78 protein-coding genes and 6 rRNA genes (2 of these 84 running past the window's edge) are annotated in these 115,343 nt (G+C 71.4%); 64 read left to right on the forward strand and 20 right to left on the reverse strand.

All coding sequences use genetic code 11. The features are described 5' to 3' along the window. The 3 genes from OHV05_RS23290 to OHV05_RS23300 form a co-directional block, all read left to right on the forward strand. A protein-coding gene (locus tag OHV05_RS23290) for an NAD(P)/FAD-dependent oxidoreductase (protein ID WP_405019368.1) crosses the window boundary here: on the forward strand, window positions 1–1,045 show its 3' portion. The gene continues 350 nt to the left of window position 1, outside the view; only the last 1,045 of its 1,395 coding nucleotides appear in the window; the start codon falls outside the window, past its left edge; the stop codon is at window positions 1,043–1,045. A 156-nt stretch (window positions 1,046–1,201) separates the two neighbouring features. Next, window positions 1,202–1,642 (forward strand): hypothetical protein, encoded by a 441-nt coding sequence (locus OHV05_RS23295; protein ID WP_405019369.1) that lies wholly within the window; start codon window positions 1,202–1,204, stop codon window positions 1,640–1,642. Between the two features lie 251 nt (window positions 1,643–1,893). Beyond that, complete coding sequence (locus OHV05_RS23300; protein ID WP_405019370.1) at window positions 1,894–3,417, forward strand: CoA-acylating methylmalonate-semialdehyde dehydrogenase; 1,524 nt, start codon at window positions 1,894–1,896, stop codon at window positions 3,415–3,417. 54 nt (window positions 3,418–3,471) lie between these two features. Here OHV05_RS23300 and OHV05_RS23305 read toward each other — a convergent pair whose 3' ends face one another. From OHV05_RS23305 to OHV05_RS23315, 3 genes are all read right to left on the reverse strand, one after another. Beyond that, entirely contained in the window at window positions 3,472–4,128 is a 657-nt protein-coding gene (locus OHV05_RS23305) for a TetR/AcrR family transcriptional regulator (RefSeq protein WP_405019371.1), read from the reverse strand. Window positions 4,129–4,252: 124 nt separating this feature from the next. Then, on the reverse strand, window positions 4,253–4,987 hold the full coding sequence (locus OHV05_RS23310; protein ID WP_405019372.1) for a DUF4166 domain-containing protein: 735 nt from the start codon (window positions 4,985–4,987) through the stop codon (window positions 4,253–4,255). Between the two features lie 123 nt (window positions 4,988–5,110). Continuing rightward, window positions 5,111–5,842, reverse strand: a complete 732-nt coding sequence (locus tag OHV05_RS23315; protein WP_405019373.1) for a hypothetical protein — start codon at window positions 5,840–5,842, stop codon at window positions 5,111–5,113. 765 nt (window positions 5,843–6,607) lie between these two features. Between OHV05_RS23315 and OHV05_RS23320 the strand changes: the two genes are divergently transcribed. From OHV05_RS23320 to OHV05_RS23365, 10 genes are all read left to right on the forward strand, one after another. Then, window positions 6,608–8,131 (forward strand): 16S ribosomal RNA (locus OHV05_RS23320). Between the two features lie 277 nt (window positions 8,132–8,408). Next, window positions 8,409–11,530 (forward strand): 23S ribosomal RNA (locus OHV05_RS23325). A gap of 88 nt (window positions 11,531–11,618) precedes the next feature. Continuing rightward, window positions 11,619–11,735: ribosomal RNA gene (rrf, locus tag OHV05_RS23330) — 5S ribosomal RNA — on the forward strand. The 16S, 23S and 5S rRNA genes sit together here, the layout of an rRNA operon. A 232-nt stretch (window positions 11,736–11,967) precedes the next feature. After that, window positions 11,968–13,386 carry a sensor histidine kinase gene (locus OHV05_RS23335; RefSeq protein ID WP_405019374.1) on the forward strand — a complete coding sequence of 473 codons (1,419 nt, stop codon included), beginning with the start codon at window positions 11,968–11,970 and terminating at the stop codon, window positions 13,384–13,386. Then, window positions 13,338–14,000, forward strand: coding sequence for a LuxR C-terminal-related transcriptional regulator (locus OHV05_RS23340; RefSeq protein WP_405019375.1), 663 nt, complete (start codon window positions 13,338–13,340; stop codon window positions 13,998–14,000). The genes OHV05_RS23335 and OHV05_RS23340 overlap by 49 nt, the downstream gene beginning before the upstream one ends. 158 nt (window positions 14,001–14,158) lie before the next feature. After that, entirely contained in the window at window positions 14,159–15,703 is a 1,545-nt protein-coding gene (locus OHV05_RS23345; RefSeq protein ID WP_405019376.1) for a DUF2637 domain-containing protein, read from the forward strand. Between the two features lie 88 nt (window positions 15,704–15,791). Continuing rightward, entirely contained in the window at window positions 15,792–17,081 is a 1,290-nt protein-coding gene (locus OHV05_RS23350; RefSeq protein WP_405019377.1) for a DUF6986 family protein, read from the forward strand. Between the two features lie 189 nt (window positions 17,082–17,270). Next, a complete protein-coding gene (locus OHV05_RS23355) occupies window positions 17,271–17,927 on the forward strand; it encodes a YigZ family protein (RefSeq protein ID WP_405019378.1) in 657 nt (218 codons plus the stop codon). Window positions 17,928–18,276: 349 nt separating this feature from the next. Then, complete coding sequence (locus OHV05_RS23360; RefSeq protein ID WP_405019379.1) at window positions 18,277–19,890, forward strand: hypothetical protein; 1,614 nt, start codon at window positions 18,277–18,279, stop codon at window positions 19,888–19,890. Window positions 19,891–19,992: 102 nt separating this feature from the next. Further along, a complete protein-coding gene (locus OHV05_RS23365; protein WP_405019380.1) occupies window positions 19,993–21,645 on the forward strand; it encodes a restriction endonuclease in 1,653 nt (550 codons plus the stop codon). A 43-nt stretch (window positions 21,646–21,688) separates the two neighbouring features. Here the strand turns inward: OHV05_RS23365 and OHV05_RS23370 are convergent, their stop codons facing one another. Further along, window positions 21,689–22,099: a DUF6278 family protein gene (locus tag OHV05_RS23370; RefSeq protein WP_405019381.1), complete on the reverse strand. Its 411-nt coding sequence runs from the start codon at window positions 22,097–22,099 to the stop codon at window positions 21,689–21,691. Window positions 22,100–22,370: 271 nt separating this feature from the next. Between OHV05_RS23370 and OHV05_RS23375 the strand changes: the two genes are divergently transcribed. Further along, window positions 22,371–23,132 (forward strand): ZIP family metal transporter, encoded by a 762-nt coding sequence (locus OHV05_RS23375; RefSeq protein WP_405019382.1) that lies wholly within the window; start codon window positions 22,371–22,373, stop codon window positions 23,130–23,132. Between the two features lie 38 nt (window positions 23,133–23,170). On the opposite strand, the gene OHV05_RS23380 is transcribed toward OHV05_RS23375, so the two are convergent. Then, complete coding sequence (locus OHV05_RS23380) at window positions 23,171–24,064, reverse strand: LysR substrate-binding domain-containing protein (protein ID WP_405019383.1); 894 nt, start codon at window positions 24,062–24,064, stop codon at window positions 23,171–23,173. A 79-nt stretch (window positions 24,065–24,143) separates the two neighbouring features. On the opposite strand from OHV05_RS23380, the gene OHV05_RS23385 reads away from it, so the two are divergent. Further along, on the forward strand, window positions 24,144–25,073 hold the full coding sequence (locus tag OHV05_RS23385; protein WP_405021524.1) for an EamA family transporter: 930 nt from the start codon (window positions 24,144–24,146) through the stop codon (window positions 25,071–25,073). Here the strand turns inward: OHV05_RS23385 and OHV05_RS23390 are convergent. Next, complete coding sequence (locus tag OHV05_RS23390) at window positions 24,976–25,488, reverse strand: MarR family winged helix-turn-helix transcriptional regulator (RefSeq protein ID WP_405019384.1); 513 nt, start codon at window positions 25,486–25,488, stop codon at window positions 24,976–24,978. The two genes, OHV05_RS23385 and OHV05_RS23390, sit on opposite strands and share 98 nt — an antisense overlap. Window positions 25,489–25,624: 136 nt before the next feature. Between OHV05_RS23390 and OHV05_RS23395 the strand changes: the two genes are divergently transcribed. Further along, a complete protein-coding gene (locus OHV05_RS23395) occupies window positions 25,625–25,966 on the forward strand; it encodes a DUF2218 domain-containing protein (RefSeq protein WP_405019385.1) in 342 nt (113 codons plus the stop codon). Here the strand turns inward: OHV05_RS23395 and OHV05_RS23400 are convergent. Further along, the gene (locus OHV05_RS23400) at window positions 25,953–26,585 is read right to left on the reverse strand and encodes a phosphatase PAP2 family protein (protein ID WP_405019386.1); all 633 of its coding nucleotides are present in this window, start codon (window positions 26,583–26,585) and stop codon (window positions 25,953–25,955) included. The two genes, OHV05_RS23395 and OHV05_RS23400, sit on opposite strands and share 14 nt — an antisense overlap. A gap of 340 nt (window positions 26,586–26,925) precedes the next feature. After that, on the reverse strand, window positions 26,926–28,266 hold the full coding sequence (gene gabT, locus OHV05_RS23405) for a 4-aminobutyrate--2-oxoglutarate transaminase (protein ID WP_405019387.1): 1,341 nt from the start codon (window positions 28,264–28,266) through the stop codon (window positions 26,926–26,928). 230 nt (window positions 28,267–28,496) lie between these two features. On the opposite strand from gabT, the gene OHV05_RS23410 reads away from it, so the two are divergent. From OHV05_RS23410 to OHV05_RS23445, 8 genes are all read left to right on the forward strand, one after another. Then, complete coding sequence (locus OHV05_RS23410; protein WP_405019388.1) at window positions 28,497–30,542, forward strand: ATP-binding protein; 2,046 nt, start codon at window positions 28,497–28,499, stop codon at window positions 30,540–30,542. Window positions 30,543–30,681: 139 nt separating this feature from the next. Beyond that, window positions 30,682–32,244: a PucR family transcriptional regulator gene (locus tag OHV05_RS23415; RefSeq protein ID WP_403044792.1), complete on the forward strand. Its 1,563-nt coding sequence runs from the start codon at window positions 30,682–30,684 to the stop codon at window positions 32,242–32,244. 479 nt (window positions 32,245–32,723) lie between these two features. Then, window positions 32,724–34,166, forward strand: coding sequence for an aldehyde dehydrogenase family protein (locus tag OHV05_RS23420; protein ID WP_405019389.1), 1,443 nt, complete (start codon window positions 32,724–32,726; stop codon window positions 34,164–34,166). A gap of 124 nt (window positions 34,167–34,290) precedes the next feature. Continuing rightward, window positions 34,291–35,511, forward strand: coding sequence for a 1-deoxy-D-xylulose-5-phosphate reductoisomerase (gene dxr, locus OHV05_RS23425; protein WP_405019390.1), 1,221 nt, complete (start codon window positions 34,291–34,293; stop codon window positions 35,509–35,511). Between the two features lie 48 nt (window positions 35,512–35,559). Continuing rightward, window positions 35,560–36,852: a M50 family metallopeptidase gene (locus OHV05_RS23430; RefSeq protein WP_405021525.1), complete on the forward strand. Its 1,293-nt coding sequence runs from the start codon at window positions 35,560–35,562 to the stop codon at window positions 36,850–36,852. 123 nt (window positions 36,853–36,975) lie between these two features. Next, window positions 36,976–38,136: a flavodoxin-dependent (E)-4-hydroxy-3-methylbut-2-enyl-diphosphate synthase gene (gene ispG, locus OHV05_RS23435; RefSeq protein WP_405019391.1), complete on the forward strand. Its 1,161-nt coding sequence runs from the start codon at window positions 36,976–36,978 to the stop codon at window positions 38,134–38,136. Between the two features lie 121 nt (window positions 38,137–38,257). Then, entirely contained in the window at window positions 38,258–39,133 is an 876-nt protein-coding gene (locus OHV05_RS23440) for a GNAT family N-acetyltransferase (protein ID WP_405019392.1), read from the forward strand. A gap of 36 nt (window positions 39,134–39,169) precedes the next feature. Beyond that, window positions 39,170–39,730: a GNAT family N-acetyltransferase gene (locus tag OHV05_RS23445; protein ID WP_405019393.1), complete on the forward strand. Its 561-nt coding sequence runs from the start codon at window positions 39,170–39,172 to the stop codon at window positions 39,728–39,730. Here OHV05_RS23445 and OHV05_RS23450 read toward each other — a convergent pair. Then, on the reverse strand, window positions 39,703–40,620 hold the full coding sequence (locus OHV05_RS23450; RefSeq protein ID WP_405019394.1) for an aminoglycoside phosphotransferase family protein: 918 nt from the start codon (window positions 40,618–40,620) through the stop codon (window positions 39,703–39,705). The two genes, OHV05_RS23445 and OHV05_RS23450, sit on opposite strands and share 28 nt — an antisense overlap. 85 nt (window positions 40,621–40,705) lie before the next feature. Next, on the reverse strand, window positions 40,706–41,761 hold the full coding sequence (locus OHV05_RS23455) for a ferritin-like domain-containing protein (RefSeq protein WP_405019395.1): 1,056 nt from the start codon (window positions 41,759–41,761) through the stop codon (window positions 40,706–40,708). 220 nt (window positions 41,762–41,981) lie between these two features. Between OHV05_RS23455 and rimP the strand changes: the two genes are divergently transcribed. From rimP to OHV05_RS23505, 10 genes are all read left to right on the forward strand, one after another. Further along, window positions 41,982–42,533: a ribosome maturation factor RimP gene (rimP, locus tag OHV05_RS23460; protein ID WP_405019396.1), complete on the forward strand. Its 552-nt coding sequence runs from the start codon at window positions 41,982–41,984 to the stop codon at window positions 42,531–42,533. A 52-nt stretch (window positions 42,534–42,585) separates the two neighbouring features. After that, entirely contained in the window at window positions 42,586–43,599 is a 1,014-nt protein-coding gene (nusA, locus tag OHV05_RS23465) for a transcription termination factor NusA (protein WP_405019397.1), read from the forward strand. 70 nt (window positions 43,600–43,669) lie between these two features. Beyond that, a complete protein-coding gene (locus tag OHV05_RS23470; protein WP_405021526.1) occupies window positions 43,670–43,963 on the forward strand; it encodes a YlxR family protein in 294 nt (97 codons plus the stop codon). Window positions 43,964–44,149: 186 nt separating this feature from the next. After that, entirely contained in the window at window positions 44,150–47,323 is a 3,174-nt protein-coding gene (infB, locus tag OHV05_RS23475; RefSeq protein WP_405019398.1) for a translation initiation factor IF-2, read from the forward strand. 126 nt (window positions 47,324–47,449) lie between these two features. Continuing rightward, the gene (locus OHV05_RS23480) at window positions 47,450–47,746 is read left to right on the forward strand and encodes a DUF503 domain-containing protein (protein WP_403044822.1); all 297 of its coding nucleotides are present in this window, start codon (window positions 47,450–47,452) and stop codon (window positions 47,744–47,746) included. A gap of 150 nt (window positions 47,747–47,896) precedes the next feature. Beyond that, window positions 47,897–48,340, forward strand: coding sequence for a 30S ribosome-binding factor RbfA (gene rbfA, locus OHV05_RS23485; RefSeq protein ID WP_184913758.1), 444 nt, complete (start codon window positions 47,897–47,899; stop codon window positions 48,338–48,340). Between the two features lie 2 nt (window positions 48,341–48,342). Continuing rightward, a complete protein-coding gene (locus OHV05_RS23490) occupies window positions 48,343–49,443 on the forward strand; it encodes a bifunctional oligoribonuclease/PAP phosphatase NrnA (RefSeq protein WP_405019399.1) in 1,101 nt (366 codons plus the stop codon). Between the two features lie 34 nt (window positions 49,444–49,477). Beyond that, the gene (gene truB, locus OHV05_RS23495) at window positions 49,478–50,383 is read left to right on the forward strand and encodes a tRNA pseudouridine(55) synthase TruB (RefSeq protein ID WP_405019400.1); all 906 of its coding nucleotides are present in this window, start codon (window positions 49,478–49,480) and stop codon (window positions 50,381–50,383) included. Between the two features lie 327 nt (window positions 50,384–50,710). Then, window positions 50,711–53,905, forward strand: coding sequence for a hypothetical protein (locus tag OHV05_RS23500; protein WP_405019401.1), 3,195 nt, complete (start codon window positions 50,711–50,713; stop codon window positions 53,903–53,905). 105 nt (window positions 53,906–54,010) lie between these two features. After that, entirely contained in the window at window positions 54,011–54,958 is a 948-nt protein-coding gene (locus OHV05_RS23505; protein ID WP_403044834.1) for a bifunctional riboflavin kinase/FAD synthetase, read from the forward strand. A gap of 58 nt (window positions 54,959–55,016) precedes the next feature. Here the strand turns inward: OHV05_RS23505 and OHV05_RS23510 are convergent, their stop codons facing one another. The 3 genes from OHV05_RS23510 to eccE all read right to left on the reverse strand — a co-directional run bounded on the left by OHV05_RS23510 (window position 55,017) and on the right by eccE (window position 59,167). Further along, window positions 55,017–56,984, reverse strand: coding sequence for a MinD/ParA family protein (locus OHV05_RS23510; protein WP_405019402.1), 1,968 nt, complete (start codon window positions 56,982–56,984; stop codon window positions 55,017–55,019). 168 nt (window positions 56,985–57,152) lie between these two features. Next, the gene (locus tag OHV05_RS23515) at window positions 57,153–57,911 is read right to left on the reverse strand and encodes a hypothetical protein (RefSeq protein WP_405019403.1); all 759 of its coding nucleotides are present in this window, start codon (window positions 57,909–57,911) and stop codon (window positions 57,153–57,155) included. Further along, window positions 57,911–59,167: a type VII secretion protein EccE gene (gene eccE / locus OHV05_RS23520; RefSeq protein ID WP_405019404.1), complete on the reverse strand. Its 1,257-nt coding sequence runs from the start codon at window positions 59,165–59,167 to the stop codon at window positions 57,911–57,913. Before eccE ends, OHV05_RS23515 begins: the two co-directional genes overlap by 1 nt. A gap of 328 nt (window positions 59,168–59,495) precedes the next feature. Between eccE and OHV05_RS23525 the strand changes: the two genes are divergently transcribed. The 4 genes from OHV05_RS23525 to mycP all read left to right on the forward strand — a co-directional run bounded on the left by OHV05_RS23525 (window position 59,496) and on the right by mycP (window position 63,392). Further along, a complete protein-coding gene (locus OHV05_RS23525; protein ID WP_405019405.1) occupies window positions 59,496–61,079 on the forward strand; it encodes a type VII secretion protein EccB in 1,584 nt (527 codons plus the stop codon). 179 nt (window positions 61,080–61,258) lie between these two features. Beyond that, the gene (locus tag OHV05_RS23530) at window positions 61,259–61,546 is read left to right on the forward strand and encodes a WXG100 family type VII secretion target (protein ID WP_403044892.1); all 288 of its coding nucleotides are present in this window, start codon (window positions 61,259–61,261) and stop codon (window positions 61,544–61,546) included. Between the two features lie 75 nt (window positions 61,547–61,621). Then, a complete protein-coding gene (locus tag OHV05_RS23535; RefSeq protein ID WP_405019406.1) occupies window positions 61,622–61,912 on the forward strand; it encodes a WXG100 family type VII secretion target in 291 nt (96 codons plus the stop codon). A gap of 145 nt (window positions 61,913–62,057) precedes the next feature. Further along, entirely contained in the window at window positions 62,058–63,392 is a 1,335-nt protein-coding gene (gene mycP, locus OHV05_RS23540) for a type VII secretion-associated serine protease mycosin (RefSeq protein WP_405019407.1), read from the forward strand. Window positions 63,393–63,515: 123 nt separating this feature from the next. On the opposite strand, the gene eccCa is transcribed toward mycP, so the two are convergent. Further along, a complete protein-coding gene (gene eccCa, locus OHV05_RS23545; RefSeq protein ID WP_405019408.1) occupies window positions 63,516–67,469 on the reverse strand; it encodes a type VII secretion protein EccCa in 3,954 nt (1,317 codons plus the stop codon). A 486-nt stretch (window positions 67,470–67,955) separates the two neighbouring features. On the opposite strand from eccCa, the gene eccD reads away from it, so the two are divergent. The 13 genes from eccD to OHV05_RS23610 all read left to right on the forward strand — a co-directional run bounded on the left by eccD (window position 67,956) and on the right by OHV05_RS23610 (window position 85,316). Beyond that, window positions 67,956–69,413: a type VII secretion integral membrane protein EccD gene (gene eccD, locus OHV05_RS23550; RefSeq protein ID WP_405019409.1), complete on the forward strand. Its 1,458-nt coding sequence runs from the start codon at window positions 67,956–67,958 to the stop codon at window positions 69,411–69,413. Between the two features lie 132 nt (window positions 69,414–69,545). Beyond that, entirely contained in the window at window positions 69,546–69,836 is a 291-nt protein-coding gene (rpsO, locus tag OHV05_RS23555) for a 30S ribosomal protein S15 (protein ID WP_403044861.1), read from the forward strand. Between the two features lie 421 nt (window positions 69,837–70,257). Continuing rightward, complete coding sequence (locus OHV05_RS23560) at window positions 70,258–72,474, forward strand: polyribonucleotide nucleotidyltransferase (protein WP_405019410.1); 2,217 nt, start codon at window positions 70,258–70,260, stop codon at window positions 72,472–72,474. A gap of 96 nt (window positions 72,475–72,570) precedes the next feature. Beyond that, complete coding sequence (locus OHV05_RS23565; protein ID WP_405019411.1) at window positions 72,571–73,923, forward strand: M16 family metallopeptidase; 1,353 nt, start codon at window positions 72,571–72,573, stop codon at window positions 73,921–73,923. 13 nt (window positions 73,924–73,936) lie between these two features. Continuing rightward, the gene (gene dapB, locus OHV05_RS23570) at window positions 73,937–74,677 is read left to right on the forward strand and encodes a 4-hydroxy-tetrahydrodipicolinate reductase (RefSeq protein ID WP_405019412.1); all 741 of its coding nucleotides are present in this window, start codon (window positions 73,937–73,939) and stop codon (window positions 74,675–74,677) included. A 1-nt stretch (window position 74,678) separates the two neighbouring features. Next, the gene (locus OHV05_RS23575) at window positions 74,679–75,137 is read left to right on the forward strand and encodes a hypothetical protein (protein WP_405019413.1); all 459 of its coding nucleotides are present in this window, start codon (window positions 74,679–74,681) and stop codon (window positions 75,135–75,137) included. After that, entirely contained in the window at window positions 75,134–75,862 is a 729-nt protein-coding gene (gene thyX / locus OHV05_RS23580) for an FAD-dependent thymidylate synthase (protein ID WP_405019414.1), read from the forward strand. The genes OHV05_RS23575 and thyX overlap by 4 nt, the downstream gene beginning before the upstream one ends. A gap of 228 nt (window positions 75,863–76,090) precedes the next feature. After that, entirely contained in the window at window positions 76,091–76,990 is a 900-nt protein-coding gene (gene dapA, locus OHV05_RS23585) for a 4-hydroxy-tetrahydrodipicolinate synthase (protein WP_405019415.1), read from the forward strand. Window positions 76,991–77,165: 175 nt separating this feature from the next. Continuing rightward, window positions 77,166–78,851, forward strand: coding sequence for a ribonuclease J (locus OHV05_RS23590; protein ID WP_405019416.1), 1,686 nt, complete (start codon window positions 77,166–77,168; stop codon window positions 78,849–78,851). A gap of 442 nt (window positions 78,852–79,293) precedes the next feature. Next, a 16S ribosomal RNA gene (locus tag OHV05_RS23595) occupies window positions 79,294–80,817 on the forward strand. 277 nt (window positions 80,818–81,094) lie between these two features. Beyond that, window positions 81,095–84,216, forward strand: a 23S ribosomal RNA gene (locus tag OHV05_RS23600). A gap of 88 nt (window positions 84,217–84,304) precedes the next feature. Further along, window positions 84,305–84,421, forward strand: a 5S ribosomal RNA gene (gene rrf, locus OHV05_RS23605). A 61-nt stretch (window positions 84,422–84,482) separates the two neighbouring features. Then, the gene (locus OHV05_RS23610) at window positions 84,483–85,316 is read left to right on the forward strand and encodes a phosphatase PAP2 family protein (protein ID WP_405019417.1); all 834 of its coding nucleotides are present in this window, start codon (window positions 84,483–84,485) and stop codon (window positions 85,314–85,316) included. A gap of 7 nt (window positions 85,317–85,323) precedes the next feature. Here the strand turns inward: OHV05_RS23610 and OHV05_RS23615 are convergent, their stop codons facing one another. Next, window positions 85,324–85,971, reverse strand: a complete 648-nt coding sequence (locus OHV05_RS23615) for a TetR/AcrR family transcriptional regulator (RefSeq protein ID WP_405019418.1) — start codon at window positions 85,969–85,971, stop codon at window positions 85,324–85,326. A 127-nt stretch (window positions 85,972–86,098) separates the two neighbouring features. Here OHV05_RS23615 and OHV05_RS23620 point away from each other — a divergent pair, with 127 nt between their 5' ends. Next, entirely contained in the window at window positions 86,099–87,130 is a 1,032-nt protein-coding gene (locus OHV05_RS23620) for a medium chain dehydrogenase/reductase family protein (RefSeq protein ID WP_405019419.1), read from the forward strand. A gap of 12 nt (window positions 87,131–87,142) precedes the next feature. Here OHV05_RS23620 and OHV05_RS23625 read toward each other — a convergent pair whose 3' ends face one another. Then, window positions 87,143–87,844, reverse strand: a complete 702-nt coding sequence (locus OHV05_RS23625) for a response regulator (protein WP_405019420.1) — start codon at window positions 87,842–87,844, stop codon at window positions 87,143–87,145. A 24-nt stretch (window positions 87,845–87,868) separates the two neighbouring features. Further along, on the reverse strand, window positions 87,869–89,512 hold the full coding sequence (locus OHV05_RS23630) for a sensor histidine kinase (protein ID WP_405019421.1): 1,644 nt from the start codon (window positions 89,510–89,512) through the stop codon (window positions 87,869–87,871). Window positions 89,513–89,653: 141 nt separating this feature from the next. Here OHV05_RS23630 and OHV05_RS23635 point away from each other — a divergent pair, with 141 nt between their 5' ends. Then, entirely contained in the window at window positions 89,654–90,754 is a 1,101-nt protein-coding gene (locus OHV05_RS23635) for a hypothetical protein (RefSeq protein ID WP_405019422.1), read from the forward strand. A 108-nt stretch (window positions 90,755–90,862) separates the two neighbouring features. Here OHV05_RS23635 and OHV05_RS23640 read toward each other — a convergent pair whose 3' ends face one another. Together OHV05_RS23640 and OHV05_RS23645 are read right to left on the reverse strand one after the other, a co-directional pair. Then, a complete protein-coding gene (locus OHV05_RS23640; RefSeq protein WP_405019423.1) occupies window positions 90,863–91,417 on the reverse strand; it encodes a GPR1/FUN34/YaaH family transporter in 555 nt (184 codons plus the stop codon). Window positions 91,418–91,709: 292 nt separating this feature from the next. Further along, window positions 91,710–94,244 (reverse strand): SpoIIE family protein phosphatase, encoded by a 2,535-nt coding sequence (locus OHV05_RS23645; protein WP_405019424.1) that lies wholly within the window; start codon window positions 94,242–94,244, stop codon window positions 91,710–91,712. 541 nt (window positions 94,245–94,785) lie between these two features. On the opposite strand from OHV05_RS23645, the gene OHV05_RS23650 reads away from it, so the two are divergent. From OHV05_RS23650 to OHV05_RS23685, 8 genes are all read left to right on the forward strand, one after another. After that, the gene (locus OHV05_RS23650; protein WP_405021527.1) at window positions 94,786–99,282 is read left to right on the forward strand and encodes a HAMP domain-containing protein; all 4,497 of its coding nucleotides are present in this window, start codon (window positions 94,786–94,788) and stop codon (window positions 99,280–99,282) included. A 248-nt stretch (window positions 99,283–99,530) separates the two neighbouring features. After that, entirely contained in the window at window positions 99,531–100,151 is a 621-nt protein-coding gene (locus OHV05_RS23655) for a two-component system response regulator (protein ID WP_403046259.1), read from the forward strand. A 269-nt stretch (window positions 100,152–100,420) separates the two neighbouring features. Then, window positions 100,421–103,066 (forward strand): DNA translocase FtsK, encoded by a 2,646-nt coding sequence (locus tag OHV05_RS23660; protein ID WP_405019425.1) that lies wholly within the window; start codon window positions 100,421–100,423, stop codon window positions 103,064–103,066. Window positions 103,067–103,272: 206 nt separating this feature from the next. Further along, window positions 103,273–104,133: a helix-turn-helix domain-containing protein gene (locus OHV05_RS23665; RefSeq protein ID WP_405019426.1), complete on the forward strand. Its 861-nt coding sequence runs from the start codon at window positions 103,273–103,275 to the stop codon at window positions 104,131–104,133. A 107-nt stretch (window positions 104,134–104,240) separates the two neighbouring features. Further along, the gene (gene rimO, locus OHV05_RS23670) at window positions 104,241–105,695 is read left to right on the forward strand and encodes a 30S ribosomal protein S12 methylthiotransferase RimO (protein ID WP_405019427.1); all 1,455 of its coding nucleotides are present in this window, start codon (window positions 104,241–104,243) and stop codon (window positions 105,693–105,695) included. Then, window positions 105,692–106,321, forward strand: coding sequence for a CDP-diacylglycerol--glycerol-3-phosphate 3-phosphatidyltransferase (gene pgsA, locus OHV05_RS23675; RefSeq protein WP_405019428.1), 630 nt, complete (start codon window positions 105,692–105,694; stop codon window positions 106,319–106,321). The genes rimO and pgsA overlap by 4 nt, the downstream gene beginning before the upstream one ends. Then, window positions 106,318–106,794 (forward strand): CinA family protein, encoded by a 477-nt coding sequence (locus OHV05_RS23680; protein WP_405019429.1) that lies wholly within the window; start codon window positions 106,318–106,320, stop codon window positions 106,792–106,794. Before pgsA ends, OHV05_RS23680 begins: the two co-directional genes overlap by 4 nt. Before the next feature lie 241 nt (window positions 106,795–107,035). Beyond that, a complete protein-coding gene (locus OHV05_RS23685; protein ID WP_057229461.1) occupies window positions 107,036–107,407 on the forward strand; it encodes a helix-turn-helix domain-containing protein in 372 nt (123 codons plus the stop codon). A gap of 220 nt (window positions 107,408–107,627) precedes the next feature. Here OHV05_RS23685 and OHV05_RS23690 read toward each other — a convergent pair whose 3' ends face one another. Further along, window positions 107,628–112,238: an ATP-dependent helicase gene (locus OHV05_RS23690; protein ID WP_405019430.1), complete on the reverse strand. Its 4,611-nt coding sequence runs from the start codon at window positions 112,236–112,238 to the stop codon at window positions 107,628–107,630. A gap of 154 nt (window positions 112,239–112,392) precedes the next feature. Between OHV05_RS23690 and OHV05_RS23695 the strand changes: the two genes are divergently transcribed. From OHV05_RS23695 to OHV05_RS23705, 3 genes are all read left to right on the forward strand, one after another. After that, the gene (locus tag OHV05_RS23695; RefSeq protein WP_405019431.1) at window positions 112,393–113,940 is read left to right on the forward strand and encodes a S8 family peptidase; all 1,548 of its coding nucleotides are present in this window, start codon (window positions 112,393–112,395) and stop codon (window positions 113,938–113,940) included. Between the two features lie 282 nt (window positions 113,941–114,222). Next, window positions 114,223–114,417 (forward strand): DUF3046 domain-containing protein, encoded by a 195-nt coding sequence (locus OHV05_RS23700; RefSeq protein WP_403046241.1) that lies wholly within the window; start codon window positions 114,223–114,225, stop codon window positions 114,415–114,417. 90 nt (window positions 114,418–114,507) lie between these two features. Further along, window positions 114,508–115,343, forward strand: partial view of an AI-2E family transporter gene (locus OHV05_RS23705; protein ID WP_403046238.1) — the 5' portion only. It continues 352 nt past the right edge of the window; 836 of the gene's 1,188 nt are visible here — the first part of the coding sequence; the start codon lies at window positions 114,508–114,510; its stop codon lies beyond the right edge, outside the window.

Raw genomic sequence — 115,343 nt, forward strand, 5'->3', positions numbered from 1 at the left:
CGCGATCAAGCACTACGGCATCGACTGCGAGTGGGAGCGCACCGGCGAGATCGACATCGCCACCCAGCCGCACCAGCTGGCCGAACTGCGCGAGGTGGCCGAGGCGGTCGCCGAGTACGGCGGCGAGCTCACCTTCCTGGACGCCGACCAGCTGCGCGAGCAGGTCGACTCGCCCACCTTCCTGGGCGGCATCTGGGACAAGGAGGGGGTGGCCATGGTGCACCCCGCCAAGCTCGCCTGGGGGCTGCGCGACGCCTGCCTCGCCCAGGGCGTCCGGATCTTCGAGCGCACCAAGGGCCTGGCGCTCGCCGAGCAGGGCAGCGGGATGGCCGTCCGCACGCCGTACGGCCGGGTCTTCGCCCGCCGGGTCGCGCTCGGCACCAACGTCTTCCCCTCGCTGGTCAAGCGGGTCCGGCCGTACATCGTCCCGGTGTACGACTACGCCCTGATGACCGAGCCGCTCACCGACGAGCAGCTCGCCTCGATCGGCTGGAGCGGACGGCAGGGGCTGAGCGACAGCGCCAACAAGTTCCACTACTTCCGGCTCTCCGCCGACAACCGCATCCTCTGGGGCGGCTACGACACCATCTACCACTTCGGCAGCAAGGTGCAGGCGGAGCACGACCAGCGTCCGGAGACCTTCCGGACCCTGGCCCGGCAGTTCTTCCAGACCTTCCCGCAGCTGGAGGGCGTCCGGTTCACCAACGCCTGGGGCGGCGCGATCGACACCTGCACCCGGTTCTCGGCGTTCTTCGACACCGCCTACAAGGGCCGGGTCGCCTACGCGGCCGGCTACACCGGTCTGGGCGTCGGTGCCACCCGGTACGGCGCCGAGGTGATGCTCGACCTGCTGGCGGGCGAGCGGACCGAGCGGACCACGCTGGAGATGGTGCGCAGCAAGCCGCTGCCGTTCCCGCCCGAGCCGGTGCGCTGGGCCGGGATCGAGATGACCAAGTGGTCGCTGGACCGCTCGGACCGGCGCGGCGGGCAGCGCAACCTGTGGCTGCGCACGCTGGACCGGATGGGGCTCGGCTTCGACAGCTGACCCCGGCCGGCCCTCGGATCGGCCGTGCGGCACCAGGGTGGGGCGTCCCGTTTCGACGGGGCGCCCCACCCTTTCCGCGTTTGCCTCGGTGTTTACGTGTAAGAGAGCGGTGCCGCGCTCCTCTCCCTCCTGACAGGTACCCGAGGAGGAGGACCGATGGAGAGCACCCCTGGCGGCCGAGGAGTCGACTGGCTGGCGGACGCCGCGCCCGATCCGCAGGGCTGCCGTGCGGAGTGGGAGGCCAGCGGACGGGGCGTCATGCTGCTCCCGGCGGGCCGGCGCTGGGACGTGTTACTCGTCCCCGGACCGCTCGGGCACCCGACCTTCGACCTGCTCGCCCGCCGGGCCCCGACCGGGCCGGTGTACGCGGACTTCGCGGACGGGCAGCTCGGCTTCCTGGTCCCGGTCGGCACCGCCGCGCGCTGGGTGGGCACCGGAGTGCGCAGCGCGGGCCCCGGCACCTGGGTGGCACTGCCGCACCCGGCCGGGGCCGGGCGGGGGCTGCGTTGGCTGGCCGCCCCGGACGGCTCGGGGCGGCTGACCGATCCGGCGGTGCTGGAACTGGCGCTGCACGAGGTGGCGGGACGGCTGATGTGACGGGATGGCCGATGTGACGGCGTGGTCCTGCCGGGGGCAGCGCAGAAACGTCCCTGCTTGGGGCGGTGCGGCGACGACCTGTAAGGCTGAATCTCCATTCCCCGTCAGCCTGTTCGTTGAGCCGGGGCGCCGGGGTGAGCAGACTGGAGAACGAGCGCGGTAGCCCGTGATCCCGCCGCCCGGCCGATGCCGGCGGCGCCGTACAGGGACCGTCGGCCGAGGCGCCGAACGGACTTCGGAGGCAGACGACCTTGAGCAAGCACATCACCCACTGGATCGACGGCGCCGCCGTCGCCACCGCCGGCTCCGCCCCGCGGCGCGGCGACATCTTCGACCCCGCCACCGGCCAGGTCACCGGGCAGGTGGACTTCGCCTCGATCGCCGAGGTCGACCAGGCCGTCGCCGCGGCCGCCGCGGCCTTCGGCGAGTGGCGGCACGCCTCGATCGCCAAGCGGACCCAGGTGCTCTTCGCCTTCCGCGAGCTGTTCAACGCCCGCAAGGACGAGCTGGCCTCGATCATCGTCTCCGAGCACGGCAAGGTGCACTCGGACGCGCTGGGCGAGCTGGCCCGTGGCCAGGAGGTCATCGAGTACGCCTGCGGCATCCCGCAGCTGGTGAAGGGCGGCTTCACCGAGCAGGCCTCGACCGGCATCGACGTCTACTCGATCCGTCAGGCGCTCGGCCCGGTCGCGATCATCTCGCCGTTCAACTTCCCGGCCATGGTGCCGCTCTGGTTCTTCCCGATCGCCATCGCGGCCGGCAACACCGTCATCCTCAAGCCCTCCGAGAAGGACCCCTCGGCCGCCAACTTCCTGGCCGAGCTGTGGAAGGAGGCCAGCCTGCCGGACGGCGTCTTCAACGTCGTGCACGGTGACAAGGTCGCGGTCGACCGCCTGCTGGAGCACCCGGACGTCAAGGCCGTCAGCTTCGTCGGCTCCACCCCGATCGCCCGCTACGTCTACGAGACCGGTACCCGCTACGGCAAGCGCGTGCAGGCCCTCGGCGGCGCCAAGAACCACATGCTGGTGCTGCCCGACGCCGACCTCGACCTGAGTGCCGACGCCGCCATCAACGCCGGGTTCGGCGCGGCCGGCGAGCGCTGCATGGCGGTCTCCGTCCTGGTCGCCGTCGACCCGATCGGCGACGAGCTGGTCGACAAGATCAAGCAGCGGATGGCCACCCTCAAGGTCGGCCCCGGCTGCAACGGCGAGAGCGAGATGGGCCCGCTGGTCACCGGCCAGCACCGGGACAAGGTCACCTCGTACGTCGAGTCCGGCCTCGCCGACGGCGCCGAGCTGGCCGTCGACGGCCGGAAGCACGCGATCGCGGGCGAGGACGCCGCCGGTACCCCCACGGCCGACGGCTTCTGGCTCGGCCCGACCCTGTTCGACCACGTCAAGCCCGGCATGTCGGTCTACAACGACGAGATCTTCGGCCCCGTGCTCTCGGTCGTCCGGGTCGCTTCCTACCAGGAGGGCCTGGAGCTGATCAACAACAACCCGTACGGCAACGGCACCGCCATCTTCACCAACGACGGCGGCGCGGCCCGGCGCTTCCAGCACGAGGTCGAGGTCGGCATGGTCGGCATCAACGTGCCGATCCCGGTGCCGGTCGCCTACTACTCGTTCGGTGGCTGGAAGGCCTCGCTGTTCGGCGACACGCACGCCTACGGCCCGGACGGCGTCCAGTTCTTCACCCGCGGCAAGGCGGTCACCTCGCGCTGGCTGGACCCGTCGCACGGTGGGATCAACCTCGGGTTCCCGACCAACTCCTGAGACCGGTCGGTCCCGACCGACTGACGGCGGTCCGCCCTTCGGGGCGGGCCGCCGTCAGTCGTTCAGGTCCTTGGCGGTGCCGGTCGACCGGGTGCTCCGCCTGAGCTTGACCCGGAGGGCCTTCGCGGCGACCGGGCCGAGGCCGTCCACCACCTCGACCAGCGCGCCCATCCGGTCCAGCGCGTCGAAGGCGGCCGACGCACCGTCGGGGTCGACCCCTTCGTACAGCTCAAGTCCGACGAACGAGGCCGAGACCGCCCGGGCCAGCCCGGGGACGTCCAGCAGGTCGGCGAGCGGATGCCCGGCGAAGATCCGGTCCAGTACCCGCTCGATCTCCGCGCTCCAGAGCCGGAGCGCGTCGGCCGTCGCGGCGCCCAGCGCCGGATAGCTGGACGCACCCGCCAGGAACTGGCCGAGCAGCGCCACGTTCCCGAGCCCGCGCTCCTCCTCGTGCAGCTCCCGGCCGACCCGGAGCAGGTCACGCAGCGACTCGGCCTGCGCCAGCCGGGGGCGGTAGCGGTCCAGCCGGAGCCCGGTCTCGCGGAGAGCGGCGGCGGCGAGCAGACCCTCGACCGTCTTGAAGTGGTAGAAGACCAGGGCCTGGTTGGCACTCGTCTCCGCCGCGATGCTGCGGGCCGATACGCCCGAGATGCCGTGCCGCCTGAGCGCGGCGACGGCCGCTTCCATCAGCCGCTCGCGTGTGTCGCTCATGCGGAGCAGCGTAGTGCGCGGTTCCCGGCTGCTGTGCCGGTGGCCAGGCCGGTGCTCTGCCGGTGCGGTGGCACGGTCGAGGCCGTCCCTGGTGTCTTCGTCCTCATGGGCGGCAGCGGCACGGTCAGGTACGGGCGCTCTCGCGGACCGGGCGGACGTGGCGCGGCACCCCGCCCTCGCCGGCGGTCGACACGTACTCGGCGGTGAACGACCCCTCGTACCCGATCACCGGGCCGACCACCGGATTGGTCACCCGGACCGAGATCCGGAAGCGGTCGGCCTCGTCGTCGAACCACTCGTGCACCGTGGCCCGGCCGGTGAGCGCGGCCGGGCAGCGCGGCGAGCCCGGCAGGGCGGACACCCGCTGGTCCCCGGAGGTGATCACCAGACCACCGACCGGGCTGACCCTGAAGTCCAGATCCACCGCCAGCTGCTGACGGGTGCCCAGGTAGTCGATCACTGTGCCCGGCCGGTCCGAGGCGATCATCGTCGCGTCGAACCGGCGCGGCCGGGTGAACTGGAAGGTCCGGACGAAGGTGACGGTCTCCCGGCCGAACCCGTCCAGGTAGGCGTAGTTGGCGATGCTGAACGCCACGTCGCGGCCCCGCTCCGGGAACAGGATGTTGCAGCTGCTCCCCAGCCGGAGGAGCGGTGTGACCAGTGGGGACCCGTGCCAGACCCGGTCCATCCGGCCGGTGCCGATACAGGCGATCCGGTCCTGACTGGAGAAGCCGAAGCGGCGTTGCAGCTGGGGGTGCAGGCGGTCGAACTCGGAGCCGAGGGCGTTCCGGAAGATCGAGGCCGGGGCGGCGGGGGTGGTGGAGCAGCTGGCGAGGGGGCGGGGGCTGGTCTGCAGCATGGGGTCCTTCTTTTCTTTCCCTGGGGGATTTCTTGCTTTGCAGGGCTGCCGCGCGGGTGCGGGATCGCGCGCGTGGTGATGCGGTGATGGGGTGATGCGGTGCGGTGAAGCGGTGATCGGGGATCAGGGACGGGCGAGGAGGGCGAGCGCCGCAGGGGCCCGGCCGGACCGGGGGTCGGGCGGCCGCCTGACACACCGTCGGGCCGCGGGCGTGGTCGGCAGCGGAGGAACCAGCACGACCAGGAGCGCCGCCGGCAGCGCGGCGAGCGCTCCCGCCAAGGCGGCGACAGCGAGAACCACGGCCGTACGGGCCAGCAGCTCCAGGCCGGCGTTGCGCCGGGAGCGCTCGGGGGTGACCCCGAGTTCGGCCCAGAGCCGGAGCCGGTCGAAGGACCAGGCCGTCAGCCATCCCACGCACGGTCGGATCAGGTACCGGTCGAGCCGCCGGGCCGCCGGCCCCGGCCAGGTCCGGTAGTCGTACCCGGTGAGGAACCGGATCTGCCCGGCCTCCGGGGCGTAGCGCCAGTAACCGGTGCCCTCCTGGAGCGGGGACCACCGCGAGTCGGAGGCGAACCGCAGGGCGCTGATCCTGCTGCCGTCCGCCCGGTGGCGCTCCGCCGTGGTGATGCCGTTCCCGGTCAGCGCCGGGCCCGGCCCACCGACCCGGCCGAGGCCCAGCCGGTAGTGGAAGCGGACCGGCCCACTGCCACCGTCCTCGACATACGCGATCCGGGTGAACCGCGCGTCCCACCGTTCGTGGAGATGGGGGAGCTGGGTCAGTTCCCAGACGCGGTCGAACGGCGCGTCGATGGTGGTCTCGATGTACAGCGGTGGCGTCCTACCGGGTCCGGGCACGGCCCGACCTCCCCTCTCCCGCCAGGGCTCCGCCCGCCATGGACGGGAGGCTTTGAGCGATCGCTCAACTGTGGCGCCGCCATGATGGCAGAGGTTTGAGCGATTGCTCAAGAGGCTGGTCCGCATGGTGCCTCGACCTGGAGTTTGCGTGCGGGCGAAGGGAGGGGTAGTGTTCCCTAGTCGCTCGGCAGGGAGCACCGGACACGCATCGGCGCGGACGGTCCCGGGGTGGCCAATCCTCTGAACACATCTTCTGATCGTGCTGATTCGCGCTTTCTCGCGGGTCGGTTCTATTTGCTGTGTGCGTTTATATGGATTGCGGCTGGATTCGCTTTGTGGAGCGGGGATCGGCTAAGGTTTGAAACGTCGGACAGGCCGTCAGGTCGGTTACGGCACAAGCTTCTTGAGGATCCGGAAGCGCGGAACGGCCGGTCAGGGAAACCTGATAGAGTCGGAAGCGCCGAAAGGCCGAAGGAAAGAGCGGGTCGGAAACGCCGAACGGCGGACATGATAAGCTCGAAACACGAACGAAGCGCCCGGAGGGTCCGCCTGATAAGCGGCTCGAAGGAAGTGTCCGTTCCTTGAGAACTCAACAGCGTGCTAAAAGTCAACGCCAGATATGTTGACATCCCCGGCCTCACCTTTGGTGGGGTTGGAGATTCCTTTATGAAGTAAAACACTAGCGAGGACGCAGTGCGCGGGACCGCCTATTCCGGTGGTTGCCGTGCCGCTCAACGCGAGTGGTTGCAGGATTACCTGCAGACATTCACGGAGAGTTTGATCCTGGCTCAGGACGAACGCTGGCGGCGTGCTTAACACATGCAAGTCGAACGATGAAGCTCTTCGGAGTGGATTAGTGGCGAACGGGTGAGTAACACGTGGGAAATCTGCCCTGCACTCTGGGACAAGCCTTGGAAACGAGGTCTAATACCGGATATGACCTTCCTCTGCATGGGGGTTGGTGGAAAGCTCCGGCGGTGCAGGATGATCCCGCGGCCTATCAGCTTGTTGGTGGGGTAATGGCCTACCAAGGCGACGACGGGTAGCCGGCCTGAGAGGGCGACCGGCCACACTGGGACTGAGACACGGCCCAGACTCCTACGGGAGGCAGCAGTGGGGAATATTGCACAATGGGCGAAAGCCTGATGCAGCGACGCCGCGTGAGGGATGACGGCCTTCGGGTTGTAAACCTCTTTCAGCAGGGAAGAAGCGCAAGTGACGGTACCTGCAGAAGAAGCACCGGCTAACTACGTGCCAGCAGCCGCGGTAATACGTAGGGTGCGAGCGTTGTCCGGAATTATTGGGCGTAAAGAGCTCGTAGGCGGCTTGTCGCGTCGGTTGTGAAAGCCCGGGGCTTAACCCCGGGTCTGCATTCGATACGGGCAGGCTTGAGTGTGGTAGGGGAGATCGGAATTCCTGGTGTAGCGGTGAAATGCGCAGATATCAGGAGGAACACCGGTGGCGAAGGCGGATCTCTGGGCCATTACTGACGCTGAGGAGCGAAAGCGTGGGGAGCGAACAGGATTAGATACCCTGGTAGTCCACGCCGTAAACGTTGGGAACTAGGTGTTGGCGACATTCCACGTCGTCGGTGCCGCAGCTAACGCATTAAGTTCCCCGCCTGGGGAGTACGGCCGCAAGGCTAAAACTCAAAGGAATTGACGGGGGCCCGCACAAGCAGCGGAGCATGTGGCTTAATTCGACGCAACGCGAAGAACCTTACCAAGGCTTGACATATACCGGAAACGGCTAGAGATAGTCGCCCCCTTGTGGTCGGTATACAGGTGGTGCATGGTTGTCGTCAGCTCGTGTCGTGAGATGTTGGGTTAAGTCCCGCAACGAGCGCAACCCTTGTTCTGTGTTGCCAGCATGCCTTTCGGGGTGATGGGGACTCACAGGAGACTGCCGGGGTCAACTCGGAGGAAGGTGGGGACGACGTCAAATCATCATGCCCCTTATGTCTTGGGCTGCACACGTGCTACAATGGTCGGTACAAAGGGCTGCGATGCCGCGAGGCGGAGCGAATCCCAAAAAGCCGGCCTCAGTTCGGATTGGGGTCTGCAACTCGACCCCATGAAGTTGGAGTTGCTAGTAATCGCAGATCAGCATGCTGCGGTGAATACGTTCCCGGGCCTTGTACACACCGCCCGTCACGTCACGAAAGTCGGTAACACCCGAAGCCGGTGGCCTAACCCGTAAGGGGAGGAGCCGTCGAAGGTGGGACCAGCGATTGGGACGAAGTCGTAACAAGGTAGCCGTACCGGAAGGTGCGGCTGGATCACCTCCTTTCTAAGGAGCACATGGCCGGATGTGAGCGAATGTCTCACACGGTTGCTCATGGGTGGAACGTTGACTATTCGGCACACACGGTTGAAGTCGTCAGTACTGTCCTTCGGGGCGTGGAACGCGGTGGATGTCGGGTGTGTCGGGCACGTTGTTGGGTCCTGAGGGAACGGCCGTCATGGTCGTTGCTTCAGTGCCGGTCCTACTCGAGTGGTGCGTGAGCACTGTGAGGGTGGGTGTCTGGTCGTTGTTTGAGAACTGCACAGTGGACGCGAGCATCTGTGGCCAAGTTTTTAAGGGCGCACGGTGGATGCCTTGGCACTAGGAACCGATGAAGGACGTGGGAGGCCACGATAGTCCCCGGGGAGCCGTCAACCAGGCTTTGATCCGGGGGTTTCCGAATGGGGAAACCCGGCAGTCGTCATGGGCTGTCACCCGCACCTGAACACATAGGGTGTGTGGAGGGAACGAGGGGAAGTGAAACATCTCAGTACCCTCAGGAAGAGAAAACAACCGTGATTCCGGGAGTAGTGGCGAGCGAAACCGGATGAGGCTAAACCGTTTTGGTGTGAGACCCGGCAGGGGTTGCCAGAGCGGGGTCGTGGGAAAGTTCTTGATCGGTCTGCCGGCCGGTCGGTGAGTCAGAAACCGTATGGATAGTCGAAGGACATGCGAAAGGTCCGGCGTAGAGGGTAAGACCCCCGTAGACGAAATCTGTGCGGCTCACTTGAGCTTCTCCCAAGTAGCACGGAGCCCGAGAAATTCCGTGTGAATCTGGCGGGACCACCCGCTAAGCCTAAATATTCCCTAGTGACCGATAGCGGATAGTACCGTGAGGGAATGGTGAAAAGTACCGCGGGAGCGGAGTGAAATAGTACCTGAAACCGTGTGCCTACAAGCCGTGGGAGCGTCGGACAGTGGGCTTGCCCATTGTCTCGTGACTGCGTGCCTTTTGAAGAATGAGCCTGCGAGTTTGCGGTGTGTAGCGAGGTTAACCCGTGTGGGGTAGCCGTAGCGAAAGCGAGTCCGAATAGGGCGATTGAGTTGCATGCCCAAGACCCGAAGCGGAGTGATCTAGCCATGGGCAGGTTGAAGCGGAGGTAAGACTTCGTGGAGGACCGAACCCACCAGGGTTGAAAACCTGGGGGATGACCTGTGGTTAGGGGTGAAAGGCCAATCAAACTCCGTGATAGCTGGTTCTCCCCGAAATGCATTTAGGTGCAGCGTCACGTGTTTCTTGCCGGAGGTAGAGCACTGGATAGGCGATGGGCCTCACCGGGTTACTGACCTTAGCCAAACTCCGAATGCCGGTAAGTGAGAGCGTGGCAGTGAGACTGTGGGGGATAAGCTCCATGGTCGAGAGGGAAACAGCCCAGAACACCGACTAAGGTCCCTAAGCGTGTGCTAAGTGGGAAAGGATGTGGAGTCGCAGAGACAACCAGGAGGTTGGCTTAGAAGCAGCCACCCTTGAAAGAGTGCGTAATAGCTCACTGGTCAAGTGATTCCGCGCCGACAATGTAGCGGGGCTCAAGTACACCACCGAAGTCGTGTCATTGCAGCTATAGGGCCAACGCCCGCTGTGATGGGTAGGGGAGCGTCGTGTGCCGGGTGAAGCAGCGGAGGAATCCAGTTGTGGACGGTTCACGAGTGAGAATGCAGGCATGAGTAGCGATACAAGAGTGGGAAACTCTTGCGCCGATTGACCAAGGGTTCCTGGGTCAAGCTGATCTGCCCAGGGTAAGTCGGGACCTAAGGCGAGGCCGACAGGCGTAGTCGATGGACAACGGGTTGATATTCCCGTACCCGCTTTGAAGCGCCAACGTCGAACCTCTGAATGCTAAAGCCGCGAAGCCGGCCTGGAGTCTTCGGACAAAGGGACGTGGTGGAGCCGCTGACCCAACAGGGTAGTAGGTGAGCGATGGGGTGACGCAGGAAGGTAGTCCAGCCCGGGCGGTGGTTGTCCCGGGGTAAGGGTGTAGGCCGAGTGATAGGCAAATCCGTCACTCATTGAGGCTGAGACCTGATGCCGAGCCGATTGTGGTGAAGTGGATGATCCTATGCTGTCGAGAAAAGCCTCTAGCGAGTTTCATGGCGGCCCGTACCCCAAACCGACTCAGGTGGTCAGGTAGAGAATACCGAGGCGTTCGGGTGAACTATGGTTAAGGAACTCGGCAAAATGCCCCCGTAACTTCGGGAGAAGGGGGCCGGAACTGGTGATGGAGTCTTGCACTCTGAGCTGGGGCCGGCCGCAGAGACCAGCGAGAAGCGACTGTTTACTAAAAACACAGGTCCGTGCGAAGCCGTAAGGCGATGTATACGGACTGACGCCTGCCCGGTGCTGGAACGTTAAGGGGACCGGTTAGTCAATCTTCGGGTTGGCGAAGCTGAGAACTTAAGCGCCAGTAAACGGCGGTGGTAACTATAACCATCCTAAGGTAGCGAAATTCCTTGTCGGGTAAGTTCCGACCTGCACGAATGGCGTAACGACTTCTCGACTGTCTCAACCATAGGCCCGGTGAAATTGCATTACGAGTAAAGATGCTCGTTTCGCGCAGCAGGACGGAAAGACCCCGGGACCTTTACTATAGCTTGATATTGGTGTTCGGTTCGGCTTGTGTAGGATAGGTGGGAGACTTTGAAGCGGCAACGCCAGTTGTTGTGGAGTCGTCGTTGAAATACCACTCTGGTCGTGCTGGATGTCTAACCTGGGTCCGTGATCCGGATCAGGGACAGTGTCTGGTGGGTAGTTTAACTGGGGCGGTTGCCTCCTAAAGAGTAACGGAGGCGCCCAAAGGTTCCCTCAGCCTGGTTGGCAATCAGGTGTTGAGTGTAAGTGCACAAGGGAGCTTGACTGTGAGACCGACGGGTCGAGCAGGGACGAAAGTCGGGACTAGTGATCCGGCGGTGGCTTGTGGAAGCGCCGTCGCTCAACGGATAAAAGGTACCCCGGGGATAACAGGCTGATCTTCCCCAAGAGTCCATATCGACGGGATGGTTTGGCACCTCGATGTCGGCTCGTCGCATCCTGGGGCTGGAGTAGGTCCCAAGGGTTGGGCTGTTCGCCCATTAAAGCGGTACGCGAGCTGGGTTTAGAACGTCGTGAGACAGTTCGGTCCCTATCCGCTGTGCGCGTAGGAATATTGAGAAGGGCTGTCCCTAGTACGAGAGGACCGGGACGGACGAACCTCTGGTGTGCCAGTTGTTCTGCCAAGGGCATGGCTGGTTGGCTACGTTCGGGAGGGATAACCGCTGAAAGCATCTAAGCGGGAAGCCTGCTTCGAGATGAATATTCCCACCTCCTTGAGAGGGTAAGGCTCCCAGTAGACGACTGGGTTGATAGGCCGGATGTGGAAGCCCTGTAAGGGGTGGAGCTGACCGGTACTAATAGGCCGAGGGCTTGTCCTCAGTTGCTCGCGTCCACTGTGTTGTTCTGAAACAACGACCCCACACCGTTTGGTCACGGGTGTGGTGCGGTCATGCAGTTTCATAGTGTTTCGGTGGTCATAGCGTGAGGGAAACGCCCGGTTACATTCCGAACCCGGAAGCTAAGCCTCATAGCGCCGATGGTACTGCAGGGGGGACCCTGTGGGAGAGTAGGACGCCGCCGAACAATCTTTGGTCAGAAAGCCCCGCCGGGTAACCGGTGGGGCTTTCTGCATTTCCGGAACAGCACCGACCAGCAGGCTGACCGGACCCGACCGGCGAGAGAACACCCGCCAGGGGTGGTGGTAGGACCACCTCGAAGTAGGGAGGGATGGCCAGTGCCGGAGCAGGGTGCCTCGGGCAACACTGAGGAGCGTCAGTCGAACCGACCAGCAGCCTCAGCCCTACAGGAGTCCACGGTGACAACCGCCAGCCCCCCGAAGAACCTCGCCCCACGGACGGAGCCGGTCAGGGCGCTGTTCCGATCCGGGTTCCGGTCCCTCGGCTGGGCCGGCGCGGTGATGGTGAGTGCTGTTCCGGGTGTGCTGATGCCGTTCCTGGCGGCTCTGCTGATCGGTGGGGCCGCGATGGCCTTCCTGGGGTCCAGCGACGTGGCGGCGCTGATCTCCGTCGGGCTGGCCGGGCTGGCGGGGCTCGGATTGGCGGCGCCGGCGGTGCGGCTCAACGCGGGGTGGACGCGTTCCCAGGTCGAGCGCTGGGGCCGGGTGCGGATGACCGTGTCGTACAGCAACCGACCGGCGCTGGAGATGGATTCGCGCGGGTACTGGTGGACGGGCTACTCGTACCACCGGAGCCGGGGCGTCGCGCAGCTCGCCCAGGTGGTGCACTGGTCGCTGCGGGATCGGACCACCCGGGCGGAGATGGTCTGGCTGGTGGTGAATCCGGCGGCGGTGCTGGCACTGATCCTTCCGGTGATCGGGCTGCTGATCGGCGGCGTGCTCTTCGGGCTCAGCGCCCCGGCCGACCAGCGGACGTACGGGAGCATCGATCCGGGGGCGGGCGGGGCTTCGCTGCTGATCTCGTTCCTGCTCAGCGTGGCGATCGTGCTGGCGGCGCTGGTGCTCCTGCCCCACGCACTGAACGTGCACGCCGATCTGGCGCGTCGGGTGCTCGACCCCCAGGGCCGGGCGTCGAACATCCAACTCACCCGTCGGGTGGCCGAGCTGACGGTGACCCGGGCGGAGGCGGTCGGCGACCAGGCGGCCGAGCTGCGGCGGATCGAGCGGGATCTGCACGACGGAGCGCAGGCCCGGTTGGTGGCGATCGGGATGACCCTCGGCACGATCGAGCACCTGCTCGACAGCGACCCGGGGGCGGCACGTCAACTGCTCGCCGAGGCCCGGCAGTCCTCGGCGAAGGCGCTGCAGGAGCTGCGTGACCTGGTGCGGGGCATCCACCCGCCGGTGCTGGCGGAGCGCGGTCTGGGCGACGCCGTCCGGGCGCTGGCGATGGACAGCGCGCAGGAGACCGAGGTGACGGTGAGCCTGCCCGCGCGCCTGGAGGCGCCGGTGGAGGCGGCGGTCTACTTCTCCATCTGTGAGTTGATGGCCAATGCGGCGAAGCACTCGGGGGCCCGGCACGTCTGGGTGGACATCCTGTACCGCGCCGACCGGCTCCGGGTCACCGTGACGGACGACGGAAGGGGAGGTGTCGCGCCCGAGCGGGGGAGCGGACTGCGCGGGATCGAGCGGAGGTTGGGTACCTTCGACGGTGTCCTCTCGCTCAGCGGTCCGCAGGGCGGTCCGACCACCATCACCATGGAGTTGCCGTGCGCGTTGTCCTCGCCGAGGACCTCTACCTCCTTCGAGAAGGGCTGATCCGCCTTCTCGAGGCACACGGGTTCACCATCGCCGCAGCGGTGGAGACCGGGCCCGAGCTGCTGGCCGCGTTGCTGGAGCACCGGCCGGACGTCGCGGTGGTCGACGTCCGGCTGCCGCCGACGCTGACGGACGAGGGGCTCCAGGCGGCGTTGGCCGCCCGCCGGGAGATTCCGGGCCTGCCGGTGCTGGTCCTCTCGCAGCACGTGCAGCAGCTGTACGCCCGGGAGTTGCTCGCGGACGGCACCGGCGGGGTGGGCTACCTGCTCAAGGACCGGGTGTTCAACGCGGACCAGTTCATCGACGCGGTCCGCCGGGTGGCGGCCGGCGGTACGGCGATGGATCCGGACGTGATCGCCAAGCTGCTCGCCAGCCGGTCGCTCTCGCAGCCGTTGCAGTGCCTGTCCCCCCGGGAGCGGGCGGTGCTGGAGCTGATGGCGGAGGGGTGCTCGAATTCGGCGATCGCGAGCCGACTGGTCGTCAGCGACGGTGCGGTGGCCAAACACATTGCCAATATCTTCACGAAGTTGGAGCTTGCTCCGGCCGAGGACGCCAATCGCCGGGTGCAGGCGGTGCTGGCACACCTCAACGGCACCCCGACGGACGTTTCGTAGCCCGGGGGGCTTTCGGTGGTTGAACGCCCGTGCGAGTAGTATCCGGTGGGCCGTGACGGTCGTTGGTGCGGTGGTTCCGCTCCTCGGCAAGGGTCGATCCGGCAGCAACGGTCGCGTACGGCAGCCGCCGACTCCCAGCCCCAGGGGTTGATCAACTGATGGCACGTCCCACTCTCACCCGCGCCCACCGGATCCTGCTCGGTGTGGTGGCCGCCGGCGCCTGCCTGATCTCGGGCATCGGCTTCGCCGGGTCCTACAACGCGGTGCGTGAGCTGGCGCTGGAGAAGGGCTTCGGGTCCTTCTCGTACGCCTTCCCGATCGGCGTGGACGCGGGGATCGTGGTGCTGCTCGCACTCGACCTGGTGCTGACCTGGCTGCGGATACCGTTCCCGCTGCTGCGGCAGACCGCCTGGTTGCTGACGGCCGCCACCATCGCGTTCAACGCGGCGGCGTCCTGGGGCGACGCGCTCGGCATGGCGATGCACGCCGTCATCCCGGTGCTGTTCGTGGTGGTGGTGGAGGCGTCCCGGCACGCGGTCGGCCGGATCGCGGCGATCACCGCCGACCGGCACATGGAGTCGGTCCGGTTGATGCGCTGGCTGCTGTCGCCGGTGCCGACCTTCCGGCTCTGGCGGCGGATGAAGCTCTGGGAGCTGCGGTCCTACGACGAGACCGTCCGGCTGGAGCAGAACCGGCTCGTCTACCGGGCGCAGCTGAGGTTCCGGTACGGGCGCGGCTGGCGGCGGTCCGCGCCGTTCCAGGCCCTGCTGCCGTTGAAGCTCGCCAAGTACGGTGTGCCGCTCGACCCGTCCATCCTGGACCGGATCGACGGACCGCTGGAGGGCGCCCTGGTGGCGCGGCTGGAGCCCGCACCGCTCGCCGCCGAACCCGCCGCAGTGCCGTCGCCGTCGCCGACGCCGGTGGAGGGCCGAGCCCCGCTGTCGGCCCAGTCGCGTGCGGTGGCGACCGAGCCGACGGAGCAGGCCCCGGTCCAGGAACAGGTGCCGGTGCAGGCGACGGCCGCGTTGGCCGGTCCGACGCTGGCCAAGCTGGCGGCCGTCCGGCTGCGGGACGCGCAGGAGCACGGGGCGCCGGAGCAGCCCCCGGCGCCGACCCAGTCCGATCTGAACGTCTGGACGGCTCGCGCGGTGCGCTCGCACGCGCAGCCGACCGAGCCGGTGCACACGGCACGCGTCCCCGGCCAGCCGTCGCCGTGGTTCAAGGCGCCCCGGCCGACCCGTCCGCTGGACGAGCCGGTCGAGCAGCCGGCGCCCCGTCAGTTCCGGGCGCCGGAGCAGCAGTCGGCCCAGCAGCCGGAGCCCGGGCACGCCTCGGCGGGCCGGCCGTTGGCGCGACCGGTCCGGCTGGAGCAGTTGGCCCCGCAGGCCGAGCAGCTGCCGGTCGCCGAGCCGCTGACCTTCGACGACATGGCGGAGCGCGAGTCGGGTGGTCCGGTGGAGCAGGACCGCCGCCCGGCGCCGGTGCCGCTGCCCGAGCCGCTCGACCCCGAGCTCTGCTACGAGGCGCTGACCGCGTACATCGACCGGTTCGAGGCGCAGCCGGATCCGCAGCGGCTCGCGGAGTTCCTGAGCCGGGAGTACGGGGTGGGGGGCAGCCGTCCGGACGGTTCGGTGAGCCCGAAGGACGTCGAGCGGCTCTGGTCCCAGCTGGAGGAACGTTACATCGCGGCGGGCCGGGACTGAGGTTCGCCGGAGGATCGGCCATTGACGGCCCGAGTGCGACGCCGTTACCTTCGCATCAACAATCTGTTGAAGGCGTGGAGGATTCGGCATGTCGCAGGCCAAGCTGGACGGTAGCAAGTCCGAGGGCGGCGCCTCGTTCTCCGAGGCCGCCCGGGCCGCCGTGGAGGCGCTGCTCGCCCCGGTCGACGCCGAGCTGACCCGGCGTTACCCGGGTGACGACGGCAGCCGCCAGCCGGTGCACACCGTCTACGTACCGGCCGACGCCTTCGCGGCCGACACCGTGCGCAGCTGGGGCGCCCAGGCACTGGCCGCCTTCGACGCGCACGCGGCCACCCCGGCCCAGCTGGCGCTGGCGCTCGGCGTGGCCGACGACGAACTGCTGGCCGACGTGCACGCCCGGGTCCGCGCCAAGCTGGAGCGCGAGCCGGTCGAGGACCTGCGGATCGACTTCGAGGACGGCTACGGCCCCCGCCCCGACGCGGAGGAGGACGCGGCCGCGGTCCGTTCGGCGCAGCTGGTCGCCGCCGCCGTGGCGGACGGCACCGCCCCGCCGTACATCGGCATCCGGATCAAGTGCATGGAGGCGGCGGTCCGCGACCGCGGCATCCGCACTCTCGAGCTGTTCCTCTCCACCCTGCTGGCCGAGGGCGGGCTGCCGGCCGGTCTGGTACTGACGCTGCCCAAGGTGACGTACGCCGAGCAGGTCACCGCGCTGGTCCGGCTGCTGGCGGACTTCGAGCAGCGGGCCGGGTTGCCGGCCGGGCGGATCGGTTTCGAGATCCAGATCGAGACCACCCAGGCGATCCTCGGCGCGGACGGCCGGGCCACGGTGGCCCGGATGATCGAGGCCGCCGAGGGCCGGGCCACCGGTCTGCACTACGGCACCTTCGACTACAGCGCCTCCTGCGGCGTCAGCGCCGCGTACCAGAGCATGGACCACCCGGTCGCCGACCACGCGAAGGCGGTCATGCAGGTGGCGGCGGCCGGTACCGGGGTGCGGCTGTCGGACGGTTCGACCAACGTCGTCCCGACCGGTCCGACCGCGCAGGTGCACGCGGCCTGGAAGCTGCACCACGACCTGGTCCGCCGTTCGCTGGCCCGCGCCTACTACCAGGGCTGGGACATGCACCCGGCGCACCTGCCGACCCGTTACGTCGCGGTCTACTCCTTCTACCGCGAGGGCCTGGCCGCCGCCTCGGCCCGGCTGGCCGCGTACGTGGCCAAGGCCGGCGGCGACGTGATGGACGAGCCCGCCACCGCCCGCGCGCTCAGCGGCTACCTGCTGCGCGGTCTGGACTGCGGCGCCGTCGACCCCGCCGAGGTCACCGAGCTGACCGGCCTGGACCGCAAGCAGCTGGACGCGCTGGCCGGTCGCTGACCACCGGCACCGCACCGCGCCGCGCCGCACCGCGCCGCGCCGGACCGCGCCGCGCCGGACCGCGCCGCGCCGGACCGCGCCGCGCCGGACCGCGCCGCACCGGGCCGGACGGCTCCGGAGCGCTCGTTAAGCTGGCAGGGACCCACCCGTCCCCGCCAGCTTTTCGCGTGTCTGGAGAACCCCCGCCCCATGCCGGAGCCGACCCCCAAGCCCTACCTGACCGTTCGGGGTTCCGGCCTGCACGAGCTGGAGATCAAGAAGTCCCGCTTCCTCTGCCACCTGGCCCGGGTCGCCGACGAGGCGGAGGCGCAGGCGTTCATCGCGGGCATCCGCAAGCAGTACTGGGACGCCCGGCACAACTGCACCGCCTTCGTGGTCGGCGGCGAACAGCCGCGCGAGCGCTCCAGCGACGACGGCGAGCCGGGCGGCACGGCCGGGGTGCCGATGCTGGAGGTGCTGCGGCGACGCGGACTGACCGACACCGTCGCGGTGGTGACCCGGTACTTCGGCGGGATCAAGCTCGGTGCGGGCGGCCTGGTGCGGGCGTACGGCAGCGCGGTCTCCGAGGCCGTCGACGTGGTCGGCCTGCTGGAGCGGCGCCCGGTCGCGCTGCTCACCGTCGCGGTCGACCACACCAGGGCGGGGCGGCTGGACAACGACCTGCGGGCCGCCGGGTACGTGGTGCGGGAGCTGTCCTACCAGGCCACCGGGGTACTGATCGAAGTCGGCGTCCCAGAGCCGGAAGTGACGGCGTTTCACGCCTGGCTGGCCGAGGCCACCGGCGGTTCGGCCGTCGCGGAGGCCACCGGCCGGGACTACGTCGAGGTGCCGGTGGGGGAGGTCTGACGGCCGCTCCGGTCCCGGTCCGGACGGCCGCGCAGCAGGCCCACGCGAAAACCTAGTGACACTCGAACGAATTAACCATGCCCGGTGTTGGAACTTCCGCTCCGGGCATCCGCGTTTCCTGGAGCAAGGACCCGCACCGATAACGGGCGGCGCGGAGCCGACCGACCACCCCGTAGATGGAGGACGTCAGACCCCAACCGCCGCACCACGGGAGGTACCTCGCATGACTCCGCAGCACAGCATGTCGCAGCGCGCCGTACCGGATCGAACCCCACCCGGGCACCCCGTGCCCGCCGCCGGCCGACCAGCCGGGTCGGCGGACGGAGCCGGCCGGCCGACGCCCTACCGGATGACGGTCGGTACGCCACGGCCCCGGGCCGAGGTGGCCGCCCTGGCGGATCAACTGCTGGCCGCCTGGCTCAAGCGGGAGGGCCACGACGAGCCCCCGCCGGACACCCTGACCCTCCCGGTCGAGCGCCTGCGCCTGGGCGAACGGGTCCTGCTGGACCGCGACTTCGGTGATCTCCCCGGCGGCCCGGCCGCCCCCGCGAGCGGCGCGGGCTGGTTCCGCCGCCGGCTGCGCACCCCCGCACCGCACGGCACCGACCAACTCACGCTGACGTTCGCCTCCGCCACTTCGGACGGCCCCACCGAGGTCCGGCTGGAGGCCGAGTACCTGGCCGCCGGTTCGGCGCTCAGGACGGGCGGCCGGGTCCCGGTGCCGGAGCTGGTCCGGGCGCTGCTGCCGCTGCTGGACGCGACCGACGGCCCGGCGCAGATCGGGGTGGCCCCCAGGCTGGTCCGTCCGGCCCAGGTGGAGGCGCTGATCGACGAACTCTGCGATCCGGAGCGCCGGTTGCCGGTGCTGGTGGCCAGCCTCCCGCCGTCCACCGCGCCCGACGCCTGGCTGACCCAGACCCTGCTGCCGCTCACCCGGCAGTTGACCGGTCTGGCCGCGCTGCACCTGCTGGACCACGAGGCGCTGCCCCTGTTCAACGTCGCGCTGGAGTACCACAAGGTCTACGGCGGCGCGGTGCGCACCTACCTGCCCGAGGTCGATCCGGCCTGCCGGGCCGACGGTGCGCGGCACCCGGTGCTGCCCCGGCACCGGATCGAGGAGGACGTCCGGCGGGCCGCCGCGCTGCTGGCCAGGGAGCCGCGCAGGCTGGCCACCGACCTGCCGTTGCCCGCCCTGCTGGCCGCCGTGCCGGTCTTCCGCGCACCGGTCGAGCCGGTCGAGCCGGTCGAGCCGCGCGGTGCGGGCAGCCCGCCGGCCGAGCTCCGGACGGACCAGGAGGTCGACGCCGCCGAGCGGCAGGCCAGGGCCGACGAGCTGCAGCGGGTCCGGCACTCGCTGCACCGTTCCCGGCGTCGGGAGCGCTTCCTGAGCGCGGCCAACGACGACCGGTCCGGTCTGCGACATCCGGCCGGGCTGAGCCTGCCCGGCCGGCTCTGCACCGTCCGTCCGTGCGACGGGAGCCCGGGCAGCTTCGGCGAACTGGTGGGCCGGTTCGCCGAGTTCCCGCTGCTGGAGTTCACCGGCGACCAGAAGGAGGCGTTGGCCCTGGACGGCCAGTACGCCGGCACCGGCTGGGCCCGGCTGACCTGGGAGGGCCTGACGGCGCTTCAGGAGTACGCCTCGGCCGCCGTGCGCGGGGAGGCGGGCGGCGACTTCAAGCAGTGGTGCGAGCACACCCCGCCCGGCTGCCACCGGTTCCCGCCACGCAAGGCGGTGCGCGGCGAGTCCAGGACGGTGGAGAGCCACACCAAGTGGAAGCGCGAGCGGATGCTCCCGGTGCCGGAGTGCGTGGACGCCTCCCGGCGCGCGTTCATGGGTGCGCACCTGCGGATCGGCGGCGGGCGGACGGCACCCCGGCTGCACTACCTGGACGACTGCTCCGGGAGCGGCCGGATCTACGTCGGGTACATCGGTCTGCACCTCACCAACACCAGGACCAACTGACGGCGGGGTCACGGGTCTTGGCCACCGGCGGCGGCCGGACGGTGGAGAATGCTCAGCAGCAGCCGAGCGCCACACCGGACGAGCATGGGGGAACGACCGCCGATGCAGAACGCACCAGAGGGGCAGTCGGACGGCACCGCGACCACGCTCCAACCCGGCTTCCTGGCCTCGCTCTTCCGTGACCTCGGCGGCGAGGAGGTGCCCGCGCCCCGGGGTGGCGGCACGGCCACCGCCACGGCCACCGACGACGAGGTCGCCGCACACGGCAGGGCCGCCGCCCTGACCCACCAGCGGACGCTGGCCGTGCTGGCCGAGCACGAGCGGCTCGCCGACCTGCTGCGCCGCGCCGCGCTGCCGGTCTCCGCGATGGACTTCGAGAGCCAGCTGCTGAGTTACGAGCCCCGCCCCTACCCGGTGGCGGCCGCGCCGGCCGGTGCCGGCGCGGGTAACGGGGCGGCCGAGGACGGCCCCGAGCCGCGCTGGGCGGACTACGCCCCGCCCGAGCCCGAGGTCGCAGGCCGGGTGCTGCTCGACTCCGGGTACCAGCGCGGGCTGGCCGAAGCCCGGCTGGCCCACCAGCGCGCCCTGCGCGAGTGGCGCACCCGGCGGGCGGCCGCTGCGGCGGACAGCGGGGTGACGGCGGCCCGGCGGGCGCACGAGGAGGCGGAGCAGGCCAGGGCCCGGGCGGTCCGGGAGTACAACGACAGCCTGGAGGAGTGCCGCCGCGCGTACCGGCTGGCCGAGCCGGCGGCGGTCGAGTCGCTGCTGGAGCGCGCGCTCGCGGCGGCGGAGGGCGCGACCCAGGATCTGCCCGCCCCCTGCCGTGCGGTGTTCCGCCCGCTGACCCGTACCGCCGTGCTCGACCTCGACCTGCCGGCCCTGGAGCTGGTGCCCTCGCTGGCCGGCTACCGGCTGGGTGCCGACGGCACGGTGGAGCCGGTGCCACGCCCGACGGCCGACCGGGCCGCCGACTACCTGCGGCTGGCGGCCCGGCTCGCCCTGCGCGCGCTCCAGGCGGCGGACGCGGTGGACACCGACGAGATACTGACCGGCGTGGTGCTCAACGGCTGGCTGCGCGGCTCCGACGCCGCTGCCGCCCCGGTCTGCCTGCTCAGCGTGGACGCGGACCGCGACGCGCTGGCCCGCACCCGGCTGCTGCCACCGGAGACCGAGGACGTCCCCGGTGCGGAGGGCCCCGAGCGGGGCAAGGGCGTGTACGCCGACGCGGAGCAGGACGAAGCGCTGCTGCGGCTGCGCGAGCTGGCCGCCGTGGTGACGCCCGACCCGTACGGCGTGGTCCCGGTCGAGCCGAGCGCGGAGGCGAGCCGCACGGTGCCGTCCGCCGCCGACCTGTCGGCGAACGAGTTCGCCCACCTGGTCCGCGAGTTGCTGACCAGGGGCGGGCTGACCGAGTGGAGCGTCCGGCTGCGCGGCCCGTCCGGGCTGGTCGCCACCGGGGCGGGGGAGCCGGGCAGCGCACTGCCCGGGCGCTGGGTGGTCTGGGCCTCGCGCCCCGAGGAGTCGGGCGGGGCCGGCGTGCCGGGCGGTCAGGTGGAGGAGGTCGAGCTGCGGACGCTCGCCGAGGCGGTCCGGGAGGAGGGCGCCGACCGAGGGCTACGGCTGACCACGGGCCGGTTCTCCGAGCGGGCGCTCGACCTGGCCGGGGAGCTGGAGCAGATCCACCTGGTGGACGGCGACGGCGTCCGCGAGCTGACGGCCACCCACCTCGGGCTGCGGCTCGGCGCGGGCGGCTGACCGGCGGGATCCGGCCGGGCCGAGCCGGGCCGGGCCAGGCGCGTCAGCCGTCGGTCGCGGTGAGGTACGCGGTGGCGAGCTGGGGCGAGCCCTGGTCGGCCCAGGAGTGGCCGAGCGCGGTGACGTCGAGTTCGCGGCCGCCGGGCAGCACGATCCGCGGGTGGCCGTGCCGGTCCAGCCACCACTTGGTGCCGGGGACGGTCCCGCGCAGCACGGTGCCCAGGTAGAGCCCGGCGTCGTTGCCGAGCCAGTCCGAGACCTGCGGGTCGTCCCGCCAGCGGGGGAGCAGCTGGTCCAGCGCGGTCAGCGAGCGTTCGGTGTCGTCCAGCCGTACCCCGGTGGACTCGGCCAGCTCGCGCAGCAGTCCGCATTCGGCCAGCAGTTCCGCCAGGGCGGGTTCCGGCGTCCGCTCGGGGCGGGTGCCTCGCCAACTGCTCAGGAATCCGTGGCCCATCGCCCCAGCCTGCCAGCTGACCGCCCGGACGGCGCGCCCACCGGGCCGACCGCCGGCCCCGTGGTGGCCCTGACCCGCCGTCACCCTGACGGCCCCGCCCGGCAGGCAGCGCGGCCGGTCGCCCAGCAGGCTGGCCGCTAGGGCCGTGGCGCGATCCACGGCCCGGGCCGGGCGTCTGCGCCCGTGGGCAGCGGACCGCGCAGCCGTCCGGCCCCAGGCGGTCGACACCGGCACCTGACGCCGGCCCCGAGCGAGTGCGGGAGGCCCTTCGATGACCGCGGTGCTCGTCTCCGCCGGTGCCTTTCTGATGACGTTGCTCGGCGGCTTCGTCGCCCAGCGCACCGGTGACCGCCGGCACCTGGTGCTCGGGTTCGCGGCCGGTCTGATGCTCGGGGTTGTCGCCTTCGACCTGCTGCCCGAGGCGATCAACGCCGCACCGGACGAACTGCACGGGGTGCCGCAGGCGCTGCTGATGTTCGCGGCCGGCTTCCTGGCGATCCACATCGTCGAACGGTCGGTGGCCATCCACCGCAGCCACGAGGGCGAGTACGCCGCCCACTCGCACGCCCATGCGCACAGCCACGCGGCGGGCGGCAAGCAGGGCGTCGGACTGACCGCCGCCGGTGCGCTGGTGGGGCACAGCCTGATGGACGGCTTCGCGATCGGCGCGGCCTTCCAGGCGGGCAGCACGGTCGGCGCGGTGGTGGCCATCGCGGTGGTCGCCCACGACTTCGCGGACGGCTTCAACACCTACACCATCACCCGGATGTACGGGAACAACCGCCGTCGGGCGCTCACCCTGCTCGGCGCGGACGCGCTGGCGCCGGTGACCGGGGCGGCGATCACGCTGCTGTTCACCATCCCGGAGCACCTGCTCGGGCTGTACCTCGGCTTCTTCGCGGGGTTCCTGCTCTACCTGGCCACCTCCGACATCCTCCCGGAGGCGCACAGCCCGCATCCCTCCCGCTCGACGCTGCTCTGCACGCTGCTCGGAGTGGGCTTCATGTGGGTCGTGATCGGCTTCGCGGACTGAGCAACGGACTGAGCACTCCGGCCGCCTACGCCCCCGGGTCACCCCCACTGCCGCCGGAGCGCCGCCAGCGTCGCCGTGATGGCGGGCCGCCGGCTGCTCCTGGTCCGCCAGAGCACGAACACCCGACGCGTCGGCTCGGGCACCACCGGCCGGGCGACCACGCCGGGCGGCAGCGCCGCCCGTCCCAGCCGGGGCACCAGGCCGATGCCCAGCCCCGCGCCGATCAGCGCGATCTGGGTCTCGAACTCGCCCACCTGGTAGCGCACGTCCGGCTCCTCGCCGGCCTCCCGCAGGGTGCGCACCAGCCAGTCGTGGCAGATGTTGCCGGGCGGGACACTGATCCAGCGCTGCCCGAGCAGCCGCCCGACCGGCACCACGGCGAGGTCGGCCAGCGGGTGTCCGGCCGGCAGCAGCAGGTCCACCGGGTCGACCCCGAGGTCGAGCCGGGACAGGCCGTCCTGGACCGGCAGCGGTACGGTCGGCCAGTCCTGCACCAGGGCCAGGTCGACCTCGCCCCGGGCCACCAGGTCGGCGGCCAGGTACGGGTCGACCTCCAGCAGCCGGACGTCCAGCTCCGGGCAGCGCTCGCGCAGCTCGGCGAGCGCCCCGGGCAGGATGCCGCGCGCGCCGGTGGCGAAGGCGGCGACCACGAGCCGGCCGACCGCTTCGCCGCGCTGCTCCTCCAGGGTCACCTCGGCCTGTTCGACCAGCGCCAGGACCTGTTGCGCGGTCTCGGCCAGCGCCCGGGCGGCGTCGGTCAGTGCCACGCCCCGGCCCTGACGCTCCAACAGGACGGTGCGCGTCTCGCGCTCCAGTTTGGCGATCTGCTGGGAGACCGCCGAGGGGGTGAAGCCGAGCGCGGCCGCCGCCCCGCCCACCGAACCGTGTACCGCGACCGCGTGCAGCGCGCGGAGCCTGCCCAGATCCATCATGCAGTGATGCTAAAGCATGGGGTGAAGAACTATTTGCTGGTGCTACACAGTCCCTCCGGGTGATGCTCGACCCATGCAGATGAGCCCCCGTCACATCGCCCTCGCCGTACTGGTCGCCGCCGTCTGGGGTGTCAACTTCGTCGTCATCCACATCGGCCTGGAGCACTTCCCGCCGTTCCTGTTCGGTGCCCTGCGGTTCGCCGTGGTGGCGCTGCCCGCGATCTTCTTCATCGGCCCGCCGAAGGTGGCCTGGCGCTGGGTGGTCGCGGTCGGACTGACCCTCGGGGTGGCGAAGTTCGGGCTGCTGTTCTTCGGGATGCACGCCGGGATGCCGGCCGGGCTGTCCTCGCTGGTGCTGCAGAGCCAGGCGGTGTTCACGGCGGTGTTCGCGGCCGCGCTGCTGCGTGAGCGCCCGCCCGCCCAGCGGATCGCCGGGTTGGCGATCGCGTTCGGCGGGATCGCGCTGGCCGCCGTGGACCGGGGGCTGAACGGCCCGGTCGGCGCCTTCGTGATCGTGATCGCGGCGGCGGCGTTCTGGGGGCTGTCCAACGTGCTGACCCGCAAGGCCGCACCGCCGGACGCGCTGCGCTGGATGGTCTGGATGAGCGCCGTCCCGGTGCTGCCGCTGCTCGCCCTGTCGCTGCTGTTCGAGGGGCCGGCCGAGATCGGCCGGGCGCTGACCGGGCTCACCCCGAGCGGGATCGCCGCGGTGCTCTACGTCGGCCTGGGGTCCACCCTGTTCGGCTTCATGGCCTGGACCCACCTGCTCGGCCGGTACGACGCCTCGGCGGTGGCGCCCTACTCGCTGCTGGTGCCGGTGTTCGGGATGTCCTCGTCCTGGCTGCTGCTCGGCGAGCGGTTCGGTCCGTCGGCGGTCGCTGCGACGGTGCTGGTGGTGCTCGGCATCGGGATCACCGCGCTGGGCCCGGAGCGGCTTCCCGGCTCCGCTCGAAGGCGAGCTCGGCGGTCCGCAGCGCTTGCAGCAGTGCGGCCTGGTCCGGCTGGCTGACCGGTCCGAAGTACTCCTGCGCGACCTCCTGGCGGACCTGGCCGAGCCGCTCCAGCGCGCCGTGGCCGGCCACCGTCAGCACCACCCTGACGGCCCGTCGGTCCGCCGGGTCGGGCACCCGCGCGACCAGTCCGGCCTCCTCCAGCGCGTCCACCACGGTGGTCGCGGAGCGGGGGGCGATGTGCAGGCGCTCGGCGAGTTCGCTCAGCCGCATGGTTTCCCGGCCCTCGCAGCCCGGGGCGTGCGCCAGGGTGCGCAGGGCGCGGGCCTGGCCGGGAGTGATGCCGTACGGCTCCAGCCGCGCCATGGTCTGCCGGCGGATCCGCTTCATCGCCCGGGTCAGTGCGTCGGCGAGTTCCGCAGCGGTGTCGGCGGACGCCGTCGAGGGTGCGGCGGGCTCGGACGGCGTGGACATCGGCGGGCTCCCGGGCAGTAGGTGACCCAAGGGTATCGGGGTGGATCGAGATGTCGCTCCGATAACACCTTGAGCCAGGCTCACTATGCGATTAGGCTCACCTAAATTAACGAAGTCGAGCAGACAGAGGCAAGAGATGTCCCGTTCCCAGGCGCGCGTCGCCACCGACCGTCCGGCCCGCTACGGCAAGCAGCTGGCCGCCCACATGAGCCGCAAGGTGCAGACCGACTGGTCCGAGGAGACCGGCCGAGGTGAGCTGGTCTTCGGCGCCGGCACCGCCACCCTGACCGCCGAGCCCGGCGCGCTGCTGCTGGTGGTCGAGGGCGAGGAGGCGAACCTGCCCCAGCTGGAGGACGTGGTCGGCCGTCACCTGGTCCGCTTCGGCGCCCGCGACGAGCTGGTGGTCGAGTGGCACCGCGACAGCGGCGAAGCCGGCCTGGTGCACCGCAACGAGGAGGACCCCGCTACCGCGGAGTGAGCCCGCCGCGCAGCCGGGGCCGCAGGCGCAGCAGGCCCCACAGCACCACCCCGGCCAGGCACCAGCTGGCCAGCACGTCCAGCAGCCAGTGGTAGTCGCTCCACACCAGCCCGGCCCCGACGCCGAGGCAGAGCAGCGCGGTCAGCCCGTACAGCCGGTCGCGCAGCGGCTGACGGAGCGTCGGGCCGAGCAGCAGGACGGCCGTCCCGTACGCGATCGCCGAGGTGGCGGTGTGCCCGGACGGGTACCAGCCGAGCTGCTCGGACGAGAGGGGGACGCCGAACGGGCCGGGCCGGGCGAACCAGGTCTTGCTCGGCACGATCAGCAGCGGCACCAGCACCCCGGCCAGCACCGCGACCGGGACCGGGTACCACCAGCGGGCCCGCCCGGCCCGGAGTTCGCGCCAGGCCGCGACCGCCGCCGTCAGCAGCAGCACCGGCATCGCGGGGACGGGGCCGCCGAGGTCGGAGAGCCCGGCGCCGACGTGGTTGAGCAGGGTGCTGTGCAGTGCCCGGCGGACGGTGTGGACGGTGTTCCGGGCGAGTTCGTCGAGCTCCAGCAGGGGGCCGTCGACGGCGACCTGCCAGGAGATCAGGGCCAGCACGACCAGCAGCGCCAACGGGATCCAGGCGCGCGAGAGCCGCCCCGGAGCAGGGGGGAGAGCTCCAGGGCGGCTGGGGAGATCGCCGTTCCGTGCGCCCCGGGGGGTGTGGGCCGGACGGTCGGTCGATCGGTTCTCGGCTGCCGCCGCTCCGGCAGGAGCCGCGGAGGCTGTCGGTAAGAAGTGTGGCTCGCTGTCCATCTGTCATGACAGTACGTCAGACCCGGGTCGGGCAGGCCGGCCCGGCCGGTTTCGCACAGCATCTTCACCAGTGCGCGTGCAGCCAGCGTCGGCATCCGGCGGACGCAAACGGAAGGGCTCGGTCCAGCTGGACCGGGCCCTTCCGTACGAGGCTGGATCAGACGGCGGCGAAGGCGCCCTCGATGATGTCCAGACCCTCGGTGAGCAGGTGCTCCGGCATCACCAGCGGGGGCAGGAAGCGCAGCACGTTGCCGTAGGTGCCGGCGGTCAGCACCACCAGGCCCTCGGCGTGGCACGCCTTGGCGACGGCCGCGGTGAACTCCGGGTTGGGCTCCTTGGAACCCGGCTTGACCAGCTCGACCGCGATCATGGCGCCGCGCCCGCGGATCTCGCCGATCACGTCGAACTTCTCGGCCATGGCGGTCAGGCGGGCCTTCATGACCTCCTCGATCCGCTTGGCCTTGCCGTTCAGGTCCTCGGACTTCATGGTCTCGATGGCGCCCAGCGCGGCGGCGCAGGCCACCGGGTTGCCACCGTAGGTGCCGCCCAGGCCACCGCCGTGCGCGGCGTCCATGATCTCGGCGCGGCCGGTGACGGCGGCCAGCGGCAGACCGCCGGCGATGCCCTTGGCGGTGGTGATCAGGTCCGGGACGATGCCCTCGTCGTCACAGGCGAACCACTGGCCGGTGCGGCAGAAGCCGGTCTGGATCTCGTCCGCGACGAAGACGATGCCGTTCGCCTTGGCGTACTCGACGATCGCCGGGAGGAAGCCCTTGGCCGGCTCGATGAAGCCGCCCTCGCCCTGGATCGGCTCGATGATGATCGCCGCGACGTTGTCGGCGCCGATCTGCTTGTCGATGATGTCGATCGCCTGCGCGGCGGCCTCGGCGGCGCAGTTCTCGGCACCGGTCAGCCAGCGGTAGGGGTAGGCGACCGGGACGCGGTAGATCTCCGGCGCGAACGGGCCGAAGCCCTGCTTGTACGGCATGTTCTTCGCCGTCAGGCCCATGGTGAGGTTGGTGCGGCCGTGGTAGCCGTGGTCGAAGACCACGACGGCGGTGCGCTTGGTGTGGACGCGGGCGATCTTCACCGCGTTCTCCACCGCCTCGGCGCCCGAGTTGAAGAGCGCGGTGCGCTTCTCGTGGTCGCCCGGGGTCAGCTCGTTGAGCTGCTCGGCCACCGCCACGTACCCCTCGTACGGGGTCACCATGAAGCAGGTGTGGGTGAACGCCTCCAGCTGCGCGGTGGCCTTGGCGACCACGGCGGCGGCGCTGTTGCCGACGTTGGTCACGGCGATGCCGGAACCGAAGTCGATCAGCGAGTTGCCGTCCACGTCCTCCAGCACGCCGCCACCGGCCCGCGCGACGTACACCGGCAGGGTGGTGCCGACACCGGCGGCCACCGCGCCGAGCTTGCGGGCCTGCAGCTCCTGCGACTTCGGGCCGGGGATCGCGGTGACCAGGCGGCGCTCCTGCGGGAGCGGAGTTGCAGCGCTCATGGTGTGTTCTCCAAATCTCAAGGCGCGGTCCTCGCAGGCTACGGCCGGGAAACTCGCCCGGGCATGCGCCACTCGGTAGCAGTCCACCGTCCGACTTGTCCTGCGCGGCCAGAGTCCTGGATCGGCTACCGGCCGCCTTCGCTCCACTACATTGAGCGCGGACGGGTCGCCCGGCGGCGTCCCGGGTAGTCATTGGCCGGGTGGGCACAGGGAGCGGGGAGCGGGCCGCGATGGGACTGGACGGTACGTACGGGCAGCGTGCGGTCGAACTCGGGAAGGCACCGGGCGTACCGCCGCAGCGGCCGGTCCCGTTCGACCTCACCGCCTGGGCCGGGGAGCCGCGCCCCGAACTCGAACCGGGCGTCTACCGGCTGAACCACCGTCAGGACGCCGTGCTGGACCGCGAGGCCGCCGCCGTCCCGGCCGCGCCACTGCTGCTGCGGGCCGGGCTCAACCTGGCGGTGGCCTGGCTCGCCTACCTGTACGGCGTGCAGTCGATCTTCTGGGTGGCCGGTCTGGTCGGCCTGCTGGACGGGCTCAACTCGACCACCGCGGTGCTGGTGCTGCTCGCGGTGAACATCGCGGTGGCGGGCGGCGTGATCAAGCTGTTCGGCCGGATGGGCCGCTGGCCCGAGGTCTGGCGCCGCTGGATCGGCCCGCTGCTGGCCCGCACCGTCACCCAGGAGGAGCCGCCCGAGGGCGCCGCGGCGCCGACCGGTCCGGCCGACCCCTGGGAGCGGCTGCGCCAGGGCGGCGCGCCGCTGGCCGCCCAGGTGCTGGACCGGCAGCCGGTCACCGACGTCGACTACGTCCGGATCCAGCGGGCCTGGGAGACCGTGCTCGGCGAGCCCGACCTGCTGGCCGCCTTCACCGAGCAGGTCACCGCCCGGGGCGCCGCCGCCTGCGCGCACCCCTCGGAGGCCCGCGACCTGGCCGGACGCAGCCACCGGCACGACCTGCTGACCCGTCAGGTCAGACTCGGCACCGCCCAGGACGTGCTGAAGAACCCGCCCGCCCACCGGGGCACCGGCTTCGCCCTCGACCCGGCGCTGCTCGGCACCTCGCTGCTCGCGGTCGGCCCGGCCGGCACCGGCAAGACCGCCGGGCTGGCCCGGCCGCTGGCCGAGGCGCTCTGCCTGCAGGCCCTGGCGGGCACCGCCTGCGCGGTGGTGATCGGCGCCGCCGGGTCCGACCTCGGGCCCGACGACTGGTACGACGTGGTGATCGCCCCGGGCGACCCCGACTCGCCCTACGGCCTCGACCTGTACGGCGCCGCCGCCGAGGTGGACGAGGCGGCCGCCCGGCTGGCCGACGCGCTGCTGCCGGACGAGCTCTCGCTGCGGGTCGAGAGCGCCCGGGCCGCGCTCCAGCAGACGGTCGGCCCGTTCCACGCCGCGCACGGCCGCTACCCCGGGGTCCGCGAGCTGCGCGAGCTGCTCGGCGGCGAGCCCAAGAGCTGGGCGGCGCTGCGTCAGGCGCTGGCCGACGCCGACCGGCTGACGGCGCACCAGGCCGACCTCCAGCACCGCGAGCGGCAGCACGGCCGGGCCGACGACCCGGGGGCGCTGCTCGCCGACCGGCTGGCGCTGCTGGACCGCCCGGCCTTCGCCGGCTGCTTCCCCGGCGACGGCCCCGGCAAGCCCGCCTTCGCGATGCGGGCGCTGGACCACCCGCTCCGGGTCAGGGTCAAGCTGCCCGAGCTCAGCCACCCGGAGGCGGCCCGGATGCTGTCCCGGCTGGTCACCGGCCAGTTCGTGCAGGCCGCGGCCGCCCGCCAGGAGCGCGCGCTGTTCGCCGGCCTGGTGGTGGACGACGCCTCCGCCGCGCTGGACGCGCACGCGGTGCGCGGGCTGCAGCGGATGCGCGGGGCGAACGCCGGGGCGGTGCTGCTGCTGCGCACCCTGGTGGACCTGCCGGAGAACCTGCGCACCGCGCTGTTCGGCGCGGTCGGCTGCCGGATGGCCTTCCCCGGCATCGCGCCCTGGGACGGCCGGCTGTTCTCCGAGGCGTGGGGCACCCACCTGATCCGGGAGACCGCCGTCACCCGGGCGCCGGACACCTCGGGCGGCGCGTTCCGCCGGGCCGGGCGGCTGGCCCGCAAGGCGCTCTCCGGCACCACCGCGCAGACCGAGAGCGTGACCGTCCGGGACGTCGAGCGGCACCGCTGGTCGCCGTCCGACCTGGCGCACGCGCTGCCCACCGGGCACGCGGTGATCTCGCTGACCACGGTGACCGGGGAGCAGGTCCCGCCGGTGCTGGTGGACCTGCGCGGCTGAGCCCGACGGCGGTCGGCCACCGGCTGACTACGGAGCGGATGATTCGGTCCGCCGGGTTGGCCGAGGCGTACATAATGGGGTCAGAAGCCCTCCTCGCCCGGTTGCAACGGCGCAGCCTGGTCGAACACCCGAAGGTGCCATGCCCCCCACACTTGCCTCCGTCGTCCGCAGCAGCTCGCTCCACCTGACCGTGCTGGCCGGTGCGGACCAGCTGGAACGGCCCGTCCGCTGGGTGCACACCAGTGAGCTGGACGACCCCACGCCCTTCCTGGAGGGCGGGGAGCTGCTGCTCACCACCGGGATCAAGCTGGGCAAGGCCGCCGCCAAACTCCAGGCGTACGTGCACCGGCTGGCCGACGCGGGCGTGGTCGGCCTCGGCCTCGGGGTCGGGCTCTCGCACACCGAGGTCCCGCAGGCCCTGGTGGACGCCGCCGCGCAGCGCGGGCTGCCGCTGATCCGGGTGCCCGAGGCGACCCCGTTCATCGCGATCAGCAAGACCGTCTCGGCCGCGCTGGCCGCCGAGCAGTACGAGGCGGTCACCACCAGTTTCGAGGCCCAGGAGGAGCTGACCCGGGCCGCGCTCGGCAAGGACGGCACCACCGCGGTGGTGCGCCGGCTGGCCGCCCGGCTCGGCGGCTGGGCCGCGCTGTACGACGGCTCCGGCGCGCTCTCCGCCGTCGCCCCCGACTGGGCCGCCCGGCGCGCGGGCCGACTGGCCGCCGAGGTGGACCGGCTGCGCCGCCGCCCGGCACCGTCCTCGGCCGCGCTGCAGGGGCGGGCACCGGGGATCGACACCGCCGACGAGGACTACGTGGTGGTCCAGTCGCTCGGCGCGGACCGCCGGCCGCGCGGCTTCCTGGCGGTCGGCACCGAGGACCGGATCACCCCCACCGAGCGGTACGTGCTGAACGCCGCCGTCGCGCTGCTGACTCTCACCCTGGAGCGCTCGCGCGAGCTGCGGCAGGCCGAGGAGCGGATGGGTGCGGCGCTGCTGGGCATGGTGCTGGCCGGTGAGATCGTGACGGCCCGTCAGGTCGCCGCCGGACTGTTCGGCGGGCTGCCCGAGGGCACCGTCCGGGTGCTGGTCGGCGGGGCCGGTCCGACCGCCGACCCGGAGGCGCTGGGCGAGCTCGGCGACCGCGCCGAACAGGCCGGCAACCGGGTCGCCGAACGCCTGCTGATCTCCCGTGAGGACGGGCCCAACGGCCCCCGGCTGATCGTGCTCGCCCCCGACAACGGCGCGGCGCACCGGGCCTGCCTGGGCGCGGTCGAGGAGCACGAGGGCCTGGCGCTCGGCATCTCCGCGGCCGCCTCGGTGGAGGACGCGGGCACCGCCTTCGCACAGGCCGAACGGGCCCTGGCGGTCGCCCTCCGGGGCGGCAAGCGGGCGGTCGACCACGAGGAGGTCGGCGCGGGTTCGCTGCTGCCGCTGCTCGGCGAGGAGGCGGTCACCGCCTTCGCCGAGGGCCTGCTCCGGCCGCTCCGCGACCACGACCGGACGGCCCGGGGCGACCTGGTCGCCTCCCTGCGCGCCTGGCTCTCCCGGCACGGCCAGTGGGACGCGGCCGCCGCCGATCTCGGCGTGCACCGGCACACGTTGCGGTACCGGATGCGCCGGGTGGAGGAACTGCTCGGACGCTCGCTGGACGACACCGACGCCCGGATGGAGCTCTGGCTCGCCCTCCGCTCCGGCGAGGACTGAGCACACCCTGTGCCCTTGGGCAGGGGCTGCGCCTTTTGCAGGGCGCCCGGTTGCACTGTCCAGGGGCTCGGGGCTGCGCCGTAGGCAGGCGCTCAGCGGTCGACTACCCAGGGGCTCGGGGCTCTGCTGATGTGCGGCTCCGCCGCGTGGGCGAGGAGATCTGGCGTTCGGGTCACTGCGAAAGTGCCTGACCGCCTACGCATGCGTGACCTGTTCCGAGGTCGGCGTCGCAGTTCCCCGAGCCCCTGGTGGTGGACCACGTGCCGGAAGGCCGGTGTCGCCCGCGCGGCGGAGCCGCACATCAGCAGTTCCCCGAGCCCCTGACGCCGTAGCGGGCTGAGCACCTGCCGAAGGTGCCGCCACCCGACACGCTGGAGCAACCCGCAGGGTCAGTGCTCCGTCGTGTCCAATCCGCGTGGCGGGCGCCCGGACCTACCGTGGGTGGGTAGCTCTCCCACCACAGAAGGGTCGGTACGACCGTGACCACCACTCATGAGTTCTGGCTGGCCGGCCGCCGGGCGACCGGTGACGCCGAGTTCGAGGTTCACCACTCGTACGACGGCAGCCTGGTCGGCAGGGTCAGCGTGCCGACCGACGCCCAGGTGGAGGAGGCGGTGGCAGCGGCCGCCGCCGTCGCCCCGGCCTTCGCCGCGACCCCCGCGCACGTCCGGGCCACCGCGCTCGACCACGTCGCCCGTCGGCTGACGGAGCGTACGGAGGAGATCGCCCGGCTGATCACCGCCGAGAACGGCAAGCCGATCAAGTGGGCGCGCGGTGAGGTCGGCCGGGCCGCCTCGGTGTTCCGCTGGGCCGCCGAGGAGGCGCGCCGGACCAACGGCGAGACCATGCGACTGGACACCGACCCGGGCGGCGTCGGCCGCTTCGCGGTGGTCCGCCGCTTCCCGCGTGGTGTGGTGCTGGGCATCGCCCCGTTCAACTTCCCACTGAACCTGGTCGCCCACAAGGTCGCCCCGGCGATCGCGGTCGGTGCCCCGATCATTCTCAAGCCGGCTCCGGCCACCCCGCTGTCGGCGATGGTGCTCGGCGAGATCCTGGCCGAGACCGAGCTGCCGGCCGGTTCCTGGAGTGTGCTCCCGGTGCCGAACGAGAAGATGCCCGCACTGGTCCAGGACCCGCGCCTGCCGGTGATCTCGTTCACCGGTTCGGACAAGGTCGGCTACCAGATCATGGACTCGGTGCCGCGCAAGCACGTCACCCTGGAGCTCGGCGGCAACGCCGCCGCCGTGGTGCTGGCCGACTGGTCCTCCGAGGCCGACCTGGACTGGGCGGCGACCCGGATCGCGATGTTCGCCAACTACCAGGGCGGCCAGTCCTGCATCTCGGTGCAGCGGGTGATCGCCGACGCGACGGTCTACGACGCGCTGGTGGAGAAGGTGGTCGCCAAGGTGAAGGCCCAGGTGACCGGCGACCCGGGTGCGGACGCCACCGACGTCGGCCCGCTGGTGGACGAGAACGCCGCGAAGCGCGTCGAGTCCTGGGTCGACGACGCCGTCACCAAGGGCGCCAAGGTGCTGGTCGGCGGTACCCGCGAGGGTGCGACCTACGCGCCGACCGTGCTCGCCGAGCTGCCGGACGACGCCATCCTGGCCACCGCCGAGGTGTTCGGCCCGGTGCTCTCGCTGCACCGGGTGGACTCCACCGACGAGGCGTTCGCCGCGGTCAACGACTCCAAGTTCGGCCTGCAGGCCGGCGTCTTCACGCACGACCTGCAGACCGCCTTCAAGGCCCACCAGGTGCTGGAGGTCGGCGGCGTGGTGATCGGCGACGCCCCGTCGTACCGGGCCGACCAGATGCCGTACGGCGGCGTCAAGGACTCCGGCGTCGGCCGCGAGGGCGTCAAGTACGCGATGGGCGACTTCACGTACGAGAAGGTCCTGGTGCTGACCGGTCTCGACCTCTGAGCATCCCGCTGACGCCCCGTCACCGTCCTTCGGTGGCGGGGCGTCGACGTGTCCGGTGAGGTCGGCCGGGACCGGATGTCCGGGCCGCGCACCCGCGCGCACCCGGGCAGGACACAATGGGCGCATGAACTCGCTCGCCCACCCGCAGTCGCGCTTCACCCCCACGGTGAAGGACCCCTCCGGCCCCCGGGAGCTGGTGATCCTCGGCTCCACCGGTTCGATCGGCACCCAGGCCATCGACGTGGTGCTGCGCAACCCCGGCCGTTTCGAGGTGGTCGCGCTCTCGGCCGCCGGTGGCCGGGTCGGCCTGCTGGCCGAGCAGGCGCTCCGCCTGGGCGTGCGCACCGTCGCGGTGGCCGACCCTGCGGCCGTACCGGCGCTGCGCGAGGCGCTGGCCGCCGGGGCCGACGGCCGGCCGCTGCCGGAGATCCTGGCGGGCCCGGACGCCGCCACCGAGCTGGCCGGGTTCGCGTGCCACTCGGTGCTCAACGGCATCACCGGCTCGATCGGCCTGCGCCCGACGCTGGCCGCGCTGCGGGCCGGCCGGGTGCTGGTGCTGGCCAACAAGGAGTCGCTGATCGTCGGTGGCCCGCTGGTCAAGGCGGTCGCGAAGCCCGGCCAGATCGTGCCGGTGGACTCCGAGCACGCCGCGCTGTTCCAGGCGCTGGCGGGCGGCACCCGGGCGGAGGTCCGCAAGCTGGTGGTCACCGCCAGTGGCGGCCCGTTCCGGAACCGGACCAGGGAGCAGCTGGCCGGCGTCACCCGGGAGGAGGCACTGGCCCACCCGACCTGGGCGATGGGCCCGGTCGTCACGATCAACTCCGCCACCCTGGTGAACAAGGGCCTGGAGGTGATCGAGGCCCACCTGCTGTACGACGTGCCGTTCGACCGGATCGAGGTGGTGGTCCATCCGCAGTCGGTCGTGCACTCGATGGTGGAGTTCACCGACGGTTCGACGCTGGCCCAGGCCAGCCCGCCGGACATGCGGATGCCGATCGCGCTCGGCCTCGGCTGGCCGGACCGGGTGCCGGACGCCGCTCCCGGCTGCGACTGGACCAAGGCCGCCACCTGGGAGTTCTTCCCGCTCGACAACGCGGCCTTCCCCGCCGTGGACCTGGCCAGGGAGGTCGGTACGCTCGGCGGGACGGCCCCGGCCGTCTTCAACGCCGCCAACGAGGAGTGCGTCGAGGCGTTCCTGGCCGGTCGGCTGCCTTTCACGGGGATCGTGGACACTGTGGCGAAGGTGGTGTCCGAACACACGGTGGGAACTTCCCTCACGGTCGAGGACGTACTCCACGCGGAGACCTGGGCCCGGGCCCGGGCCCGCGAGCTGGCAGCGGGCTAGCGGGAACAGCCGGAGCGGCATGACGGAGGATCAGTAGTGACGATGGTGATGTGGGTGCTCGGCACCCTGCTCTTCGTGCTCGGGTTGCTGTTCTCGATCGCCTGGCACGAGCTCGGCCACCTCTCGACGGCCAAGCTGTTCGGCATCCGGGTCCCGCAGTACATGGTCGGCTTCGGCCGGACGGTCTGGTCGCGGAAGAAGGGCGAGACCGAGTACGGCCTCAAGGCCATCCCGTTGGGCGGGTACATCCGGATGATCGGGATGTTTCCGCCGGGGGCGGACGGCCGGGTCACCCAGCGCTCCACCTCGCCCTGGCGCTCGATGATCGAGGACGCCCGGGAGGCCTCCTACGAGGAGATCAAGCCCGGCGACGAGGACCGGATGTTCTACACCCGGAAGCCGTGGAAGCGCGTCATCGTGATGTTCGCGGGACCGTTCATGAACCTGATCCTCGCGGTCGTGCTCTACCTGGTGCTGTTCATGGCCATCGGCGTGCAGATGGCGGTGCCCACGGTGGGCTCGGTCAGCCAGTGCGTGGTGGCGGCCGGCAAGGCGACCGACACCTGCCCGGCCGACGCCCCCGCCAGTCCGGCGGCGGCCGCCGGACTGCGGGCCGGTGACACCGTCCGCTCCTTCGACGGCGAGGCGATCACCAGCTACCCGCAGCTGCAGGCGGACATCCGCAAGTCACCCGGCCGGACGGTGCCGATCGTGGTCGAGCGCGGCGGGCAGCAGCTCACCCTGAACGCGACGCTGACCAGCAACACCGTGGCGAAGCTCGACAAGGACGGGAACCAGGTCAAGGACGAGACCGTCACGGCCGGCTTCCTCGGCTTCGCCCCGGCCAGCGCCGTCGAGCACCTCACCGTCGGCGAGAGCGTCGACCAGATGGCGTCGATGGCCAAGCACAGCGCCACCGCGCTGGTCGCGCTGCCCGGCAAGGTCCCCGGCCTCTGGCACGCCATCGTCAGCGACGACCCGCGTCCGGCGGACTCCCCGATGGGCATGGTCGGTGCTGCCCGGCTCGGTGGCGAGGTCTTCTCGATGGACGTCCCGCTCAGCTTCCAGCTGACCTTCATGGTCCGGCTGCTCGCGATGATCAACCTGTCGCTGTTCCTGTTCAACATGCTCCCGCTGCTCCCGCTGGACGGCGGGCACATCGCCGGGGCGCTCTGGGAGTCGCTGCGCCGCAAGGCCGCCGCACTGCTCCGGCGCCCCGACCCGGGCCCGTTCGACGTGGCACGGCTGATGCCCGCGGCGTACGTGGTGGCGGCGGTGTTCATCTGCTTCACGGCCCTAGTGGGGGTCGCCGACGTTGTCAACCCGATCCGCCTGAACTGACCTTGATCGGGTCGGCCGGGTGTGCTCGGTCGCGCCCTGGTGCCGTACCGTTGGAGGCCGGGCGCCCGTTGACGAGAGCGCCCGGCCGGATCTCACCACCTCGACTTGGGGAACCCTGCGCACATGACCGCGATCTCGCTCGGAATTCCTGCCCTGCCGCTCAAGCCGCTGGCCACCCGCCGCGTCTCCCGGCAGATCATGGTCGGTAACGTCCCGGTCGGCGGTGACGCACCCGTCTCCGTCCAGTCGATGACCACCACGGTCACGGCCGACATCAACGCCACCCTGCAGCAGATCGCCGAGCTCACCGCCTCGGGTTGCCAGATCGTCCGGGTCGCGGTGCCCACCCAGGACGACGCGGACGCGCTGCCGATCATCGCCAGGAAGGCGAACATCCCGGTCATCGCCGACATCCACTTCCAGCCCAAGTACGTCTTCGCGGCGATCGAGGCCGGCTGCGCGGCGGTCCGGGTCAACCCGGGCAACATCAAGCAGTTCGACGACAAGGTCGGCGAGATCGCCAAGGCCGCCAAGGACGCCGGCGTGCCGATCCGGATCGGCGTCAACGCCGGCTCGCTCGACAAGCGGCTGCTGGAGAAGTACGGCCGGGCCACCCCGGAGGCGCTGGTCGAGTCCGCGCTCTGGGAGTGCTCGCTGTTCGAGGAGCACGACTTCCGCGACATCAAGATCTCGGTCAAGCACAACGACCCGGTCGTGATGATCAACGCCTACCGCCAGCTCGCGGCCGCCTGCGACTACCCGCTGCACCTCGGCGTGACCGAGGCCGGCCCGTCCTTCCAGGGCACCATCAAGTCGGCGGTCGCCTTCGGTGCGCTGCTGTCGGAGGGCATCGGCGACACCATCCGGGTCTCGCTCTCCGCGCCGCCCGCCGAGGAGGTCAAGGTCGGCAACCAGATTCTGGAGTCGCTGAACCTCCGTCAGCGCGGCCTGGAGATCGTCTCCTGCCCGTCCTGCGGCCGCGCCCAGGTGGACGTCTACAAGCTCGCCGAGGAGGTCACCGCCGGCCTGGAGGGCATGGAGGTGCCGCTCCGGGTCGCGGTCATGGGCTGCGTCGTGAACGGCCCGGGCGAGGCCCGCGAGGCCGACCTCGGGGTCGCGTCCGGCAACGGCAAGGGCCAGATCTTCGTCAAGGGCGAGGTGATCAAGACCGTGCCCGAGTCGAAGATCGTCGAGACCCTGATCGAGGAGGCCCTCAAGCTGGCCGAGCAGATGCAGGCCGACGGTGTCGAGTCCGGCGCTCCGGTGGTCACCGCCGCCGAGTGATCTTCGGTGTCGCTGCGGGTCGTCCGGTCACGGACGGCCCGCAGCTCTGCTCCGGTGGGACGGCGGAGTAGGGTGCGACCAGCGTTCCTAGTGTGAGGTGCCTGTGCTCGATCGAGGTGTGATGCTCCCCGGCCCCTTCCAGGTGGCCCGGGCCCTGGCGACCACGCGGGTACTCGACCCCCAGGACCTCGACGAGGCCCTGGAGATCCTGCACCTCGACCCGGTCGCCAACGCCTTCGTGGCCACCCGGGTGGAGGCCGTCGGCCTCGACCCGTGGCGGCTCGGCGGCGAGATGTGGGGCTGGTTCGACGCCGACGGCCGGCTCTGCTCGCTCTGCTACGCCGGGGCGAACCTGGTGCTGGTGAACGCCGGTCCTGAGGCCGTCCGCGCGTTCGCCGAACGGGCCCGCCGGCAGGGGCGCCGCTGCTCCTCCATCGTCGGTCCGGCCGGCCCCACCGCCGCGCTCTGGGCCAGCCTCGAACGCAGCTGGGGCCCGGCCCGCGAGGTCCGCGCCCACCAGCCGCTGATGGCCACCGCCGAGCCCGCCGCCGACGTCGTCCCCGACCCACTGGTGCGCCGGGTCCGGCGGAACGAGATCGACGCCCTGATGCCCGCCTGCGTGGCGATGTTCACCGAGGAGGTCGGCATCTCCCCGCTGGCCGGTGACGGCGGCCTGCTCTACCAGGCCCGGGTGGCCGAACTGGTCGCGGGCGGGCGCTCGTTCGCGCACTTCGCCCAGGACGGCTCGGTGGTCTTCAAGGCCGAGATCGGTGCCGTCACGGCCGGCGCCTGCCAGATCCAGGGCGTCTGGGTGGCCCCCGAGCACCGCGGCCAGGGCCGGTCCGAGACCGGCATGGCCGCCGTCATGGGGTACGCGCTGCGCGACGTCGCCCCGGTGGTCTCGCTCTACGTCAACGACTACAACGTGCGGGCCAGGGCCGCGTACGCCCGGGTCGGCTTCCGTGAGGTCGGCGCCTTCATGAGCGTGCTGTTCTGAGTGATCACCGCCCGTCGGAGTAGTAACGTCCGGGGCATGGAGCAGCTCACCGAGGTGACGATCGAGGCCGTGGACCTGGCGGCCTGGGCGGCCGACGCCCTGGAGGTGCAGGCCGTCGCGTTCGGCCTGTCCGACGAGGAGGTGGCGGTCCGGCTGCAGATCGTCGCGCGGCACGCCGAACAGCCCGGGGTGCTGGCGTTCGGAGCCTTCGGCGACCGGCGGCTGGTCGGGTTCGGGTACGGGATGCCGAACCGCCGGGAGCACTGGTGGAGCACCGTGATCGAGCCGCACCTGGACGCCCAGGGGCACGGGGACTGGCTGGACGACGTGTTCGCGGTGACCGAGCTGCACGTGCTGCCGGAGTACCAGGGCCGGGGGGTGGGCAGCGCGCTGATCCGCACCCTGTGCGAGCGGTCGGGCCGGCCGCGCAGCATCCTGTCGGCGATCGACGCCGAGACGCCCGCCCGGCGGCTGTACCGGTCGCTCGGGTACCGGGACCTGGCCCGGATGGTGCGGTTCCCCAACACGATCCGCCCGTACGCGGTGATGGGTGCTCAGCTGCCGTTGCGTCAGAGCCAGTCGGCGAATTCCAGGTAGAGCTCGGCGCGGTCGGCGGAGCCGGCCGCCAGCTCCCGCAGGCCCGCCTCGACGGTGCGGAACAGCGCCCAGCCGCGCAGCCGGTCGTGGTCGACCTCGACCGCGTCGGCGAGCTGGTGCAGCCGGCGGCGGGCGGCGCCGCGCGGGCCGGGGGAGCCGGCCAGGGTGTCCAGCCGGTCCTGCGCCAACCAGGCCAGGTCGTAGGCGCGTTCGCCGACCAGTGGCCGGGGCGAGACGGCCAGCCAGGGGGAGCGGTCGGCGGCCAGCACCTTGCCGTGGTGGAAGTCGCCGTGCAGCAACAGGTGTTCGGTGCCGTCGGCGAGCAGCGCGGCCGAGACCTCGAGCGCCTCGTCCACCAACGGCTGGGTGTCGGGGGAGAGTTCACGGTGCCGGCGGAGCCCGGCGGAGAGCTCGGCGACCTGTTCGGCGACGGTTTGGAACGGGTGGCCGTCGGCGGGCGGCACCCAGAGCCGCTGGAGCAGCCCGGCGGCCTCCAGCATCGCCTTGGCCTCGGCCAGCGAGCGGAGCGGGATGTCCCCGTACAGGCGCTCCAGCAGCAGCGATCCGGCCGGGTCGGCAGCCGGCAGCAGGACGGCGCCGCGGCCGGCCCAGTGCGCGAGGGCGGCGGCCTCCCGGGCGGTGTCGAGGGTGCTCAGGCCGGTCTTCAGGACCGCCTTGGTGCCGTCGGCGCGCAGCACCGTGCAGACCAGGCCGGACCGGCCGCCCGGCTCCACCACCCGTTCCAAGGTCAGTTCCCAGCGGGCCAGTTGCTCGGCGACGGTGTCCGGCAGGGCGGCCAGCCGGGCCAGTTCGGCCCGGTCCCCGCGGGCCCGGACGGTGGCCGTGAGGCGGGCCGGAACGGTGATCTGCTGCCCTGCTGCTGCCGACATGCTGGCCTCTCGGTTGGTGCCGCCCCATCGTGCTGTCGCGGTCCTGCTGCTCGCCCATTGTCGGCCATGGGGAGGAAACCGCTGGTCAGGCGCTCGGGGACGGGCTCGTCGTGACGCGGTCGGCGGCGGGCAGGCCGGGCAGTGCGCTCTGCTCGGCGCCCCACTGCCGGGCGCGCAGGGCGGACTCGCGCAGCGCGGCGGCGGCGCTCTGTCGGAGCTCGCCCGAGCCGGCCGCCACCAGGGCCGCGTACACCCCGGTGAGCTGCACCTCGATGTGGGCGGCGAGCTGCTTGGCGGTGGCCGGGTCGGTGACCGGGAACGGCAGTTGGTAGCCGGGCGCGGCGGCGGCCGGGGTGGCGCCGCCGCCCAGCAGCAGGCGCTGCCAGGCGTCCCGTCTGGCCTGGTGGGCCAGGTAGCAGACCTGCGCCTCGGCCCGCTGCGGACCGGCGGGCTGCCGGGCGCCGACCACGCCGTAGCCGTACACGGCGGCGTGCTCGGCGGAGAGCGCGCTCTGCAGCGCGGCGGTCTCGGCGGCGGGCCGGGGGGCGGCCGTCGGTGAGGCCGGGCCGGACGGGGTGGCTGAGCCGGAGCCGGAGCCCGACGCCGAGGGGGAGGGCGAGGCCGAGGGGGCGGCGGCGGGCGGGCCGGTGACCGGGGTGGTGTTGCCGAGCGCCGCGGCGTGCAGCGCGCCGGCGGCGGAGACGGCGGCCAGCAGTTTGGCCAGCTCGGGCGAGGCGGCGGTCAGATCGGCCAGCCGGGCCCCGGCGGTGCTCCGTTCGGCGGCCGCGAGCTCGGCCACCGAGGTCGCCGGGCCGGTCGGAGTGCCCGAGGCGGCGGCGGTCGGCGTGGTCGGGCCCGTGGGCAGGCCGGTGGCCAGCGCGGTCCGGTGCTCGGCCACCTCCGCCCGCAGCGCCCGGAGCCGGTCGGCCTGGGCCGCCCCCGGCCCGGCCAGCACGGCGTCGTACCCGGCCAGCAGCCGGTCGGTGTCGGCGACGGCCCGGCCGCGCAGCGGCAGGTCGGCGTCGGCCTTCTTCCGCTCGGCCTCCGTCGGCCCGTCCTCGTCGGTGCACCCGCAGAGCAGCAGCGGGGCGCTGCTCAGCGCGCCCAGGAGGAGCAGGCTCCGCCGAGTGAGGGACAGCATGGGGGGTGCTCCCGAAGAGGTCGTGGGGGAGCCCGAGCAGCCCCCGCTGCCGTGCATCATTACAGAATCACCATCCGGCCCGTTGTGACCTTGCTCCCAAGCGGTGCCCGTGGGTCCCCCGCACGCCTCGCGGAATCGGTGGTTTGGGGTCCGACCCGATAGGCTTGCCGCTCAGCTAGCACCTACCGACAACAGCAGACGCGGCCGAGGAGTCACCCGGATGAGCACCACCCCCACCGACCGGTTGCGTGCGTTGCTCGAGCCGCTGGCCGCCGAGGCAGGTCTCGACCTCGAAGAGGTCAAGGTGACCCAGGCCGGCAACCGCCGTCAGGTGCAGATCGACGTGGACGCCGACGGCGGCGTGGACATGAACGCGATCGCGGAGTTCAGCCGGGTGGTCAGCGAGCGGCTGGACGCCGCCGAGGAGGTCATGGGCAGTGCCCCGTACGTGCTGGAGGTCGGCTCCCCGGGGGCCGAGCGTCCGCTGAACGAGCCCCGCCACTGGCGCCGGGCCGAGGGGCGTCTCGCCAAGATCCACCTGGTGGACGGCGGCGAGCTGGTCGCCCGCGTGCTGGAGAGCGACGAGGACGGCGCCCTGGTCGAGGTGCAGCCGGTGAAGGGCCGCGGCCGCCCCAAGGAGCGCCGCCTGGAGTTCGCCGAGATCGCCCGTGCCCGGGTCCAGGTCGAGTTCAACCGCAAGGAAGACGAGGGGCTGCTCGACGAGTCGGAGGTCGAGGACACCGACGACGACAGCACCGAAGACGACGAGTGAGCACCGCACCACACATGAACGTGAACGTGAAGAGGGAAGAGGAGGCGTAGCCGTGGACATCGACATGAGCGCCCTGCGTGGGTTGGTTACCGAGAAGAACATCCCGTTCGAACTGCTGGTCGGATCGATCGAATCGGCCCTCCTCATCGCGTACCACCGCACCGAGGGATCCCGCCGCAAGGCGCGGGTCGAGCTGAACCGTAAGTCCGGGCACGTGACGGTCTGGGCGCTGGAGGACGCGGACGAGCTGGACGAGGGCGTCGAGCCCAAGGAGTTCGACGACACCCCCGGCGGCTTCGGCCGGATCGCCGCCTCCACGGCCAAGCAGGTCATCCTGCAGCGCCTGCGGGACGCCGCGGACGACCAGACCTTCGGCGAGTACGCGGGCAAGGAGGGCGACATCGTCACCGGTGTCGTCCAGCAGGGCAACGACCCCAAGAACATCCTGGTCGACATCGGCAAGCTGGAGGCCATCCTCCCGCCGCAGGAGCAGGTGCCGGGCGAGGACTACAAGCACGGCACCCGGCTGAAGTGCTACGTGGTGGCCGTCCGCCGGGGCGTCCGCGGCCCGTCCGTGACGCTCTCCCGCACCCACCCCAGCCTGGTGAAGAAGCTGTTCGCGCTGGAGGTCCCGGAGATCGCCGACGGCAGTGTCGAGATCGCCGCGATCGCCCGCGAGGCCGGCCACCGCACCAAGATCGCCGTCTGGTCCCGCCGTCAGGGCCTGAACGCCAAGGGCGCCTGCATCGGCCCGATGGGCGCCCGGGTCCGCAACGTGATGGCGGAGCTGCACGGCGAGAAGATCGACATCGTCGACTGGTCGGAGGACCCGGCGGAGATGGTCGCGGCCGCGCTGTCCCCCGCGCGGGTGACGAGCGTGGAGATCGTGGACCTCTACGCACGCTCCGCCCGGGTGATCGTGCCGGACTACCAGCTGTCGCTGGCGATCGGCAAGGAGGGCCAGAACGCCCGCCTGGCAGCCCGCCTGACCGGCTGGCGGATCGACATCCGGCCGGACACCGAAACCCCTGCCGGAAGCGACCGCGGGGAATCCCGCGACCGCTAGTCACGTTGTCGCGGTCCTGGCCGGAATCGGCAGGGCGGCGCCAGGTCCCTCCGGAGGGGTAGACTTGAGGTTGTCTGGCCGGACGCATGTCCGAGCACGCCCGGAACGCACCTGCGTGGGCTGCCGCAAGCGAGCGGCCAAGCACCAGCTGTTGCGTGTCGTGGCGGTCGAGGGCGTCTGTGTCCCCGATTCCCGCGGCGCACTGCCGGGCCGGGGTGCACATCTGCACCCCGACCCGACCTGCCTCGACCTCGCGGTCCGCCGCCGAGCGTTCCCCAGGGCCTTCCGACTCCAGGGAACACTCGACACCACGGACTTGCGTGAGTACGTCGAGCAGCGGGCCGGTGACACCCCGGCAGGCTGAAAGAACCACCGCAACAAGCACCGCGCAGAGCTGGTAGAGCCCCGTGCGGCGCGCACACGTCAGGTACCTCGCGAGTTGGAAGTAGGTCGAGATTGCGATGAGCACTCGATGAGTACGCGATGAGTACGCCCATGAAGTAGCGATGGTCCGGCGGACGAATACCCCGGACACGTAGACAGGAGCGAAGTGGCTAAGGTCCGGGTATATGAACTCGCCAAGGAGCTTGGCTTGGAGAGCAAGGCCGTGATGGCCAAGCTCACCGAGCTCGGTGAGTTCGTCCGTTCGGCGTCCTCGACCATCGAGGCGCCGGTCGTGCGCAAGTTGACTGACGCTTTGGGGGTGCCGCCCACCGGTGGTGGCGCCGCCAAGCCGGGCCCGCAGAAGCCTGCGGCCCCCAAGCCCGCCGGTGCATCCGCACCGAGGCCGGGCGCCCCCACTCCGGGACCGCGGCCCGCCGCGACCCCCGGTCCCCGTCCGACCCCGGCCCCGGCGGCTCCCGCCGCCCCGGCCGCCCCCGCCGCGCCGAAGCCGGCCGCCGCTGCCCCGGGCCCGCGCCCGGCCGCCGCGCGTCCCGCCCCGGCCGCTGCGGCCCCGGCTGCTCCGGCCGCCGAGTTCTCCTCCCCGGCTCCCGCCGGTGACGCCGCTGCGGAGGCGCCGGCCCGTCCGGCCGCCGCCGCTCCGGCCACTCCGGCCGCCCGTCCGGCCGCGGCCAACCCGTCGGCCCGTCCGGGCCCGCGTCCGGCCGGTCCCCGTCCGGGCAACAACCCGTTCACCTCCGGCAGTGCGACCGGCATGGGCCGCCCCGGCGAGCGCCGTCCGGCTGCTCCCGGTGCCGCGCGTCCGGGTGCCGGCGCCCCCGCCGGCGAGCGTCCGGCCCGTCCGGGCGGCGACCGTCCGCGTCCGGCCGGTGCGCCGGGTGCCGACCGTGGCGCCCCGCGTCCCGGTGGCGACCGTCCGCGTCCCGCTGGTGCGCCGGGTGCCGACCGTGGCGCCCCGCGTCCCGGTGGCGACCGTCCGCGTCCCGCCGCCGGTCCCGGTGGCGCGTCGCGTCCGGGTGGTGCGGGTGCACCGCGTCCCGACGGGATGCCCCGTCCGGCCGGTCCGCGTCCGGGTGGGCCCAGCCCGTCCGGCATGCCGCGTCCGAACCCCGGCATGATGCCGCAGCGTCCCGCTCCGGGTGCCGCGCGTCCCGGTGGTCCCGGTGGCCGTGGTCCGGGTGGCCCCGGTGGCCGTCCGGGTGCTCCGGGTGCCGGTGCCGGTGGCGCTCGTCCCGGCTTCGCCGGCCGTGCGGCCGGTCCGGGCTCGCGTCCGGCCGGTGGCGGCTTCGGCGGCCCCCGTCCCGGTGGCGGTGCCCCCGGTGGCGGCGGTGGCTTCGGCCCGCGTCCCGGTGGCTTCGGCGGCCGTCCGGGTGGCCCGGGTGCCCGTGGTGGCACGCAGGGTGCCTTCGGTCGCGGTCCGGGCGGTCGCCCGGCGCGTGGCCGCAAGTCGAAGCGGGCGAAGCGCCAGGAGTACGAGGCCATGCAGGCCCCGTCCGTCGGCGGTGTGATGCTGCCGCGTGGCAACGGTTCCACCGTTCGCCTGTCGCGGGGCTCGTCCCTGACGGACTTCGCCGAGAAGATCAACGCCAACCCGGCCGCGCTCGTCTCGGTGATGTTCAACCTCGGTGAGATGGTCACCGCGACCCAGTCGGTCTCGGACGACACGCTCCAGCTGCTGGCCGACGAGATGGGCTTCCAGCTCGAGATCGTCAGCCGCGACGACGAGGACCGCGAGCTGCTCGAGTCGTTCGACATCGACTTCGGTGTCAACGAGGGCGACGAGGACATGCTGGCCGCGCGCCCGCCGGTGGTCACCGTCATGGGTCACGTCGACCACGGTAAGACCCGCCTGCTGGACGCGATCCGCAAGTCCAACGTGGTGGCCGGCGAGGCCGGTGGCATCACCCAGCACATCGGTGCCTACCAGGTCGCCACCGTGGTGAACGGCGAAGAGCGTCCGATCACCTTCCTCGACACCCCGGGTCACGAGGCGTTCTCCGCCATGCGTGCCCGTGGTGCCAAGTCCACCGACATCGCGATCCTGGTGGTCGCGGCCAACGACGGTGTCATGCCGCAGACGGTCGAGGCGTTGAACCACGCCAAGGCCGCCGGTGTGCCGATCGTGGTCGCGGTCAACAAGATCGACGTCGAGGGCGCCGACCCGACCAAGGTCCGCGGTCAGCTGACCGAGTTCGGTCTGGTGGCCGAGGAGTACGGCGGCGACACCATGTTCGTCGACATCTCCGCGCGCCAGGGTCTGAACATCGACCAGCTGCTCGAGGCCGTGGTCCTGACCGCGGACGCCTCGCTCGACCTGCGGGCCAACCCCGAGCAGGACGCGCAGGGCATCGCGATCGAAGCCCACCTCGACAAGGGCCGCGGCGCCATGGCGACCGTCCTGGTCCAGCGCGGTACCCTCCGCGTCGGTGACTCGATCGTGGTCGGCGACGCCTACGGCCGCGTCCGCGCCATGCTGGACGAGAACGGCAACAGCCTCGCCGAGGCCGGCCCGTCCCGTCCGGTGCTGCTGCTCGGTCTCACCTCGGTGCCCCGCGCCGGCGACAGCTTCATCGTCGTCGACGAGGACCGCACCGCGCGTCAGATCGCCGAGAAGCGCTCGGCCCGTGACCGCAACGCCGCGTTCGCGCAGCGTCGGGTCCGGATCTCGCTCGAGGACCTGGACAAGGCCATCGCAGCGGGCTCCATCGAGCAGCTCAACCTCATCATCAAGGGTGACGTCTCCGGTTCCGTCGAAGCCCTCGAGGACGCCCTCGTCAAGCTCGACGTGGGCGAGGAGGTCGAGCTCCGGGTGCTGCACCGCGGCGTCGGTGCGATCACCGAGTCGGACGTCGACCTCGCGATGGGTTCGGACGCCATCATCATCGGCTTCAACGTGCGCGCCGAAGGCCGCGCCCGTACGGCTGCCGAGAAGGAAGGCGTGGATGTCCGGTACTACTCGGTCATCTACCAGGCCATCGAGGAGATCGAGAACGCGCTCAAGGGCCTGCTCAAGCCCGAGTACGAGGAGGTGCGCCTCGGCTCCGCGGAGGTCCGCGAGGTGTTCCGTTCCTCCAAGTTCGGCAACATCGCGGGTGTCATCGTCCGCGAGGGTCTGTTGCGCCGCAACGCCAAGGCCCGTCTCATCCGCGACGGCAAGCTCATCACCGAGAACCTCACCATCGAGGGTCTGCGTCGTTTCAAGGACGACGCGACCGAGGTGCGCGAGGGCTTCGAGGCCGGTGTGACCCTGGGGTCGTTCAACGACATCAAGGTCGACGACGTCATCGAGACCTACGAGATGCGCGAGAAGCCGCGGTCCTAGCAGTGGCTGCCGGGGCCGGTCGACGGGGTGCAAATCCCGTCGACCGGCCCCGGTCTCGCTGTTAGCCTCGGGTACGCCCGATCGGGCAATTCCTCGAGGCCTTCAGGTCGGCTGGACCTGTCACACATGTTCGTGGGAACACTCACTTTCGACCTCCTGCTCGGCGACGTTCACTCGCTCAAGGAGAAGCGGTCGATCGTGCGGCCCGTCGTGGCCGAACTGGCGCGCAAGTACAGCGTGTGCGTCGCAGAAGTCGGGAACCAGGATCTGCACCGGAGGGCCGAGATCGGCCTGGCGGTGGTGTCCGGCGACGCCGGGTACGTCACCGAGATCCTGGACAGCTGTGAGCGGCTCGTCGCCGGCCGCCCCGAGGTGATGCTGCTCTCCGCCCGGAGGCGCCTTCACAACGACGACGATGACTGAGGGTGTGCGCGGTGCCGCTACGTCGGCACCGTCACACCGACGAGGACCGAGAGCGCCCACAAGGCTGGGCGCGGGCAGGTATTTTGGGGCCAGGGCCGCACCGGGTGCGTCCGTGGACCCGGTACCGCGCTCACTGCACGAGGAGGCAACGTGACCGACACCGCAAGGGCGCGCAAGCTCGCCGACCGCATTCAGGTGGTGGTGGCCGAGACCCTGCAACGCCGGATCAAGGACCCGCGGCTGGGCTACGTGACCATCACCGACACCCGGGTCACCGGGGACCTGCGCGAGGCCACCGTCTTCTACACCGTCTACGGTGACGAGGCCGAGCGCGAGGCCAGCGCGGCCGCACTGGAGAGCGCCAAGGGCGTGCTCCGCTCCGAGGTCGGCAAGCAGACCGGGGTGCGTTTCACCCCGTCGCTGACCTTCATCGCGGACGCCCTGCCGGAGAACGCGAAGAACATCGACGAGCTGCTCGACAAGGCGCGGGTCTCCGACGCGGCGGTCCGTACCGCCGCCGCCGGGGCCACCTTCGCCGGGGACGCCGACCCCTACCGGGTGCCGGCCGCCGAGCGCGACGACGAGGACGAGTAACCATGACCGCCGAGCCGGTCGACCCCGGCCAGAGGGCATCGTCCACCGACACGGTGGATGGTGCCCTCGCGGTGCTTCCCGGGCCTCGCAGCGAGTCGTCGGCCGGCTCCGCGGGGTCAGGTCTGGCGGCCGAGTGGCAGCGGGTGGTCGAGCTGGTCGGGCGGGCCCGGACGGTCGACCTGATCTGCCACATCAACCCGGACGGCGACGCGCTCGGCTCGGCCCTGGCGGCCGGTCTGGCGCTGCGTGCGCTCGGCCACCAGGTGCGGGTGTCGTTCGGCGACGACCCGCAGATCGTGCCGGAGTCGCTGAGCTTCCTGCCGGGCCAGGACCTGATCGTCCCGGCGGCCGAGGTGCCGGACGTCCCCGAGCTGGTGCTCTGCTTCGACGTGGCGGCCGAGAGCCGCCTCGGCCTGCTGCACGCCAAGGCGTTCGCCGCCCCCGCGCTGGTGGTCATCGACCACCACGCCTCCAACCCGGGCTTCGGCACCCACCGCCTGATCGACCCCACCGCCCCGGCCACCGCCGTCCTGGTGGACGAGCTGCTCCGGCGGCTCGGCGTACCGCTCGACCAGGAGCTGGCCGCCTGCCTCTACACCGGCGTGGCCACCGACACCGGCTCGTTCAGGTACGCGGGCACCACGCCCGCCACCCACGAGCTCGCCGGGCGGCTGCTGGCCACCGGCATCCGGCACGACCTGATCTCCCGTCAGCTCTGGGACACCTCCTCCTTCGGCTACCTCAAGGTGCTGGCCGGCGCGCTGGACCGGGCCGTCTACGAGCCCGACGCCGCGGGCGGCCTGGGCCTGGTGTGGACCTGGGTGCCGTACCAGGACCTGGCGCTGTTCGGCGTCACGGTCGAGGAGATCGAGGGCCTGATCGACGTGCTGCGCCGCCCGGCCGAGGCCGAGGTGGCCCTGGTGCTCAAGCAGGACCCGGACGGCACCCTGCGCGGCTCCTGCCGGGCCAAGGGCGCGGTCGACGTGGCCGCCGTCTGCGCCGACCTGGGCGGTGGCGGGCACCGGTTCGCGGCCGGCTTCAGCGCCCGTGAGGGCGTCGAGGCGACCGTCGCCCGGTTCCGGGCCGCGCTGCCGGCCTCCTGACCCACCATCCGTACAGACGTACAGAAAAGAACCGATGAAGCGTAAAGGCACCGGCCCCGACGGCCTGGTCATTGTCGACAAGCCGGAGGGTCTCACCTCGCACGGCGTGGTGGCCAAGCTCCGCTGGCTGGCCGGGACCAGGAAGGTCGGCCACGCGGGCACGCTGGACCCGATGGCGACCGGCGTGCTGGTGATCGGCATCGAGCGGGCCACCCGGCTGCTCGGGCACCTGATGCTCACCGCCAAGACCTACGAGGCCACCATCCGGCTCGGCCAGGACACCGTCACCGACGACCGCGAGGGCGACGTCACCTCCTCGGCGGACGCCTCGGGCGTCGAGCGGTCCGCGATCGACGCCGGGATCGCCGCGCTGACCGGCGAGATCATGCAGGTCCCGTCGAAGGTCAGCGCCATCAAGATCGACGGCAAGCGTTCGTACGCCCGGGTCCGCGAGGGCGAGGACTTCGAGATCGCGGCCCGGCCGACCACGGTCCACTCCTTCACCGTGCACGAGCAGCGGGCGGCGGTGGCGGCGGACGGCACCCCGGTGATCGACCTGGACGTCACGGTGGAGTGCTCCTCCGGCACCTACATCCGGGCGCTGGCCCGCGACCTCGGCGCCGGCCTCGGCGTCGGCGGGCACCTGACGGCCCTCCGGCGCACCAGGGTGGGCCCGTACGGGCTGGAGTCGGCCCGGACGCTGGAGCAGCTGGAGGAGAAGCTGGAGGTGCTGCCGATCGCCGAGGCGGCCGCCGCAGCCTTCCCCCGGTGGGACGTGGACGCCGAACAGGCGCGGCTGCTGGCCCACGGCATGAAGCTCGCCGCCCCCGGGCTGGGCGTCGACGGGCCGATCGCGGTCTTCGACCCGGAGGGCCGCTTCCTCGCCCTGATCGAGGAGAAGTCCGGCCACGCGAAGCCTGTCGCCGTCTTCGTCGGCTGAGCCGGAGCTCCGCTCTTCGGCAGGTGGCTCGGCATCTACGGTCAGGGGCTCGAGGCCCTGCTGATGTGCGGCTCCGCCGCTTGGGCGACGCCGGCCCTTGCAAGGTGATCGTCGCGTGGGCGGTCAGGCACTTTCGCAGTGACCCGAGCGCCAGATCTCCTCGCAGAGCCCCGAGCCCCTGACCGTAGCTGCCCGGCGCCCGCCCAGGGTGCAGCTCGAACCCCGGGAAGTCACCCGAAGGGGTGAGTGGTGTCGCCCGAGGGGTGGGGTGCACCGTCGACCGGGCAGGCTCCGGGCGGTGGTGGGCTGCGGAGGGGCGGGCGCGGGATGGCCGAGGGGCTGCTGCGGATCTGTGGGCCGGACGGCCTGGTCAGGGGGCTCGGCTTCGTCGCCGACCGGCAGGGATCCGTGCTGACGGCCCGGCAGGCGGTCGAGGGGCTGGACCAGCTGGTGCTGCACCTGCCGTCAGGGCAGACCCGGGTGCTCGGAGCCGACTGCGTGGAGCTGCTGCCGGGCCCCGGCCTCGCGGTGCTGCGGACGGAGTCCGTCGGAGGCCTCCCGCCGGCCCCGCCCGCGATCGCCGACGGGATCGGCAGCGGTCTGGTCTCGGTCTCCCAACTGGCCGCCGGGATATGGGAGTTGGCCCAGATCCAGGGCGGCGTGCGCGGCGTCGACGCCGAGGGTGCCCTGCTGCTGGACCTGCCCCAGCTGCGCGCCCCGCTGACCCCCGGCGCCCCGGTGCTGGACGCCGAGAGCGGCGCCGTGCTCGGCGTCCTGGCGGACGGGCCGGACGGCCCCCGGGTGCTGCCGCCGACCGGTCCGGCGCTGGCGGAGCTGCGCGGGCGGAACGCCGAGGCGGTGCCCGCGTACGGCCGGGCGCTGAACTTCGGTGGGGTGCTGGCACTCTGCTCGGTCCAGCTCGGTTCGGCGAGTGCCGGGCCGGGGCGGATCGCCGACCTGGCCGCCGACCGGGTGGACCGGCCGGACGGTCTGACCGGCGAGGAGCCGCAGGTCGCCGTCAGTGTGCTGGTCGGCCCGCCGGGCAGCGGTCGCAGCACCGAACTGGCCGCCCTCGCCGTCCGCCGGGCCGGAGGGCCGCAACCGCTGCCCACGGTCTGGCTGCGCGGCGCCGACCTGGCACCGGACGACCCCACCGTGGCCACCGCCCTCGAACGTCAACTCGCCGGAGCGGCAGCCCTGTTGGGGGTTCCCGCGCCGGACCTCCCGGAACTGCTGCGGCTCTGCACGGAGGCCGGCCGCCCGCTGCTCGCGGTGCTGGACGCACCGGAGGAGGCGCCGTTCACGGTGACCGGGGAGTGGCTCGCGGCGGCCGGGGTACGGCTGCTGACGGCCTGTCGGCCGGAGAGCTGGGGCGAGGGCGTGCCCGGGGCGGTGGTGCACGGCCTGGGACCGCTGCCCGCCGAGGCGGCGGCCCGGGTGGCCCGGCGGTACGGGGCGCCGGAGCCGGGGGAGCACCCCCTGTCGCTGCGCCTGGCCGGAGAGCTCGGCGAGCTCGGGGAGCTGGGCGAGCTCGGGGAGACACCGGAGCGCGGGCGGCTGTACGCGGCGTACCTGGAGCTCTGCTGCACCCGCGCCGCGCGGCGCCTGGCGGCGGTGAGCAGCCCCCGGCGGGCCGGGGCGCACCGGCGGGGCGCGCCGGCACCCCCCACGGCCCCGCCCGAGCCGGTGGACCCGGAGCCGCTCCGCCGGCTCGCCGAGACGCTGGCGGAGCGGGTCCGGGAGGCGGGCCGCCGGATGCTGGGCACCGGTCACGGCGCGCTGGACACGGACAGCTTCGCCGCCCTGTTCCCGGCCGAGGGCGGCTGGGCCGGGGCGGTGCTGGCCGAGCGGCTGTTCGTCCAGGCCGGGCCGGGGTACCGGTTCGCCCACGAGGACTTCGCGGACTGGCTGCAGGGCGGCCGGCTCGATCTGGACGCCGCGCTCCGGCTGCTGTTGGAGGGAACCGCCACGGCGGCCGAGGGAGCGCTGCCGGCCGGTGGTGTGCCGAGGCACCGGGCCGGGGTGGTGGCGTGGGCGCTGCGCGGGGTCGGCGAGCGGCACGGGGCGCCGGGGCTGGACCCGTGGCTGTGGCGGTTGTGGCGCGGGGTGGAGACGGCGCCCGGGCCCGAGCAGGCCTGGTGGGCCCGGCGGCTGCTGCTGGACGGGCTGGCCGGCAGCCCGGAACCCGCCCTGCACCGGCAGCTGTTGGCGGCCGTCGCCGAGCGCGGCGGCGGCGGTCTGGGGGCCGGGTTCTGGGTCGGGCTGCCGCTCCCGCTGCCGGACCGGATGGAGCTGCTGCGGTCGCTGGTGACGACCGATCAGGAGGCCAGGGCGGCGGTGGCCGAGCTGCTCCGGGCCGACCCGCGGGCCGTGCTGCCGCTGCTCTGCCGGTGGTTCGGCGAGACCCGGGGCAGCGCCGCCGCCGATCTCGCGCACGATCTGCTGTGGGCGCACCGCCGTTCGGCGGTGGACGACCTGACGGAGTCACTGGCAATCGCGGCCCACCCCCGGGCCGACGCGCTGCTCGCCGAGCTGGCGGTGGCGGAGCCGTCCGCGCTCTGCCGGGCGGTGGACCGCTGGAGCCACGACCCCCGCCCGGAGTGGCACGTGGCGGCGGCCGTGCACGCGCTGCGGGCGGCCCCGTACGCCACCGGCACCGGCGCCGACCTGCTGCGGCACACCGCGCGCAGGCTGCTGGCCCGGGAGGAGGAGCCGACCCTGCACGGGGCGGCGCTGGCCCTGCTGATCCGCGATCAGGCGACCCGGCGGCAGCAACTCCCCGCCGCGCTTGCCGCCTACCACCGGGACGACCCGTTCCTCACCGCCGAGGCGCTGGCCCCGGCGCTGGTCAGCGACCCGGAGCCGGTGCTGGCGGCGTTCCGGCAGCGGCTGGCCGCGCCGGGCGGGGCGGTGGCCGAGGCGCTCCGGGTGCTGGCCGGGCAGGACGGTCCTGAGCTGCTCGGGCCGGGTCTCGACCTGGCCGCCGAGCTGCTGCGGCAGCGGCCCGAGCGGTCCGGCCAGGTGGCCGAGTACCTGACCGCCCTGTTGGCCGGCCGGTCGGCGGCCGGGCTCGACCTGCTGCTGACCGAGGCGGTCGCCCGGCCGCCGGGGCTGCGCCGGGTGCTCGCGGTGCTGCTGACCGGCCAGGAGTGGCCGGCCCGGCTGCTGGAGACGCTGCTCGCGGTGGAGCACGACCCGGCCGTGCTGGTGCCGGTGGTGGAGCGGCTGGCCGACCGCTGCCGGGACGAACAGGCGCCCGGGGTACCGCAGTTGATCCGGTTGATCGCGGCGGCGGACGGGCCCGAGGTGGACGCCGCGCTGGTCCGCGGCGCGGGCCGCTCGGCCGGGTTCGCCCGGCTGCTGACGCACTGGCCGGCCGGCGAACCGGGCCCGCGCGGTGGCCCGCTGCTGGCCCGGATGCGGCTGTTGGTGGCGGGCGGCCGCGATCCGCAGTACGCGGCGGCGGAGGCCGAGCGGGGCGCGGTGGTCCGTCCGGCGCGTCCGGCGGGTCGAGTTGGGTGACGCTGGTGCCGACACAGCTTCGGGCGCATGGCACGCTATAGGGGTTCGGTAGGAAGCGAGAGCGTGCGGACGACGTACGCCGGTTCGGAACGAGGAGCGGTCAGGGTGCAGCGCTGGCGTGGCCTGGAGGAGATCCCCGGGGACTGGGGGCGCAGCGTCGTCACCATCGGATCGTTCGACGGTGTGCACCGCGGCCACCAACTGATCATCAGCCGGGCGGTGAAGCGGGCCCGTGAGCTGGCGGCGAAGGCCGTCGTGGTCACCTTCGACCCGCACCCGAGCGAGGTGGTCCGGCCCGGCAGCCATCCGGCGCTGCTGGCACCGCAGCCGCGCCGGGCGGAGCTGATCGAGGCGCTGGGGGTGGACGCGGTGCTGGTGCTGCCGTTCACCGCGGAGTTCTCGAAGGAGTCGCCGGAGTTCTTCGTCCAGCAGGTCCTGGTGGACGCGTTGCACGCCCGGCTGGTGATCGAGGGCCCGAACTTCCGGTTCGGCCACCGGGCCGCCGGGAACGTCGGGTTGCTCGCCGAGCTGGGCCGGGCGGACGACTTCGAGGTGGAGGTGCTCGACCTCCAGGTGCGCGGTTCGGCGGGCGTGCCGTTCTCCTCCACGCTGGTGCGGCGGCTGGTCGCCGAGGGCGACCTGAGCGCGGCCGCCGAGGTGCTCGGCCGGCCGCACCGGGTCGAGGGCCTGGTGGTCCGGGGAGCGCAGCGCGGACGGGAGTTGGGCTTCCCCACCGCCAACGTGGACACCGTCCCGCACAGTGCGATCCCGGCCGACGGGGTCTACGCGGGGTGGCTGACGGCGGCCGGTGAGCGGATGCCCGCGGCGATCTCGGTGGGCACCAACCCGACCTTCGACGGCACCAGCCGGACGGTCGAGGCGTACGCCATCGACCGGGTCGGCCTCGACTTGTACGGCCTGCACGTGGCGGTCGACTTCCTCGCGTACCTGCGCGGGATGGAGAAGTTCGACTCGATCGACGCGCTGCTGGACCGGATGGCCGACGACGTCAAGCGGGCCAGGGAGCTGACCGACGAGTCGTCACCCGCCTGAGCCGGTCGGACCGGAGAGACGGAGGAGGGGCGCGGATATCCGCGCCCCTCCTCCGTTGTCACTGCTGCTGCGGGGGCGGCGGCGGGTAGCCGTACCCCTGCGGCGGCTCGGGCTGCGCGGGCGGTGGCGGGTAGCCGTAGCCGGGCTGCTGGCCCTGCTGCTGCCCTTGCTGCTGTCCCTGCTGGGACCACTCCTGCGGGAGCGGCTGGGCGCCGGGCGGGGGCGGCGGCTGCTGGCCGTACCCGGGCTGCGGGGCCCACGGGGCACCCTGCTGGGGATAGCCGCCCTGCTGCGGCTGCTGCTGCTGCGGGTACCCCGGCTGCTGCGGCGGGTAGCCGCCCTGCTGGGGGTAGCCCGGGTAGCCCTGCTGCGGCGGCTGGCCGGGGTACCCGCCCTGCTGGGGCTGGCCCCAGCCGCCGGCCGCGTGCTGGGCCCGCATGATGTCGTCGCCGACCATGGTGGCGAGCTCGAAGTACGCCTCGCGGACCTTGGGCCGCATCATCGCCAGGTTGACCTCGGCGCCGGCCGCCAGGCTCTCGTCGAACGGCACCACCACGACGCCGCGGCAGCGGGTCTGGAAGTGCGCCACGATGTCCTCGACCCTGATCATCTTGCTGGTCTCGCGGACCCCGGAGACCACCGTGATGGACCGCTGCACCAGGTCGGCGTAGCCGTGCGCGGAGAGCCAGTCCAGCGTGGTGGAGGCCGAACTGGCGCCGTCCACGCTCGGGGTGGAGACGATGATCAGCTGGTCGGCCAGGTCGAGCACCCCGCGCATCGCGCTGTACAGCAGACCGGTGCCGGAGTCGGTCAGGATGATCGGGTAGTGCTGCCCGAGCACCTGGATCACCGAGCGGTAGTCCGAGTCGTTGAAGGTGGTCGAGACGGCCGGGTCGACGTCGTTGGCCAGGATCTCCAGGCCCGAGTGCAGGTCCTGCGAGGTGAACTGACGGACGTCCATGTAGCTGCGCAGGTGCGGGATGGCCGTCACCAGGTCGCGGATGGTCGCGCCGGTCTGCCGCTTCACCCGGCGGCCGAGCGTGCCCGCGTCGGGGTTGGCGTCGATCGCGATCACCTTGTCCTGCCGCTCGGTGGCCAGCGTGGCACCGAGCGAGGTGGTGGTCGTGGTCTTGCCGACGCCGCCCTTGAGGCTGATCACCGCGATCCGGTAGCAGCTCAGCACCGGCGTCCGGATGATCTCGAGCCGGCGGGCCCGCTCGGCCTCGGCCGCCTTGCCGCCGAACTTGAACCGGGACTCCTTCTGCTGCTTCGGCTGGCCGCGCAGCAGGCGGTCCGAGGAGAGCTCGACGGCGGCGGTGTAGCCGAGCGCCGCCCCGTGCGACATCTGCTGCTGCCCGCCCTGGCCCTGGAAGGCGACCGGCGCCTGCGGCACGGCCTGCTGCGGGTACTGCTGCTGCGGCGGCATCTGCTGCTGGGGGTACGGCTGCTGCTGGGGCTGCGGCCAGCCGCCCTGCCGCGGGTCCACCGGCGGCTGGCCCTGCTGGGGGTAGGGCTGCTGCGGCGGGTACGGCTGCTGCTGGGGGTGTTGCGGCTGCGGCTGCGGGACGGCGGGCGGGTACGGCTGCGGGGCGGGGGCCGGCGGCGCCTCGGCCACCGGCGGTGCCGGTGCCGGTGCGGGCGGGACCACCGGCGCCGGGCCGGGCGCGGGCGCCGACTGCAACTCGACCGGCGCGGGCCCGGCTTCGGGACCGTCGGTGACCGGGGGCAGCACCGCGGTCTCGGTCATCTCCGGCACGGGGGTCGGGGCGGGCGCGGGCGGCGGGGTCACCGGCACCGGCACCGGGGCGGGCGCCTCGGCCACCGGTACGGGCGTCGGCGGCACCGGGGCCACCGGGGCGGGCGCGGGCGGGGTCGGGGCGGGCGCGGGGGCCGGTGCGGGAGGAGCGGCGGGCGTGTCGCTCTGGGTGTACCAGGACGGCGGGGAGTAGTCAGGAACGTCCGACCAGTCGTCGTCGTCCTCCGCCGCGTTGTCGCCGACGTAGACGCCGTCCCGATCGCTGCTCACTTGGGCTCCCTCGTGTTCGCCGCCGCTGTTCGCGGTGCCGTCGGCACAAGACTAGGTCGTGATTCCCGGCCGCTCACAGGCGGTGCCGGAACTCACACCATCGTGGACGAAAGGAGAGGCCCGCACACCGGATCACCCAGTATGCGGACCCCTCCGGGATCGAATCGCTCAGTCCATCCGGCGCGGGCCGCCGAGCACCTGACCCTCGGCCTCACCGGGGTTGGTCATCACGAACTGACGGCGCATCCGGGTCGCCCACAGGGTGATGTTGTCGCCGAGGGTGGGCAGCGCCGCGACCTCCTGGTCACCGAGCGAGAGCAGCCGGGCCAGCAGCTCGGCCTCCTGCGGGGAGACCCGCTGGATGCCGACCAGGTCGGCCGCGTTCAGCACCCGGGCCGCGTTCGGCCCGAGGTAGGGGAGCAGGGTGAGGGTGGTCTGCCAGGGTGAGGCGGAGAGCCGGCTGCGCGGCGGCCGGGCCCCGAGGTCGCGGACCACCAGCACCGGGGAGGCCACCGAGGCGCCCTGGGCGCCGAGCCGGCCGACCTGGTGCACCGTCACGCACGGCTGACCGCCGCCGGCCGCCTGCGCCAGCAGCGACCAGGCCTGCGGGCGGCCGGTCTCGACCGCGATCCGGGCACCGGTGGCGGCTGCCCGCAGGGCGATCACCTGCGCGGTCCACAGACCGCCGACCAGCGCCAGCTCGTACGAGGTGGGCCGGAACAGGCCGAGCACGGCGGGCTGCTGCTGGGGGTCGACGCCGATCACCACGCCGTCGTCGCCGACCGGGAAGGCCAGCGCGCCGAGGTCCTCGGTGGCGAGCACGTGCCGCTCCCGGCGCGGGCCGCGCAGGCCGTAGCCGGGGCGCGGCCGGGTGGTCCGGGCGGCGGGCTCGGCCGGTGCCTGGTTCGGGTAGGTCTGATAGGCCATCAGGAAGTCCCTCCCAGGGGCAGCGTGGCGAGCAGGCCGGGCGCCTGCTCCAGGTCGAGCCGGGTCAGGCCGATCCCCGAGGCCTGCGCGCGGGACTCCACCAGGCGCCCGACCTGGGCGATCTCGCTCTCGCTGCGGCCGGTGACCCGGACGTGCCCGCTGATCGCCACCGAGTCGCCGGTGCCGCGGCTCGCGGTCAGGCTGAAGGTGCTGGCCAGCGCGGGCGTGCTGGTGACCAGGTTGACCAGGTCGGGCGCGGCGATCCGGCCCGGGGCGCCGCCGGGGCGGCTGAGCTGGGGCCACTTGGAGATCCAGAAGGTGGCGTGCCAGCGGTCGTCGATCCGCCAGAACTTCCGGCTCTCCTGCGTCCGGCGGCCGTTGCCGCCACCGCCGCCGGTGCCCTGACGGCCCGCCACCGCGATCGGGTTGGCACAGACCGAGATGGCCAGTGCCGCGATCAGCTCGCGCTCGTCCAGCACGGTCGCGGTGAAGCCGGCGCTGTTGAGCCGTCCGGCCAGCTGGTCGGTGACCCGCTGGAGCGCCCTGCGGGCGCCCTCCTCGCCGCCGCCGCGGGCCTCGACCGCGCTGCTGGTCAGCTCGGGGCTGAGCTTGAGCGCGACCCAGGTGAGCCGCAGACCGGGGGTGGCCAGGCCGTCCGGGAGCTGGTGGTAGGCCCGGGTGGCCAGCGACTGGTCCGGCAGGTGCGGGGCCGGGGCGGGCTGGGTGTGCTGCACCAACTGGACCGACTCCAGGGCGATGTCGTCCACCTGGAGGGCCGAGCAGATCACGTCGAGCGGCAGCGGCAGCGCGTTCCGGTGCGGCCGCAGCGGCTGGTCCTTCGCCTGCACCAGCAGGATCGAGGTGAGGAAGGTGCCGTCACCGACCATGCCGGTCTCCCGGCGGACCGGGCGGCCGCCGCCGAGGTCGGCCTCGGTGGCGTGGGTGCAGGTGCGCAGCGCCGGCTCGAGTTCGAGCGCGGGTGCCAGGGCCGGGTCGGTGCCCGGCGGCGGCACGTTGAGCTGGGCCTGCCGACGGCGGGCGTTCAGCGCGGAGCGGACCTGCAGGCCCTCGGACAGCGTCCGGCCGTTCAGCGGTACCAGGGCGAGCACCACCAGCAGGACGGCCGGTACCGCGAACGCGCCCGCCATCGCCTTGTTGATGGTCCAGCCGACCACCACCAGGGCCACCGCGACCTCGAGCAGCACGATCTGCTGGAGCCGCAGGCGGGTGCCGAGCAGGCCGGGCCGCGGGTGCACCTTGACCGGCACCGGTGCGGTGGGGCGGGTCGGCGCGGGCTGCGCCCGGCGGCCGCGGCCGCCCCCGCCTTGCGATGTGCTGCGTCGCCCTGGAGCAGTCTGGCTTGGCATCCCCCGAGTGGCCCTCTCTGATCAGATATCACGGCCCGGTTGACCGGTCGGCAAACCGTACCCGTACCGTACTCACCGTTGCTGCCGCATCGTAGAGGGTGGACCACGACGTGCACCCGGCGGGTGGCAGACTCACGCACGGCCTGCACACCCGGACTCGGGTACGAGCCGGTGGGGCTGACGCACCCACAGTTGTCGAACAGGGGAGACGACGAGCATGGCTTCACGCCGAGACGAGCTGAACGCGTACACGGCGGCGCGAAAGCGCACGGTCGGTGCCTTCCTGCTGCCTTCCGGCGGCGGGAACGACGAGGACGCGCCCCGGCCGGTGAAGGCCGTGCTGCCGAGCGTGGTGATCGGTGTCGTGATCGTGGCGGGCTTCGCCATGTGGGGTGTCATCAAGCCTGCCGCGCCCAAGGGTTGGGACGGCGGCGGGAACATCATCCAGGGCAAGCAGTCGACCACCCGGTACGTGATCCTGCCGGGCGACAAGGGCGCCAAGGTGCTGCACCAGGTGCTCAACATGTCCTCGGCCCGCCTGGTGCTGCCGGCCAACGCCAAGGTGGTGATCGTCGAGGACAAGGTGCTGGACGCCTACCCGAACCACGGCGCCACCATCGGCATCCCGTACGCCCCCGACAAGCTGCCGAAGGCGGAGGTGGCGGGCCAGACCGACAAGAAGTGGTCGGTCTGCAACAGCCCGGGCGCGGAGGAGAAGGCGCCGCCGAACCAGGCCGTCTTCGTGGCCGCCGGCAAGGACGCCACCCGGCTGGCCGACCCCAAGCTGATGCTCGGCGCCGGTGAGTCGATGTTCGTGCAGGCCCCGCTCGACACGGCGGGTCTGCAGAGCACGTTCATGGTGGACCGGACCGGTACCCGGCACCTGATCGGCAACGCGACCTCCCAGCCGAACGAGAAGGCCCTGATCGCGGGCAGCCTGTACGGCAGCGACATGGCGAACAAGCCGCAGCGGGTGACCGAGGACTGGCTGCAGACCCTGGCGACCGGGGAGCCGATCGGGTTCCAGACGCCGCCGGGCTTCGTCAAGGACAAGGCGGTGTCGTCCAAGCTGGACCAGCTCGCCAAGCCGGAGGAGCGCAAGGTCGGGCGGCTGCTCAACTACGACAAGAGCTACTTCATGGTCGGGGTCGACAAGCTGTACTCGGTCTCGCCGTTCCAGGCCAAACTGGCGCTCAGCAACCCGGACTTGCCGAAGGCGGCCTACGGCGGCGCCCCGGCGAAGCTCTACCAGCTGTCGGCCGGTGAGTACGCGGCGCTCAGCAGCGTGGTGGAGCCGCTGAACGACGCGGCGGACATCCCCGACGAGATGCCGACCGGAAAGGCCGTCAACCACGAGGGCCGGAACCGGCTGTGCAGCACCTTCGAGGGCATGGACGGCACCAAGATCAAGCGGTCGGTCTGGGCCGGCGCCGAGTACCCGGCCCCGGTCGACGCCGGCGCCTCCAGCGCCCGGGTCTCACCCGGCCACGGCCTGCTGTTCCGGGCCATGGACTCGAACGACCCGGCCAGCTCCGGCCGGAACTACCTGATCACCGAGACCGGTCTGCGCTACCCCGTGCCGACCAACAACGACGGTGGCAAGGCCGGTGCTTCGGCGGCGCCGAAGGAGCCGGCGGCGGAGCAGCAGCCGGCCGGCCAGGAGCAGCAGGCCAACGAGAACCAGGCCAGGCTCGGCTTCGACAAGGTGACACCGGTGCCCGTCCCGCTGCTCTGGGCCAAGCTGGTCCCGGCCGGTCCCGTACTCAGCAAGAACGATGCACTTCAGCCCCAACTCGCCTGACGGTTGGTCAGTTGGCCGACCGCGCCCCAGTGTCATGGCTTGGTAACTACCTGGCTCCCGGTGTTGGGTGACTTGCGGTCGGCGGCTAGAGTTCTGGAGTGCACCACACCGTGGTGTTCGACGGCCGTCCGTGCCAGGACGGTCCGTGGGGAAGTCTGTCTCATGGGGGACGGTGGATCATGTCTGGTCAGTTCACGACTACCGCTGATGAAATGAACGCTTTCGCGAACCGTATCGGTGAGGTGAACGCATCCGTCCAGGGCGAGATTCAGCGTCTCAACTCGCTCGTTGACGAGATCAAGGCAGGCTGGGAGGGCCAGGCGGCCGCCGCGTACCAGCAGCTGCAGACCCGCTTCAACGAGGACGCCACCAAGCTGAACCAGGTCCTCGACGAGATCCGTCAGGCCATCGAGGCCACGACGAAGCTCTACGCGCAGACCGAGCAGGAGCAGGCCTCGTCCTTCTGAGCCGCCGGCTCGCGTTCAGACATCAACCTCGGTCCGGCATAGGGCCGATTCGACTCCATCGGAACAGGGGACACCATGGGCGACCACATTAAGGTTAATTTTTCCACCATCCAGAACGCCAGCTCCGAGGTCCGTCAGGGTGCCCAGCGCATCCAGACCCAGCTGGACGAGCTGAAGGCCGGCGTGGCGCGCATCGCCAACAGCTGGGATGGCACGGCCCGCGAGGGTTACCAGGCCCGGCAGCAGGTCTGGGACTCGAGCGCGGCCGACCTGCAGGCGGCGCTGACCCAGATCGCCACCTCGCTGGACAACGCGGCGCAGAGCTACCAGGCGACCGAGAGCCGTAACACGGCTGTCTGGAGCTGACCCGACCGCCGTCCCTGACGGTGTCGGACAGTACGACCGAGGGGCGGGCGTCCGACCGGACGCCCGCCCCAGGTGTGTAGCGCGGGCGGGTCGACTCGACCGTCCGGCAAGGCCGTTCCACGGGGGCGCGGCGCAGGGTGGGAGCATGAGGGGAAGTCAGGTGTCGTTCGGTACGTACCGCAGGGTCGCCGCCGTGTCCGTCGCGCTGGGGGTGATCGGCGGGCTGACCGCCGGGCCCGCGCTGGCCGCGCCGTCCCCCTCGCCCTCGACCGGCGTCGTGTATCCGCCGCTCGGGATCTCCGCCTCGGCGGAGTGCCAGTTCCCCTCCAACAACGTGCCCAGCATGCCCTGGTCGTTGCAGAAGGTGGTGCTGGAGCAGCTCTGGGCCCCGGCCAGCACCGACAAGGACAGAGAGAAGGACAAGGACAAGCCCCCGGTCCCGATCACCGGCACCGGGGTGAACGTCGCGGTGATCGACACCGGCGTGGACGTGGCCAACCCGCAGCTGCGCGGCAAGGTCGTGGACACCCCGTCCTCGCTCGTCGACAAGTCCAACAACCAGCCGGTGCCCGGCACCTCGGTCAACGACCAGGTCGGCCACGGCACCAAGGTGGCCGGCATCATCGCGGCCCGGAAGGTGGCCGGCATCGGCTTCTCCGGGCTGGCGCCCGACGCGACCATCGTGACCTACCGGCAGAACGACAGCCAGGGCAACGGCGACGTGTTCAGCCTGGTGAAGGCCATCAAGGACGCGGTGGCCCGAGGGGTCGGGGTCATCAACATCTCGCAGGACGTCCGGGCCACCGAGGCCGGCGGCAACTTCCCCGGCCGGGCCGAGCTGGAGGCCGCCCTCAAGGAGGCCGAGAACCGCAACGTCGTGGTGGTCGCCTCCTCGGGCAACGACGGCCTGGAGGCCGACACCTACCCGGCCGCGATCGAGACCGTGCTGGCGGTCGGCGCCTCGGACCGGAACAACGAGCGGGCCACGTTCTCCCAGTACGGGGAGTTCGTCGACGTGGTGGCGCCCGGCGTGGAGATGCTCTCCACCGTGCCCGGCGGCGGCCACTGCGTGGACAACGGCACCAGCTTCTCGGCCCCCTACGTGGCCGGTGTGGCCGCGCTGCTCAAGCAGAAGTACCCGGGCTGGACGGCGCGGCAGATCCGGATCCGGATCATGCAGACCGCGCAGCGGGTGGAGCGCAAGAACAACCGCTTCATCGGCTGGGGCGTGGTCGACCCGGTGAAGGCGGTCACCAGTGACGCCCCGCCGTCCACCGGCCTGGAGCCGGTCGAGGACGCGCCGCTGAACCTGGCCGGGACGGCCAAGCTGGAGGCCCAGCCGCTCGGCCTGGCCGAGACCCAGCAGGACCGGGACGCCCGCACCGCCACCTACACGCTCGGCGTCGGCGGCCTGCTGGTCGGCGGCCTGGCCGGCGGCGCGGTGGTGCTGCGCGACCGCAGGCGCCGGGTCGAGGACTAGTACCCCCGCAAAGGCCCCCGCAGCGTCGCTGCGGGGGCCTTTGCGCGTGCGCGCGGAGAGCGGAGCAGAGAAGGCCGTGGCCCCTCCCGGAGGAGGGGCCACGGCCCGTTGCGCACCGGCCCGTTACGGCGCCGGGAGCCAGCCCGTCTGGACGGTCTGGCCGGCCGCCTGACGGCGGGTCACCAGCTGGCCGCGGCCCGGGGGCAGCGGCTGCGGCTTGACGGTGCCCAGCAGGGCACCCTCGTTCTTGTCGCCGGACAGGATCAGACCCTGACCGCCGAGCTCCTTCATCCGCTGCATGATCGGCTCGAACAGCGAGCGTCCGGCACCACCGGCGTTGCGCGCGATGATGATGCGCAGGCCGATGTCACGGGCGAACGGCAGGAACTCGGCCAGCGGGGCCATCGGGTTGCCCGAGGAGGTGGCGACCAGCTCGTAGTCGTCCACGATCACGAACATGTCCTTGCCGGTGTACCAACTGCGGTTGCGCAGCTGCTCCGGGGTGACGTCCGGACCCGGCAGGCGCCGCCCGCAGGCGCCGCGGAGCATCTCCACGATCGCCGTCATGGCGGGGGCCGCCGCCGCGTACTCCACCAGGTACTCCGGCGGCACCACGCCGAGCAGCGAGCGGCGGAAGTCGCCGACCACGATGCCGGCCTGGTCCGGGGTGTACCGCTCGGTGATCTGCTTGATCAGCATCCGCAGCACCGCGGACTTGCCGGACTCGCTCTCACCGAACACCACGAAGAGCGGGTCGGTCTCGAAGTTGAGGAACACCGGGGCGAGTTCGACCTCGTCGACACCGAACGCGATGCCCAGCTCGGGCCGCTCGAAGCCCTTGGGCAGCGAGTTGCCGTCCAGCACCTGGGGCAGCATCCGGACCTGCGGGGCCCGGGGCCCGGTCCAGGCCGCGGAGACCTGCTCGACCAGGTCCGAGACACCGTCCACCAGGTCGGTGGTCTCCGAGGAGCCGTCCAGTCGGGGCAGACCGGAGAGGAAGTGCAGCTTGTCCGCGGTGAGACCGCGGCCCGGCTGCCCGGTCGGCACGTTCTGCGCGACCTTGCGGTCGATCTCGGACTCCATCGCGTCACCGAGCCGCAGTTCGGTGCGGTTCTGCAGCAGGTCCTTGAGCGCCGGACGGACCTCGGCGTAGCGGGCCGCGGTCAGGATGATGTGCACCCCGTAGCCGAGACCGCGCTGGCCGATGTCGGCGATGACCGGTTCGAGGGACTCGAACTCCTGCTTGAAGGTGAGCCAGCCGTCGATGATCAGGAAGACGTCGCCGAACTGCTCGTCCGGGAGCTGGCCGTTGGCCCGCTTGGTCCGGTACGTGGCGATGGTGTCGATCCCGGTCGCCCGGAACAGCTCCTCACGGCGGTTGAGCACGCCGTGCACCTCGCTGATCGTCCGTCGGACCTTCTCCACGTCCAGTCGTCCGGCCACCCCGCCGACGTGCGGCAGGCCCTGCAGGCCCTGGAAACCGCCGCCACCGAAGTCGAGCAGGTAGAACTGGGTCTCGACCGGGGTGTGGGTGACCGAGAAGCCGGCCACCATGGTCCGGATCATCGTGGACTTGCCGGAGCGCGGGCCACCGATGATCAGACCGTGACCGGCCGCGCCGGAGTAGTCCTGGTAGAGCACGTCGCGGCGCTGGTCGCGCGGCTTGTCGACGATGCCGACCGGCACCACCAGCCGGCCGAGCGCGCCGAACTCCGGTGAGGTGAGGCCGCGTTCCGGCGTCGCCTGGAGCGGCGGGACCAGCTGGTCGACGGTCGGCGGGGCCTCCAGCGGGGGCAGCCAGACCTGGTGGGCCGGCGGGCCCTGGCCGATCATGCGGGACACGAAGACGTCCAGCATGGTGTCCAGCAGCGAGTCGTCGATCTCCTCGACCTGCTCGAAGACCTCCTCCTCCACCGGCTCGACCACCGCGACCTCGGCGGCGGTGAACAGCACCGGCAGCGCACTGGCGGCTCGGCCACCGGTGACCCGGACCGCGCCCGGCGGACGGTAGGCGCCGGAGACGTACGCCGCCCGGAACCGCTCCATCACGTCGGAGCCGAACTTGAGGTAGCCGACACCGGGGACGGGCGGCAGGTGGTAGGCGTCCGGCACACCGATCGCGGCCCGCGACTCGGCGGCCGAGAAGGTACGCAGGCCGAGCCGGTAGGACAGGAAGGTGTCCAGACCGCGCAGCTTGCCCTCCTCCAGTCGCTGGGAGGCGAGCAGCATGTGCATACCCAGCGAACGGCCGATCCGGCCGATCTGGATGAACAGGTCGATGAAGTCGGGCTTGGCACTGAGGAGTTCGGAGAACTCATCGATGATCATGACCAGCGAGGGCAGCGGGTCGAGCGCGGCGCCGGCGGCCCGGGCCCGCTCGTACTCGTTGATGTTCGCGTAGTTGCCCGCCGTCCGCAGCAGCTCCTGACGGCGGTTCATCTCGCCCTCGATCGAGTCGCGCATGCGGTCGACCAGGGTGAGTTCGCCCTCGAGGTTGGTGATCACCGCGGCGGTGTGCGGCATCTCGGACATGCCCGCGAAGGTCGCGCCACCCTTGAAGTCGGCGAGCACGAAGTTGAGCACCTCGGAGGAGTGCGTCACGGCCAGCGCCAGCACCAGGGTGCGGAGCACCTCGGACTTGCCGGAACCGGTCGCGCCGACGCACATGCCGTGCGGGCCCATGCCCTCCAGCGAGGCTTCCTTGATGTCCAGCCAGACGTACTCGCCGTTGGTGCCCACCCCGAGCGGGACCCGGAGCTTCTCCCGCATCGGGCGCGGACGCCACATCCGGGCCGGGTCGAAGGCGCCCGGGTCGCCGGTGTCCATCATCTCGGTGAAGTCCATCGAGACCAGCGAGGGGTCGCCGTCGTCGCCGCCCGCGGAGACCCGGAACGGGGCCAACTGGCGGGCCAGCGCCTCGGACTGCCAGGAGGACAGGCTGTCCGGCTTGCCGGAGTACGAGGCACCGGAGGCGGACTCCAGCAGCAGCTCGTCCTTGGCCAGCGTGATCACCAGGTGACCGCTGGGCTCGTCCAGGTCACCGGGGACCACCTCGATGATGGTGACGCCCTCGACGCCCTCCGCACCGGCCAGCAGCGAGTCGTGCGGCACCGCGGCGCCGTCCATCACGATCACCAGGTGCGGCTGGTCCGGCGAGGCCACGGCGTCCCGGGCGAAGCCCTTGCGCCCGGCCAGCTCGTCCGCGAGCAGCACCTCCAGCTCGCCCAGACCGGCGGCGATCAGCCGGCGCGAACCGGCCCCGTCGCTCTCCTTGCGGTGCTGGGTGTGCGGCAGCCACTTCGCCCACTCCCACTCGTCGATCGCACCCGGTGCGGCGGCCACGCCGACCACCAGGTCGTCGGGCGAGTGCAGGGTGGTCAACTGGGCCAGCATCGCCCGGACGTTGCCGTAGACGGTGTCCGGGTCCCCGCAGACCGTGATGTGGTAGAAGGCGCGCAGCGAGATCGCCAACGGCAGGTCGTGCAAGGTGCCGTGGGCGGTCAGGAAGTCCTTCATGGCGGCCGCCGAGAGCGGCTCCAGCTCGTCCAGCGGCGCCGTCTCGGGCGCCTTCAACGGCGTGCTGAGCTGCTGCGGCCCGCGCCCCAGCCTGATCTGCGCGAAGTCCGGATCGCTGGGCCGCCGTTCCCAGAGCCGACGGCCCTCGGTGACGATCGACCAGAGCTGGTCCGGCTCCGGGTGCAGGAAGAGCTGTGCGCCCCGCTGCCGGTCCGCGGTCCGGCGGACCTGACGGCGCATCTGCTGGAGGTACTTGAGGTAGTCGCGGCGCTCGTCCGCGGTCCCCGCACTACCGCCCTTGCGGGCCTTGATGATCTGGGCCACCGCCATGCCGGCGGTGGAGGCGACCATCAGGACGCCCATCATCTTCATCGGCCCCTGGGCACCGGGGGAGAAGAAGAAGGCCGCCGATCCGCCCATGCCGAGCAGCGGCAGCATGGACATCATCCAGTCCTCGCCACCCGACCTCGGCAGCTCGGGCGGAGGCACCAGCTCCACCGGTTCGTCCGGCACCGGCGGTGGATACGCCCGGGCCGGTCGCTTGACCGTAATCACACTCACTGGCATCAACCCTCACGCAACTGGGATACGTACGGGATGAGGGCGCCCCGTGTGATGACGCCGCCCCCGCTCCGCCGATCGCAGGCACTCACGGGTCGCGCGTCTCGCCCCCGTACGCCTCGCGCAGGGGCCGATCCTACTGGTCGGCCCTGTTCGGTTCGAGCACGGGGGCGTCCGCATCCCGACCGTTACCGTTCGAACGGGCGGCGGATCGGCAGGAACGGGTCATACCGGTCAAGCCAGGCCGTGACCGGCCGCGTTGACGCCATATCACCTTCACTGTTCGCACACCGGCGGCCCCGGAACCGGCAGGTCACGGCTTGACGGTCCGTCCGGGACCCGGTAGCGCTCCGTACCCCATCTGGCGGTAGGGTGTCGCCGCGCCAACTCTTGGTCGGATCGCCCGCATTGAAACAACACGGGCAGCGTTCGGTCCGCCAGGGGCGTCAAGCTGACCAACGGACACAGCAACAGGGGGAAGTGCCGGTGAGCTCAAACGCTACGACCGGATTCTGCCGGGTCACCGTCGTGGCACCGGACAGCCGGATCGACGTCGCACTGCCGGAGGATGTGCCGCTCGCGGACATCTACCCCGAGGTGCTGCGCCTCTCCGGCCAGACCCAGGTGGACGGCGCGCCGACCGGCTTCCACCTGGTCCGCCGGGACGGCACCGTACTGGACAGCGGACTGCCGCTGGCCGCCCAGCAGATCCGGGACGGCGACCTGCTGAGCCTGCGTCCGTTCGCCGAGTCGCTGCCCCCGGCCGTCTACGACGACGTGGCCGACGCGATCGCCAGCGCGGTCGCCGCCGACCGCCGGTTCTGGGGCCCGGAGCTGATGCGCTCGTTCGGCCTGATCGGCGCGGGGGTGCTGCTCGGGCTGCTCGGCTTCGCGCTCTGGTTCGCCGACCTCCGGCACGACATGCACGGCCTGCCCGGCATCCTGTCCGGCGTGATCGCGATCGTGCTGGTCACCTTCGCGGGCGTCCGGGCCCGGGTCTACCAGGACCACGACGCGGCGCTCGCGCTCGGCCTCGGCTCGCTGCCGCACGCGCTGATCGCCGGGTCCGGCATCATCGCGGTCTCCACCGCGGGTGACGGCCCCGGCCGGATCCAGCTGCTGGTCGGCTGCGTCGCCATGCTGGTGGTCTCGGTGCTGCTGGTCGGCATGCTGCCGGAGAAGGACTCGGTCTTCGTGGCCTCCTCCTTCCTGGCCGTCGCGGGCACCCTGGCCACCTTCGCGGCCGTGCTGCTGTCCGACACCTCGGCCACCAACATCGCCGCCGTCACGGCGGTCGCCGCGATCGCCGCGATCGGCTTCCTGCCGGCCCTCTCGGCCCGCTTCGCCCGCCTCCCGGTCGGCTTCAACGCCCCCGGCCAGACCCGCACCCGGGGCGCCGGCTACGCCGAGGAGGCCGGCCGCGCGGAGACCGTCCAGTACGAGCGGATCGCCCACCAGGCCCGGCGCGGTCACGAGGTGCTGGTCGGCCTGGTCGGCGGCTGCGCCGCGGTGCTGGTCGGCGCCTGTGCCGTGCTCGGCTTCAGCAACCGGGGCTGGGCCGAGCTGCTCGCCCTCGCGGTCGGCATGACCACCATGCTGCGGGCCCGGCTGTTCCGCTACACCGGTCAGGTCTTCGCGCTCACCATCGCCGGCCTGGCCGGCCTGGCGCTGCTGGTGATCGGCCTCTCGCTGCACACCCCGCAGTTCATCCTGACCGCCGGCAGCGACACCGCGGTGGACCTGCGCACGGTCTGGCTGGCCGCCTCGATCGCGGCCGGTGCGGCGATCCTGACCGGCATCGCGCTGGTCGTCCCGAAGTCCGGGGTGTCCCCGTTCTGGGGCCGCATCCTGGACATGGTGGACAGCCTGATGCTGATCGCCCTCGTCCCGCTGGCGCTGGGCGTGCTCGACATCTACGGCCTGGTCCGCGGCGCCACCAGCTGAGTCCCGCCACCGCGCCCGCCGTCACCCCCCGGATCGGGGGGACGGCGGGCGCTGGTACTCTTGGGCAGTCCGAGTTCAGTCAGATCCCTGTGCCGTCTACCAGGGTCACTCGGAAACCTTGAAGGAGATGCCGTGGCTCTCGCCGCTGACGTCAAGAAGCAGATCATCGCCGAGTTCGGCCAGAAGGAGGGCGACACCGGCTCCCCCGAGGTCCAGGTCGCCATGCTCTCCCGCCGGATCTCGGACCTGACCGAGCACCTCAAGTTCCACAAGCACGACCACCACTCGCGTCGTGGCCTGCTGATCCTGGTCGGCCAGCGTCGCCGGCTGCTGAAGTACTTGGCCGCCATGGACATCGAGCGTTTCCGTACGCTCGTCGAGCGCCTGGGCATCCGCCGCGGTGCCGCCGGTGGCGCCCGCTAACACCGCCGCGTCATGGGGCGGCTCCCCGTCACCGGGGAGCCGCCCCTCGCTGCATGCACCGTTCGGTCCGCCGCACCACACGCGTGGTAATGGCAGGCTGAGTAGGGTGTGAATTTGTAAGGTGAGGGGCATGCCCGGTCATGACGCCGACAGTGAGTCGGCCGAACCGTGGCAGCAGAGACATCACCGAGCGGGCCGAAGGCTTCAAACGGAAGCCGCCCGCGTCCCAAGGAGCGTCCACACGCGACCGCCGACCAGGCAGCCGAGAGGCGCCGGTCCTCGGTAGTGGCCGTCGGGAGTCCCCCGTGAGCGGGACAGCCCGGAGGCTTCGATCGAAGACCGGCCCGAACTGCCCAGGGCCCGCCGGAAGGCAAGCGCAGGGGCGCTCCTCGGGAACCGTACGAAAGAGGAGATCTTCCAGGTGGAAGAGAACGTGTTCTACGCCGAGGCCGTCATCGACAACGGCAGCTTCGGTACCCGTACCATCCGTTTCGAGACCGGCCGGCTGGCCCGTCAGGCCGCCGGTTCGGCCGTGGCCTACCTGGACGACGACACCATGGTGCTGTCGGCCACCAGCGCCTCCAAGGCGCCGAAGGAGCACTTCGACTTCTTCCCGCTGACGGTCGACGTCGAGGAGCGGATGTACGCCGCGGGCCGGATCCCCGGCTCGTTCTTCCGTCGTGAGGGCCGGCCGTCCGAGGACGCCATCCTCACCTGCCGTCTGATCGACCGCCCGCTGCGCCCGTCCTTCGTCAAGGGCCTGCGCAACGAGATCCAGGTCGTCTGCACGATCATGGCGCTCAACCCCGACCACCTGTACGACGTGGTGGCCATCAACGCCGCCTCGGCGTCCACCCAGCTGGCCGGCCTGCCGTTCTCCGGCCCGATCGGCGGCGTCCGCGTCGCGCTGATCAAGGGTCAGTGGGTGGCCTTCCCGACCCACACCGAGCTCGAGGACGCCGTCTTCGACATGGTCGTGGCCGGCCGGGCGCTGCCCGACGGTGACGTCGCGATCATGATGGTGGAGGCCGAGGCCACCACCAAGACGATCAAGCTGGTCGCCGACGGCGCCGAGGCCCCGACCGAGGAGGTCGTGGCCGCCGGTCTCGAGGCCGCCAAGCCGTTCATCAAGGTGCTGTGCGCCGCGCAGGCGAAGCTGGCCGCCCAGGCCGCCAAGCCCACCGCCGAGTTCCCGGTCTTCCTGGACTACCAGGACGACGTGCTGGCCGCCCTGTCGGACGCCGTCAAGAGCGACCTGGCCAAGGCCCTCACCATCCCGGGCAAGGTCGAGCGCAACAACGAGATCGACCGCATCAAGGGCGTCGCGGCCGACAAGCTGCTCCCGAAGTTCGAGGGCCGCGAGAAGGAGATCAGCGCCGCGTACAACGCGCTGACCAAGAAGATCGTCCGCGAGCGCGTCATCACCGACAAGGTGCGCATCGACGGCCGTGGCGTCACGGACATCCGTACGCTGGCCGCCGAGGTCGAGGCGATCCCGCGGGTGCACGGCTCGGCGCTGTTCGAGCGTGGCGAGACCCAGATCCTGGGCGTCACCACCCTGAACATGCTCCGGATGGAGCAGCAGCTCGACACGCTCTCCCCGGAGACGCGTCGCCGCTACATGCACAACTACAACTTCCCGCCGTACTCGGTCGGCGAGACCGGCCGCGTCGGTTCGCCGAAGCGCCGCGAGATCGGTCACGGCGCGCTGGCCGAGCGGGCGATCCTGCCCGTGCTGCCGACCCGCGAGGAGTTCCCCTACGCGATCCGCCAGGTCTCCGAGGCGCTGAGCTCCAACGGCTCCACCTCGATGGGCTCGGTCTGCGCCTCGACCATGTCGCTGCTGAACGCCGGTGTGCCGCTCAAGGCCGCCGTCGCCGGCATCGCGATGGGCCTGATCTCGCAGGAGATCGACGGCGAGACGCACTACGTCACGCTGACCGACATCCTCGGTGCCGAGGACGCGTTCGGTGACATGGACTTCAAGGTCGCCGGTACCCGCAACTTCATCACCGCGCTGCAGCTCGACACCAAGCTGAACGGCATCCCGGCCTCGGTCCTGGCCGCTGCCCTCAAGCAGGCCAAGGACGCTCGCCTCCACATCCTCGATGTGATGAACGAGGCGATCGACACGCCGGACGAGATGTCGCCGAACGCACCGCGCATCATCACCATCAAGATCCCGGTGGACAAGATCGGTGAGGTCATCGGCCCGAAGGGCAAGATGATCAACCAGATCCAGGAGGACACCGGCGCGGACATCACCATCGAGGACGACGGCACCATCTACATCGGTGCGGTCGACGGTCCCTCGGCGGAGGCTGCCCGTACGACGATCAACCAGATCGCCAACCCGACCATGCCGGAGGTCGGCGAGCGCTACCTGGGCACCGTGGTGAAGACCACGACGTTCGGCGCGTTCGTCTCGTTGATGCCGGGCAAGGACGGCCTGCTGCACATCTCGCAGATCCGCAAGCTCGCCGGTGGCAAGCGCGTGGAGAACGTCGAGGACGTGCTGGCCGTCGGTGCCAAGGTCCAGGTCGAGATCGCCGAGATCGACCCGCGCGGCAAGCTCTCGCTGATCCCGGTCGTCGAGGGCGAGGACGGCGTCGAGGACGCCGCTCCGGCCTCCGAGTGACGCACCGTTAGTACCCCGCGGCCCGCGCACTCCCCGGAGTGCGCGGGCCGCACCCTGTTCTCCCCGTAATTCTTGAAGTTTCTGGAAGGAAGGCCCGTGGCTCAGGCCTCCGCGGCGCAGCAGCGCCCCGGCTCCACCCGGACCCTGCTCAAGGGCGTCGACGGGGCCGGTACGGTACGCCGCACCGTCCTGCCCGGCGGTCTGCGGGTCATCACCGAGACCCTCCCGACGGTCCGCTCCGCGACCTTCGGCATCTGGGTCGGCGTCGGCTCCCGGGACGAGACCCCGGCGCTGAACGGCGCCACGCACTACCTGGAGCACCTGCTCTTCAAGGGCACCGCCCGGCGCAGCGCGCTGGAGATCTCGGCCGCGCTGGACGCGGTCGGCGGCGAGATGAACGCGTTCACCGCCAAGGAGAACACCTGCTACTACGCGCGGGTGCTCGACACCGACCTGCCGCTGGCCGTCGACGTGGTCTGCGACATGCTCACCGGCTCGCTGATCCTGCCCGAGGACGTGGAGGCCGAGCGCGGCGTCATCCTCGAGGAGATGGCGATGGCCGAGGACGACCCGGGCGACGTGGTGCACGACCTGTTCGCCCAGGTGATCTACGGCGACTCGCCGCTCGGCCGGCCGATCCTGGGCACCCAGGAGACCGTCAAGGCGCTGACCAGGGACCAAATCGCGGGCTTCTTCCACCGCCGCTACAAGCCCGAGCAGCTGGTGGTCGCCGCGGCCGGCAACCTGGACCACGCCCAGGTGGTCCGGATGGTCCGGAAGGCGTTCGCGCCGGTGCTGGCGAAGTCCACCGGCCACCCCACCGAGGTCCGCCGCGGCGTCCGCGCGGTCCGGACGGCCGGGAAGGTCGAGGTGCTCAACCGCGCCACCGAGCAGGCCCACCTGGTGCTCGGGGTCCCCGGCGTGCCCCGCCACGACGACCGTCGCTGGGCGCTCGGGGTGCTGAACGCCGCCCTCGGCGGCGGGATGAGCTCCCGGCTGTTCCAGGAGGTCAGGGAGAAGCGCGGGCTGGCCTACTCGGTCTACTCGTACTCGTCCTCCTACGCCGACAGCGGCCTGTTCGGCATCTACGCCGGCTGCCAGCCGAAGCGGGTCGAGGAGGTGCTGCGGCTCTGCCGCGAGGAGCTCGCCAAGGTGGTCGCCGACGGTATCACCGAGGAGGAGCTGACCCGGGCGATCGGGCAGATCTCCGGCTCCACCGTGCTCGGCATGGAGGACACCGGCTCGCTGATGAACCGGATCGGCAAGGCCGAACTCAGCTACGGCCACCACCTGTCGGTGGACGAGATGCTGGAGAAGATCGCCTCGGTCACCCTGGACGACGTGCACGCGGTGGCCCGGGACGTGCTCGGCGCGCACAAGCCCTCGCTCGCGCTGATCGGCCCGATCCCCAAGAAGCGGGCCGACGCGCTCGCGGACCTGCTGGCCTGAGAGGACACCCCGCATGACGCTGTCCGTCGCCGTGATCGGCGCCACCGGCCGGATCGGCTCCGAGGCGGTCAAGGCCGTCTCGGCCGCCGCCGACCTGGAGCTGACCGCCACCCTGAGCCGGAACTCCTCGCTGGAGGAGCTGAAGGGCACCCGGGTGGCCGTCGAGCTCACCCACCCCGACGCGGTGATGGCCAACCTGGAGCACTGCGTCCGGAACGGCATCCACGTGGTCACCGGCACCACCGGCTGGACCGAGGAGCGGCTCGCCACCCTGCGCGGCTGGCTCGCCGACGCCCCCGGGGTCGGCGTGCTGATCGCGCCGAACTTCTCGATCGGCGCCGTGCTCTCGATGAAGTTCGCCCAGCAGGCCGCGAAGTACTTCGAGACCGTCGAGGTCGTCGAACTGCACCACAACCGCAAGGCGGACGCCCCCAGCGGCACCGCCGCCCGGACCGCCCAGCTGATCGCGGCCGCCCGTGACGCGGCCGGCCTGCCCCGGCAGAGCGACCCGACCACGCACGGCCTGCCCGGCGCCCGGGGCGCCGACGTGGACGGCGTGCCGGTGCACTCGGTCCGGCTGCGCGGCCTGCTGGCGCACCAGGAGGTGCTGCTCGGCGACACCGGCGAGACCCTGACGATCCGTCACGACTCGCTGCACCACAGCTGCTTCATGCCGGGCATCCTGCTCGGCGTGCGCCGGGTGGTCGACACCCCGGGGCTGACCTTCGGCCTCGAACACTTCCTGGACCTCTGAGATGACCTCCCGTACCGGTTTCTTCCTGCTCTCCGGCGCCCTGCTGCTGGTCTCGCTGATCTGCGTCGGCGAGGGCGTCCAGCTGATCGCCACCGGCAAGCCGCTCGGCATCGGCCTGGGGCTCTGCGCCTTCGTCATCCCCGGCGTCGGCGTCTGGTTCCTCCGGCAGACCGTGCGCTTCGGCCGGGCCAGCGAGCAGCTGGCCGGGGAGCTGGCGGCCGAGGGCGGCCTGCCGGAGGACGAGCTGCGCCGGACCGGGGGCGGCCGGATCGACCGCGCCTCGGCCGACGAGGTGTTCGCCCGGCGGCAGGCCGAGGCCGAACAGAGCCCGGGGGACTGGCGGGTGTTCTTCCGCCTCGCCGTGGCGTACGCCGACGCCGGTGACACGCCGCGGGCCCGAAAGACCATGCAGCACGCCATCAAGCTGCACGGCAGCACCGACGCAAGGAGCAACGCGTGAGCGACGCAGCAGGACCTGTCTTCCGCAGTGACGTGACCGTCGAGCTGGTCCGAAGCTCGGCCCAGGACTCGGACGTGATCTGGGCGGCCCGGGTCTCCACCGCGGGCGAGCAGTCCCTGGAGGCGCTCCAGCAGGACCCGGAGAAGTCCACCGGTCTGATCAACTACCTGATGCGCGACCGGCACGGCACCCCGTTCGAGCACAACTCGATGACCTTCTTCATCAGTGCGCCGATCTTCGTCTTCCGCGAGTTCCACCGGCACCGCAGCGGCTGGTCCTACAACGAGGAGTCCGGCCGCTACCGCAACCTGCAGCCGGTCTTCTACGTGCCCGGCGAGGACCGCAAGCTGGTCCAGGAGGGCCGCCCGGGCCGCTACGAGTTCGTCGACGGCACCCCCGAGCAGGCCAAGATCACCGCCGAGGCGATGGAGGCGTCCTACCGGGCCTCCTACACCGCGTACCAGGAGATGCTGGACGCCGGGGTCGCCCGCGAGGTGGCCCGGGCCGTGCTGCCGGTCGGACTCTTCTCCTCGATGTACGCGACCTGCAACGCGCGCTCGCTGATGCACTTCCTCTCGCTGCGGACCAAGAAGGAGAACGCCACCGTGCCGTCCTTCCCGCAGCGCGAGATCGAGATGGTCGCCGAGGGCATGGAGGCGGCGTGGGCCAAGCTCATGCCACTCACCCATGCGGCCTTCGGGAAGCACGGCCGGGTAGCCCCCTGACCTGGCCCGACGGGCATATGAGTGGCCTGGACGGCACGTCTGGATTGCGACCCTCCGGGGCGCTCCCTAGGCTCAGGTCACGGATTCCGGTGCTGCTTGAACCCCCGAGCACGCAGCACCGGAATCCCCTTGCCGGAGCGCCGACGGCAGCTCGGCAGCACCCCTCACCTGTCCGAACCCTGGACCGGCCTGGGTACCCCCCGGTCGCCTACGAGTAGTTTTGGACGCATGGCTCCGACCTCCACCCCCCAGACGCCCTTCGGCCGGGTCCTGACCGCGATGGTCACCCCGTTCACCGCCGACGGCGGCCTCGACCTCGACGGCGCCCAGCGCCTCGCCACCCACCTGGTGGACTCCGGCAACGACGGGCTGGTGCTGAACGGCACCACCGGCGAGTCCCCGACCACCAGCGACGCCGAGAAGGCCCAGCTGGTCCGCGCGGTGCTGGAGGCGGTAGGAGACCGGGCGCACATCGTCGCCGGGGTCGGCACCAACGACACCCGCCACAGCGTCGAGCTGGCCCGGCAGGCCGAGGCCGCCGGGGCCCACGGCCTGCTGGTGGTCACGCCGTACTACAGCAAGCCCCCGCAGGAGGGCCTGTACCGGCACAGCGTCACCATCGCGGACGCCACCGAGCTCCCGGTGATGCTCTACGACATCCCCGGCCGCAGCGGTGTCGCGCTCGCCACCGAGACCCTGGTCCGGCTCGGCGAGCACCCGCGGATCGTCGCCAACAAGGACGCCAAGGGCGACCTCGGCGCGGCCTCCTGGGCGATCGCCCGCAGCGGCCTGGCCTGGTACTCCGGCGACGACATCCTCAACCTGCCGCTGCTGTCGGTCGGCGCGGTGGGCGTGGTCAGCGTGGTCGGCCACGTGGTCGCGGCCGAGTTGCGGGCCCTGCTCGACGCCTACCAGGCGGGCGACGTGGCCAAGGCCACCGCGATCCACCAGGGTCTGCTGCCGGTGTTCAGCGGTATGTTCCGGACCCAGGGCGTGATCCTCACCAAGGCCGCGCTGACCCTCCAGGGTCACCCGGCCGGACCGCTCCGGCTGCCACTGATCTCCGCCACGCCGGAGGAGATCGCCCGACTGAGGAAGGATCTCGCCGCCGGCGGGGTACACCTGTAGCAAGACAAGACGTGCGCGCCCCCGGCTCGCCGGACCTCCCGAGGTCTGCCGCTGAACCGGAACGACGGCGCGAAGCACCAGGACCTGGCAAGTAGGAAACCATCGAGGCACGCACGCCATATGTCCCCAGGGCGCGAACCCCTTGGCATGTGGCGTGCGTCGTAAGGAGAGTCTTTTGAGTCACCCGCACCCCGAACTCGGCGCCGCCCCCGCACTCAAGCCGGGCGCCGTACGCATCACCCCGCTCGGCGGGCTCGGCGAGATCGGTCGCAACATGACCGTGCTCGAGCACGAGGGCCGACTGCTCATCATCGACTGCGGCGTGCTGTTCCCCGAGGACGAGCAGCCCGGCATCGACCTGATCCTGCCGGACTTCTCGTCCATCCGGGACCGGCTCGACAAGATCGACGGCATCGTCCTGACCCACGGTCACGAGGACCACATCGGGGCCGTCCCGTACCTGCTCCGGGAGAACCCGGACATCCCGCTGATCGGCTCCAAGCTCACCCTCGCGCTGATCGAGGCCAAGCTCGCCGAGCACCGGATCCGCCCGTACGTGCTGGAGGTCAAGGAGGGCGAGCGCGAGCGCATCGGCCCCTTCGACTGCGAGTTCATCGCGGTCAACCACTCCATCCCGGACGCCCTCGCGGTGGCCGTCCGCACCTCCGGCGGCATGGTCGTCGCCACCGGTGACTTCAAGATGGACCAGCTCCCGCTGGACGGCCGGCTGACCGACCTCCCGGCCTTCGCCAAGCTGGCCGAGGAGGGCATCGACCTGCTGCTGGTGGACTCCACCAACGCCGAGGTCCCCGGCTTCATCCCGCACGAGCGGGACATCTCGGCCGCGCTGCGCACCGTCTTCTCGAACGCGGACAAGCGCATCATCGTGGCCTCCTTCGCCAGCCACGTGCACCGCATCCAGCAGGTGCTGGACGCCGCGCACGAGCACAAGCGCAAGGTCGCCTTCGTCGGCCGCTCGATGGTCCGCAACATGGGCATCGCCCGTGACCTCGGCTACCTCAAGGTGCCGGGCAACATGATCGTCGACGTCAAGACCCTGGACGACCTGCCGGACAAGGACGTCGTCCTGGTCTGCACCGGCTCCCAGGGCGAGCCGATGGCCGCGCTGTCCCGGATGGCCAACCGCGACCACCAGATCCGGATCGTCGAGGGCGACACGGTCATCATGGCCTCGTCGCTGATCCCCGGTAACGAGACCGCGATCTACCGGGTCATCAACGGCCTGACCCGCTGGGGCGCCAACGTTGTCCACAAGGGCAACGCCAAGGTGCACGTCTCCGGCCACGCCTCGGCCGGCGAGCTGCTGTACTTCTTCAACATCTGCAAGCCGAAGAACCTGATGCCGGTGCACGGCGAGTGGCGCCACCTGCGGGCCTGCGCCGACCTCGGCATCAAGACCGGCATCCCGAAGAACCGCACGGTCATCGCCGAGGACGGTGTCGTGGTCGACCTGGACAAGGGCGTCGCGAAGATCGTCGGCAAGGTCCAGGCCGGTTACGTGTACGTGGACGGGTCGTCCGTCGGCGACATCACCGAGCCCACCCTGAAGGACCGCCGGATCCTCGGCGAGGAGGGCTTCATCTCGGTCTTCGTGGTGGTCGACTCCACCAGCGGCAAGATCGTGAGCGGCCCGAGCATCCAGGCCCGCGGCTCCGGCATCGACGACGGCGCCTTCGGCCCCGTGGTGGCCAAGCTCCAGGAGGCCCTGGACCGGTCGGCGAGCGACGGCGTGCTGGAGGTCCGGCAGATCCAGCAGCTGGTCCGCCGGACCATCGGCAAGTGGGTGGCGGACAACTACCGCCGCCGGCCGATGATCCTCCCGGTCGTGGTCGAGGTCTGATTTGACTTGGGGCAGCCCGGTGCGTAATGTTCTCCGGGTTGCCCCAAGCGGCCGCCGGAACTTCTCTGAGTGAATTCGGGAAGTGAAAGCAGCCCCAGAAACTCTGCTAGAGTTCGGGAGCGCCGAAAGGCAAAAGCTGAAAGATGAAATGAAACTCCGGAAAACGGAGCGGAAAACATCTGATAAGCTTGAAACACGAAAGAACGAAGCGCCCGGAGGGTCCGCCTGATAAGCGGCTCGAAGGAAGTGTCCGTTCCTTGAGAACTCAACAGCGTGCCAAAAGTCAACGCCAGATATGTTGACATCCCCGGCCTCGGATTATTCTGGGGTTGGAGATTCCTTTATGAAGTAAAACACTAGCGAGGACGCAGTGCGCGGGACCGCCTATTCCGGTGGTTGCCGTGCCGCTCAACGCGAGTGGTTGCAGGATTACCTGCAGACATTCACGGAGAGTTTGATCCTGGCTCAGGACGAACGCTGGCGGCGTGCTTAACACATGCAAGTCGAACGATGAAGCTCTTCGGAGTGGATTAGTGGCGAACGGGTGAGTAACACGTGGGAAATCTGCCCTGCACTCTGGGACAAGCCTTGGAAACGAGGTCTAATACCGGATATGACCTTCCTCTGCATGGGGGTTGGTGGAAAGCTCCGGCGGTGCAGGATGGTCCCGCGGCCTATCAGCTTGTTGGTGGGGTAATGGCCTACCAAGGCGACGACGGGTAGCCGGCCTGAGAGGGCGACCGGCCACACTGGGACTGAGACACGGCCCAGACTCCTACGGGAGGCAGCAGTGGGGAATATTGCACAATGGGCGAAAGCCTGATGCAGCGACGCCGCGTGAGGGATGACGGCCTTCGGGTTGTAAACCTCTTTCAGCAGGGAAGAAGCGCAAGTGACGGTACCTGCAGAAGAAGCACCGGCTAACTACGTGCCAGCAGCCGCGGTAATACGTAGGGTGCGAGCGTTGTCCGGAATTATTGGGCGTAAAGAGCTCGTAGGCGGCTTGTCGCGTCGGTTGTGAAAGCCCGGGGCTTAACCCCGGGTCTGCATTCGATACGGGCAGGCTTGAGTGTGGTAGGGGAGATCGGAATTCCTGGTGTAGCGGTGAAATGCGCAGATATCAGGAGGAACACCGGTGGCGAAGGCGGATCTCTGGGCCATTACTGACGCTGAGGAGCGAAAGCGTGGGGAGCGAACAGGATTAGATACCCTGGTAGTCCACGCCGTAAACGTTGGGAACTAGGTGTTGGCGACATTCCACGTCGTCGGTGCCGCAGCTAACGCATTAAGTTCCCCGCCTGGGGAGTACGGCCGCAAGGCTAAAACTCAAAGGAATTGACGGGGGCCCGCACAAGCAGCGGAGCATGTGGCTTAATTCGACGCAACGCGAAGAACCTTACCAAGGCTTGACATATACCGGAAACGGCTAGAGATAGTCGCCCCCTTGTGGTCGGTATACAGGTGGTGCATGGTTGTCGTCAGCTCGTGTCGTGAGATGTTGGGTTAAGTCCCGCAACGAGCGCAACCCTTGTTCTGTGTTGCCAGCATGCCTTTCGGGGTGATGGGGACTCACAGGAGACTGCCGGGGTCAACTCGGAGGAAGGTGGGGACGACGTCAAATCATCATGCCCCTTATGTCTTGGGCTGCACACGTGCTACAATGGTCGGTACAAAGGGCTGCGATGCCGCGAGGCGGAGCGAATCCCAAAAAGCCGGCCTCAGTTCGGATTGGGGTCTGCAACTCGACCCCATGAAGTTGGAGTTGCTAGTAATCGCAGATCAGCATGCTGCGGTGAATACGTTCCCGGGCCTTGTACACACCGCCCGTCACGTCACGAAAGTCGGTAACACCCGAAGCCGGTGGCCTAACCCGTAAGGGGAGGAGCCGTCGAAGGTGGGACCAGCGATTGGGACGAAGTCGTAACAAGGTAGCCGTACCGGAAGGTGCGGCTGGATCACCTCCTTTCTAAGGAGCACATGGCCGGATGTGAGCGAATGTCTCACACGGTTGCTCATGGGTGGAACGTTGACTATTCGGCACACACGGTTGAAGTCGTCAGTACTGTCCTTCGGGGCGTGGAACGCGGTGGATGTCGGGTGTGTCGGGCACGTTGTTGGGTCCTGAGGGAACGGCCGTCATGGTCGTTGCTTCAGTGCCGGTCCTACTCGAGTGGTGCGTGAGCACTGTGAGGGTGGGTGTCTGGTCGTTGTTTGAGAACTGCACAGTGGACGCGAGCATCTGTGGCCAAGTTTTTAAGGGCGCACGGTGGATGCCTTGGCACTAGGAACCGATGAAGGACGTGGGAGGCCACGATAGTCCCCGGGGAGCCGTCAACCAGGCTTTGATCCGGGGGTTTCCGAATGGGGAAACCCGGCAGTCGTCATGGGCTGTCACCCGCACCTGAACACATAGGGTGTGTGGAGGGAACGAGGGGAAGTGAAACATCTCAGTACCCTCAGGAAGAGAAAACAACCGTGATTCCGGGAGTAGTGGCGAGCGAAACCGGATGAGGCTAAACCGTTTTGGTGTGAGACCCGGCAGGGGTTGCCAGAGCGGGGTCGTGGGAAAGTTCTTGATCGGTCTGCCGGCCGGTCGGTGAGTCAGAAACCGTATGGATAGTCGAAGGACATGCGAAAGGTCCGGCGTAGAGGGTAAGACCCCCGTAGACGAAATCTGTGCGGCTCACTTGAGCTTCTCCCAAGTAGCACGGAGCCCGAGAAATTCCGTGTGAATCTGGCGGGACCACCCGCTAAGCCTAAATATTCCCTAGTGACCGATAGCGGATAGTACCGTGAGGGAATGGTGAAAAGTACCGCGGGAGCGGAGTGAAATAGTACCTGAAACCGTGTGCCTACAAGCCGTGGGAGCGTCGGACAGTGGGCTTGCCCATTGTCTCGTGACTGCGTGCCTTTTGAAGAATGAGCCTGCGAGTTTGCGGTGTGTAGCGAGGTTAACCCGTGTGGGGTAGCCGTAGCGAAAGCGAGTCCGAATAGGGCGATTCAGTTGCATGCCCAAGACCCGAAGCGGAGTGATCTAGCCATGGGCAGGTTGAAGCGGAGGTAAGACTTCGTGGAGGACCGAACCCACCAGGGTTGAAAACCTGGGGGATGACCTGTGGTTAGGGGTGAAAGGCCAATCAAACTCCGTGATAGCTGGTTCTCCCCGAAATGCATTTAGGTGCAGCGTCACGTGTTTCTTGCCGGAGGTAGAGCACTGGATAGGCGATGGGCCTCACCGGGTTACTGACCTTAGCCAAACTCCGAATGCCGGTAAGTGAGAGCGTGGCAGTGAGACTGTGGGGGATAAGCTCCATGGTCGAGAGGGAAACAGCCCAGAACACCGACTAAGGTCCCTAAGCGTGTGCTAAGTGGGAAAGGATGTGGAGTCGCAGAGACAACCAGGAGGTTGGCTTAGAAGCAGCCACCCTTGAAAGAGTGCGTAATAGCTCACTGGTCAAGTGATTCCGCGCCGACAATGTAGCGGGGCTCAAGTACACCACCGAAGTCGTGTCATTGCAGCTATAGGGCCAACGCCCGCTGTGATGGGTAGGGGAGCGTCGTGTGCCGGGTGAAGCAGCGGAGGAATCCAGTTGTGGACGGTTCACGAGTGAGAATGCAGGCATGAGTAGCGATACAAGAGTGGGAAACTCTTGCGCCGATTGACCAAGGGTTCCTGGGTCAAGCTGATCTGCCCAGGGTAAGTCGGGACCTAAGGCGAGGCCGACAGGCGTAGTCGATGGACAACGGGTTGATATTCCCGTACCCGCTTTGAAGCGCCAACGTCGAACCTCTGAATGCTAAAGCCGCGAAGCCGGCCTGGAGTCTTCGGACAAAGGGACGTGGTGGAGCCGCTGACCCAACAGGGTAGTAGGTGAGCGATGGGGTGACGCAGGAAGGTAGTCCAGCCCGGGCGGTGGTTGTCCCGGGGTAAGGGTGTAGGCCGAGTGATAGGCAAATCCGTCACTCATTGAGGCTGAGACCTGATGCCGAGCCGATTGTGGTGAAGTGGATGATCCTATGCTGTCGAGAAAAGCCTCTAGCGAGTTTCATGGCGGCCCGTACCCCAAACCGACTCAGGTGGTCAGGTAGAGAATACCGAGGCGTTCGGGTGAACTATGGTTAAGGAACTCGGCAAAATGCCCCCGTAACTTCGGGAGAAGGGGGGCCGGAACTGGTGATGGAATTTACTTCCTGAGCTGGGGCCGGCCGCAGAGACCAGCGAGAAGCGACTGTTTACTAAAAACACAGGTCCGTGCGAAGCCGTAAGGCGATGTATACGGACTGACGCCTGCCCGGTGCTGGAACGTTAAGGGGACCGGTTAGTCTAGTTTCGACTAGGCGAAGCTGAGAACTTAAGCGCCAGTAAACGGCGGTGGTAACTATAACCATCCTAAGGTAGCGAAATTCCTTGTCGGGTAAGTTCCGACCTGCACGAATGGCGTAACGACTTCTCGACTGTCTCAACCATAGGCCCGGTGAAATTGCATTACGAGTAAAGATGCTCGTTTCGCGCAGCAGGACGGAAAGACCCCGGGACCTTTACTATAGCTTGATATTGGTGTTCGGTTCGGCTTGTGTAGGATAGGTGGGAGACTTTGAAGCGGCAACGCCAGTTGTTGTGGAGTCGTCGTTGAAATACCACTCTGGTCGTGCTGGATGTCTAACCTGGGTCCGTGATCCGGATCAGGGACAGTGTCTGGTGGGTAGTTTAACTGGGGCGGTTGCCTCCTAAAGAGTAACGGAGGCGCCCAAAGGTTCCCTCAGCCTGGTTGGCAATCAGGTGTTGAGTGTAAGTGCACAAGGGAGCTTGACTGTGAGACCGACGGGTCGAGCAGGGACGAAAGTCGGGACTAGTGATCCGGCGGTAGCTTGTGGAAGCGCCGTCGCTCAACGGATAAAAGGTACCCCGGGGATAACAGGCTGATCTTCCCCAAGAGTCCATATCGACGGGATGGTTTGGCACCTCGATGTCGGCTCGTCGCATCCTGGGGCTGGAGTAGGTCCCAAGGGTTGGGCTGTTCGCCCATTAAAGCGGTACGCGAGCTGGGTTTAGAACGTCGTGAGACAGTTCGGTCCCTATCCGCTGTGCGCGTAGGAATATTGAGAAGGGCTGTCCCTAGTACGAGAGGACCGGGACGGACGAACCTCTGGTGTGCCAGTTGTTCTGCCAAGGGCATGGCTGGTTGGCTACGTTCGGGAGGGATAACCGCTGAAAGCATCTAAGCGGGAAGCCTGCTTCGAGATGAATATTCCCACCTCCTTGAGAGGGTAAGGCTCCCAGTAGACGACTGGGTTGATAGGCCGGATGTGGAAGCCCTGTAAGGGGTGGAGCTGACCGGTACTAATAGGCCGAGGGCTTGTCCTCAGTTGCTCGCGTCCACTGTGTTGTTCTGAAACAACGACCCCACACCGTTTGGTCACGGGTGTGGTGCGGTCATACAGTTTCATAGTGTTTCGGTGGTCATAGCGTGAGGGAAACGCCCGGTTACATTCCGAACCCGGAAGCTAAGCCTCATAGCGCCGATGGTACTGCAGGGGGGACCCTGTGGGAGAGTAGGACGCCGCCGAACAATCATTCCAAAGAAGCCCCCTCCCATTCGGGAGGGGGCTTCTTTGCGTTAACCTTCGCGAATGCAGAACCTGACCCTGACCTGGCAGACGGCCGGCGGCACCGCTGCCGTCCTGCTCGGCGCCGCCTATGCGGCCAAGCGGGTGGCGCGGCCGGGCGTTGCGGTGGTCTGCCGGGAGGCGGGGACGCTGCTGGCGCTCTTCACGCTGTGGCAGTTGGTCGGGCACCTCTCGGTGCTGAGCACGGACCACGCGCTCGATCGGGCGGACTGGATCCATCGCACCGAGCTGGCCTGGGGGCTGCCCGACGAGGCGGCCCTGCAGCGGTCGGCGCGGGAACACTCCTGGGTGATCTCTGCGGCCAACTACTACTACGCGGTGATGCACTTCGGGGTGATGCTGGTACTGCTGGCGTGGGTGTTCGTCCGGCACCGTGCCCGGTACGCCTGGTTGCGGAACACGGTGGTGCTGACCACGGCGGCCTGTCTGCTGATCCAGTTCCTGCCGGTGGCGCCCCCGCGGATGCTGCCGGGGAACGGCTTCGTCGACGTGGCGGCGGAGTACGGGCAGTCGGTCTACGGCGGTGCCGTGGGCGGGGTGGTGGCGGACCAGCTCTCCGCGATGCCGTCCGTGCACGTGGCCTGGTGCGTGATCGTCGCCGTCGCGGTGGCCGTGATCGCGCGCGGGCCCTGGCGCTGGCTGGCGGTCCTGCACCCGGTGATCACCGTCTATGTGGTGGTGGTGACGGCCAACCACTTCTGGGCCGACGGGCTGGTGGCGGTGGGGCTGCTGCTGATCGTCTACCTGGTGCAGCACGCGTTCTCCGGCTGGCGGCGTACGGAGCGGCCGGCCGCCGAGCCCGCCCCGGTCCGGGACCGGGCGGGCAGCAGCAGCTGACCCTGGGTCAGCGGCCCAGCAGCGCGTCCACCTCGGCCTGGTAGAGCAGCGCGGGGTCGAACCCCATGCCGCCGAAGTGGCCGGTCAGTTCCAGTGAGAGCGCCCCGTGCAGCCTGGTCCAGGTGACCATGGCCAGGTGCAGCGCCTGCGGCGAGGCGTTGTGGCCGCCGTCCCAGGCCCGGTGGGACGCCAGGTGGGTGTCGAACGTGGTGTCGGCGGCGGCCGTCGGAATCGCCGCGCAGGCGTCCAGCAGCACCTGCATGATCTCGGCCGCGATCAGGGTGACGTCCTGCGGGGCGTGGTAGCCGGGGATCGGCGTGCCGTAGATCAGGAAGTAGCGGTGCGGATCCGCCAGCCCCCAGTCGCGGAGGGCGTGGGCGACCGTGCCGAGCTCGGGTTCGTCGGCGGCCGCGGCCTTGATGGTGTCCGCCAGGCTGCGGTAGGCGTCCGTGATCAGCTCGGTGATCAGCTCGTCCCGGCCGGCGAAGTACCGGTACAGCGCGGGGCCGCTCATGCCCAGCTGCTTGGCGATCGCGTTCAGCGACAGGGCGGACGAGCCGGCGGCGGCGATCTGTTCCCGGGCCCGTTCCTTGACCTCGGCCCGCACCTGCTCGCGGTAGCGCTCGCGGGGGGTTCTCGTCTCGGTCCCGGCCATCGGCCACCCTCTCGATAGAAGCTGACAAGTTGGTGAGACCCTATCACTGAAGCCCTTGACGACTCCCTCTAGCGACAGTTATAACTTGTAACGAAGCAAAGCAGCGCTCACCAACGTGGAGGTCGTCATGCAGGTCCAGGAGCTCGTCGAGGTCGTTCTGCCCGGCACGGTCGAGCCCGAGGGCTTCGAGCTGCGCCGAGGCGCGGTGCCCGTTCCCGGTGCCGGGCAGGTGGTGGTGGCGATGGAGGCGACCGGTGTCTCGTTCGCCGAGCAGCAGATGCGCCGGGGCCGCTACTTCGACCAGCCCGCCTACCCGTTCGTCCCGGGCTACGACCTGGTCGGCACCGTGCTGACCACCGGCCCCGGCGTGCCCGACGACCTGCGCGGCCGCCGGGTGGCGGCGCTGACCAAGGTCGGCGCCTGGGCCAGCCACGTGCTGGTGGACGCGGCCGACCTGGTCGACGTCCCGGACGGGGTGTCGGCGACGCAGGCCGAGGGCGCGGTGCTCAACGGTCTGACGGCGTGGCAGATGCTGCACGGCAAGGCCCGGGTCCGGGCCGGGCAGACCGTGCTGGTGCACGGCGCGAACGGCGGCGTGGGCTCGCTGCTGGTCCAGCTGGCCGCCCTCGCCGGGGCCCGGGTGATCGGCACCGCCTCGGCCCGGCACCACGAGGCGCTGCGGGCGATGGGGGTGACCCCGGTCGACTACCGGACCGAGGACGTCCCGGCCCGGGTCCGCGAGCTCGCCCCCGGCGGGGTGGACGCGGTCTTCGACCACATCGGCGGCCGCAGCGTGGTCGACTCCTGGAGCCTGCTCGCGCCGGGCGGCACTCTGGTCTCGTACGGCAGCGCCGCCACCCGGGACGACACCGGCTCCCGGTACTGGCCGGTGCTGAAGATCCTCGGCCGGATCTGGACCTGGAACACCCTCCCGAACGGCCGGCACGCGTACTTCTACAACGTCTGGGCCGGCCGGTCGACCGGCCGGGACGGCTTCCGGGCCCGGCTGCGGGCCGACCTCACGCAGGTCTTCGACGCACTGCGGCGCGGTGAGCTGACCGCCCTGGTCGCGGCCGAGCTGCCGCTGGCCCGGATCGCCGAGGCTGTCCGGCTGGCGGAGTCGGGCACGGTGGCGGGCAAGGTCGTGCTCACCCCGTAGGCGCCGGGGCCGTCAGGTGTTCTCCGGCGTGAGCCCGGCGCGGGTGGCCAGCAGGGCCGCCTGCACCCGGGTGTCCGCGCCGGTGCGGTCGAGGATGGTGTCGATCAGCGTCTTCACCGAGTCGGGGCCGATGCCGAGCCGGAGGGCGATCTCCAGGTTGGGCATGCCGGCGCCGAGCAGGGCCAGCGCCTCGCGCTCGGCCGGGGCGAGGGCCGCGATCCGGCGGGCCGCCTCGGTGCCCGGGTCCTCCGGGTCGGCCGGGTCACCTTCGAGCATCCGCTTGACGACCAGTCCGGTGACCCCGGGGGAGAGCACGGCGTCCCCGGCGGCGGCCGCTCGGACGGCGCTGATCAGTTCGTGCGGGCCGTCGTCCTTGAGCAGGAAGCCGCTGGCGCCGGAGCGCAGCGCCCGGGTGACGTTCTCCTCCTCGCCGAAGGTGGTCAGCATGACGACGGCCGGCCGGGGGTCGAGCCGGATCAGCTGGTCGATCGCGGCCAGCCCGTCCAGGACCGGCATCCGGATGTCGACCAGCGCCACGTCGACCGGGGTGCGAGCCGCCTCCGCGACGGCCTCGGCGCCGTTGGCGGCCTCGGCCACCACCTCGATGTCCTCGGCGTGCTGGAGGACCAGGCGCAGACCGGCCCGGATGCCGGGCTCGTCGTCGGCCAGCAGCACCCGGATCGGTGTGGCCCGCTCAGCGCTGTCGTCGGTCATGCGCAGCTCCCGGTCGATGGGTGGTCAGGGTGCCAGGGGGGTGGTGAAAGTGATGATTTCGGACAGAACATCACTTTTGAAACAGTACCGGGTGACCAGCAGCCGGTCGCTCTCCGTGGTCCGGCCGGTGTACGGGTACAGGCAGTCGGTGGTGCCGCCGGGCCGGGTCGGTTCGCGGCCGGCGGCGGCGGAGCGGACCGAGGGGCTGTCCGGGCCGACCACCGAGGTGACCTGACTCGTGCTCATACCGGTGTGCACGGCACTGACCGGCGGCGGGCCGTCGTACGGGCGGGTCTGCTGGACCAGGCCGAGGCCGAGCAGCAGGATCACCCCGAGCCCGGCCAGCCCGAGGGCGGCCGACACGGCGCTGGCGAGCTGGCGCCGGAGCCGCCCGCCGGCGCCCGCCGGGAGGGCGAGCGGGGCGGGGCCGTCGCCGGTGGCCTGTTCGGCCCGGGCCCCGGCGGCGGGCGGGTCGGTGGGGAGGATCGCCCGGACCTCGAACTCGCCGCCGGGCACCGGGCCGACGGTCAGCCGGCCGCCCAGCACCGCGACCCGTTCGCGCAGGCCGTCCAGGCCCCGGCCGCTGCCGAGCCCGGTGGTGACGGCCGGCGGGACGGGCGGCGCGCCGTTGATCACCGTCACCTCGACACTGCCGGGCAGCTGGGCCACCGTCACCTCGACGGTGGCGCCGACCGCGTACCGGTGCACGTTGGTGAGCGCCTCCCGGACCACCCGGTTGACGGCCCGTCGGACCTGCGGCCGGACCTCGGTCAGGTCCTCGCCCTGCCAGTCGAGGGAGACCGGGATGCCCGCCGCGCGGGACTCCTCGACCAGGGCCAGGATGTCGGCCCGGGTGCCGGTCGCGTCGGTGAGCGCGTCCGTGCCGGTGTCCCGGCCGAGCGGGCCGAGGACGCCGAGCACCTGGCGCAGCTCGTCCATCGCGTCCCGGCTGGCCTGCCGGAGCTGTTCGGCCTCGCCGCTGAGCTGGGGCGCCTGCCGGTCCAGGGCGAGCTCCAGGCCGCCGGCGTGCAGGGAGATCAGGCTGAGCCGGTGGCCGACCAGGTCGTGCATCTCGGCGGCGATCCTGGACCGCTCCTGGATCCGGGACTCGTTCTCGGCGGAGCGCTTGGCCCGTTCGGCCGCCGCCGTGCGCTCGCGCAGTGCGCCGACCAGCTGGTCCTGCTGCCCGGCGGCGGTGCCGACCAGGCCGGGGATCAGTACCGCGACCACCGCCAGCACCCCGCCCTGGGCGAGCGCGTACTGCCAGCGGCCGCCCTGCCAGTAGTCCAGCCGGACTTCGCTGACCACCAGCGGGAGCAGCGCGGCGGTGACCAGGACCAGGTCGCGCCGCCAGGGGCGGCCGCCCCGGCGGGAGGCGGTGTAGCTGACGATCGCGGTGAGCATGGCGGCGCTGGGCAGCACCCCCACCAGGGCGGCCAGGCCGAGCAGCGCGGCGTCGGGGTACCGGTGCCGGAGCAGTGTGAAGGCGAGCGAGGCCGTGCCGAGGAACAGCAGGGTGCTGCGGTCGAGGGTGCCGGAGAGGCCGACGCTGCGCAGCGCCGCGTAGGTGATCAGCAGCACCACCCCGCCGACCACCGCCTCCAGCAGCCGGCGTCCGGGTGCGGAGGTGGCCGGGCGGTCGGCGGGCAGCAACGGTACGAAGCGCATCTCCCGATTGTGCCGGAGCGGAATCCGCTCTTCCGATTGGTCGCATCAGCCGATCGGATGACCCGGCGGTCGGCCGATCGCGGACTTCGGCTCCCGGCTCCCGGCGGAGGATGGCGGTAGGGCGACGGAAGGTGGCGGGAGATGAGCGGTCGACGGCTCGCGGTCGGGCTCGGGGCACTGGCGGTCCTGCTGGCCGCCTGCGGCGGTCCGACCGGCGAACGGACGACGGAACGGGTGACGCAACCCACGGTGCGGACCGCGCCGACGGTACCGGCGCAGCCGGGCACCCTGCTGCTGACCGACTTCGGGGGCGACACCGTGACCTTCGTCGACCCGGCCGCCGGCCCGACCGGCTCGGTCCGGGTCGGCACCGCGCCCTGGGGCGTGGCGCTCGGCCCGGACGGCCGGGCCTGGGTGGCGACCGCCGAAGGGGTGGCCGTGGTGGACACCCGGGAGCGCCGGCTGCTCGCGCTGGTGCCGTACCGGACCGCGACCGGTCCGGTCACCACCGGCGAGTACCGGGGCGGCGGCATGGGCATCGCGCTCTCGCCGGACGGGCGGCAGGTCTTCGTCGGGGTCAACGTCCCGGGGAGGCCGGGGGTGCTGGAGGTGCTCGACGCGGCGGAGCAGCGGGTCACCGACGTGGTGCCGGTCGGTCGGCGGCCGTTCGACGTGCTGGTGTCGCGGGACGGCCGGGAGGTGTACGCGGTCGGGCACGACTCCTTCGACGTGACGGCGGTGCCGGTGGACGGCCTGCGCCCGCGCCGGCTGGAGGTGGCGCCGTACAGCACGGCGGGCGGGCTCGGCTCCTGGCTGAAGCCGCACTATGCCGAAGTCCGGGACGACGGACGGCTGTTGCTGCCGTTCGAGGGGGAGCGGCTGGCGGTGCTGGACCCGACCACCGGGGCGGTGACGGTCGAGCGGATGACCGCCGACACCCACCAGCACGGCACCGCGCTGACCCCGGACGGCACCCTGCTGGTGGTCGGCACCGGACCGGTCGGGGCCGAGGACCACGGGCCGTCGCTGACGGTCCGGAGCCCGGGCGGCGCCGAGCGGCTGGTCCCGTTGGAGGGCCCGCACGAGGACGTCACGGTCTCCCGGGACGGCCGGACGGCGTACGTGACCGGCGGGTTCAGCCGGCCGGGCGGCTGGGACGGGATCACGGTGGTGGACCTGACGACCGGTCGGGCGGAGCGGCTCGCGGCGGGACGGCTGCCGCTCGGCGCGGTGGTGCTCTGAGCGGTCCGGGGCAGCTCGGACCGTGCGGAAAGCCCGCAGCCGGGCCGCCCGGTGGGGCGGGCGGCCCGGCTGCGGGTGTTCAGGTGGTGATGCAGCCCCCGTGAGGGCTCATCGGGTCGGGAGCAGCGCCCGGCCCCAGCCGCTCTCGGCGAGCGCGGCGGTGGCCGAGTACCAGGCGACCAGGCCCGCGGCGGCGGCGAGCCAGGCGCCCACCTTGCCGAGGCCCGAGCTGCTGTTCAGCACCCCGATCGCGCTGACCACCAGGGAGAGGGTGAACAGGGCGAAGATGAGTCGGCCGAACAGCCCGGAGTTCCAGGCGGCCAGGGTCAGGCTCAGCACGAGCAGGGCCCAGAGCAGCAGGAACAGCCCGGCGGCGTTCTTGCTCGCGCCGCCTGCCGCCGACCAGGTCGCCCAGAAGGCGCCGAGGCTGGTGAAGGCGGTGCCGGTGAAGCCGTCGCCGCTGCGCAGTTGCCAGAGGCCGGCGACGAAGAGGGTCAGCCCGCCGACCAGGTGGGCGACTGAGGCGGCGTCCTTGAGACCGGTGCCGGAGAAGATCCCGGTGCCGAGGATGCCGTACGCGAGAAGGGTCAGACCGAGAGCCAGGTAGCCGAGGTTGCCGGCATCGGCGGATCGGGCGTTCGCCCCGGTAGCTTCGTTGCTCACCGGAGGCTCCTTTCACTCTGGGCGCCGCGAACGCGGCAGGAGTGTGCGTGAAGGTGGGTGCGCGTGCCGGCCGTGGGCGCACGGAACCAGGGACGGTCCCACGGTGCGGGCGGCTGCGGCTGAATGATGAACCGGCAGGTCGGAGCTGCCGGTCGGTCCCCTCCGGGGTGTTCCCCGGTGAGATCGGTGTACCCGGCCCGAGCGGGCTTGTACCCTTGTGAATCCCACAATTTGTCCGGTCGTCAGATGTGTGGTGACGACTGCTGAACGAGCCCGACCGGGAGTGAGCGGATCAGCCCTGACGCTGCTCGGGGATCCGCAGGGTGAGGATGGCCATGTCGTCCGACGGCGGCTCGGCGGCGAACCGTTCGACCGCCCGCTGCACCCGGGCCGAGACCGCGCCGGCGGTCAGGCCGGTGCAGCCGGTGAGCACCGCGGCCAGCCCGTCGTCGCCCAACATCCGCTGGCCCTCCCGGCGTTCGGTGACGCCGTCGGTGACGCAGAGCAGCACCTCGCCGGGGTGCAGGGTGAACTGCTCGGCCACCAGGTCGAGTTCGTCCAGCACACCGAGCAGCGGCTGCGGGGTGGCGGCCGGGTCGACCCGGCCGTCGGTGGTCAGCCGCAGCGGCAGCGGGTGCCCGGCGCAGACCAGCGAGAGGTCGGTGCTGCCGTCCGGCCGGGGCGTCAACTCGCCGTAGAGCAGGGTGAGGAAGCGGCTGCGGGTGCCCTCGTCCAGGATCGCGGTGTTCAGCCGGCCGAGCAGCTGCGGGCCGTCCAGCCCCTCCCGGGCCAGCAGCCGGAGCGCGTGCCGGGCCAGCCCGGTGACGGCGGCGGCCTCCGGGCCGGTGCCGCAGACGTCGCCGATCGCGAAGCCGTAGGTGCCCTCGCGGATCGGGAAGATGTCGTAGAAGTCGCCGCCGACCTCGTTGCCCTCGCCCGCGGCCTGGTAGAAGACCTCCACCTCGACGCCCGGGATCTTCGGCAACTCCGGCGGCAGCAGCGCCCGTTGGAACGCCTGACTGGTGGCGGTGCGCTCGGAGTAGAGCCGGGAGTTGTCCAGCGCCAGGGCGGCCCGGCGGGACAGGTCCTCGGCCAGCTCCAGCATCTCCTGGCGGAACCGCAGGCCGCTGGAGACGCCGAGCACCAGCAGGCCGATCACCCGGTTCCGGGCGGCCAGCGGGAGCACCACGGTCTCGCCGAGCAGCCCGGCCAGCTCCGGACTGTCCGTCAGCCCGCTCTGCCGGGCGGCCTCGACCGGGGCGGTCCAGAACCGGACGCCGTTGTCGGGGCCGGCCTCCGGAGCCGGGGTCTTGTCCAGCAGCGCGCGCAGCTGGTCGATCCGGTCCTCGTCCTGGTGCAGCACGAACGCCAGCTCGGCCCCGGCGTCGTGGGTGGTGTAGACGGCGCACCAGGAGGCCAGCGTGGGCACCGCCATCTGGGCCATCAGGGCGAGCGTCTGGCCGTGCTCCAGGGTGCCCGCGAGCAGGTCGGACGCCTCCACCAGGAAGGACAGCGAGCCGCGCCGGAGCCGCTCCAGCTCGGTCAGCCGGGCGCTCTCCAGCGCCAGCGCGACCCGGTCGACGGCGAACTGCAGCCGCAGCGCGTCCTCGTTGTCGTACCGGCCGGGCCCGGCCGCGGCCACCCCGAGCGAACCGGTCAGCCGCCCGTCCACCTTGAGCGGGACGGTGATCAGCGACCGCAGCCCCGAACCGGCCAGCAGCGGCGCGACGTTGGGCCGGACCGCGAGGTCCTCGTGCACGGCGGGCAGCCGGGCCGAGTCGTACCGCCCGGCCCCCTCGTCGACCGCGATCGGCGGGACCAGCCGGCTCGCACGGGGCAGGCCGGTGGCGGCCCGCAGCTCGAACTCGGTCTCGTCGTCGGTGGTGAGCAGCAGGTACGCGGCGTCCGCGTCCAGCAGGTCGCGGGCCCGCTCGACGATCCGCTGCAGCAGGCCGCCCAGGTCGTCCGGGCCGATCGGCCCGACCAGCAGGTCGAGCGGCTCGGCCCCGGCCGGGGCGTCCGCGCCGGTCGCGGGGGAGCGGAGCACCGCCCGGTCGCTCTCGGGCACCAGCAGGCAGAGCGTGGACGGGACGCCGTGGGTGTCCCTGACCCGGACCTGCACGGCGTACACCTCGGGCTGCCCGTCCAGCCGGAGCGCGAAGCCGCCCTCCCAGCGGGCCAGCCGGAGCGTCTCGGCGAGCTCGGGACCGTCCGACGGCCAGAGCACGTACGTGGACCAGGGCCGGCCGACCGCCTGCTCGGCGGGGAGCCGGAACAGTGCCTCGGCGTCCTGGTTCCAACTGCTGACCAGGCCTTGGTCGTCGACCTGGACCACGGCCACCAGCACCGGGCCGTCGGCGCCCGGCAACTCGCCGCCGGGCAGGGCGGGCAGGGCGTACCGGGTGCCGATGATGTGGTCGGGGAGGGCGAGCCGGAACCAGACCGTCTTCTGCCCGGCGGAGTACTCGACGCCCCAGCAGGTGGAGATGGCCGAACACATCAGCAGGCCCCGGCCGCCCTCGCCGTCCGGGTCGCCGTAGCGCTCGGAGCTCTGCGCGGGGACGTTGGTGAACGAGGGCAGACCGCGCTCCGGGTGACGGTCCGTCACCTCGATCCGGATCGTCTCCTCCTCGCGCAGGCAGCACACCTCGGCGGCCGTACCGGCGTGCACGACGGCGTTCGTGACCAGCTCGCTGACCAGCACCACGGCGTCGTCGACCACCTCGGGCAGCCCCCAGCCGAGCAGGGCGTCGCGGACGAAGCCGCGCGCCGCGGCGGCCGACCTGCCGACCGGCTCGAAGGTGGCGGCTGCGCGCGCGGTGACCACGTGCCACTTCTCCCATCAGATCCGATTGCCCCGACCCGGTCGGATCTGCCCTTGGATCGGGCGTCCCGGGGTCGGTGCGGCGTCCCACCCTACTTTCCGGCGGCACCTCCGTGGGCCCGGTGGACGGAAAGAGCACCTCCGGGTGATTCCGGCCACTCCGCCGGGCGGGGACCGGCCCGCTCCGGGAGGGGCGCTTTGCGCTGCCCGGGTGCAGACCCTGTGCAACGGGACGGACACCCGGCGGCTGTGCTGTCAGACTGGGGGGTCCGCAGCACCCGGCCCAAGGGTTACGGTCGAGGTGCGCCGGCGTCGCCCCGAGTGCGGCGGGCCGGTGGTCACCCCGAAGGGGGTGGCGCGGAGACGGTCACAATCTGGGAGGGCCCCGTTGAGTTCGGCCACCAAGGACGTACCCGGTACCACCCCGACGGTCGCCCGCCAGGGCAGCCGTCCGACGGTGCGGGCCGCCTCGGGGCGGCGCCCGAACCACAACCGGGGGGCCGAGCCCGCCGATCTGCGCAAGCTGCTCGGTGCGCTGACCGCGATGCGGGACGGCAACTTCCGGCGGCGGTTGACGGTGCCCGGCGACGGGCCGCTGGCCGAGATCGCGGCGGTCTTCAACGAGGTGGCCGAGCGCAACCAGCACCTGACCGGTGAACTGGCCCGGGTCCGGCGGGCGGTGGGCCGGGAGGGGCGGCTCTCCGAGCGGCTGGAGAGCGGGGTCGGCGAGGGCGCCTGGATGGCGGCGGTCGACAACTGCAACGCGCTGATCGACGACCTGGCCCGCCCGATGGCCGAGGTCGGCCGGGTGCTCACCTCGATCTCCGAGGGCGACCTGGACCAGCGGATGGAGCTGCGCTCGGTCCACACCAACGGGGCCAGCCACCCGCTGCGCGGCGAGTTCCTCAAGGTCGGCCGGACGGTGAACGGGCTGGTGGACCAGCTGTCCGAGTTCACCGACGAGGTGACCCGGGTGGCCATCGAGGTGGGCACCGAGGGCAAGCTCGGCGGTCAGGCCAGGGTGCGCGGTGCGACCGGCAGTTGGAAGGACCTGGCCGACTCCGTCAACACCATGGCCGGCCGGCTGACCGCTCAGGTGCGCAACATCGCCGAGGTGACCACGGCGGTCGCCAAGGGCGACCTCTCGCACAAGGTCACGGTGGACGTGGCCGGCGAGATGCTGGAGCTGAAGAACACCGTCAACACGATGGTGGACCAGCTCAACGGCTTCTCCGCCCAGGTGACCCGGGTGGCCCGTGAGGTGGGCACCGAGGGCCGGCTCGGCGGGCAGGCCAAGGTGCCGGGCGTGGCCGGGGTCTGGCGCGACCTCACCGACTCGGTGAACTTCATGGCCAACAACCTGACCGCCCAGGTCCGGAACATCGCCGAGGTGACCACGGCGGTCGCCAAGGGCGACCTCTCGCGCAAGATCGAGGTGGACGCCCGGGGCGAGATCCTGGAGCTGAAGAACACCATCAACACGATGGTCGACCAGCTCTCCGGCTTCGCCGAGCAGGTCACCCGGGTGGCCCGCGCGGTCGGTACCGAGGGCATCCTCGGCGGCCAGGCCCAGGTGCCCGGGGTGGCCGGGGTCTGGAAGGACCTGACCGAGAACGTCAACTCGATGGCCAACAACCTGACCAGTCAGGTGCGGAACATCGCCCAGGTCACCACGGCCGTGGCGAAGGGCGACCTGTCGCAGAAGATCAAGGTCGATGCGCGCGGCGAGATCCTGGAGCTGAAGAACACCATCAACACGATGGTCGACCAGCTCGGGGCGTTCGCCGACGAGGTCACCCGGGTCGCCCGGGACGTCGGCACCGAGGGCATCCTCGGCGGCCAGGCCAGCGTGCCCGGGGTCTCCGGCACCTGGAAGGACCTCACCAACAGCGTCAACCTGATGGCCAACAACCTGACCAGCCAGGTACGCAACATCGCCGAGGTGACCACCGCCGTGGCCCGCGGCGACGTCTCCAAGAAGATCACCGTCGACGCCCGGGGCGAGATCCGCGAGCTGGTGCTCACCGTCAACACCATGGTCGACCAGCTGTCCGCCTTCGCGGACGAGGTGACCCGGGTGGCCCGCGAGGTGGGCACCGAGGGCATCCTCGGCGGGCAGGCCCGGGTGAGCGGGGTCTCCGGGATCTGGCGGGACCTCACCGACAACGTCAACTTCATGGCCTCCAACCTGACTTCACAGGTCCGGAACATCGCCGAGGTGGCCACCGCGGTGGCCCGGGGTGACCTGTCCAAGAAGATCACCATCGAGGCGCAGGGCGAGGTCGCCGCCCTGGCGGGCACCCTGAACACGATGGTCGACCAGCTGTCCGCGTTCGCCGTCGAGGTGACCCGGGTGGCCCGCGAGGTGGGTACCGACGGCATCCTGGGCGGCCAGGCCGGGGTGCCGGGTGTGGCCGGCATCTGGAAGGACCTGACCGACAACGTCAACCAGATGGCCAACAACCTGACCGGTCAGGTCCGGAACATCGCCCTGGTGATCACCGCCGTCGCCCGCGGCGACCTGTCGCAGAAGATCGACGTGGACGCCCGGGGCGAGATCCTGGAGCTCAAGACCAGCATCAACATCATGGTCGACCAGCTCGGCGCCTTCGCCGACGAGGTCACCCGGGTGGCCCGCGAGGTCGGCACCGACGGCCGGCTCGGCGGCCAGGCCCGGGTGCCCGGGGTGGACGGCACCTGGCAGGACCTCACCGTCTCGGTGAACGAACTCGCCGACAACCTGACCCGCCAGGTCCGCGCGATCGCCCAGGTCGCCACCGCGGTGACCCGCGGCGACCTCAGCCTGCGGATCGACGTGGACGCGTCCGGAGAGCTCGACGAGCTCAAGGACAACATCAACCAGATGATCGCCAACCTGCGCGAGACCACCAGGACCAACCAGGAACAGGACTGGCTGAAGACCAACCTGGCCCGGATCTCCGGTCTGCTCCAGGGCCGCCGCGACCTGGAGGCGGTCGCCGCCCTGATCATGACCGAGCTCACCCCGGTGGTCTCGGCCCAGCACGGCGCCTTCTTCCTGGCCCAGCCGGCCGGCCGGACCGCCGAGCTGATCACCGAGGACGACGACGAGAACGACACCGTGCTGCGCCTGATCGGCAGTTACGGCTACCAGCGCCGCTCGATGCCGACCACCTTCCGCCCCGGCGAGGGCCTGGTCGGCCAGGCCGCGGTGGAGAAGCGCTCGATCATGCTCAAGGAGACCCCGCCCGGCTACCTGAAGATCGCCTCCGGCCTGGGCGAGGCCAGCCCGGCGCACGTGGTGGTGCTGCCGGTGCTGTTCGAGGGCCGGCTGCTCGGCGTGATCGAGCTGGCCACCTTCTCCTCCTTCACCACCGTCGCCATCGACTTCCTGAACCAGATCGCCGACCTGATCGGCGTCACCGTCAACACCATCAGCGTCAACACCAAGACCGAGGGCCTGCTGCTGGAGTCCCAGCGGCTCACCGCCGAACTCTCGATGCGCTCGGCCGAGTTGGAGGCCCGCCAGGAGGAGCTGGAGCGGACCAACGAGGAGCTCCAGGAGAAGGCCGAGCAACTCGCCCAGCAGAACCGGGACATCGAGATCAAGAACAGCGAGATCGAGGAGGCCCGGCAGGTCCTGGAGGAGCGCGCCGAGCAGCTCGCGCTGGCCTCGCGCTACAAGAGCGAGTTCCTCGCCAACATGTCGCACGAGCTGCGCACCCCGCTCAACTCGCTGCTGATCCTGGCCAAGCTGCTCTCCGACAACAACGAGGGCAACCTCTCCTCCAAGCAGGTCGAGTTCGCCGAGACCATCCACGGCGCCGGTTCCGACCTGCTCCAGCTGATCAACGACATCCTCGACCTGTCCAAGGTCGAGGCGGGAAAGATGGACGTCCGCCCGGCCAAGATCGCGCTGGTCCAGCTGGTCGACTACGTCGAGGCCGCGTTCCGCCCGCTCACCGCGGACAAGAACCTGGACTTCGCGGTGGTGGTCTCGCCGGACCTGCCGGTCACCCTGCACACCGACGAGCAGCGGCTCCAGCAGGTGCTGCGCAACCTGCTGTCGAACGCGGTCAAGTTCACCGACAGCGGCGCGGTCGAGCTGCGGATCCGCCGGGCCGACGGCGCCGTCCCGCTGCACGTCCGGGAACAGCTGCTGGAGAACGGGGTGATCAGCGACCCGGACGAGCCGCTGATCGCCTTCTCGGTCTCCGACACCGGGATCGGCATCCCCGGCAACAAGCTCCGGGAGATCTTCGAGGCGTTCAAGCAGGCCGACGGCGGCACCAGCCGCAAGTACGGCGGCACCGGGCTGGGGCTCTCGATCAGCCGGGAGATCGCCCGGCTGCTCGGCGGCGAGATCCATGCCGAGAGCGAGCTCGGCGAGGGTTCCACCTTCACCCTCTACCTGCCGCTGCGCAGCGAGGCGCCGGACGCCTCCGGCCAGGACCGGCAGCTGCTGCCGGTCCGCGCCACCATCGCGGTCACCCCGGTCGGCACGCCCGTCCCGATCGGCGAGAACCCGGCCGAGCACTGGGCCCAGGAGGTCCGCGAGCTGGCCGAGGTCCGCCGCCGGGGCGCGGCCGAACGCCGCCGGGCCGCCGCCCAGGAGGCCGAGCCGACGCCCCGTCAGGAGCCGGCCGGCACCGTGCCCGCGCAGTTCCAGGGCCGGTTCGACGGCGAGCAGGTGCTGATCGTGGACGACGACATCCGGAACGTCTTCGCGCTCACCAGCGTGCTGGAGCAGTACGGCCTGACCGTGCTGTACGCGGAGAACGGCCGCGAGGGCATCGAGGTGCTGGAGCAGCACGAGGACGTGGCACTGGTGCTGATGGACATCATGATGCCGGAGATGGACGGCTACGCGACCACCGAGGCGATCCGCCGGATGCCCCAGTACGCCGGGCTGCCGATCATCGCGCTCACCGCGAAGGCGATGAAGGGCGACAAGGAGAAGAGTCTGGAGGCGGGTGCGACCGACCACGTCACCAAGCCGGTCGAGACCGATCACCTGCTGGCGGTGATGCGCCACTGGCTGCCTTCCGCCAAGGGCAGGTAACCGCCGGGGGCGCGCTCTCCCACCGCACTGGCGGGTTCGGACGGGAACCGGGTAAGGTCGCGCATCGTTGCGAACAGTGACCGAACGGTGACGTGGTGCTCCGGCGCCGCTGTGTGCTTCGGCACTGTCGCGCTGCCGATCGCCGGGAGCGACGTGGCGGGCGAGGGGGTGCGGCTAGCATGACCGGGGCAGTGGTGGGCGGCGCGAAGGCGGCCGCCATCGGCAGACAACCGGCAGGAGGGCGGGTCGTGGTGCAGAAAGCGAAGATCCTCCTGGTCGACGACCGGCCGGAGAACCTGCTGGCGCTGGAGGCGATCCTCTCCGCGCTCGACCAGACGCTGGTCCGGGCCGCGTCCGGTGAGGAGGCGCTCAAGGCGCTGCTCACCGACGACTTCGCGGTGATCCTGCTGGACGTCCAGATGCCCGGCATGGACGGCTTCGAGACCGCCTCGCACATCAAGCGGCGGGAGCGGACGCGGGACATCCCGATCATCTTCCTGACCGCGATCAACCACGGTCCGCACCACACCTTCCGCGGCTACGCGGCCGGTGCGGTCGACTACATCTCCAAGCCCTTCGATCCCTGGGTGCTGCGGGCCAAGGTCTCGGTCTTCGTCGACCTCTACGTGAAGAACTGCCAGCTCAAGGAGCAGGCCGCGCTGCTCCGCCTCCAGCTGGAGGCCGGCGAGACCCCGGTGCTCGGCGAACTCTCCGCCCGCCTCGCAGCGGTCGAGGAGCAGGCCGAAGCCCTGGCCAAGCAACTCGACGGCACGGCCGACACCGCGGTCGCGGCCACCGCGGCCAACCTGGAACGCAAGCTCGCCGGCCTCCGCAAGGCCCTCGACGCCCTGCGTCCCGGCGCCGCCTAGCTCTCTCACGGGCGCTCGGGGCTACGGTCCAGGGGCTCGGGGAACTGCGAGGAGATCTGGCGTTCGGGTCACTGCGAAAGTGCCCGACCACCCACGGACGTTGAACGCTCCAGAGGTCGGCGTCGCAGTTCTCCGAGCCCCTGGTGGTTGCCCCAGGGGGCGTGCGCGGGGCGCTGTGCGCCCTGAGTGTGCGTCAGGAACGGGGCCGGACACACCGGGAGAGTCGCTCACATGTCCAGTGGCCCCGCCCCCCGGTAGGCTGCTGTCCCATGGCCACACGTACGCCCGGCGCGGCAGCGCGCACCCCGAAGCCCGGGCCGGCCAAGAAGGCCCCGGCCAAGAAGGCGCCCGCGAAGAAGGCGGCGGCCCCGGCGGCGAAGAAGGCCCCGGCCAGGAAGGCGGCGGCCAGACCGCCCGCCGCCCCGCCGCCGCCCCCGCCGAAGCCGATACTCTTCCGCGCCGTCCGCGCCGTCTGGCTGGGCCTGGCGCACGCCGTCGGCGCCCTGTTCCGCGGCTTCGGCGACGGCGCGAAGAACCTGCCCCCGGCGCACCGCAAGGACGGCGTCGCACTGCTGCTGCTCGCGCTCGCCCTGGTGACCGCCGCCGGGACGTGGTTCAGCCCGCAGGGGTGGCTCGGCGAGGCGGCGATCGCCGTGGTGTCGGGGCTGTTCGGCCGGGTCGACGTGCTGGTCCCGTTCCTGCTCGCGGCGGTCGCCGTCCGGCTGATGCGGCACCCCGAACTCCCGGAGGCGAACGGCCGGATCGCGGTCGGGCTGAGCGCGCTGGTGGTCGGCGTGCTCGGGCTGGTGCACATCGGCTGCGGCGCACCGAGCATGGGCAGCGGCGCGACCCGGATGCGGGCGGCCGGCGGGATCGTCGGCTGGGCCGCGTCCACCCCGATGATGGCCGCCGCCGGACCGCCGCTGGCCGTGCCGCTGCTGCTGCTGGTCGCCTTCTTCGGCCTGCTGGTGGTCACCGCCACCCCGGTCAACAAGATCCCCGAGCGGCTGCGCGGCCTGGGCCAGAAACTCGGCGTGGTGGAGGGCCCGGCGGACCAGGACACCCCGGAGCACGAGCGCGAGTACTCCACCGCGCCGCCCGAGGACGCCGACCCGGACGCGCTGCCGTACACCGTGGAGGCCCCCGAGGACGAGATCGGCGCCCGGCGCCGCCGTCGGCGCAGGAAGTCCGAGGAGCCCGCGCCGGAGCCGCTGACGGAGGACCAGGACCCGTACCAGACCAGGGACATCGCGGCCGGGGTGGCCGCCGACCTGGACGGTGCGCTGCTCTACGGCGTGCCCGCCTCCCCGGCGGTGGCGAGCATGCTGCACCAGGTCAAGGACAACACCGCCCCGCCCGAGGAGCTCGCGGTGCCGGCCGCCCGCGCCTCCGACGCCCCGGACGGCCACGGCGAGGCCCCGGCCCGGATGGAGCAGCTCCAGCTGGCCGGGGACATCAGCTACGCGCTGCCCTCGCTGGACCTGCTGGAGCGCGGCGCCCCCGGCAAGGCCCGCAGCGCGCTGAACGACGAGGTGGTGGCCCAGCTCAGCGGCGTGTTCACCGAGTTCAAGGTGGACGCCAAGGTCACCGGCTTCACCCGGGGCCCGACGGTCACCCGGTACGAGGTCGAGCTCGGCCCGGCCGTGAAGGTGGAGCGGATCACCGCGCTGGCGAAGAACATCGCCTACGCGGTGGCCAGCGCGGACGTCCGGATCATCAGCCCGATCCCCGGCAAGTCGGCGGTCGGCGTGGAGATCCCGAACCGGGACCGCGAGATGGTCAACCTGGGCGACCTGCTGCGCTCGCGCACGGCCGCCGAGGACATGCACCCGCTGATGGTCGGCATGGGCAAGGACGTCGAGGGCCACACCGTGATGGCCAACCTGGCGAAGATGCCGCACATCCTGGTGGCCGGCGCCACCGGCGCGGGCAAGTCCTCCTGCATCAACTGCCTGATCACCTCGGTGCTGGTGCGCTCCACCCCGGACGAGGTGCGGATGGTGCTGGTCGACCCCAAGCGGGTCGAGCTGACCGCGTACGAGGGCATCCCGCACCTGATCACGCCGATCATCACCAACCCGAAGAAGGCGGCCGAGGCGCTGCAGTGGGTCGTGCGCGAGATGGACATGCGCTACGACGACCTGGCGGCGTTCGGCTTCCGGCACGTGGACGACTTCAACGCGGCGGTGAAGGCCGGCACCCTGAAGCCGCCGCTGGGCAGCGAGCGGGAGCTGACGCCCTATCCGTACCTGCTGGTGATCGTCGACGAGCTGGCCGACCTGATGATGGTCGCCCCGCGCGACGTCGAGGACTCGGTGGTCCGGATCACCCAGCTGGCCCGGGCGGCCGGCATCCACCTGGTGCTGGCCACCCAGCGGCCCTCGGTGGACGTGGTGACCGGTCTGATCAAGGCCAACGTCCCGTCCCGGCTGGCCTTCGCGACCTCCGCGATGATGGACTCACGGGTCATCCTGGACCAGCCCGGCGCGGAGAAGCTGATCGGCAAGGGCGACGCGCTGTTCCTGCCGATGGGCGCCTCCAAGCCGGTCCGGATGCAGGGCGCCTTCGTCACCGAGGCGGAGATCGCCCGGGTGGTCCAGCACTGCAAGGACCAGCTGACGGCCCGTTACCGCGAGGACGTGGTGGTCGGCGGCGGTCCGAAGAAGGAGATCGACGAGGACATCGGCGACGACCTCGACCTGCTGGTCCAGGCGGTCGAGCTGGTGGTCTCGACCCAGTTCGGCTCCACCTCGATGCTGCAGCGCAAGCTCCGGGTCGGCTTCGCCAAGGCGGGCCGGCTGATGGACCTGATGGAGTCACGTGACATCGTCGGTCCGAGCGAAGGTTCGAAGGCACGGGACGTGCTCGTCAAGCCGGACGAACTCGACGCCGTCCTGCTCACACTGAGAGGGTGAGGTCGTCCTCTCCTCACTCGTTCGGGGGAGGGGAACCATCGGCCGAACGGGTACGTCCCACCGTGCACGGCACCCCGATCCTGCTGACCCGGTGTCAGCAGGGGCGGTCGGTGCCGCACGTTCGGGCCTCTCCGCTTGAGAAAGCCTCCCGGCCCACCCCTAGACTGTCTTCTCAGCAGGTGGCCAACGCTCGAAAGGCGCGCCCAGTGACCATCGGCAAGTCCTCGCCCCGCGACAACCGCCGGTCCTCCGCCCCCGACCCCCAGGCCGGGCCGCAGGCCGCCCCGGAGCCGGTGGTCGAGCTGCCCGCGATCGGCCGGGTGCTCGCCGACGCCCGTCGGCAGGCCGGGCTGACCATCGATCAGGTCAGTGGTGACACCCGGGTCCGGGTGCCGATCCTGCACGCCATCGAGGAGGACGACTACTCCCGCTGCGGCGGCGACTTCTACGCCCGGGGCCACATCCGGGCGTTCGCCAAGGCGGTCGGGGTGGACGGCGAGGCGTTGGTCGCCCAGTACGACGCCGCGCACGGGGGTGCCCCCTCGGCGCAGCGGCCGACCCAGCTGCTGGACACCGGCCCGATCAAGGTCACCGACCACCGCCGTCCGAACTGGACGGCCGCCATGGTGGCCGCGATCGTCGCGGTGGTCGCGCTGATCGGCTTCAACCTGTTCTCCGGCGAGAAGACCGTCACCACCGCGGGCTCGGCCAGCGCCCCGCTGCCCACCGCCTCGGCGTCCGCCTCACCCTCGGTGCAGCCCCCGGCGCCCGCGCCGAGCGTCCAGGCGATCGCGGCCGCCCCGGCCGACAAGGTCACCGTCAAGCTGGTGGCCGAGGGCGGCACCAGCTGGGTCACCGCGACCGACGGCGCCGGGAAGTCGCTGTTCCAGAACAACCTGGAGCAGGGCGGCGCGCAGACCTTCACCGACCCCAAGCAGATCAAGCTGGTGATCGGCAACGCGGGCGCCGTACACCTGTACGTCAACGGCAAGGACCTCGGCCCGGCCGGCCAGGACGGCCAGGTCAAGCACCTCACGTACACCCCCGGCGACCCGCAAGCGGGTTAAGGCCCCCCGACCGACCGCGGGGCCTCTTCACAACAATCCGCCCTTGATCCGGCGCGCGCGGACTCCGGGGCGAACGGCACCGGGGGCCGCGCGTTAACCTTGTCCCTATGCCTGAACGCCGTACTGTCGCCCTTGTCACGCTCGGATGCGCCCGCAACGAGGTGGACTCCGAGGAACTCGCCGGGCGACTGGAGGCGGACGGCTGGCTGCTGGTCGAGGACGCCGCCGACGCCGACGTCGCCGTGGTCAACACCTGCGGGTTCGTCGAAGCCGCCAAGAAGGACTCCGTCGACGCCCTGCTGGAGGCCAACGACCTCAAGGGTCACGGCCGGACCCAGGCCGTGGTCGCGGTCGGCTGTATGGCCGAGCGCTACGGCAAGGAGCTCGCCGACGCGCTGCCCGAGGCGGACGGGGTGCTCGGTTTCGACGACTACACCGACATCTCCAGCCGGCTCCAGACCATCCTGTCCGGCGGCAACATCGAGGCCCACAAGCCCCGGGACCGCCGCACGCTGCTCCCGCTCACCCCGGTGGCCCGGCAGGCCGCGGCCGCCCAGGTGGCGCTGCCCGGCCACGGTGCCCCCGCGGACCTGCCCGAGGGCGTCGCCCCGGCGTCCGGCCCGCGCACCCTGCGCAAGCGGCTGGACGACAGCCCGGTCGCCTCGGTCAAGCTGGCCTCCGGCTGCGACCGGCGGTGCTCGTTCTGCGCCATCCCCGCCTTCCGCGGCTCGTTCATCTCCCGCCGCCCGTCCGACGTGCTGGGCGAGGCCCAGTGGCTGGCCGAGCAGGGCGTCACCGAGACGGTGCTGGTGAGCGAGAACAACACCTCGTACGGCAAGGACCTGGGCGACATCCGCCTGCTGGAGACCCTGCTGAGCGAGATCGCCGCCGTGGACGGCATCCGCCGGGTCCGGGTCAGCTACCTGCAGCCCGCCGAGATGCGCCCCGGCCTGATCGACACGATGACCACCACCCCCGGCGTGGTGCCGTACTTCGACCTGTCCTTCCAGCACTCGGCCCCGGCCGTGCTGCGGAAGATGCGTCGCTTCGGCAACACCGAGCAGTTCCTCGAGCTGCTCGCCACCATCCGCTCCAAGGCCCCGCAGGCCGGTGCCCGGTCCAACTTCATCGTCGGTTTCCCCGGCGAGAGCGAGCAGGACTTCGCCGAGCTGGAGCGCTTCGTCACCGAGGCCGGCCTGGACGCGATCGGGGTCTTCGGCTACTCCGACGAGGACGGCACCGAGGCCGCGACCTTCGACGGCAAGCTGTCCGAGGACGTGGTGGCGGACCGGCTGGCCAGGCTCACCAAGCTGGCCGAGGAGATGACCGCCCAGCGCGCCGAGCAGCGGATCGGCACCGAGGTCGAGGTGCTGGTCGAGTCGGTCGAGGACGGCGTGGTCGAGGGCCGGGCGGCCCACCAGGCCCCGGAGACCGACGGTCTGACCACCCTGCTGGGCGCCGACGACGCGGAGATCGGCCAGTACTACCGGGCCACCGTGGTCGGCACCGAGGGCGTCGACCTGGTGGCCGAGGCGCTGGAGCGCGTGGGGGTCGAGGCATGACCAGAGGGCCAGGCGCCTCCGCCCCGGCCCAGCCGACGGGCGCCACGGACACGCCGCCCGTCCCCTCCCTGTGGAACATCGCCAACGTGCTGACCATGATCCGGCTGTTGCTGGTCCCGGTCTTCGTGCTGCTGCTGTTCGCCGACGGGGGCCACGACCCCAAGTGGCGCTCGGTCGCCTGGGCCTCGTTCGCGATCGCGATGATCACCGACCTGTTCGACGGCGAGCTGGCCCGGCGCAAGGGCCTGGTCACGGACTTCGGCAAGATCGCCGACCCGATCGCCGACAAGGCCATCATGGGCGCCGCCCTGATCAGCCTGTCGATCCTCGGCGACCTGCCCTGGTGGGTCACCGTGGTGATCCTGGCCCGCGAGCTCGGCATCACCCTGATGCGGTTCTGGGTGATCCGCTACGGCGTCATCCCGGCCAGCCGGGGCGGCAAGCTCAAGACCCTCACCCAGGGCATCGCGATCGGCATGTACGTGCTGGAGCTGACCGGCTGGCTGGCCACCGGGCGGGCGCTGCTGATGGGCCTGGCGGTGCTGCTCACGCTCGGCACCGGGCTGGACTACGTCCGGCAGGCGGTCGTGCTGCGCCGGGCCGGGCAGGCGAAGGAGGCCGGGTGACCGGCTCCCGGCCGGCCGCCGACCTGCACCGGGCGCTCCGCGACCGGGGCGCCACGCTGGCCGTCGCCGAGTCGCTGACCGGCGGTCTGCTGTCGGCCGCCCTGGTCGACGTCCCGGGGGCCTCGGCGACCTACCGGGGCGGCGTGACCGCGTACGCCACCGAGCTCAAGGCCGGGCTGCTGGGCGTGGACGAGGGCCTGCTCGCGGTGCACGGCCCGGTCCACCCCGTGGTGGCCCGGCAGATGGCCCAGGGCGTCCGGCGGCTGCTCGGAGCCGACTACGGCCTGGCGACCACCGGCGTGGCCGGTCCGGCGGAGCAGGACGGCCGCCCGGTCGGCACCGTCCACCTCGGCTGGGCCGGACCCGACGAAGCAGGGACGGATTCGCTCCTGTTGTCAGGAACACGTGAAACAATCCGGCAGGACACCGTGCGGGCGGCCCTGCGGCTGATGCTGGGTCACCTAGCGCGTTGAGCCCGTCCTGTGCTGAGCTTTCGGCGAAAAAGCCGTTGAACCACCCGGCGCGGCAGCAGGATCGTGTTACATCGGATACCCCGGATGGGCAGTAGTCAGGTAGTCGGGCGGGGAACAATCAGGGGAGGGGGCAGCATTGCAGCCCAGAGTGAACACGACCATGGTCCCCGCACGCGATGCGGACAAGGCGGTACGGTGGGGGCGTGACATCTCGATCCGCAGTCCGAGGAGGGAGGCACCGATGATCCTGCTCCGTCGCCTACTGGGCGATGTACTGCGTCGGCAGCGCCAACGCCAGGGCCGCACACTTCGCGAGGTGTCGGCAGCCGCCAGGGTTTCGCTCGGTTACCTCTCCGAGGTCGAGCGGGGGCAGAAGGAGGCGTCCTCCGAGCTGCTCTCCGCCATCTGCGACGCGTTGGACGTCCGGATGTCCGAGGTGATGCGCGAGGTCAGCGACGAGCTGTCGCTCGCCGAACTTGCGGCGATGGCCACTCTCTCGGAGGGTGAGCTGCTGAGGCCGGTACTCGAACCGGTTCAGCTGCCGGCTCCCGGTGTCGACCGGATGAGCTCCATCTCGCCCAAGGCCGCCGCCGTGGACGTGGTGGCAGCCTGACCCCCGGCCTCCGATCTGGAGGCTGCGATGCAGAACGTACGGTCCGCGCGGGCCACTGCCGGTCGGTGGTGGCCCGCCGCGCTGTTCGGCGCCCTGTGCCTGGCCGCGCTGCTGGGCACCGGCCTCGGGGCCGGGCGGGCCGCGCTGGGCCTGCTGGCGGGCGGCTGGAGCCTCAGCCTGATCCCGATCCACAGCAGCCACCACGGGGCCACCCGGCCGGTCACCCGCGCAGCCGGAACCCCCGGGGCGTCGGATGGAAGCCCGCCTCCTCCAGCAGCGCCCCCAGCGGGGCCGTCAGCGCCGCTTCCCCGTTGACCCGCTCGACCGTGACGCTGCTGCCCAGCGCCCCGCCCCGGACCGCCGCCGCGAGCGCCGCCACCGCCACCGGCTGCTCGGACCAGGCCAGCAGCGACTTGCCGCCGCGCTCCACGTACAGCGCGGGCCCGCCGTCGACCAGCACCACCAGGGCGCCGGCCTTCCGGCCCGGCCGGTGCTGCTGGGCGGCCGGCGGCAGCTCGGGCCAGGGCAGCGCGGCCCCGTAGGCGTTCGCCGGGTCGGCCGCGGCCAGTACCAGGGTCTGGGCCGCCTCGGCGGCCGGTGCGGCCGCCCAGGCCCCCTCAGCGGCCCGCTCCAGCCGCCCGCTGACCGAGCGCAGCCGGTCGGCGGCCCCGTCCATCGCGAACTGCGCCCCGCCCAGACCCTCCACGAAGTAGCCCCGGCGGGCCCGGCCGCGCTCCTCGAACGCGCTCAGCACCCGGTAGACCCCGGCGAAGCCGCCCGGCACCCGTTCGGCCGCGACCGCGCCCCTGGTCAGCACGCCGTGCCGGTCCAGCAGGGCCTGCGCCTGGGCGGCGCCCCGGACGGTCGGCTCGGCGGCCGGCTCCGGCAGCAGCGACCAGCGCCCGACCACGGTCGGCGAGCCGGCCCGCACGGTGGGCCTGGCCATCCCGCCGTACCGGCCGCGCGGGGCGGCCCGGGGCGCCCGGTGTGCGGTGGCGCCGGCCGTCCGGCCGGAGCCGAGCAGGGCGCGCAGCGGGGCGAGTGTGTCGTTGGTCACGTACCCGGCCCAGACCAAGTCCCAGAGCGCCTCGGTCAACTCGCCCTCCGGGACCTCGGGCAGCCGCTCCGTCAGCTGACGGAAGAACAGGCCGTAGCCGCCCGCCAGTGCCGCCAGCAGCGCGGTGTGCACGGGGGTGACGGCCGGGGGAACCGGCTCGGGCCGCAGCAGGTGGGCGGTCTCGGGCAGGTGCAGGCCGATCCAGCCGTCCTTGCCGGGCAGCGCGCCCGCGCCGGACCAGCCGATCTCCCCGGCCGCCGTCAGCTCGTCCAGCAGGGCGGGCGTGTAGTCGAGCAGCCGGGCGGGCAGCACCAGCTTCTCCAGCGCGGAGGCGGGCAGCGCGGTCCCCTGGAGCTGCTCGACCACCCTGAGCAGGCCGTCCGCGCCGCGCAGCCGGTGGCCCCCCAGGTGCTGCCACTGCGGCAGGAAGGCGGCCAGGGCGCGCGGCGGCACCGCCTCGACCTCCTGCCGGAGCGCGGCCAGCGAGCGGCGGCGGAGCCGGCGCAGCACCTCGGCGTCGCACCACTCGACCTGGCCGCTGTGCCCCTCGCCGGGCCGGAACTCACCCTGCACCAGGCGCCCGGCGGCGGTCAGCCGGTGCAGGACGCCGGTGACCACGGCACCGCCCAGGCCGAACCGGGCGGCCGCCTCGGGTGCGGTGAACGGGCCGTGGGTGCGGGCGTACCGGGCCAGCAGGTCGCCGAGCGGGTCCTTGACCGGCTCGGTGAACGCCTCGGGGACGCCGACCGGCAGCGGGGTGCCGAGCGCGTCCCGGAGCCGCCCGGCGTCCTCGATCGAGGCCCAGCGCTGCTCGCCGCCGATCCGGACCTCGATCACCCGGCGGGCCGCCCGCAGCTCGGCCGCCCACTCCGGCGCGGCCCCACGGACCGTCAGCTCCTCGGTGCCGAGCGGCCCGAGCAGCCGCAGCGCGTCCGCCACCCCCTCGGCGTCCTTGATCCGCCGCTCCGGGGTCAGCCGTTGCAGCTCCGCCTCCAGCTCCGCCAGCACCGCCGGATCCAGCAGCTCGCGCAGCTCGGCCTGGCCGAGCAGCTCGGAGAGCAGCCGGGAGTCCAGCGCCAGGGCGGCGGCCCGGCGCTCGGCCAGCGGGGAGTCGCCCTCGTACAGGAACTGCGCCACGTAGCCGAACAGCAGCGAGCGGGCGAACGGCGAGGGCTCGGGGGTGGTGACCTCCACCAGCCGGACCGCGCGGGACTCCAGATCGCCCATCAGCTCGACCAGGCCGGGCACGTCGAAGACGTCCTGCAGGCACTCCCGGACGGCCTCCAGCACGATCGGGAACGAGCCGTACTCGCTCGCCACCTCCAGCAGCTGGGAGGCGCGCTGCCGCTGCTGCCAGAGCGGGGTGCGCTTGCCGGGGCTGCGGCGCGGCAGCAGCAGGGCCCGGCCCGCGCACTCGCGGAACCGGGCGGCGAACAGCGCGGAGCCGCCGACCTGGTCGGTCACCAGCTGCTCGATCTCGCCCTTGTCGAACAGCGCCGCGTCGGCGCCGACCGGGGCCTCCTCGGTGACCGGCCGGTCCGAGGGGAAGTCGAGGAGGTCGGCGTCGGGCAGTCGGAGCACGATGCCGTCGTCGGCGTGCATCACCTGCGGGTCCAGGCCGTGCTTCTCGCGTAGCCGGGCGCCCAGGGCCAGCGCCCAGGGGGCGTGCACCTGGGCGCCGAACGGGGAGTGGATGACGATCCGCCAGTCACCCAGCTCGTCCCGGAACCGCTCGACCACGATGGTGCGGTCGTCCGGCAGGTGGCCGGTGGCGGTGCGCTGCTCGGCCAGGTAGGTGAGCAGGTTGCTCGCCGCCCAGTCGTCCAGCCCGGCCGACCGGAGCCGGTCACCGGCCTGATCGGGCGTCAGGGCGCCCAGCTCGCGGACGAAGGCGCCGACCGCGCGGCCGAGCTCCAGCGGGCGGCCCAGGCTGTCGCCCTTCCAGAACGGCAGCCGCCCGGGGACGCCGGGGGCGGGGGTGACCAGCACCCGGTCGTGGGTGATCTCCTGGATCCGCCAGGAGGTGGTGCCCAGGGTGAACACGTCGCCGACCCGGGACTCGTAGACCATCTCCTCGTCCAGCTCGCCGACCCTCCCACCACCCTTCTTCGGGTCGGAGCCGACGATGAAGACGCCGAACAGGCCTCGGTCCGGGATGGTGCCGCCCGAGGTGACCGCGAGCCGCTGGGCGCCGGGGCGGCCGGTGACCGTACCGGCCACCCGGTCCCAGACCAGCCGGGGGCGCAACTCGGCGAAGGCGTCCGAGGGGTAACGGCCCGCCAGCATGTCCAGCACGCCGTCGAAGGCGGACTGCGGGAGGGTGGCGAACGGGGCGGCCCGGCGGACCAGGGTGAGCAGCTCGTCCACGTCCCAGGTGTCCAGCGCGGTGATCGCGACCAGCTGCTGGGCCAGCACGTCCAGCGGGTTGCGCGGCACCCGGAGCGCCTCGATGCCGCCCGAGCGCATCCGCTCGGTGACCACGGCGGCCTGCACCAGGTCGGCCCGGTACTTGGGGAAGACCACGCCGGTGGAGACCGCGCCGACCTGGTGGCCGGCCCGGCCGACCCGCTGCAGGCCGGAGGCGACCGAGGGCGGCGACTCGACCTGGATCACCAGGTCCACCGCGCCCATGTCGATGCCCAGCTCCAGGCTGGAGGTGGCCACCACGGCGGGCAGCCGACCCGCCTTCAACTCCTCCTCCACCAGGGCGCGCTGCTCCTTGGAGACCGAGCCGTGGTGCGCCCTGGCGATCACGGCGGGCGCACCGCCGGCCGCACCGGAGCCGCCCATCAGCTGGGCGGGGGAGTGCGCCGCGGGCAGCGCGGCGCCGGTGGCGCGCTCGTGCGCGATCTCGTTCAGCCGGTTGCAGAGCCGCTCGGCCAGCCGGCGGGAGTTGGCGAACACGATGGTCGAGCGGTGCGCCTGCACCAGGTCGACGATCCGCTCCTCGACGTGCGGCCAGATCGACGCCTGCCGGGCCGGGTCGTCGGTGTCGTTCGGCAGCTCGTCCAGGTCGGCGACCGGGACCACCACCGAGAGGTCGAACCGCTTGTCGGCGGGCGGCTGGACCACCACCGCGCCGCGCTGCGGGCTCAGGTAGCGGGCCACCTCGTCCACCGGGCGGACGGTGGCGGACAGGCCGATCCGGCGGGCCGGGCGGTCCAGCAGCTCGTCCAGCCGCTCCAGGCTGAGCGCCAGGTGGGCGCCGCGCTTCGTCCCGGCGACCGCGTGCACCTCGTCCAGGATCACCGTGTCGACGCCGCGCAGCGCGTCCCGGGCGGCGGAGGTGAGCAGCAGGAAGAGCGACTCGGGGGTGGTGATCAGGATGTCCGGCGGATGGGTGGCGAACCGGCGGCGGTCGGCGGCCGGGGTGTCGCCCGAGCGGATGCCGACCTGGACGTCCGGCTCCGGCAGGCCGAGCCGGACGGCCGCCTGGCGCAGCCCGGCCAGCGGGGCCCGCAGGTTGCGCTCGACGTCGACCGCCAGCGCCTTGATCGGCGAGATGTAGAGCACCCGGCAGCGGCGCTTCGGGTCGGCCGGCGGCGGGGTGTGGCTGAGCCGGTCGAGCGCGGAGAGGAAGGCGGCCAGCGTCTTGCCGGAGCCGGTGGGGGCCACCACCAGGACGTCCGTCCCCCGGTCGATCGCCGCCCAGGCCCGGGCCTGGGCGGCCGTCGGCGTGCTGAACGCCCCGGTGAACCATGCCCTGGTCGCCGGAGCGAATCCGTCCAGCGAATCCGCCAGGTCACCAGCTGCCGTCAGCTCACGTTCCGCCATCCCCCCATGGTGCCCGTCTGCACCGACAGTCCGGGCCTGCCGCCTCCGCTGCCCGTCTGCCCTAGCCAGATCAGGCAGGCCCGAAAATCCGCTCATATGGTGATGTATCGGACCCGTGATCATGGCGGGCGCACCGACGAGTGGAGGTCGCGCGATGGAACGGCTGGGTCTCGCCGTGCGGATGGGACCGGGCGACGCGACGCGGCCGGGACGACCGGGAGTGCGCAAGGTCCGGGTCCGGGTCCTGCTCGGGGTCCTGATGGTGGCGCTGCTGATCGGTGGCGCGGTGCCGTACGTGGCCGGCCCCGGGCGCTCGTACCTGAGCTACCTGGTGCTGGCGGAGCGTCCGGACGCCGAGGGCTCCGCCACCGCCGCCCGGCAGGTCAGGGCGGCCGGTGGCCGGGTGGTCCAGGAGTACCCGCAGATCGGTGTGGTGCTGGCCTACGCCACCGGTGACTTCGCCGGCCGGCTGCGCGGCCACCCCGGGATAGCGGCCGTCGGCGCCAGCCGGACCACCGGCGTACCGGGCCCGCCCGGGGCGCTGGCCGGCGCGGGCGACTTCCGGGACACCCGGGGTGACGCCCTGGAGAGCGGCGACGACGCCGAGTCGCTCACCCCCGACCCGGCCGAGTCCGCCGACTGGAACCTGGCGATGATCGGCGCCACCGGCCGGTCCACCCGGCCGACCGGGCCGCTGCCCGCCGCGCTGCTGCGGACGACCGGTGCGGCCCCGTCCGAGGAGGCGCTCCGGCAGGTGCTGGTCGCGGTCCTGGACTCCGGGGTGGACGACACCCACCCCGACCTCCGTTCGGCGGTCGACCCCCGCGCCTCGGTCTCCTGTGCCGACGGCCGCCCGGACGCCCGGTACGGCGCCTGGCGCCCCGACCGGGGCGTGACCGAGAGCGGCCACGGCACCCACGTCGCCGGGATCGTCGGCGCGGCCAGGGACGGCCGGGGCGTCACCGGCGTCGCGCCGGGCGTCCGGATCGCCGCCGTCCGGCTGCTCGGCCCGCTCGGGCAGTACTACACCGAGAACATCGTCTGCGGGATGCTCTGGGCCGCCGACCACGGGGCCAAGGCGATCAACGACAGCTACTTCGCCGATCCCTGGAAGTACAACTGCCCCGACGATCCGGACCAGGCCGCGCTGGCCCAGGCCGTCGGCCGCGCCGTCGGCTACGCGCAGCGGCAGGGCGCGGTGGTGGTCGCCTCGGCCGGCAACGACGGCCAGGACCTCGGCGCGGTCCGCCGCGACCAGCGCAGCCCCAACGACCGGCTGACCGGGCCCGCCCAGAACCGGCTGCTCGGCACCGAGTGCATCCGGCTGCCCGGCGAGCTGCCCGGCGTCCTGACGGTCAGTGCCCTCGACCGCTACGGCCTGCCCACCGCCTACAGCAACTACGGGCGGGGCCGGATCTCGATCGCCGCACCCGGCGGCGAACCCGAGGGCGGGCCGGCCGGCGCGGTGGTCTCCGACTGGCCCGGCGGCCAGTACGCCGCCCTGGCCGGCACCTCGATGGCGGCCGCCCACGTGACCGGCGCGGTCGCGGTGGCGGCGGCCGGCCACCCCGACTGGCGGCCCGACCGGCTGGTCGCGCTGCTCGCCGACGCAGCGGGGACCAACTGCCCGTACGGGGCGGGGGCCTGCGTCGAGCGCCAGTTCTTCGGCTCGGGCGTCCTGGCCCTGCCCACTACCGGCTAGCCGGGACCGTGTGCTGCGCTCTCCGCAGGCGCTCAGCTTTTTGGCAGGGCGCTCGGTTGCACTGTCCAGGGGCTCGGGGCTCTGCTGTTGTGCGGCTCCGCCGCGTGGGCGAGGAGATCTGGCGTTCGGGTCACTGCGAAAGTGCCTGACCACCTACGCGACGATCACCTTGCAAGGGTCGGCGTCGCCCACGCGGCGGAGCCGCACATCAGCAGGGCCCCGAGCCCCTGGTGGTACCTGGTCGAGCGCTTGCCCATGGAGCGGTTCGGGATACTTGAGGGCATGAGGCTGACCGAGTTCTGGCGACGGATGTACGAGCACTTCGGCGAGGCGTATGCGGAGTCGTTCGCCGCCGACCACCTGATGTCCGAGCTGGGCGGGCGGACGGTTCGTCAGGCGTTGGAGGCCGGTTGGGAGGCGAAGGAGGTCTGGCGGGTGGTCTGCCAGACCCAGGGGGTGTCGTCGATTCTGCGCTGAGCTTCGGGTAAGACTGAGTGGGTGGCCAGTAGCGCTGAACCTCAGAATCCCGAACGTCCGTCCGATCCGCCCACGACCGAGACCGCGAGAATGGCCGCCAGAGGCGACTCCCTCTGGGGGCAGGGGATGCCGAAGTGGCTGCCCCGGGCGATGGTGCTGGCGCTGCTGCTGGTCGGTGCGTTCCAGCTGGTGGACTGGGCGTTCCGGCAGCTGATCGACCTGCTGGTGATGCTGCTGGTGGCGTTCTTCCTGTCGCTGGCGATGGAGCCGGCCGTGGACCGGATGGCCGCCCGGGGGGTGCGCCGGGGGCTCGGGACGTTCCTGGTGTTCATCGGTCTCGCGGTCGCCATCGCCGGGTTCCTCACCGCGCTCGGCACCCTGCTGGTGGACCAGGTGGCGAAGATCGCGGGTGACCTGCCGCACCTGGTGGACAACCTGATCACCTGGATCAACACGACGTTCCATCAGAACCTCTCGCTGGACCAACTCCAGGAGAAGCTGCTCAAGGACTCCGGCAACATCGAGAAGTACGCCCAACAGGCGGCCGACAACGTCTGGGGCGTCTCCAGCACCCTGATCGGCGGGCTGTTCCAGGCGTTCACGGTCGGCCTGTTCACCTTCTACTTCACCGCCGACGGGCCCCGGGTGCGGCGCACGGTCTGCTCGCTGCTGCCGCCGGCCAAGCAGGCCGAGGTGCTCCGGGCGTGGGAGATCGCGCTGGCCAAGACGGGTGGCTACCTGTACTCCCGGGCGTTGCTGGCGATCGCCTCGACCCTCGCGCACTGGATCATGTTCAGCGTGCTCGGCCTGCCGTACGCGGCCGCGCTGGCGGTCTGGGTCGGCGTCATGTCGCAGTTCGTGCCGACCATCGGGACGTACCTGGCGGGGGCGCTGCCGGTCCTGGTGGCGCTGACCGTGGAGCCGAC

The organism is Kitasatospora sp. NBC_00070, from assembly GCF_045041205.1.
In the GTDB taxonomy this organism is placed as follows: Bacteria; Actinomycetota; Actinomycetes; order Streptomycetales; family Streptomycetaceae; genus Kitasatospora.

Excerpts from the sequence above, each read along its gene's own strand:
- OHV05_RS23695 (WP_405019431.1), top strand. The coding sequence starts at position 112,393 with ATGGAACGGCTGGGTCTCGCCGTGCGGATGGGACCGGGCGACGCGACG.
- OHV05_RS23490 (WP_405019399.1), top strand. The coding sequence starts at position 48,343 with ATGACCGCCGAGCCGGTCGACCCCGGCCAGAGGGCATCGTCCACCGAC.
- OHV05_RS23345 (WP_405019376.1), top strand. The coding sequence starts at position 14,159 with ATGGCACGTCCCACTCTCACCCGCGCCCACCGGATCCTGCTCGGTGTG.
- OHV05_RS23430 (WP_405021525.1), top strand. The coding sequence starts at position 35,560 with ATGTGGGTGCTCGGCACCCTGCTCTTCGTGCTCGGGTTGCTGTTCTCG.
- OHV05_RS23305 (WP_405019371.1), bottom strand. The coding sequence starts at position 4,128 with ATGAGCGACACACGCGAGCGGCTGATGGAAGCGGCCGTCGCCGCGCTC.
- OHV05_RS23630 (WP_405019421.1), bottom strand. The coding sequence starts at position 89,512 with ATGCGCTTCGTACCGTTGCTGCCCGCCGACCGCCCGGCCACCTCCGCA.
- OHV05_RS23410 (WP_405019388.1), top strand. The coding sequence starts at position 28,497 with ATGGGACTGGACGGTACGTACGGGCAGCGTGCGGTCGAACTCGGGAAG.
- OHV05_RS23620 (WP_405019419.1), top strand. The coding sequence starts at position 86,099 with ATGCAGGTCCAGGAGCTCGTCGAGGTCGTTCTGCCCGGCACGGTCGAG.
- rimO (WP_405019427.1), top strand. The coding sequence starts at position 104,241 with ATGCCTGAACGCCGTACTGTCGCCCTTGTCACGCTCGGATGCGCCCGC.
- OHV05_RS23350 (WP_405019377.1), top strand. The coding sequence starts at position 15,792 with ATGTCGCAGGCCAAGCTGGACGGTAGCAAGTCCGAGGGCGGCGCCTCG.
- OHV05_RS23385 (WP_405021524.1), top strand. The coding sequence starts at position 24,144 with ATGAGCCCCCGTCACATCGCCCTCGCCGTACTGGTCGCCGCCGTCTGG.
- mycP (WP_405019407.1), top strand. The coding sequence starts at position 62,058 with ATGAGGGGAAGTCAGGTGTCGTTCGGTACGTACCGCAGGGTCGCCGCC.
- dapB (WP_405019412.1), top strand. The coding sequence starts at position 73,937 with ATGACGCTGTCCGTCGCCGTGATCGGCGCCACCGGCCGGATCGGCTCC.
- OHV05_RS23690 (WP_405019430.1), bottom strand. The coding sequence starts at position 112,238 with ATGGCGGAACGTGAGCTGACGGCAGCTGGTGACCTGGCGGATTCGCTG.
- OHV05_RS23575 (WP_405019413.1), top strand. The coding sequence starts at position 74,679 with ATGACCTCCCGTACCGGTTTCTTCCTGCTCTCCGGCGCCCTGCTGCTG.
- OHV05_RS23525 (WP_405019405.1), top strand. The coding sequence starts at position 59,496 with ATGGCTTCACGCCGAGACGAGCTGAACGCGTACACGGCGGCGCGAAAG.
- OHV05_RS23615 (WP_405019418.1), bottom strand. The coding sequence starts at position 85,971 with ATGGCCGGGACCGAGACGAGAACCCCCCGCGAGCGCTACCGCGAGCAG.
- OHV05_RS23355 (WP_405019378.1), top strand. The coding sequence starts at position 17,271 with ATGCCGGAGCCGACCCCCAAGCCCTACCTGACCGTTCGGGGTTCCGGC.
- OHV05_RS23295 (WP_405019369.1), top strand. The coding sequence starts at position 1,202 with ATGGAGAGCACCCCTGGCGGCCGAGGAGTCGACTGGCTGGCGGACGCC.
- OHV05_RS23635 (WP_405019422.1), top strand. The coding sequence starts at position 89,654 with ATGAGCGGTCGACGGCTCGCGGTCGGGCTCGGGGCACTGGCGGTCCTG.
- dapA (WP_405019415.1), top strand. The coding sequence starts at position 76,091 with ATGGCTCCGACCTCCACCCCCCAGACGCCCTTCGGCCGGGTCCTGACC.
- OHV05_RS23515 (WP_405019403.1), bottom strand. The coding sequence starts at position 57,911 with ATGGCCTATCAGACCTACCCGAACCAGGCACCGGCCGAGCCCGCCGCC.
- OHV05_RS23610 (WP_405019417.1), top strand. The coding sequence starts at position 84,483 with ATGCAGAACCTGACCCTGACCTGGCAGACGGCCGGCGGCACCGCTGCC.
- OHV05_RS23625 (WP_405019420.1), bottom strand. The coding sequence starts at position 87,844 with ATGACCGACGACAGCGCTGAGCGGGCCACACCGATCCGGGTGCTGCTG.
- OHV05_RS23500 (WP_405019401.1), top strand. The coding sequence starts at position 50,711 with ATGGCCGAGGGGCTGCTGCGGATCTGTGGGCCGGACGGCCTGGTCAGG.
- OHV05_RS23360 (WP_405019379.1), top strand. The coding sequence starts at position 18,277 with ATGACGGTCGGTACGCCACGGCCCCGGGCCGAGGTGGCCGCCCTGGCG.
- OHV05_RS23380 (WP_405019383.1), bottom strand. The coding sequence starts at position 24,064 with ATGATGGATCTGGGCAGGCTCCGCGCGCTGCACGCGGTCGCGGTACAC.
- rimP (WP_405019396.1), top strand. The coding sequence starts at position 41,982 with ATGAGCACCACCCCCACCGACCGGTTGCGTGCGTTGCTCGAGCCGCTG.
- OHV05_RS23455 (WP_405019395.1), bottom strand. The coding sequence starts at position 41,761 with ATGCTGTCCCTCACTCGGCGGAGCCTGCTCCTCCTGGGCGCGCTGAGC.
- ispG (WP_405019391.1), top strand. The coding sequence starts at position 36,976 with ATGACCGCGATCTCGCTCGGAATTCCTGCCCTGCCGCTCAAGCCGCTG.
- OHV05_RS23365 (WP_405019380.1), top strand. The coding sequence starts at position 19,993 with ATGCAGAACGCACCAGAGGGGCAGTCGGACGGCACCGCGACCACGCTC.
- OHV05_RS23480 (WP_403044822.1), top strand. The coding sequence starts at position 47,450 with ATGTTCGTGGGAACACTCACTTTCGACCTCCTGCTCGGCGACGTTCAC.
- OHV05_RS23450 (WP_405019394.1), bottom strand. The coding sequence starts at position 40,620 with ATGTCGGCAGCAGCAGGGCAGCAGATCACCGTTCCGGCCCGCCTCACG.
- gabT (WP_405019387.1), bottom strand. The coding sequence starts at position 28,266 with ATGAGCGCTGCAACTCCGCTCCCGCAGGAGCGCCGCCTGGTCACCGCG.
- OHV05_RS23535 (WP_405019406.1), top strand. The coding sequence starts at position 61,622 with ATGGGCGACCACATTAAGGTTAATTTTTCCACCATCCAGAACGCCAGC.
- OHV05_RS23395 (WP_405019385.1), top strand. The coding sequence starts at position 25,625 with ATGTCCCGTTCCCAGGCGCGCGTCGCCACCGACCGTCCGGCCCGCTAC.
- OHV05_RS23660 (WP_405019425.1), top strand. The coding sequence starts at position 100,421 with ATGGCCACACGTACGCCCGGCGCGGCAGCGCGCACCCCGAAGCCCGGG.
- pgsA (WP_405019428.1), top strand. The coding sequence starts at position 105,692 with ATGACCAGAGGGCCAGGCGCCTCCGCCCCGGCCCAGCCGACGGGCGCC.
- OHV05_RS23415 (WP_403044792.1), top strand. The coding sequence starts at position 30,682 with ATGCCCCCCACACTTGCCTCCGTCGTCCGCAGCAGCTCGCTCCACCTG.
- OHV05_RS23375 (WP_405019382.1), top strand. The coding sequence starts at position 22,371 with ATGACCGCGGTGCTCGTCTCCGCCGGTGCCTTTCTGATGACGTTGCTC.
- OHV05_RS23440 (WP_405019392.1), top strand. The coding sequence starts at position 38,258 with ATGCTCCCCGGCCCCTTCCAGGTGGCCCGGGCCCTGGCGACCACGCGG.
- OHV05_RS23650 (WP_405021527.1), top strand. The coding sequence starts at position 94,786 with ATGCGGGACGGCAACTTCCGGCGGCGGTTGACGGTGCCCGGCGACGGG.
- dxr (WP_405019390.1), top strand. The coding sequence starts at position 34,291 with ATGAACTCGCTCGCCCACCCGCAGTCGCGCTTCACCCCCACGGTGAAG.
- OHV05_RS23390 (WP_405019384.1), bottom strand. The coding sequence starts at position 25,488 with ATGTCCACGCCGTCCGAGCCCGCCGCACCCTCGACGGCGTCCGCCGAC.
- truB (WP_405019400.1), top strand. The coding sequence starts at position 49,478 with ATGAAGCGTAAAGGCACCGGCCCCGACGGCCTGGTCATTGTCGACAAG.
- OHV05_RS23310 (WP_405019372.1), bottom strand. The coding sequence starts at position 4,987 with ATGCTGCAGACCAGCCCCCGCCCCCTCGCCAGCTGCTCCACCACCCCC.
- OHV05_RS23445 (WP_405019393.1), top strand. The coding sequence starts at position 39,170 with ATGGAGCAGCTCACCGAGGTGACGATCGAGGCCGTGGACCTGGCGGCC.
- OHV05_RS23700 (WP_403046241.1), top strand. The coding sequence starts at position 114,223 with ATGAGGCTGACCGAGTTCTGGCGACGGATGTACGAGCACTTCGGCGAG.
- OHV05_RS23370 (WP_405019381.1), bottom strand. The coding sequence starts at position 22,099 with ATGGGCCACGGATTCCTGAGCAGTTGGCGAGGCACCCGCCCCGAGCGG.
- OHV05_RS23530 (WP_403044892.1), top strand. The coding sequence starts at position 61,259 with ATGTCTGGTCAGTTCACGACTACCGCTGATGAAATGAACGCTTTCGCG.
- OHV05_RS23685 (WP_057229461.1), top strand. The coding sequence starts at position 107,036 with ATGATCCTGCTCCGTCGCCTACTGGGCGATGTACTGCGTCGGCAGCGC.